Raw genomic sequence first — 85447 nt, 5'->3', positions numbered from 1 at the left:
ATAAAAATCAGGTACAGCGAATCAAATGATCCATATACCTGATTTTTATATAACAGTAAATTCTTAATCTATAGATTAGTGTTAAACAATTTTTTAAAAAGTCAGCACTACCATTGCTTATATGGTAGTGCTAACTTTTTACTTGTATCACATTGAGGTCTAATGTTTTCCAGTTATAAATTCATATGTAAAACTTACATTAGAACTCAAAATACGATGTATCTCCTGGATTTCACTGTTAATATCTTTGGATTTAAAAAGTAACATGGATATTGCTTCCCATAGAAAAATCCATCCCCCTATATTTACTCCTTCTAAGACTGTACTTAATAACACGCTTTTTTTAATAAATACAGTTTCTAAATCAAAGCCTACACTAAGCAGCAAGACAGATGTCAGCACATATATAACTGTATCTATATTAGAAGACTTTAATTCAGATCTCTTAAATTTGAGTCTCCTTAAGCAGCACCTTTGTAGAGCATGCATTATGGATTCTTCCATTACTTTATTCTTTTTTTCTCCGGTAATATGAAAACTTATACCTGTACTATTTTTACTTGGAATATTAGCAAAACTATCCTTTAAGTATGACTGTATGTTTTTATTAATACTCCTTAGTTTTAGTGGAGAGTCATCTAGGTTATCAAAAATATCACTATACTTATGAATCTTAAGGTTAATTATATAATGTAGAGTCCTCTTATTAATATTATCTACTCCATCAAAATAATCTTCCACCCTCATTATTAAAACAATTCTCCTAACTCAGAATCATAATATCCTTATAATCTTATATGATGACAACTCCTTTTTTATGTAAATTTTTATATTAACTTATCTTCTTTTAATAAATTAAACAGTGTTGGGTTAAAGTTAAATTCTTCAATTAAAGCTTTTACCTCAGCTAAAGCTTTCTCTCTCTTATCTTTAGATATATTCCCTTTTGCCGCTCTAATTAATATATTCTTAGGTGAATGAGCTATATCAATAAATTCTAGAAGTTGAGTTTTGTAACCTAAAGCTTCTAGTAAATTAGCTCTAACAGCATCGGTCATAAGTGCTGCTACTCTTTCCTGTACTATTCCATACCTTGTCAATATAGAAAGTGCTTCTGTTTTCATTTGGTCATTGAACTCATGCTGACAGCAAGGAACAGAGAAAATCATTTTGCTATTCCACTTTATTGCATTATATAAAGCATAATCCGTTGCTGTATCACAGGCATGTAGTGTAATTACCATATCAACTTTGTTATTATACTTAAATCCATTTATATCGCCAATTTCAAAATGTAAATTTTCATAATTATATTTTTTAGCTACCTCATTACAGTTTTTAATGACATCCTCTTTAAGATCCAGTCCTATCATTTTTACATCAATTTTTTTAATCTCAACAAAATAATAATACATTATAAAGGTTAAGTAGGATTTCCCACATCCGAAATCTAAAATCGTAAGTTCCTTAAAGTCGTTTTTCTTAACTTCATCATCTATAATTTCTATAAATCTATTTATTTGTCTATATTTATCATATTTTGAATTAACTACTTTACCATCTTTTGTAAAAACACCTAAATCTATAAGAGGTTCAATAATCATTCCCTCTTTAAGGATGTAGTTTTTTTCTTTATTATGACTTTTATTTGCCACCTTTGTATTATCACTTTTCTTTTTCCCTAAGAAAACTTTTCCTTTTTTAGATATTTTCAAATCAAATATATGTATATTAGACCAAGCAGAAAGCTGCTTGAAGTTTCCCTGTAAATACTCAATTAGTTTTTCTTCTAATATATTTGCTTCAATATTTTCATGAAAAACTTGTTTATCAGTGAATTTTTCTATCTGATAATATTGCTTACCCTTGTTCTCCTTAGCAGTAAAGGTTATTTTGTTATATTTAACGTCTTTATTCTCTTTATTACTGATAACCACTTTTATAATTTCTTCTTGTATTATTTCGCTTAATGCTTTCTTTAATTCATCCATATCTTCCACTCACTTTATTGTATATTTGTCATACTACATTCTGCTTCGTTGCTTATTCTAAGGATATTAGCAACTGTTTTCAGCTTAAGTATAGACCTACCAGTATTTACATCTTATATTGTCTATAATAATGTATCAAATCATTAATGTCTACTATTTCTCCATCAACATAAACATAAATATTATGTAGAACGCACTTTTTAAGATTTTCACAATTAGCTAGTTTACTTTAGAGTTTAGTTGACATAATATTACTATTGTAAACAATAAAAAATTTTCGTGCCAAATAAAAAGGCAGATGCCACCTTCGACAATCCGCCATGCTATCTTTTTAACCTCTATTATTATAACTGAGATTTAACCGATAAAATTTCTTTAAAACTAATAAAGTTATATTAGTATCCTTGCAATTTCCTCTTAATAAATCTTTAATATTATGTTTTACATGTTTTTCCCCGAATTTATTCACAAATAAATACTTTTGATTACTAGGAACTTCCCTTAAATACTGAATTAAAGGTTCAATTATAGGTTGAGGTATATATACTTCTTTGCCGTCTTCAATTATAATAACTTTTTTATCTATGTTTACATTCTCTCTTTTAATATCCAAGATTTCAATTTCATTAAATCCAGCATAAGCTATAAGCATTAGAATTATTGATACTTTAATTTTTCCCTTTGATAATAAATCTTCTAAAAAATTCTCTATGTATTTTTTATCTACTAGACATTTATTTTCATTTTTTAATCTTTCCGCTTCTAAGCTAGGTATTCGTCTGTGTCCCCAATAGTCTTTATAACTTTTAATTTTATTATCATTACACCATTTAACTATAGTTGCAGGAGTTACTTCAACTAATTCTGCAAACTGTTTAACTGTAAGCATTTCTTTTATTTTTTTATTTGTATAGTCCTTCTTTTTAGTTGAGTAGCCGCATATCTCATCTATTTCTTTTTCGCTGTATCCTTGAGATTTAAGTTTTGACATATAAAAGTTTCTCAAAGTATTTATGGTTATATTAAAGTCAGAAAGATTCTTTCTAAGTATCCAGTGTATTCCTGCACTAGTGTATTTTATATTTCTTTCATTTATAAATAAATAATCTTTTATTATCTCTTCATCTTTTAAATATAATTTCAAAGAATTTTCTACTGATGAATTCATTGGTATATCTCTTGTATATTTGCCACTGATATGAATTTTTCTATTATCAAAATCTATATGTTTTAACTGAAGTTCAACTACTTCGCTAGTCCTTAAGCCTGCATAAGCTATGAGACAGAGAATTGTAGAATTTTTAATACTGTCATTTGAACAAACTTCCATAAGTAAAGCTTCAACATCTCTTTCATTTATTTTTATCTTTTCAACCTTTTTCTTAGGAATTTCTATTATTAGATTATTAGCAGCAACCATAGTTTCTTGTATTCCTTCATTTATAAGAAATTTATTATATGCTACTATAAATTTAATATGGCTATTCACAGAGCTTGTACTATACTTTGATGATAAATATTGTATATATTGTGTCACTGTACTTTTCTCCAGCTTAATATGATCCAAAGACCTTTTCATTTCTTTCTGATGCCAATACATAAATTTCTTAAGGTAGTATATATATAAGTTTTGAGTATTATCACTATATCCCTGTTTCAATAAATAACTATTATACTTAATTATTAAACTCATTATTTCCTCACATCATTAAATCTCATATTAAAATATTCTTTTAGTTTAATTATACCAAATTTTACTTAACTATAGTATTGGTCCAATTTTCAGCTTTTACACAAACATCCGTTCCTATTTTAGTTATATCAAAACATTACATCAATTACTCCACACTTACAACAGTCTGTAATCCTCTTACCCCTTCAAAATAAAGCTTTTCCATTAACTAAATACAACTATTACAAAATAACAAAAATGTATATTTTATAGTACAAGCCAGGGATCATAAAAACAAAATTACTACTCTATCTACTTTATAAAAGTTGTAATACTGTAATGTTTACAATTCATTAACACTTTTTCCTTTCCCATTTTCTTTAACTTTACATATATATTAAGTGTAATCTAAACTAAAGCTAAGGTCGGTGAATTACCATGGTAAATAACAAAAATATATCACAATACTATTACAGAAATGAGGATGGCATTGTAGTTTACAAAATCGAAAGCTGTAAGTGGTTACAAGACGGAAACCTAAAGAAAAGCTTTCGATGCTACAGCAAAGATAAGAAAGGCGAATGGATCAATGATTTTAAAAGCATAGAGCCAGTTCTTTATATGCTCCCATCTGTAATAAAAAGTATAAAAAACAATGAAACTATTATATATGTGGAAGATGAGAAGTCTGCAGATGCACTAAAGAATATGGGCTTTACTGCAACTACAACCTTTGGTGGCCTTAAAAGTTTTAATAAATTCAGCAAAAACTATGCTCAGCAAATAAAAAGAGCTAACCTTATAATCTTCCCGAATAATAGTAATCACAGCAAACAATATTCCAAAACTGTATATAACAGTTTTAAAAGCTGCTGCAAAAGCATTGGAATTATTAATTTGCCTGATTTAAAGGAAAACATGAGTATTGCAGAGTGGATTAATAATGGTGTAACACCAGAACTTATAGAGAATCTAATAACAGGAGCAGATTTAATTGAAAAAAATACAAATTACAACTCTCCTATTCATGTAGAAGATGGCTGCTATTACAAGAACTACAAAGGCAGAAAAATCTTTATTACAAACTTTATAATAGAAGCTAAATACATAATTATATCTCTTTATGAAGAGCTGATAAAATGTGAACTAAAACTGTGTAACAGCAATCATGTTGTAGAAAGGACTTTTACTCCACAGGATTTTAATGATGCACTGTCCTTTAAAAAAGCAGTTAATAGTTTTGCCTTAGTTTTCAATGGTTCAAATTCAGACCTGCAGCATATAAAAGCAAAGATATCCTCAGATACAACTAACATTATAAATGGTGTATCCTATGAAGGCTTTCATAAACTAAATAAAAAGTGGTTCTTTGTTGACAACGATAGTGCTGTAAGTGAGGAGCTTTATCATAATTCTTCCGCCATAGTTCTTGAAGATTTCAGGGAAGCTCACAGTAATTTATTAGAATTTTCCTGTATTACAAAAGAAGAATTACAAATTCTAGCTCCTTCTCTTTTTAACTTTAATGATTTATCTGTAACTGCTACATTAATTCCATATCTTTGCGGCTTATTCCTAAAGGGTAAGCTTGAACATATTGGAATAAAATACAACCATCTTTTAATAGAAGGTCAAAGCGGCAGTGGAAAGAGCCAGACTCTAGAGAATATAGCAGCTCCTCTTCTTGGATATAGAGGAAACATTCTAGATGCCAGCACCTGCACCAACTTTGCCTTTACCAAGCTTGCAAGCAGCAGCAATTTTCTTCCTTTGATTATTGATGAATATAAGCCCAAGAAGATTGGAACTTACAGAGTTAATCTCATTTCAAATATAATGAGAAACTCTTATGATGCACACAAAACTATCAAGGGAACTCAAAACCTTGGTAAAAATATTGAATTCATACCCCGTTCTTCTGTAATCCTCTGCGGTGAAATGGGTATTACAGAAACCGCTAATATTGAAAGAAGTCTTAAAATATTTTTATCTACCTCTAACCTAAACAAAGATACTAAAAATCACTTCACTAATCTTAAAGAAAACAGCCTGTTATTATCCAAACTTGGAAACAGCTTATTGATGGGAGGATTAAAAATGAGTGAAGAAAATCTAAAAGCTACTTATGATATGTTTTTCAAGAAATTCTCTGGGGACAATATACATAATGAGAGAATAAAACAATCTATAACAAATGCTCTTTTAGGATTAGCTCTTCTTTTAGAAATATTTGAAAATTTAGGACTTAACTTTAAAGAAGCTTCTGGTTACTCCTCTAAAGATATAGAAACTGCACTTAAAGCTTCTGTAATAAAAGAACTTTTAGAAGATAATACTAAAAGTAAAAGTGTGGTGGATATCAGCCTTGAAGCCTTCAATAGAATGGCTGCAAATGGCAATCTAGTACGGGGTGCTGACTATGACTGCACAAAGGATTCTGATGGTGACAAGGTACTTAGATTAAACTACACTGTTTTCTATGATAGATTTCTAAAGTACTGCAAAGACCACAATCTGGACATAGAGGTTCTGACCCTTGGAAGCTTTAAAAAGCAGATAAGCAAGATGAGCTACTGTAAGTTTTATAACAAGCCTACCTGTTTTCATGTTGCTAATACTTTTAATGGTACCAAAAAGACCTTTAGAGCTGCAGTTCTAGTTGTGGACAATCTGAAGGAGAATAACATAGATGTGGATTTTATGATAGAATAATAAATAATTAGGAAGCCATTCAAACTTATGCATGGCTTCCTAATTATTTGTTTTGAATCAAAAAAATTCATCTATTTTAAATTTTTGAGACAGTGTAATTTGAAAATTTTCTATAAGTAATTACTTGCGAGCATATTCTAGTTGTCTTTCTACTAAATAGTTATTTATTTTTTTATCCCACAGTTTATATAAATCAGGTTTTTCCTCTTTAACTACAGATAAAAAAGAATCAAGTACACCAAGTTTGTCAAGCCCCTTAGATAAATGTCTAGGAAAATCTCTTTTTTTAGAATAAAATTTTTTAGGGTCTATTACCATTAGAGAACCATCCGGTTGAACCATAATATCTTTACATCTTACATCTTCTTTTAAAAATCTCAACTTATTAAACTCTTCAAACAAATTAAGTATTTTGATTGATACTTCTCTATTCAAACCATTTAACTTTATATAATTAGTTAGCGTTATTCCATCAACATAGTCTCTTATCATATAGTTTCCTAGCATACAATAAACTCGAGGAAAATGTTTATTCTTGTTTATTTTCTTAAGTATTAAGTACTCTTTTCTACAGCTTTTAGGGTCAAAGCAAATTTTAATTACTTTTCCATTAGGAAGGAGGTAAACTACACCATTATGACCTTTACCAAGAAATTTGCAGTCTAATAGATTAATATTAAAGTTTTTAACATAATTTTTATATATTTCCTTATTCATCTTAACTCCTTTCATAAAATATTTTACCTATATTAAAGCAAATATAGGTCATGTTATTTTATAATATGACCTATGCTGGTATATTGCTACTTAGATTTATCCGATGTCTACCGCCACTAACACCCCAACGTACTCTGTGAAAACGATTCACACCAAATCAGCACGCTGTGTAAGCGATCATCTCAAAATCATAGATTTTGGATGCCTGCTTAACATTTGGGTTCTCTGCTTGCACTCTGTGAAAGCGATTCGCACCAAATCAGAGATTTGGGCTCTCTGCTTTTCATAAAGTTGGGGATAAGTGGCGCTACGCCCCTGGATAACGTTTTCCCCTAAAGGATAACGCCTTCTAAGTGCTAAAGACACTAAGAAGCCTGTTAATAAGCTTCAGATGGAGTTTAAAACTCCACCTGAAGCCAAGAATCCTGTTTATAGGAGTTAACTTTTAGATATATGTCAACACTCTGAACCTTAAAAAATCAAGTTTTTTCTCATTATAATGTGATATACTTTTCCATAGTGAGATATTTAAAATGCAAAAAGTATTACTTATACCTCCAAAATTTTTTACCAAAAGAATACTGAGGATTTAGATTTGTTTAGATTTTATAATGGCAGGAAGTACAAAAGGATTAAAGAAATATGCAGAAGAAAAAACAAAGATTACTTTAGAAAAGGTTGATAAAGCCATTAGAGAACTATCCTTTAATGGAGAAAAAATTAATTTTAATAGTGTGGCGACAGCCAGTGGAGTATCTAAAACCTTTTTGCAAATTGAATAAGAATTTTTAAAATGACCGATTAAGATGTAAGTTGCACTTAAAGAATCATGATAAGTTCTAAACTTAGATAAAGTATAGCTTTAAAAAGATAGATTAATGGTAACTTCCGCCCTACGCCGTTAATACTATGTATTATAGCAATTTAAGGGAGTAATACATGGTAAATGGCATACCAGTTTATATAAATCAAGATTTAGTATTAGATTTGGCTGCGTTAATGTGTGACGGATTTGAGCAAAGTAGAACTGTTAGGAATCGTGAAGAGGTAGAAGCTCATTTTAGAACAACACAAGAGAATAGATTTCAGGAAACTGTACAAAAAAGAGCCGTTGTTACTAACGAAAAGGATTTTGGAAAATTTCATGGCGAAATAAACTTTTTAAAGGATGTTAATTCGAACATAATATTTACGGATTTCTCTAGATTTAATATCGTTAGAGATATGCTGCTTGACAAAAATATGATTAAACAAATAATAGAGAAAGATATTTTTGATAGTAAAATAAAGTGTTGTGAATATGTGGAATTTACTGCGAATATGACAACAACATCGCTTTTGTCATCGATTAATACATTGATAGGTGTAATAGAGTCCTATGATATTAAAATTTTAGACAACTTAATAAGAGAAAAATTAGCTGGTATAACTAATATTACATTTATATTAAACCAATTAAAATTTTTAAGCAATTCTTTAAGTATGAATAATACAACTGACATAGTACTAAATATAAACTGTTTTAATGTGGTATTAACTGTAAATTTAAATGACTTTTCAAATAAAAATGCTTACGTATATGATTTAGCACATTCAGAATTAAGGGTTTTGGGGAAGGTTTCAAGAATTGTAGATGTAGATAATTATTTTGATTTACTAAGAAAAACAGCTACAAGCGATTATTATAATAGATTCCTAGAATCTTTAGCCCCTTACTTAGCGGTACTAAATAGTAATGGAATATTGGTACCAGATAATTTTACCACGAAGGTAAATGGACCAGGACTTAATGTTATACCTGTTGCCATTTATGTTTAATACTTAATAAACCTCTCTGCTTTATTGAAGTTGAATTTTCTAATAAGTAAAATCAATCGGCGTGCAGGAATGTACACGAGATATCCAAAGGAGTGCCTCTTATGAAGATGCTGCTATTTAAAATGGAAATAATAGATGCCCTAAATAATAATTATAAAATCAAGATAAGTAATGATATAGAGGATACATTGATAGAATTTAACCCTTATAAAAAAGAGTTGAATTTTATTCATAATAGTAACTTAACTGATTGTCTTAAGGCTAACGAATATCAACTTAGAAAAATGCTTCATAATAAGCGTATAGATACTTATTATGTGGGTTTCAATGTCAAACTTATTTTAAGATATCATAAAGATGTAGCAGCTTTTAATGATAGGAGTAAAATAGTAGTTTTAGACAAACGAAACAATAATAATGATAGTTATGTTATAGATGAAGATAAAGGCGAAGAAAAAATTTATAAGATATTTTCAGATGCTTGCTATTTTGAAAATAAAAAGTATGGTGGTTTTGCTTTTATAATAGAGGATTTAGAAGGAAATTATAAGCTATACACAGAAAAGGTTCAGGAAACAGGCAGCAGCCAAGCTGAACTTATAGCAGTTATAAAAGCTATTCAATTACTAAAGAATATCGAAAAAATAAGAATAGTAACTGACAGCCAATATGTAAGAAAAGGCCTAACAGAATGGATTCCTTGCTGGAAATTAAATGACTTTAAAACTATAAATGGCGAGTCTGTTAAAAATATTGAGAACTGGCTTCTCTTTGATACCGTCTGTAACGGGAAATATATTGAATTTCAATGGGTAAAGGGACACTCCAACCATTTTGAAAACTCTCTTTGTGATATGTATGCAAGAGATGCCGCTGGGAATTGAAAAAACTTCTTAGGCATTTTACGTTAGAAATTTCAAGCCAATGCTTAGTTGTTAAGCATTGGCTTTGTACCTATTTTATCCGATGACTACCCGCCCTAATACTCCCATCTGATTCAAGTTTCACTTCATATGTATTTGCAATCTTCCTTCTGTATACTTTTCAGCATCACGAAAGACTCCTAATGTGCTTTCTGCATAGTCCCCCAAAAGCTTCCTACTAATTTGGAAATCTAGCCATTCAATTGTAATCGGTAGTTTTACATCTGTAGTTAAGCAATCCCAGAGCGCATCTAAGTTTTTTCCATAATAATCAGGAAGCTTTAGCTCTCTCTTCAAATTTTCATGTAAAGTCTCTTTATCTGTAAATTTACTTCCTTCCAAAATTACTTTATTCAAAGTATCCACCTCATTTTAAAAATTATTTTCCATTATATAAGAGCTTGAATGTCTTATAATGGTCTGAAGTTGAATAAATCAATCCATCATTAGAATAAAGTATTCTGTCAGCTCCTCTTTTCCCTCCATTATAATTGATATCACACTCACGCCAAACTCTTTTAGGAGCATCTGGTAATGATTTTTCTGCATTCGTAAAAATATCTCCACCTATGCTTTTACCAGGTGCCACTTGGTCAAGGTCTTTACCCGGGGTCCATCCAAGCTTTGCTGCCTGTTCTTTGGTTATAAAGTTATCAGGAAGGCGTCCATTTTTATGAATATAATCAGCTACTCCTTGAAAATCGTTAATTATTTTTTTATTTTTTACAGCTTCATTTTTTGTAGAATCTGTTTTTATATTTTGTTTTTCATTCACAATATTTTTATTTGTTGATGAACATCCTAATAAACTTATTGTAATAAACAAGGAAAGAAAAACAAAACAAATTTTCTGCATAAAAATTTTTTTCATACCTTTTCACACCTTCTTAATCAATGGGATATTTTATTGCATTTTTCACAGTTTTATCTTCAACAGCCTTGGTTAAATCAATTTGAAAATGTTCACAAATTCTTATCAAATACCAAAACACATCTGCAATTTCTTCTTTTAAATGTTGGAATTCATTAGCATTATCTTTTACGCTATCGGCTTTATCTGAATGTAACCACTGAAAAATTTCCATAAGTTCAGAGGCTTCAATTGATAAAGCCATAACTAAATCTTTAGCACTTTCTCCTTTGTCCCAGCCACGCTCTTTTGAAAATGAAACAATTTTCTTCCTTATCTCATCTATTGTCATTTCTGTATCATCCATTTTATTTCCCCCTTAGTCTACATATCTTTTTTCTTGTCATTGAACTTTTTCAGTTCCTATTTGTTTTATTAATTCCAAAATCTTATTTTCATCTAGCTTTGTATACTTTTTGATTTTTTCTATAGGCTCTCCATCTTTAATCATCTCTGTTGCTGTTTCAATTTTTTCCTCAATCTTACCTTGTATCTTTCCTCTCTCTATTCCTTTTTCTATTCCTCTTTCTTCAACCTTAGGATCATAAAAGCTCTTCACCATTTCCCTAACCTCCTCATCAAAATCTGTATATTTTCCATACATGCCTAAAAAATATGAGTTAATGTTTTCTATAGTAGATGTCATTTCATCATAATCTTCTAAAGTTATCTTATTACCATTATACGATAAATCTATAGCTTTTAAAGTATCTTCTATAACTATTTTCAATTCATTATACACGTCGATCATTTTACTTTTCTTTTCTTCAAAGAGTAGATTACTAATACTTATTTGATACATTTTCTTTCTTAATCTAAATACCTGCAGTGGCAGCAGTAGATACATATTTTCCTTTAATAGTTTATCAATATCATAGCTAAAATACTTCAATACTTTACAACTATATGTAATTGTATCTTGCTTTGGAATCTCTATTTCTAAGTATATACTGTTAGGTACATTCTTATCTTCTTCTAACACTATAAGATATGGTTCTGGTAATTTTATTCTTAATCTACCTTCCTTTATACTATTGTAGTATGAGATATTTACTGCTCTCTCAAAACCATATCTAAACATTCTTATAACCATACTATTTTCATAAATTGTTTGAAATTCTATTTCATATTCATAAACGTTTTTCTTATCTATAACCTTTATATACATATCAGCATAATAACTTATGTAGCGGCTACTTTTCTTTTCAAAATTATTAATTTCCTTATCTGCATAATATAGTTTAGCTTCATAAGATATATCGTCATTATAGGCTGCGTTAAGAAAATCTATAATTGGTATAGTGTTTTTTAGTGTAAATAAACGCTTTAAAATTTTATCCATCTGAATATGATTTTTTCTCTTCTTCCCTCCATAATTATTGTTTTCTTCTTTTATTAAAGCTATAAAATAATCCTTTTCAACACACGAATAAATCATACTATATCCCTCCAATACTTATAGATATAGTATGGTTTACTTTACCAGTAATTATACAAACATTTGTTCTTATTTGATATTGTTGTTTTTTATATATTGATCATAAGTATACTCACCAACATCCTTAGCATATTTTAAATCTAATAACTTCATAAGTTTTGTCACTTGCTCTACAGGTCTCTTATATGAAATGCATCTTAATCCTAAATCACGAAAATGCTGCATAGATTTATTCATAGCCTCAACCATATAATCTAGTATTTTCTCATACTCCTCGGAGTCTGTGTTAACTGAATTCTTTGTTGTATTAAAAGGTAACATTCTAGATTTAGTATCCTTTAAGTCTACATATCCTCTAAAAGAAGAGAACCTTTCCTCAAATTCCTCAGTCTTCATTTTATCTCTTATCTTCGAAAGCCCCCAACCTGTTAGCTGTGACTTATCAGCTTTTATAATTACATGTTAGTTCAATTATTAATCCATCCTAAATAAGTAATCTTAATATTAGGTAATAATTACTATTTATATATTCTTGAATAAGGATTTAAATTATGTTATTATATTTTCACAGCAAGAGGATGACTAACTTAAAGATAGAATTCGTGCTAGATGGGGAGCCAGCGGTGCCCTGTAACCTGCAATCCGCTACAGCAGGATTGAATTCCCCCTATAGACTTTAGTCTGTTGGGCCTGCCTGGTCAAAGTGGTATTGAGAACTGGGTCCCATGCAGCAGAAACTCATGAACTCCGTCAGATCCGGAAGGAAGCAGCGGTAAGTGATCACTTTTAAGTGCCGTGGAACAACCTGGTTTGAGCTAACTAGGTCAACAGTGGGTGCACGATATACATACTGACTATTTTTACATTTTAAATGTTCCACCATAGCTTCTTTTCCGTCTTTAATAGCCTTAATAAAAGCAACTTCGTCTACTATTTCCTTATCCTCTTCAATATGAGATTCAACTATCTCAAACTTTACAAAAATATTAGGATATTGCTTTCTTACATCCTCCCATTTCATTTGTGTACCTCCTACCTTATTCTCATAATTAATATACAAAGCTTTCCTCAAGAATTTGATTCCAGGTGTCTTTACCATTTCAATTTTCTTTATTTATTAATGCTAAACTATCAACTTTAACTATATCTATTGGAGCACCACCAGTTGTTATATGACAATAGCTTCTACTCCAAATTTATAAATTAAAAATATTTCTCCAGCTCTTTAATATCTTCTATATCAAATATCTCTAACCCTATTATTTCAAGTGTTTCATCTGGCAATTCTTTTATCTTTTTTTTATATTCTTCCGGTATTTTTTTGAATTTTTTAGTTAATTGCTTAAGCAAAAGCTCTACTTTTCCTTCAGCTCTTCCTTTTTCCATCCCTTTTGCCATTCCATCTTCCAATATCATTTTACCTATCTCAGTCATATTAAATACCTCCTTGAATTTTTTCTTACTTTCTTCATCTCCAAACTTCTCTAAAAGTGCATATAGCATTGTAAGACACTTTATCTTTTTTTCTCCTGTTTCTATCTTATTTGCTAATTCTATACTTTTTATGGTTCTTTCCGTTCTAGTTAATTTTCCTTTCATTAATGGTATAAACGTAAGACCCAATATTTCCTCATTAGTAAGCTCTTCATTATTTAAGCTTTTTTTATCTATTTGTCTTTCACATATCGACATAATTCTGTAATTTATTTATAATATTATTGCAGAAGAATTGGAGGAAGACTATGGAATGTAATGTAAAAATTATGAGTGATAACATTAATAATTATATAAGTACTCTTAAAATAGAAAGAAATCTCACTGAAAAAAGCACTAAAGCTTACTATTCGGATTTATCAAGCTTTTTGAGGTGGCTGAAAGAAAACTCAATTAACACTATAAATATTAGCACCATAAACTCATATATTTTTTGGCTACAAAATATCAAAGAAATGAAAGATACATCAATAAAAAGAAAATATGTTTCCTTAAAATCCTTTTTTAAATATTTAGTCAATAATTATATTATAAGTAAGTCACCTTTTGATAATATGAGAATTTCCTTTAAAACTTCAAAAAAACTTCCTAAAACTTTACCCTCTCAAGATATAATAAAACTTTTAAAATCACCAATTGAAGAATTAAAAGATATTCAGACAGAATTCAGAAAGACTATTAGCATAAGAAATGCAGCAATAATTGAATTATTGTATTGTGTAGGTATAAGGATAGGTGAACTTGTTAACATTGAATTAAATGATATAACCTTAGAAGAACAAACCCTTTTGATTCACGGTAAAGGAAGAAAAGATAGACTTCTATTTATATCCAGTACCGATGTTATAAATATCCTCAATACTTGGATTATAGAAAGAGAAAATTTAAACCCAAAATGCGATGCTCTCTTTATCAATAAATATGGTGACAAGCTTTCTATATATTCAATTGAAAATATATATGAAAAATACAGACAGCTAGCAGGAATTGATACAAAATCTACTCCTCATTATCTTAGACATACTTTCGCAACTCAACTTTTAAATAATGGGGCGGATATTAGATCTGTACAGGAAATACTAGGCCATTCTAGTATTACTACTACTCAGATATATACAGAGGTATCTACTGAAAGGAAGAAACAGGTTTTATTAAAATTTAATGCTAGGAATCTTTTAAAGATTTAATTTTTTATGCTAATACCTCCAAATAACTATAAATTATTTGGAGGTTTTATTATGAATGAAATAAAAAATACTATTGACAGAATACTTAAAGCAACTTCAAACATTAATCAAGAAGTTGAAATTGCTCTAATTAGTAATTCTCGTTCAAAAACAAAGATTATTGAAAATATGGAAATACAATATTCAGATGAAAATGAGTTTTTTACTGATGAAGAATATTCAGAAATTTTAGATGGTATCCAGACTTCAGAATTTTATGTACATGCTTTTTTTAATGAAATAAATTTTATGTCTGATATATTAAACAAAAAATTTAACATTGAAAACAAGATTGTTTATAATTTAGCAAGAAACGGTAAAAAGCCAGGAAAAAAATCTCTCATTCCATCATTTTGTGACCTCATAACAGTACCATATACTGGCTCAAATGCATTTGTAATTTCATTATGCAGAGCTAAATATACATATTCCAAATATTTAGAAGCGCATGGTATACCTATACCTAAAAGTTGGATATATATTGGCCAAAATAAATGGCTTAATGATTCTAAACCTACTATAGGAACACAAATTATTGTAAAGTCTATGTCTGAATCCGCAAGTATAGGTATGGACAATAACTCAATTAATACTTTCAATAAAAATTCTTTAGATTTTTTAGAAAATATATTTATTAATAGAAAAGAAGCTCTGTTTGTACAAGAATTTATATCTGGATTTGAATGCGAAGTTCCACTTATAATCTCTGATAAAGTACATACTATGTCTCCTGTAGGTATATCAATTAACAATAATCCTAATCTAAGCACAGAAATTTTAACTTATGAACGTTCATTTGAGGATGATTATAATTTTTATAACTTATCCGAGGTAATAAACAAAAAACAATGTTTATTTATTCAAGAATTATCAGCAAAAATAGGTAAAATTATTGGATTACAAAATTATGGTAGAATTGACTTTAGAATTGATAATTTTGGCAACCCCTATTTAATTGATATTGCTTCAACTCCATACACAACAAAACATAGTTCTTTTGCTTTTGCATTTGAAAATTTATGTATTCCGTATAATGAAATTTACTCAACCATAATCGGTATGACTTACTTAAGATATAAGAATCTATTGAATTCATTATAATGAAGTAAATTGTAAATCTGAAAAAAGAAATAACCTACAGAAAAAGTTGCAAGAGCAATCGTCCTTTTTTGAATTTTTATATATCCATTTATCCAATTCTTTTGGTGATAAAGTTATTTTATCGTCCAGTAAAAGTTGGAGAGATTTGTTACGGTTATTTATTTTTCGTTTTATCTTTGTAAAATAATTAGGAAAAGAGTTATTTAAATCATTTAAATTCTTAGCTGCTTCGTCCCAATTTTGGGTTAATGAATTTAGTGCAAACTTTATATTATACAAATAATATTTGTAAAATTCATCATCATTATTATCCAATATATCATTTTCAAGAGTATTGAGTTTTATAAAACATTCATTATATTCTCCTAGAATAGCGCAGATATTAATCAAATTTATATGTATGATTGCATTGCTCTCGTTATATTGGTCATTTATTAATTTTTCAAACTTCCTTTTCATTTTAATTATATATTCTTTTGAAATAGTATCACTATGATAATTTCGTAAGAAATAGGCCAAATATAGATTATTATATATTTTTTGCTGTGTCGGGAATTTAATAAATTTATATTTTCTAATTGAATTTAGACAAGCATATAAAGAATATATTGCTTCATCATACTTACCTAAAATAATTAAATTTCCAGAGTGATTACAACATGACATATAATATTGATATATATCTCCATTTTCATAAAAGTACTTTATACTTTCAGAAGTACTCCTCTCAGCTTCTACTGGTGTTTGAAAGATGCAAGCTTTTCTATATATTATATTCTTCAAATACTGAAGACTGCTATTATTATAAGATTTAGATATTAATTTTCCTAATTGAGTATAAACTTCTTTACTAGAATTACAATCATTTAATTTATTAGCATAGGTAGAAAAGAGTACCAATGCACATCGACACCATTCATCTCTTTCATCTATATATAAATCATTCATTTTTTCATTTAAAACCTTAGCTGCTTCATATATATTTTCAGTATCCATATCTAGTAATGATTTTACAATAAGATGAAATCTGGCTACTTCTGCTGTAAATAGAAAAGGGCCTATTGCTGGAATTTTTAATAATTCATCATTAGCTTCATCATACTTTTCTTGGTAATAACTTTCGTATGCAGATTTTAAATTAATAAAATTATCATATAAATTCATTACTTCTCTATCATTTGACGATTCATCTTTCAATTTTTCAATTTGCATTAAAATTGAATTTGATTCAGAGAAATTGTTATTGTTTTCTAAACTTCTACAATAAGCTATTGATAGTAAATTAATTATTTCAATAGTATCGTTTAAATTCGATAATTTCAAATGATATGCTCTACTGATATAATTTTCAGGTTTGTATTTCTTTAAATACTCAGCATACTTTTTATGAAATATTTTACTTTTTCCGTTTAGTTTTTTATAAAATAAGTTTCTAACTAAATAATTAGAAAACATAAATTCTATTTCACCTTTTAAAATAGATGCTTTTTGCGATTCGTCTAAAACATTCTCCACATCAACTACATCTTTATTATAAAGATATTGTATTTCAGTTGAATTAAATGCACCTTTAGGAATTGAAGATACTTCCAAAACCTCCATGAAATCAGCTTTTTTTTCTCCAAACTGCTCCATGCGGTTATCTAATAAATTCATAATATCTATATTATTATAATTTAATATAAAATTATCTGATTTTGAATCTGTATATTCTTCAAGAAACATTTTTATAAAACTAATATTTCCACCTGTTATCGACATAATAATATCTTTTAGTTCATTACTCAGACCAATGGTATAGCCTAAAACCTTTGAAATTTCTTTCAATTCATCTCTGTCAAGCATTTTGATTTTTATATTATGACTTTTTTTCTTAAACCTATTAATATAATCACATTTTTCTATAATAGGATCATCTTCATCAGCTATAATTAAAATTATCACTCTTTTGCCTTTTATTACATTAGGATAATTAATAATAGTATTTAATAATTCTTGAGAAGCAGAATCCCATAGTTGAAAACTATCTGCTACTATTACAATGTTCTCATTTTCATGCTTATTTAGTTCAACTAATACAGAATTTGTTTTATCGTCAAATATGCTATTCTTTTTAAAACTAGTTGTAATACCCAAACTCATTATTGCAGGTATACTAAACCCCAAATTAAAATTTACATTTGATAACTGATATTTATTTGACTTAGTCTTATCTGAATTCGAAAGTGTAATGGTGGCATATGATTCTACAAAGGGGTCTTTACCTTCTATGTAATAAAAAGACCAATTCTCGAATTGGCTTAAAACATTTGAAATAAAATCTAGGATTATTTTTGATTTTCCACTTCCTGTTGGGCCCTCAAAATAAATATAATCAGTATTACTATTAACTGATATTATTTTTTCTATTTCTGAGTAAATTCCATGCTGTTTTAAAGTTAGCATACAGTGACCTCCAAATAATTTATAGTTATTTGTATATAATTCGATAAAATAAATTATTTTCCTCCCATAAAATTAACTTTAATATTAAAAAATGTAAATTAACATCATAATATCTCACACATTTACAGATTTTATCTATTCCTTAGCTTTGACTTTTTCTTTTATTAAAGTTTCATAATAGAGTTCTTTTCAACAAACGAATAAACCATACTATATCCCTCCAATACTTATAGATATAGTATGGTTTACTTTACCAGTAATTGCACAAACATTTGTTCTTATTTAATATTGTTGTGTTTTATATATTGATCGTAAGTATACTCCCCAACGTCCTTAGCATATTTAAAATCTAATAACTTCATAAGTTTTGTCACCTGCTCAACAGGTCTCTTATATGAAATGCATCTTAATCCTAAATCACGAAAATGCTGCATAGATTTATTCATAGCTTCAACCATATAATCTAGTATTTTCTCATACTCCTCGGAGTCTGTATTAACTGAATTCTTTGTTGTATTAAAAGGTAACATTCTAAATTTAGTATCCTTTAAGTCTACATATCCTCTAAAAGAAGAAAACCTTTCTTCAAATTCCCCCGTCTTCATTTTATCTCTTATCTTCGAAAGTCCCCAACCTGTTAGCTGTGACTTATCAGCTTTTATAATTACACGATTATTAAATTTTATATACCATCCGGCTAGTTTTTTATTACATTCAGCTTTATATACAGAAATGGAACCTGTAAATCCCTTCTCCTTTATTTTTAGTTCAGTAACTTTTACCTGTTTTTCTTTAGGTAATGGATCGATAACAAAGTTATTTAATGTAATTCTTATACCATTCTCTAAGGCATCACTATGCTTTTCTCTTATTGATTCTTCAAGAGCTACTATAAAAGTACCTTGGGTAAATTTCCTTGTTGTATCTTCTTTAAGATTGGTTACTTTAATGGTTGTCCCAACCATTTTATTTTTATTCTCTATTACCTGCTTGAACTTAATATCCCAATCTTTCTGTTTTTGCCAATCAAGCACATCAATTATTACCTTAAAATATTCCTTTTCTGTTGCTGCCTCAACTGTTATCATATTTCCTATTTTAAAAATAGCTCTTTTCATACCAATGCCGAATCTTCCTACTGATTGATCATCATGACTGCTTGTCTTATCATTGCCAAATCTAAATGCAGACTTTGTAGCAGTATCTATACTAATGCCTCCACAGTTATCATTTATTACAAATTTGCTTTTATCAATTGTTATTTTAATTTCAAAGTTTGTTAAATCGTTTGTTTTTTTAGTTTTCTTAGCAGCATCAATTGAGTTGTCTACTAAATCTAAAATTGCATCTTTAAAATCGATATCCCTTGTCAGTATGTTAATGAAAATATCTTTATATGGCTCCATAGAAATTAAATTATTATTTATTTTTATCATCTCTAATATTATTGATATCAATATAATACTATTCATAAATATTACAAATCATTACAATATTTTTACTTAGGTAGCTAAACAATACTAGTTCATATGGCCTTTTGATCCTTAACTATTTTATTTACAACCTGTTTTAATACTTCTATTTTATCTGCCAATTCAGTTTATCTCATATTATTTCATCTGGAATCTCTAAAATACTTTTTCCTAATATCTGAAAAAGGTTCATATCTTTTTACTTTCCTAATCGATTATTTTTAATGTGAAGAAACTTTTATATATAGCTAAATGAAAATAAAAGTCCCTTCAGATTATATTTGTACTGAAGGGACTGATATGGGAATTACTGTAGTTAAATATTCAATACCTCAATTAGTTTCTCTTTAAGCTTCTTTTCTTCCTCACTTCCATTAGTAGGTAATCTTAATATTGGTATATTATATTTCGCTAAAATTCTATCTTTCATCTTATCCCGTTCCAATTGCTCTGGATTATTCAAATGAAAGGCATATCCATCTACCTCTACCACTAAAACAGGCATTTTGTCTATCTTTCTAAATATAAAAAAATCAGCATGAGTTAATGGATTTGTTACATATTTTAATTCTTTTTCATCTAATTTCGAAGTATCACGAATAAGCATATTAAGTTGGTAGTGTAAAACCTTACCTAATGACTTGAATTCTTCACAAGCTAATACTTTTTCTATTAACGAATTCATTAAATTTTCAGAATTATACTTAGAAACTTTTTTATTCTTTTTAATAAACTCCAGCAATTGTTCTGAATATGAACTATATAGCAAGTCAAATATAGAATATATACTACTATTTATGATTTCCAGGTTGTTATATTGTATATATCTAATTAAATCTCCAATATTACTGCTATTCAGTAATTCTTCATTGTCAGAAACAACGATAATTAATTTATTCTCCGCTCTTGATATGGCTACATTTAGAAGATTAGCATTATCCATAAAATCATTTGCTTCATTTGAAACCGTTGAAAGGATCATTATTTCTTTTTCCCTTCCTTGATATTTATGTACTGTATCAATTTCAATATCTTCACTACTAATAACATCTTTTAATTCCTTTATCTGATTTCTATAAGGTGACGCTATTCCTACAGATTTATTTTCTTTTAATTTTGGAATTATTTCTTTTAATATTACATCTATTTGTCTTTGATTATAGTGGTTTCTTTCATGATTACCTTTTACTGTTTTATACACTTCTAAAGGTTTATCACAGGAACTTTCATCCGTTAAAATAATCAGTTGATCATCATAAAATTTCTTATTGCAAAAATCTATTATTTTAGGATGACATCTATAGTGCTCCCTGAGTAATGTCTTAGGTACCTCACTATATAGCATGCTTATTGAAGATAGCAGACTATTCTCTGAATATTTATAGGCTTCATTTAACTTATATCTATCATAAATACTATTACTAATATCTTTATTTTCTTTAGTAACTACATTAGGCAACTGTTTTAAATCTCCTACAATAACAACATTTTTAGCACAGGAAAAAGCCAAAGCCCCAGTAACTATATCAATCTGGGAAGATTCATCTATGATAACATAGTCAAACAAATAATTCCTACTTGCACATTTTCTTAAAGAATGAGTTGTACTAAGTATTATAGGATATTCGTTAATGAAATTACTAAATTTTTTCCACAATGCATTTTCATCAAAAATCGTTCTGTTTTTACTTTTATTAAATCTTTTATATAATGTATATATTTCTTAAGTTTTTCAAAAACATTCAAAGTAGCAGAATTATTATTTGAAACAACAGCTACTGTTTTATTATCTATAATAGCATTTGCAATAATGTTTAGTATGGTCTGAGTTTTTCCAATTCCCGGTGGCCCTTCAATAATGCTAATTTGATTATTCAAAGCTTTTTCTGCAGCTTCTTTTTGACTTATATTAAATCCAAAAGGAAATATTATTTGTTTATTATTTTTTAAATGTCTTATTGTTTTTGGATTCAAATAGTTAGCTAAAACACTGGTTGGACTAATGGCAGTCATAGCTTCAAACTGTTTACTAATAAAATCATTATCATTTTCAAAATCAATATTACTTGCAAGCTCCTTTAAATATGTAAAGCAATTCTTAGAGGCTGAATTTTCTAAAGCATTCTTTTCTATAGTTATCTCTGATACATGATATAACTTATGATATCCAGTTTTAAATATTAATCTAATATAATTATGCTCTTGGAATTTAATAATCTTAATTATACCTGATATTGGAATTTTATTTTCGTAGGCAATAACTGTTTGTGTATCAATTTCTATAAAATTGGTACTCCACACAACATTGTAATTGCTATATGTATAAGTTTTATTATTTTTAAAAGTAATGTCACACTTTTGATTAGACCTTTTACAATATGTAACCTCTTCTGTTTTATCTTCATTCTTTATAAGAATAAGGTTCTTTTCAATATTCAAAATTACTACCTCTCATTTTTGTCGTTCTATATGTTTTTTTATTCACAATACTACTTTCAATGTTTTTACCTGAAAGAGTTAATCCCTACCCATTCATCTGATCTACCTTACATAATTTAAACTATTTGCAAAATATATTTATGTTATTCATATTAATAACTTATTTGACATAAAATTTCAAATGATACTACCATTTTATGACACATAAATTATTTTTTACAGTAAAAAAATAGAAATAAGGTTTAAACTCTAAAAATCTAATGGATAGAGTTTAAACCTTATCTCCAATTCATTTTTAAAATTGTTATCCTTACTTAATCCATAAAATACAAATTGCAATCATTTTCTATTATCACTACTAAGATAATAATTAACATTTACTGATCGAGCTACACTAAATATTTACAAATTTCGAGAGATGTTTAACATCCTAGCGAGGACATTCTTGCTGTCTGAGCTTGTGCCTGATCCCTTAGCAAGGGCATGCTTCCAAACTTCACCTGATAAAAATGAACGTATCAAATTTGCTAATAGTGCTAATTCAAATTAATTATGTTTTTTTTACATATATAATTATAAACTCATAGGTTCCTATAAATATTCTATGTTGTTTACATACATTTATCATATATTTCTTTTTAAATTAAATATAGTATATTAAGTAAATATCATTTAAAACACTTTTGAGTTTTTCTACTCTATTGCTATAATCATTAAATATAATGTCTAATATTGGTTTTATAATCATATAAGCACCTATACACATAAATAAAAATAAGATTGCTAATACAATACCTTGTGCAACTATTTTCCAAGTTATAAGTTTAGATATGGAATCAAGTTTAATAACTGTGCCTATGCCGAATGTAACTATTGGTAATATAATATTTTTCCATAACTCTGAACTATTTTTTATTATCTTACTACTTTCCTTTAATTCATTACTCGTAACATCACATTCTTTTATTAACTGCTCTAATTTAGATTTACTAGTTATTAAGAATTCCTTTTCTAACTTTTCTTCTTTAAATTTCTTTATTTTATTATAGTAGTCATCTTTATATTTGTAATAATTCTTTATATCGCTTTTATCTACAATTGGTATTATAGCAAGCATACATATACCATAAATAATAATAGACCCACCAATTACAATGTCATTCCATCTTAAAACAAGTGATAATCCAAAAGTTAAAATACTTATGATAAACACTGTTAATAATAACACAAGTATTTTATTTCTTTTTAATAAATCCTTTATTCCATCTATAGTAACTTGTTTCTTCTTATTTGAATTCGCATTGTTTGTCCTATTATTAAAATCACTAGTATGATTTTCAAAATTTTTATAAGCATTCGCTATTAGAAATGTAATATTACTCACACTTACCCCTCCATTTAATATTCTCTTAATAAAATTTAATCACATTTTACTTTTATAAATTTCATTTTTTTATTATCCTACCTAATTATTTATATGTTTCAAAAACTATACATTAACAATTTATTTATATCTCCCAGGAATACTAATGAACATGTAGAATTTGCTATTTTAAAAAATTTATTTATTTTCTGATAGCATATTAGTAATTTTTAGTAATCCAGTATTATCCAACTTGACATCTCTATAACTATAAACCTGAACTGCTCTCTCTTTATTTATTTTTATTATTTCACCGACACAATTACAAATAACTAAATTGCCATTTTCTTTTTGAAGGTCTAAATAAGTTTTATAGTTTTTCAGCAATTTAAATTCCTGTTCATGAGAAGATTTAAATGGTTTTCCAATATATACGCTAATGTTTCCTCCACCTATTCCTTTTAAGTCCATAAACACTTCTTCTTTATAAAATCTTATCTGATCTAATATGCCATGAACTTCCTTATATGAGTTATCATCTTCATCTCTAATCTCAGATACTTCTCTTTTATAAATATATGGCTCTTTTTTCCCCTCAACCGCAATACCTTCGCCATTTGTAGTTGGGCTTGAACTATAAATATAACTTATATTTTTCTTATCATCAGTTGAAATTTTTTGCGATTTCTTTTTACCTTTTTTTGTTAATTTTCCTTTATTTTCATCTTTTATATTGTGCACCTTTTTATAGAAAGATCTAAATGAATCATTTAAAACATCGTCAATATGCTTTTGTGAAACATTCACATCTTCTCCAGTTAATTTTACGGTTTTACCCTTTGTTCCATCATGAAAAATTTCATTAACACATCCAGGTTTATGTTCACTTCTAGCCTTAGTTTTAAATATTCTTTTAAAACCTCCTTTTTGTTTTTCATAGAATATAACTTCGGCCATACATCCTTCTTCTTCGCAAAACAAATTCCCTTTATAAACTTCCTCATAAAGTCTATTATTAACGTCGTTTGCATCTATTATATCAATAACCCCGTTTTGTTTTATATATTTTGATTTTTCCATAAAATATCTTCACCTCTATTTATCATATTTTAGGGGTGAAATTGTCCTAAAACCTCATTATCAATCAAATTCTGATTATTAATAAAAAAAATATATAACTATCGACTTAAATTCAATTTTACACTTATGCATCTCACTGCATACAATTCTGTTTTATTATGCAATCAATAACATTGAAAATAATTGTTATTATAAAATATACTCCTTTCTAAATTTAATTTGATTTCCAACTATATCTCTGCAAAAATATAGCCAGAAATAGTTTGAACTTGAAAAAAAATTAAGTTTATGTTAAACTACAACAGAAGATTTTATTAAGTAGTCACTATATGATTACATTAATTTTAAATGGGGCTATGCAAGGCTGCAACCTTGTTTTAGGCTTCATTTTTTTATTTTTAAATAAAAATTATATTTAATCATATACATACACTTTTTAAATTTTTTCCAAATAACAATTCGTTTTTCTAATATGCAAACTATAATTGACTATTTTATATTCTTTAATTAAAATTAATACCCTTAAGCCTAATTATAATCTTCAAAATCACCAGAAAATTAACTTTCTTTTTACAACTAATTTTGGATTTAACCAGAATATTACTAGTTTTTAGCTACTATACATTTGATTATTATAATCACAAATTGATTTTATCAAAGTTGTTAGCACTTTATTCCTCCCTTTCCAAAATAATATTCCATATTAAAATTATAGTCAAGCCATAATTTGATTATTTTTCCCCAAAAAACAAAAAATTCATGTGACTTTCGAACTTTTGTTCTAAATCTCTTTACTTTTCTTTACGTACGTAATATAATCAAATTATAGACTTATACGTACGTAGGAGGAATCATGAAAAGTAACTTTTATTACACTTTTCCAGCTGTAAAAGGCAAACAAGCAAATAGAGATTTTTTTGTGATAATGTGTCCATTATCAATTTTATCTAAATTGTTTCTTTTTAATGAAGATGATTTGCCACCTGAGCATAGAGCTCAAAGAATTCTAAATAAAGCTAGAATTCCTGAAATGGCATCTTATATACTTAACAATCCAAATGATTATGTTTTTTCATCTGTGACAGCTTCAATAGATGGTGAATTTGATTTTACACCTATAAACAAAGATTTTGATGAAAAAATTGGAGTACTAAGGGTATCTATGGACAGCAGATTACTTATTAATGATGGCCAACATCGACGGGCTGCTATTGAAGAAGCATTAAAAGCTTCCCCTGAACTTGAGGATGAAACAATTTCTGTTGTTCTATTTATAGATGAAGGTTTAAAGCGTAGTCAGCAAATTTTTGCTGATTTGAATAAGCATGCTGTTAATGTATCAAAATCAATTGGAATTTTATATGACTCTAGAGATCCAATAGCTATGCTTACTAAAGGACTGCTTGAAGAAAATGCTTACTTGAAAAATTATACTGATAAAGAAAATCCTTCTTTATCTAAATTTTCACCAAAACTTTTTACTCTCAGCAGTTTAAACGAAACAAATAAAAAATTAATTAACAAGCTAAATATCAACGATTCTCAAACTACTACTTTTGTTTATGAGTTTTGGGATCTACTTTGTGAGAATATGAAAGAATGGCAATTTGTATTTAATAAGCATACAAGTCCAACCCTTTTCAGAAGTGACTACATAAGTTCTAATGCTGTTGTTCTTGAAGCACTAGGACTTGTTGCTAATTATTTATATAAGAATAATCCAAATGATTGGAAAGAGATCCTTTCAAAAATTAAAGATATAGATTGGCACAGATCAAATTTAAATGATTGGCAAGGCAGAGTAATTGGCCCAACAGGTAGAATTGTTAAAAGTGCTACATATGTAAGATTGACTTGCAATCTTATAAAAATTAAGTTAAATCTTCCTTTGGCTAAGGACGAACTTAAATTAGAAAATGACTGCAAAATGGAGGATTAATTATGAACAGCGAAATACAATCAAAAATTGATGATATATTAGAAGAAATGAAAAGAGTATATAAAAACGACTCAAGACCTTGGGTTATTGGCTATAGTGGAGGTAAAGATAGTACTACTGTTGTTCAATTAGTATTTACTATGCTTATGCAGTTACCACTAGAAGAAAGACATAAGGCTGTTTATGTAGTATCTTCTGATACTCTTATAGAAAACCCTCTTGTTTTAGGATATTTAAAACATAATTCAGCCCTAATAAATGAAGGCGCAAAAAAAGCAAATATTCCACTGTATACTCATATGGTTCACCCTAATTATGATAATACATACTGGACTAACATAATTGGCAAAGGGCTCCCTACTCCTACTTCCATTAGATTTAGATGGTGTACTGAAAAGCTTAAAATTAAACCATCTAATACATTTATTGAAGAAAAAGTAAAAGAAAATGGTGAAGTAGTTATTCTTTTAGGGGTTAGAAAAGCTGAAAGTATTGCTAGAAGTATAAGAATTAAAAACAGAGAAATTGATGGATATCTTTTGACTCCTCATGGTTCTCTTGATAGTACTTATGTATATAATCCTATAGTTAATTTGACTACAGATGACGTATGGGGATTTTTGCTTTCTAATAATGGCAATAATCCATGGGGTGCTAGTAATAATGATTTATTTACATTATATATGGGTGCTGATGGCGGCGAATGTCCTTTTACTACTACTAATGATAAAGAAACACCAACTTGTGGCAACTCTAGGCTTGGTTGTTGGATTTGTACAGTTGTAACTAAAGATAAATCTTTAACCGGATTTATTGAAAATGGTGAAACCTGGCTTCAACCTTTGCTTGATTTTCGACAATGGATAGTCGGCATTCGTAACAAGCATGAATATAGAATGCAGTATAGAAGAGATGGAAATCACTATTATAAAAAATTATACTTAGATAAATTGCCTTTATTAGATAACTATGTTATAAATTCAGACTATCTTTTTGCTAATGGTGATGGTGAGGGATATATTGATTTAAAAAATTGTCAATCGGAAATAGACAAAGGAAACAAATATACTTCTGAAGAGAAGGATAAAATTTATTTAGAATTACTTCCACTTTTTAATATCAATAATTCTAATAATGTCATTTTAGATAAATCTAAAGTTCAAAAAGATGATAAAGGTGAATTTATAAATGTACTTGGATATGGGCCTTTTAATTTTATAGCTAGACAAGAGATTCTAAAAAAACTTTTAGAATTACAAAAACTAATTAATGAAGAGTATGAAATTGATCTTATTTCTAAAGAAGAATTAGAAGCTATAGATAAGATTTGGGATGATGAAGAGGATTTAACTCACAGAACCTTAGTTGATTTATATCATGAAGTTATGGGTGAAAGACTTCCATGGGATGACTATAAAAAGCCTATGTTTGATAAAAAAACCATTGATGAAATATCAAATTTATGTGATAAACACAATATTGATCAAGATTTAATTAATAGACTATTAATTGATACAAATAAATATAAGCACTTTACTAATAGATCTGTTTTAGATAAATCAATTAATAAGATTCTTAATCAAAGACATTTACATAAAGCAATTTTTGAGGAGATAGAAAATGATAATTAATAGCATAACATTAAAAAACTTTAGATCTTATGAAGATGAGACTACTTTCTCCTTTACTCCTAAAGATACTAAGAATATTGTTTTAATTGGTGGAGAAAACGGAGCTGGGAAATCAACATTATTTGAAGCAATTAAATTGTGTATTTATGGCCCTATTACTTATGGATATCTTGGTCAAAATCATAATTATCAAACTAAAATTAAAAACAACATAAATGATAATGCCTTTAAAAATGAAAACATAGAATGTTTTTTAGGTCTAAGTCTTTCTTTTAAAGATGGTACTGAAATAAAAAACTACTATCTAAAACGTTCCTGGAAATATATAAATCAAAAAATACATGAAGAATTTGAAGTTTATCTAAATAATTCTGAATTGAATGATGAAGATAAATTATATTTCGATAAATATTTAAAATCTGTACTTCCACCATCTTTGTTTGATTTTTTCTTTTTTGATGGCGAAGAATTAAGTGATTTCTTTACTGGAAAAAATGCAAATTCCAATTTAAAAGAATCAATACTTGAATTATTTAATTATGATACTTTTGAAGTATTAAAAAAGCAATTATTGACCTATCAAAGAGCTAAATCAAAATCTAATGCAAAGCTTGAAGAAGTTCAAAATAATTATGATGAACTTTCTTCTACTGTAAAAGAGCTTAAAAATGAAATTGAAGAATTAAAAAATTCATTAACTTTAGATGAAAAACATTTAGATGACTTATTAGTTAAAAGAAGTCAAATAGAAGAAAGCTTTAAAAATAGTGGTGGACTTTTGGAAGAAGAGAAATCTGCCATAAATTCAGAAATGGTTAAACTTGAAGCTGAGAGAGCTAATTTAAATCAAGATATAAAAGATTTTTGTAATGATACCCTCCCATTCTTATTAGTTACAGACCTTTTAGAGGAAACAAAAATTCAGATTGAAAAAGAGGATTCACTAAACTCTTATAATTCTGTAAAAGAAAAATTATCTGGAGATATTGTAAAAAGTTCTCTTAGCAAGCATATAAATACTACTGTTAATCCAAATACATATGCTGAAATTGCAGTTGATTTATTAAATAATATGTTCAATACATCTGAATTGAAAAATGTAGCAACGATATTAGAGTTATCGACTGAACAGAAGAACAATATAAACCATACTGTTGATAATATTCTAACCAGAAGAAATAAATTAACTAGAGGATTAATTCAAAAATATGATAGAATTTCTAAAATAGGAGCTAAATTAAAGGATTTAAAAGATAAATTAACCTCTTCAATTTCTGAGGATATATTAAATAGCTATTTAGAAAATATACATTCAATCAATGAAGACATAAATAATGTTCAGAGCAATATCGCTGTTAAAAAATCCTCTATAGATTCAAGACAGAGTGAATTGCAGAATAAAGAATATCATCTTACTAGAGCAAGAAATGAATATACTACTTTACTTCAAAATATTAATGTTCTAGATATGTCCTCACAACTTATTGAATATTTAAATGAGCTGCTTACTAATTTAACTAAAGATAAAATTAAATTAATTGAAGATGAGTTTTTAAATATATTCAGCACTATAATTAGAAAAGAAAACTATGTAAATAGCATTGTAATTGATGATAACTTCAACACTACCTTATATATAAACAAAGATTATAATAGCAATGAAATTTTAAATGTAATTAAAAATCTTGGATTTGATGCTTTAGAAAAAAAATATGGTCATAACTTTTTACAGGATTTATTAAAACATTATAATGTAGAAACAAACCAAGAACTAGAATCAGAGGTAGCTAACGATAATCCATTTAACTATATCAGTTTAAGTACTAAAATCAATATAAATGATTTTTCTAATGGTGAAAAGCAAATTTATATACTTTGCCTAATATGGGCTATAATTAAAAGCTCTGGAGTTGAAATACCGTTTATAATAGATACACCTTATGCTCGTATTGATGAAACCCATAGAAATTCATTAACTACTACTTATTTACCAAATATAAGTAAGCAAGTAATTATCCTTTCAACCAATAAAGAAATTGATAGTGAATTATATAATGTTGTAAAGCCTTATGTATGTGATGAATACCTACTGCTATACAATGCAGAATTACGTAAGACTGAAGTTAAAAATGGATATTTTGAGGTGTAATTATGGGATTTAGATTAAAAACATCAAAAAAGACAAAAGAAATATTTGAAGAAATAAGCAAAAGTTCAAACCTAAAACCATTTGCTTTAAGTAAAATAGCAATTTCTCTGTCATTAAAAGATAAAACTTCCATTGATAATTATAAAAATGATGATACAAATGGACTTGAGCTTCAAAGATCAACAGTTACTGGAGAATTTGATACAATATTTAAAGCTCTTATTGAAGTTAATCTTAAACGTAATATTAGTGAGGATGAATACTATCCACATTATATGAAACTTCACATGGATAGAGGCGCAGAGCTTTTACTAAATCAATATAAATATTCAGGTGGTAATTTAGAGAAATTCTTAAGAAATGCCTTAAATAAAGGAGATGTTAATTTATGATATATTTAGATAACAGCGCAACTACTCCTATTGATCCTGAAGTATTAGATGCAATGTTACCATATTTAAAAGAGGAATATGGTAACCCCTCTAGTAGATATTATACTCTAGCTGTAAATGCTAATAAAGCTGTAGAAAAAGCTAGAGAACAAGTTGCAGCTTTAATAAACGCTATGCCTAAAGAAATAATATTTACTGGTGGTGCTTCTGAAAGCAATAACTTCATCATAAAAGGTGTAGCTGATTATAAAAAGCACTACGAAGAAAGCGGAAATCATATAATTACATCAACAGTTGAACATAAATCAGTACTTCAAACCTGCAAGTTTTTAAATGGTGATGTATTCTGGAATAAATCAGAAAAATCAGTAGCAAATCAATTTCTAAAGAAAAAATCTACTACAAAAAAGATTGATAGAGGCTATGAAGTTACTTTTCTTCCAGTAAACCAATATGCACAAGTTGAAAAAGATACTTTCAAAAATTCAATTAAAGATAATACTATACTTGCATCATTTATATGGGGTAATAATGAAATTGGTTCACTAAATGATATTGAAGGCTTATGCTCTATTGCTAAAGAAAAAGGAATCTTATTTCATTCAGATGCTACTCAGGTTTTAGGAAAGATAAATATTGATGTAAATAAACTTTCAGTAGATTTTCTTTCAATGTCTGCACATAAAATCTATGGTCCTAAAGGTGTTGGAGCTGCTTTTATAAGGCAAAATGGTTTATCAGATTTTAAAATGACTTCATTAATACACGGTGGACTTCAAGAAAGTGGCTATAGAGCTGGAACTTCTGCTGTTCATAATATTGTAGGCTTCGGTAAGGCTTGTGAAATTGCTAAGAAGGATATGAATGAATATATTAAAAAGATTTCTGAATTAGAAATTGAAACTAAGAAAATGCTTACTGAAAAATATCCTGGAGTTGAATTTTTAGGAGATCCAGATAATCATATTCCTGGAGTTATTGGTATGCTTATTCCTGGGATTGTTAATGAGATGTTTATTAAGGATATAGCTGATAGATTTGCTATTTCTTCGGGGTCTGCTTGTGGAATTGGGGAACCTTCGTATATTATTACTGAAATAAAATATAATGATAAAAGCAGTCAATTCATTAGATTAAGTTTAAATAAATTTAATAATACAATAGAAGAACTGTTCTATTGTATTATTAATTATTAACCTTCTATACTAGACTCAAACTTTCTAATAACTTGTCCTTCTATGTTGACTACAAATACTTAACTTTAAAAATTTTCGCAATTCTTCGATTCACATAAATCATAATGACTTTAAAACTTCTTTATTCTATATCCATTTTAATAGCGATAATTGAATAATTTAGATATTTATTCATTTTCAGTGTATTTTTCTATTTTATCCATATTTTCATTAATAAGTTTTTCAATATAATATCTATTGTTCTTTCCTTCTATAATTAACAATTGATTACTATTAAACACATTATTTATTAATTCTCTATTTACTTTACCTTCAACATAACTTGATGATAAGATATTTTTAACGGTTTCATCATTTAGAAATATTACATCCGTATACAAATTAATATCTGAAACATTGTTTATAAAATAAATAAACTTACAATATAAACAATCATCTATTTCAACCCTCAAGTCATCGAAAGTAATGTTTAAGTTTTTACCGCTATAACTTAGCTTCAAGCCTTTTTCATTAAACTCAAAGTTAGTTTTCACACAATAAAATTCATCAAGCAGTTTCAAAATGGAATTTATTAAAATATTTTTTACTTCTTCCATTTTATTTTTAACTTCAATATATTCATCATGAAATATAATATTCTCATGGGCAACTATATTCCTATAACCCTCAATAAATTCCCAATCATTATTTATCAATTGCAAACCTTCATCCCATTCTATTATCGTGAATATTTTCTTTAATAAACTACTCTCATTTTTAGAATTTAAATATGAATTAATTAGACTTTTAATATTGTTTGATGAATTGTTTTCAAAATCTATTGGATTTACTAAGTATTTTTTCAAATCACTAGTTGGCTTGTCAAAAAATTGGTTATTAATTAAATTTGAAGAATTTCCATTATTGGGCTTTAAAAATACTCTAGCTTTATCTCTATTATCTATATCTTTATAACTATTTGCATTATTCTTAGTTTCTAAATTTTCTCCATTATCTTTTGTGAAAATTCTCTCTTTATTTATTTCTATTATAGATAAATATGCTCGTAGTGTATTCTCAAAATAATTGAAATATTTATATAATGCATTATTATACTTAAATGATGAAAAATCGAAAACATATATAATTTGATTGTTGTTTAAAAAATCCATAACGCTTGATAATCTATTTGCAATCCTTTTCTTTAAATCATTATTTTTAACATTCATATAAAATGTATATGTTTTTTCAGTTTCCTCTAGCTTATAGAAAAGTGCTTTGTACATTTCATTTTCTACTAATAAAGCATAATTATCACTCTTATCATCTTCATTATTTATAGTAGTTTGTCTATCTATATCTCTTATTTCAGCAGGTATTACACCATATTCTAAAAGTAACTTCATAAAAAACATCTTTGCATCTTCGTAATTATTAATTTCTATATCTATTAAAAATAAAGTACTGTTTACTATATTTTCTTCAGTTAATTCTAAAAAACCAAAATTACTATTACTAATATATTTTTCAATTAAATCTTTATTAATTTGCTCAATACCAGATTTATACTTTAAAAAAACATCATCCTCAACAATCTTATTATGAGCTATAAAATTTCTAAAATTTAAAGCATATTTTTGAATATCCTCAAATCCCTTTTGGCCCTTTATTATATTTTTTAGATCTTTAAATATGTCAGTATCTTTTAATTCTTTTAAGTTTTCTTTATTTCTAATATTTTCTTTATACTGTGCAATTTCATTTCCACCCAAATTATTATTATTAATATATGTTAAAATGCTATCAAAATCTGTTCTTTGAAGTATATTATTAATATTTCTACCTAAGAAATTTCTCTTCTCATCATAATGATTTATATATTTTAAAAAATCTTTAAAATTACTTTTATATTGTTTTATCAATTCATTTAGTACGCATATCCTAATTAAGTTTTCAAATTTATATATTGTTTGATAATTATCTGATAAAATCTTATTGGAGAAATTATCTACTATTAATTTTACTTCAGAGATTTCTTTAATACTCTTTATATTGTTTAAAAGCGTATATTTATCTATTTCCCATTTTGATATTATATTTATTAAAGCTTGTTCATTATCTTCTTTAATTTCTATTATATATAAAACATCCTCACTATTTAGGCATTTTATCATTGTCGTATTACTACTAATATTAGATTGCCCTGTCGGAGTGTGCTGAAAAGCTGTATTAGTAATTTTAACGATTTTATCAATAAAATTATCACATCTTTCTATTAACTTTATATGTATTAATAAATTTTTAATTTGTCTATCCATTATAAATATCACCTTATTTATTTAATAATTCTTCTATTTTATTTTTAATAATCTCTATTTTCTTTCCTGATACTGGTACATTATCAATTTCTGTTTTAAATTCTATTGCATCAATATCAAAAATTAATTTAATCTTATCAAATAACTCTTTAATTGTCTGGTTATTAAACTCTAATTCTTTTGAAACTATGGTTTGATATATACATTGGAATAAGCTAGTATAAAATATTTCTAATATAAATATACTTTTCTTAAAGTTCTCCTCATACTTTCTTATGTTTTCAAAGATAACATTCCAAATATATTCAACTGATTCATAATAAGTATTTATTAAATTTTCATCTATCATATTGTTTAGATATTTTTTTTCAAAATCCTTAAATAATTTTTCATGAGCTTTTAATACAAATTTATATGGAATTTTTACTTCACCTTTTTTTAATACCTGATCCTCATCAAAATAAATATATTTTAAATATTCATTTTTTCTCTCAAGATACTTTAATCCATAGTGATTACATACAGTTATCATTAACCTTAGCTGTGTACCTTTCTTAACTTTACTTGGTGTGCTATTTATTTCTAAAAATAATTCTCTTTGCTCTTGTGCCCCTAAATTATCAATCAAAAAAACTGCCTGTTCCTTATTTCCCAGCTTTTTTATTTCTTCAATAGGAATATCTTTATTACTTAACATTAGCTCAATAGATTTATATCTATGCTGCCCATCTACAACACCCAGACACTTACCATCTTTACTTTTTATTGTTAATTCATTTTCTAAACTATTATATTTTGTACTGCAATTTTCGTTAGTAACCATAAGTAATGTTGGATAAAACTTTTCTTCATTCCTTATAAATCCTACCATTTTTTTTGCTTTTTCTTCATCTACTATTCTATTTACACTTAACTTTCCAACTTCGGTAATTTCAATTAAATCTTTATATCTTATAAAAATAAGATATTTATTTTTCCCATCCTCCTGCATTTTTAGACATTTAAATGTTTTAGTTATCATATTCCCTCCAAATTAGAACTTGTGTTTAAGTATAAGAAAATATATATTTTTCTTACTCAATTCATAGAAAACAAAATTATATAATAAATTTATAATAATTATATTCGACGTAATCTTCGGTTATCCTTTCAATTCTTACAATTTATACTAATAAAAATAAAAAAATAGAAAACATAGCTAAAGTTACCATAAGCTTTAGCTATGTTTTTACCAAAACTACTCCTATTATCATTTTATAAAACAATATTAATCATTCAATAATACAGAAAACATACTTTTAAGAACATCTTCGTAATTATCAACTATTTCCAGATAATTCCTTAATAATTCTTCAATTTCAACCCTATTCCAACAGTACCTTTATAGGCCTTGCACTGACCTATAATTTTTTTATTTCAAATGGTTTATCTCCTTCATTGCATTTTTCATCATTAAAGTCAATATACTCAATTATCAAGTCTAATCCACTATCTGGTTGATTTGTGGGTCCTGCTTTTCTTATTCTGCTTACATACACCTCCTTACTTAATATTAATATGTCCCTAATGAGATCTCCAAACTTCCCACCATCTATTTTATCACTCCATTCAAATCTAGACTCTCCAAGTAAAATTTTATTTTCTAGCCTTCGTCTTTCTCTTATTAACTTTTTTTCCTCCATAACTTTATGAAACCCACATTCATCAGAAATGGAAATGATATTATGTGCACTTATTACAAAAACTTATTTCTAATCGCTATTACCTTATATTCCTTTTCGTCATAGTATCTTAAAATATTTTTAGCATATTCAAATTTTTCTTTGTCAATTGCATAAATCTTAGCCTTATATGAAATTATCTCTCTATTTACTCCTGAAAGATGAAATATTTCTTCATCTAAAATCAGATCAAGCAATTTACAGCCAACTTCCCTTTTAAAATTGATAGAAGATACTCCAATATCATCGTTATAAACCCATTCCCAATCTTCACTTTTTCTTTTTATATAATTACAAGCTGATAAGTTAACCTCTATTCCAAAATCATAATCTTCATTAGATATATCGACCAAGTCGTTACTATAAAGTGCAAAATTAATAATTTTGCATACAATCATATTAGCAAGTGCAGTTAGAGAAATAACTTTTCCCAACTTCTCAATAAAATTATCTGACTCAAAATCCGCATTTATTATATCTGGATCTAAAAACGCGATAATTCTCCCATATATTTCTCCATCTATATATGTAGGATTAAACATATCTATTAATGACAATTCGGCATTATCAACTATATTAATTATTATAGTCATAATGCACGAAATTACATCAGTACAATCTGATGTATCACCTTCAAACATAAATTTAGGGCTCTTATACTTACCCAAAAACTGAAAACAGCTATATCTTCTTTCTGTTGTATCTCAATATTTAATCTAATTGGAGAAATACTCATTCCTACTATTAAATGTACTAATTGACTGTAATCATGATTTTCATCATATTTATAAAAATCACGATATTCAATCCCCATCTCTTCAAAAACTCTAATCATTTTATTATAATTTTCTATTTCTCTTATATCTCTAATCATAACTAGCTCCTCAAATATAGACTAAATTGGCGCTTTTCAGTTAGTACCATGTTCTCTGAATATGCATAATTTAAATTTATCATTTGACAAACTATTTTTTCAATTGCAACATTAAGAGACAGATTTAATCTGCCTCTTACATTAGTCATCCTTCACTATTTCCTAAAAGCCATATCCTTCATAAACAAATCTATATCACTATCCCCCATCTTAACCAAGCTATAATGCTTATTAAGACCCTTTATCTTACTATAAATACTTTCCTCTTCATATTTACTTTGAGTATTAAATATATACTTAACATCCTTATTACTTAAATCAGTAATATTATGACTGTAATTTTCCATTCTCATGTAATAATGAGAATGCATTAACAATAATCTCTTTTATTTCTTCACTATTTTCATCATTTATTAGATACTCATCCCTATCTCTTACAGGTTTATTAAACTTTGATCTAAGATTTCTATCTCTAAATTTAATTACCATATTGTCATTAATTCCGTTGTATTCAAACTTACACAAAAAATTCTTATCACTTACCTTATCATTTTCATTCAAATAAATCATTAAATTTTGTGATATACCTATCCTAAGTAATTGTTTATCATAAACCGATGTAAAAAACCAACCTATAAAATTAACTAATGACTCTTTAAACATAAATCTATTTATAAAGTCTTTAACTACTTTTCCTGTTTGCGTATCGCTTTTATACTTAAAATATTCTGGTTCATCTAATTGAAATACAGATATGTTGGTAATATTTAAATACGCATCTATATTATCTATGGCTGTTTTTATATCATATACATTTTCTTTAGTCTTCTCAAATTCATTAAATATCTCTATACATTTTATTATTTTAGTATTATTTATTTTATTTATTTCTTTTTCATTTTTATCTATTAGCCAGATTTTCAAATCTGTTTTTGCTAAGTTTTCACTCCAAAAATAAGTTGAATAAATTTTAGAATCTATATCTCCAATGATAGTGATTAATGCTAAAAAGTGAGTATTAATTTCCAAATCTCGTTTATAAAACAGAAAGACATAGTTCATAAATATTAAATTAACAACTCTTTTAATTCTTCTCGGCAACATATTTGAGTTATAAAACAATTTAGATAAAAATTCTATTTTAATTGAATTCTTAAATTTTTTATATAAATCTTCATTCTTATATGAATTTTTATTTTCAAGAATATCTTCACCTTCTAACATACCTTTTATAAGTGTACCAATACTATTTCGATTTATATTGGGTATATTAAATGGTACCTGTATTATTTTTTCTAAGTATTCTTTAGCGAAATCATTAACCATCTCATTTTCTTCTATTCCATTCATTTTGGCCTCAAATTTAATAAAACTTTCATAATGACTCGCCACCGCACTTTTAAGAAATAGAGGATCACAACCAAGGAAAAAAATACAGTTTCTTGAATTTAATATCAATTTAATTGATTCCATTATTTCTATAACTTTATCTACTCTGCATCTATCTAAATCATCTATAAAAATAAGAAATTTCTTATCATGTATGTTTTTATCGTCTAATATTTCTCTTATATCATCTTTCTTATCATAGTATTGCTTTAACATATTATCAATTTTATCTTTTTGGTCATCATAATTATATTTACTCAAATCATATTCAATTGATAAAAATTGATTTCCAGCTTTAAATTTTAGTGGCGAAAGTATACTTCTCGCAAATTTACTAAGTACTTCTAATGGCATTGTAAAATCATTATCTTTCATTATTACTTTATATAATTCAGCTGAAAAAACAGAAATAAAATCAGTATTTTCAGGATACTCCCAAGGATTTATTTCTAGGATATTAAATTCCTTATTATCTTTAAACCTACATTTTAAAAGCTCCATAAAAGTAGATTTACCAACACCCCATTTCCCATGTATTCCAAAAACTACAGGTCTTGACAGTATATCCTTACATTCATAAATTACATATTCAAATCCGTTAACATATGGTTCATAACCTAAATAATCAACACTACTAACATTATCATCAAAAATACTAGTCAATTTTTTCACCACCACTTATGCATTATCGTATACATTAATATATAGCATTCAACATAATAAATATATTCAATGCTTCTTATTTTATCAATTCCCAAAAAGCCCTATCCTTCATAAACACAGCCCTATCACTATCTCCCATCTTAACCAAGCTATAATGCTTATTAAGACTTTTTATCTTACTATATATGCTCTCTTCTTCAGACTTACTTTGAGTATTGAATATATACTTAACATCCTTATTACTTAGATCAGCTACATTATGAACTACCCAAGTCAAAATATAATTAGCATATTCATTTTCACCAGTTGAAAAATGACTTAATAACTGAGTTGAAAGTATTGTTCCAATTCCAAATTCTCTTCCTTCTTTAAGTATTTTCTTTAATGATGAAAAGTTTTTGCTTAAGAAATTATCTGCTTCATCAACTAATACAATCTTATTTAATTGTCTTAAGTTACCATCAATTTTGCTATGTCCATAAGCTTGCATTTGTGAATAGAATAAATCTAAAGTTATAGCAGCAACAAGATTTTGTATTCCTGGATCATATCCTGATAAATCTATTACTGTAACTCCATCAATTAAATCAAATAAACTCTTAGTTTCATTTGGATCTGGCTCAAAGATTTCAAAATCTATTAAGTTACTAAATGCTGCATATAAGCTATCTTCTTTTAAATCTTCTTTACTAACATAAATATCATATACATCTTTTAAGGTTGGAGCTGGTTTGTCCCATGTATTAGGATCATTTTTAATTATTCCCCTTTTCTCATAGGCTTCCATAATTAAATCCCTTAATAATGTTTCTTGCTTTATTCCAAGTCCAAAAGCCTTTGCTAAGGTTTCCTTTAATCCATTTGCAGTATGAAGAGGTAACATTGGTTTTGAATTTATTGCTTTTACCACTGATAATGGATTAAAAGGTAAATGATAAAGCTCAAATACTTTTGCCTCTGTAGCATCTAGGAAATCTTGTTTTGATTTATTGTAATCCCCCTTATAATCAAAAATTAATATTCCAACTTTCTTTCCATCCACATTATATTTAGATTCTCTATAAATTTGTGTAACCATTGATTTGGTAAATTGAGTTTTACCAGTTCCCATTGTTCCAATGATTCCTGTATTAGTATGCATTAATTTATTTGTATCATTTGGGCACCAATATACTTCTCTATTGCTCTTTTGATTTACTCCAAATAAAATTTGCATATTTCTATCACTATTGTTTTCATAAACAACTTGTGGGTCAGCTATTACTCCTGAACCTACTATTTGCATTCCAGGATCGTTATCAATAATACTTGTCGGTGTTAATAAATTATTATCTGGATCAATTAAATCAAGAGCTTTGGGATCTACTTCAGATACAGGTATATCATTAATCACAGTTTCTGGTGTTTTTATATTATCTGCTGTTTCACTTGAATCAATTGCCTCACCTGCTATTTCACCTTCAGTTCCACCTTGAACAATAGCATTGCCTTCTTGTGGTCTTGATATATTTAAAGGTACTTGTGTATTAATCTCTATCTTCCCAACTTCTTCTCTTATTTCTCCAACAGTTTTTGTTATAAAATTAAATGCATCATCTTCAGACATTTCAATAACCATAACAGTGTCTTCTTTTCGAATATCTACTAGTTCAAAGCTGTTTTCTTTCTTAAAAGATATAACCGCTGCAATTCCTAATGATTTTTCTATTGAATTGCTTACAATATATTCCTCATTAAGTAATCTTCTTCTTAAATCTGAATCAATTACACTATTCCAATTTTCTTCATCGCATACTTCATATAAATTAAGTTTCTCTGCACTTGTTATTGCTAATTGCATTAAAAAGTTTCTATATACTTTTTGAGTATTTGTAATTTCAATACCTTCTTTAGGTAATAACAGTTGATTAAATATATTCTTAGTATGCTTTGCTTGATCTACACCTTTTTCTATTACTGAATTATTATTTTCTCCTATTTTAACTTCTATTGGATAATAATGAACATACACTTCTTCATCTATTGTTTCTATCCCTATTAAAAGAATATCATCACTTGTAGCTCCATTGCCATCAAAGCCTAATTTTTTAGCAGATAAGAAACCTTCACTTTGCTTAAGTCCAGCTCCACCTGATACTCTTAAAACCTCTTCTAAAGATATAGGAATCCATATTATATTATCTTTTTTAAACTTCGCTAATGCTAATTTAATTGCTGCTAATATACTTATTTTTTCTTTTGGACGATGTGATTTGCTTGATAGCAAACTAAGAAGCCAATCTCCATTTATCGCATTAAACATATTTATTATACTTGGCGAATGTTCTTTAGCATTTTCAATGCCTTTTCTATTCAAATATTCTTCTATAACCTTTTGATATGGTCCTGATTTTCTAGTAACTGTAATTGCATCATATCCACCAGCCGTTGTATATTGATCACTATAATGAATTATGAGTAGATCCTTTGCACCTGGATCATTCTTAAAAAAATTCAAATCAACTTTTGGATCTATAAATGTAACCCAATGACTTGCATTATAAATATCTTCTAAAGTTGTTTTGCTATTATTAGGTACTGAAATTGCTTGACATTGATTTATATGAAAAGGTGCTCCCCCAATTGCTGTATCTAATGCATTAAGCCTACTTGCTACTACCATTAAATCTGTTTTATCATTAGAGTATTTTGTCCCAAATCCTGTTCTATAAGCATCTCCTTGAAATACTGATGGCACTCCAGAAATTAATCCATTTAATATTATGCCTGAAGGTATTTCATCCATATTAGATATTATTGTTTTTGCATTATCACTCATTTCTACAAAAGTAATATGTGCATACTCTATTCCCTTCTCTATTTTCTTTGAATAGAAATGGACTTTTTCTCTATATAAATCTAAAACATCTTCTTCTGACATATTTTCAACATTTAAATCTAACCCATAAGTTTCTTTTAAATCATCTATATTATCATTAAATGCAACTTCCTCAAATGCATTTGTTATATTTTTATTTGAATATATAAACAAATCAATTGGTAAAATATCTTTGCTTTTAGCTTTAAGTTGCTTTATATAATATTTAAATATTCCCTGTAATATTTCTTTACTGTCACCTGTGTTAATTAAATTAATTCTTATAGGCGCATTGTTTGCCATGTTAAACAAATATTTAAAGTGTCCTATAAATTCTTCAATTTTTTCATTTACTAATTTAGATACAAAGTCTCGTGAACTTTTATATCTTGGAAGTGCTTCATCAACATAGTATTTCCATTCCAATGAATTGAATTGTTCCATTGGGATATAAAGTTTTTTTTCGTCTACAGTAATATACGGTAAGAGATATGTTGAAGAAAGTTTTTTAACAATATCATCATTCATTTCATCCTCAAATAACTCATTACTTATATGTAACTGATACGCAATATTTATAGGATGAAGTGGTGTTAACATTAATTCTCTATCTTCTATTTCTCTTTTAATTGTCCCAATTTTAAATAAATTTTTTTGTTCTTTAGTAAGAATTGAGCCTTCATTAATGCTATTCAGCTCATTTACATAACATTTAATAAAGTTACTATACAATTGCTTTAAATCTTCATTTAAATATGTTAAACTTGGTAAATTATTAGACGCTTTAAAATACATTAAAATATCTCTATAACTCTCTTCAACTTTCGAGTTTAACTCTAAATCTACAGCTTCTAAACCATCATCAAATTCCAAAAAACATAATCCTTCAATCTCTAGCATTTGTTTTTCTAGATTTAGGTTTTTTCTAAACTCATCTCTAGTAAAATATTCTTTTGTTCCTTGTTTAAGTTTATTCTCTCCAATAACTTTGAAGTCGCATTTCTTTTCTCTTTTAAATTTCCATACTTTTAACCCTTCAACAGGTGGTATCTTTTCACTTGTGCCCATTATTCCAAAAGGTATAATATCCTGACCTATTTTTACTTTAAATTTAATAAGATTATTATCATTTTCATATTCAAAAGACTCACTCACTTTAATATTTAATACATCATCTTGTTGCATTTCAATTATGTTATAATTATCAGTTAATTCATAAGAAACAACTAAAGAACCATATTCATTAAATACTAAAGATGATTCGTTAATATTAATAGAAATATAACTATTCTTTTTATTTACTATAATTGAATATTTCGTTTGAATACTTTCTAAATATCTTTCTTCACACCCTACTACTGCTATTCTAAATTGAAATTTCACATGTCTATCATTTTCATAAGAAATTTTATAAAAACTTGTAGTATCTAAACAATTTTTTAAAACTGCTTTTATTTTTTTCCCTGAAGTAGTTACTTCTACATCATCTTGTGGTTGTGGTGTTAGATATTCTTTATATACGGTATCGTCAAATGTAAATTCTAATTCCAATTCATCTTTTTTTTCTTTATTAAATACAATTATATTTCTGATCCTTGATTTTGATTTTGAAGTCCCTTCTTCTCTGTCCCACCCATTGGATACAGATATATACTCTAAAGGCTTAATATCTTTTTTAGCATCTATTGATTTTTTCACCTCTTTATAATCAACATCTTTCCATTCTGCACCTTTTAATTTATCTACACCTTTTTCATCAAAATATTTTTCAAGCTCAACTTCAGGATCTCCATATCTATGTATTTCATCAACTCTATTAAAATATAATGCATTAGCTTCAATTTGTTTTTTTAATTCATTTCCACTTAATTTTTTTAATTCACTATCAAAAAATAGTCCAAAATTTCTATATTGTGCTTTTTCAATACAAGTGCTATTTAGTGTCTCTAATAAATCTTTATACTCAAATATAGATGCATTTTCAGCAAATAAGTCTTTCTTTTTTCTGAATAAATCTAAATCTATTATTGCTTTATCAATCTCACTAAATTCAGAATCATATAATTTCTTTCTTATATCATCTTGAATTGACTTAATATGAAATGGCATACCTTCTTTGCTAAACGATTCTGTCCCTCCCATAATACTATCTAATGTTGTATCATGAATAAACAGAATTGCCTTATCTTCATAACCTTTTTCTATACCAACCATATTTCTAAGCCTTGTTAAAAAGTCTGGCTGTATATCGTCTATTGTAGCTGCAACTATCAATTTAGCTCCCTTAAAATCAAGTAAATATGATTTATATTTTACCTCACCATTTAAATCCCTATATTGATAATCTTTAAACAAAAAGTTATTTTTTAGCTCTTCATATAAAGCTTGTACTTGTTCTTGATTTTCGAACTGAATATTGTATTTATCACCTGGAGTCAATAAATTTATATTGAAAAATTCTATTACTTTACTTGATAAATAACTATAAAATTGATCTAACATATTGTGCATCCCCACTATCTGATTTTTTCTCTAATAAATTTAATTTTTCATATAATTGGATTATTTTTGCTTGTGAATCTCTATCAAAACTTATACCGCGCTTTTCAAATTCAGCAAATAAAGAACTAAGTTTTAATCTTTCATTATTATTTATAGACAATTTAGTTAGAAATATAATATCTTCCTCATTTAATGTTAAACACCATCCCAAAGAACCTCTTCTTTTTCCAAAACTTTTATTAATAAAATTGAGAAATTTGTTTGCATAAAATTTATACATATCTTTCCTATTCGTATTAGTGTTATTAAATTGATAATCAATAGCTGAAAATAATTTTAAAATCTTATTAAAAGCTTTATTTTGAGTATCTTTATTTGGCAACTTAACATCTATCCATCTTATATCACTAATTGCTTCAATATACATATCATATACGTTATTAATCTCATTCTCTGCTTTTCCTTCATCAACAGTTTGTAATAAGTCAAATATTTCCTTATACGTCAATTTATTTTCTAGATTATGATAATTTATCAAATCTAGTGTTATTGTATGTGAAAATAATGAACTGACATTTTTAATTAACTTTTCTAACCCAAACTTATATCCAGTTCTGTTTTTAGAAATACTTTCCCAACTTAATGTAAAATATAAAGTCTCGTTTTTGTCAAAATCTGCTTTTTCAAATTTGTTTAACTTCATTGATAGCTGAGAAACATAAAACAAATAATAATATTCTAAAAATCTTTTTAAATTATTTTTATATAATTCTTCATTTTGTATTAAATATTTAAAGTCTTTTATAAATAAATCTTTAATATATGGTAGATAACATTTATACTGATTCATCTTATACTCTTTATCGACTAACTTAGGTAGGGATTGTAATACAAGTTTATTTAATATATTATTAGAATTTTTATTATAATGTTCATTAATAGTAGTATTTAATTTATAATCATAAAATATTGAATATAAAAATTCTGCAAATTTTATATCTTCTTTTGAAGCAGATATATAATTTATAGTTTTCAAATCAAAGTTAACGAGATTATTGTTTTTATCAATGAACATAGTTTTTATTATATTTCTAAGTGCTTCTTTACTTGTTTTTCCTTCAAACTTTTCAATGCTCTCCTCAACGTTTCTGATAAATTCTTCAACATCAAATTCACTATTAAGTTCCTTATTACAAATAATTCTAGAAAAAGCTCCCATTACGCCACTAAATTCAGTCATTTGTATTTCTTTTGTTACAACATAAGGCAATAACCATTTTTCATAATTATGCTGTATACCACCATTATTCATTCTGTACTTCTTTTTGATTTGATCTATTTGTATCTCAAAATGCATGTTTTCACTCATATCCTATATCTCCACAAATCTATAAGTTTCAAATTCTTCATCATATTCCAATTTAAATTGCTTATTATTTTCTCTATTCTTTTCAGTAAATAGCAATTCTTCATTTTGTGATCCTGTTTCCTCAAGCTTATTTATAAATTCAATAAATTTAATAAAATGATTTTTATCTTTTTTATTAGGTCTATATCCATTATTAACTTGTATTAATAATTTATATAGATTATAATCTATGTCTATTTCATATGAAGCTTCCGAATTTTCACTCTTATATTTCAGCTTAAGAGTCTCAATGAACTTTTTAAGATTATCCTCATCACTTTTAGTTAAGTTGCTTGTATCAACCTTTAATTCAATCTTCTCACTTACTTTATATTTAATTTGATTTTTTCCCATAAATATATTTATATGATCTTTATCAGCTTCGCCGTTCCAATTTATAATGCCATCTTTTACATTATTATAAACATTTTTAAGCTTTGCTTTATCGCCTCTATTCCAATAAAACACTGCATTCATATAATCATCATAGACCTCATCTCTTAAGGAAAACAAATCTTCTTTTCCACAAATATAATAACTTCTAATAAATAATTTTAATAATTCAAATCTTACTTTATTTTTAGATTCACTTTCATTAAAATCAATTTCATTTGTTTTACCTAGATATCCTTTTGGAAAATCTATATATTCTTTAAAGTAATCCAATAAATTTGTGGCATTATTAAAATCAATAATAAAATCATCAACTTTTTCATTTCTTACGTTCAATGGGTCAATATCATTTAAAGCTTCAAATATAAATGACAATTCCTTATGGTCAAAGATAATATTTGGCATTAGTGATTTTATGTAATCTTTAGTATTAAGCTTTGCTATTTTATTTTTGAAAGTAGGAGAATTCACATCAATATAAGATCTAGGTACTATTAACTCATACATAAAATTTAATAGGGCTCTTGTTGAAATTATTATTTTATTTTTAACAATACATTGAACTAATAATTCAACAATAGAATCTTCTACATTATCTTTTGATAATAATTCATAATTAGCCTTAATAGGGCAACAATCTTTATTTTCACATTGGCTACAATTTTTCTTATATGAAGTGTAAAATATGTTTTTTTCTTGAAAATCTATTTCCAATGAACGAGTTATTTTTTGTATCAAGGATTTAACATAATCAGAGTGAACTCTTCCATCTTTTAAAGTAAATATATGATAATCACTAAAATTCACAAATTGAAAAGAAATACTCCCATCAAAACTACTATCTTCAATGCTAGTTTCTAATATTTTTTTATCTTGAACAAACTTTTTTAATTTTGTAAATCTTTCACCATACTTAGAATCAATAAAATTATTCAATGTTCCTAAGTTAATAGCTAATATAAATTTTTGTTTGCTTATATCAATTTTCTCATCACAAAATTCATCTAATACATCATTAAGTGTATCCATTGATGTTTTATTTGGCTCTAAACTTTCTGTAGCATCATTATGGAGAGTAAAATTCTTCATAACATCTGGATATTTATTATTGAAGTATGATATTATATGTGATTTACCATCTCCCACACTGCCACAAACTAAAAGCAATTGGGCCTTCTCCGATTCATTAGCTTTAAAGATTAATTCCTCCAAACCACTTTGCGCATCTCTTACTATGTGCATGTACTTCTTAAATGAAGTAAATTCACTTAAACCTTCTACTGCTTCTTTAGATGATTCCTTTAACTTAGTTAATTCTTGAACTAAGCATTTTTTATCCGGCTCATCATTGAAAATACTTTCTACAAGTAACCCAGTATAAGCATCATCAATATCTTTTTTATTTTCTACCAAAGCTGATGCTATTTCAGAACTGCTTTTTTCTAGATCATTTTGTGGTTGTTTTTCCTTAAAACTTTCCATGGTTTTAGCTATAATCTTTGCTATTACATCCTCTTCTATTGATGCAGTTCCTCCTGTTATTGGCATTGGATTTTTATAAGGTGATGCTTCAAAACTCGAATCTATATAAGCTTTAACAAACCAACAGGTAATTTTATATATATTTTTATGTATATTTAGAGCAGCTTCAAGCTCTCCTTCAACACCTGTATGCGCTGCTTTGTTCCCCAGCACTCTCACAGATTGAAATAAATTATCTATCTCATTATTTAAAACCCCACTAGATTTTAATTTATGCAATCTATCAAATTGGTTCTTCGAACACAATACACCATGTCCACTTAATATACATATTTCTTTACTTAAGTTTTCAGCAAAAATTCTTCCTTTTATTATTGCTGTATCTGGTGCAGTAAATAATGATTCGTTTATATCCCTTATATAGTTATTTAAATATCTATAATTTTTATCTAGATAAGCGAAAACATCTCTTTCCAATTCTGTATCTTCCTCTCTTACCTTGAGTTTTTTATATATGTTTCATAAATTTTTGTATTGCAATATTAATTTTATCATATATATTTGACATTTTGTATGTCTAACTATGAAATTTTTACATATTTTATTCAATAAATGCCATAAAAATGTTCCTAAAAATAATAAGAGTTTACATCACGTAAACTCTTACTAAGATCCAAAATGTATTAAACTTACATTTTTATAATATTACTTTTTCACGGTTTTCATTATCTAAATCTACAATCCATACTCGCGTTGTAGTTTTATCACAGACTGCATTAAAAACAAATGTATTATATAACTTTTAAAAAGCAAACGCATTATGCACATATCCACAGAAAAAATATGCAGGCTTTTTTTCTGTGGATATTTTTCTAATAGCTTCACTGCCCAAATAGAGTTGTTTAAGATTCTTTAATCCCTTCATTAAATCAATTCTCTTAATTTCAACGTAACAATATATAAATCATATAACTTCTAACTGTGAAAAACACCTAATATTCTCTTCTTTTTCTAATACCTTATTTCTTAAATCTACTATATAACTACTATCTCAACTATTTACTTCTATAAAATCATTAGTCTAATTAAATATATTAGTATTTTATATACAGTAACAATCAAATTGATTACCGCAATCACTTGAGTTAAATATTTTATGTAGTATCTGCATAATAAAATAAATATTGCCGAAGTATGCATCATAAAAATTAACTAAAGCACATGAAGCCTTATAAATCAATTCTTTTTAAATTTATTAACTTCTTTAACATCATATAAAACAATGAAGTTGAGTGCTAGTTGCAGTACTAAAACACTAACATTTTCTAATCTCTCACTCATATAATGCTATTTAGTTTTTATTCCTAACGCATCATTTAATTTAGAAATAGCTGCTTTAATCAAATCTTTATAAAATATACTTAATAGAGAAAATATTATCGAACCTAGAATTCCAACAATTTTACTTTGTATTATTACTCCTGTTATTGTAAATATTGCGATCCAAAATATTACAATGCCTAATGCTATTATAATTTCTTTTGCCTTGTCAATCAACTCACCATAACCTTTTCTTCTCTTCAAAAATTTTTTGACTGCTGAACTTTCAATATTTATATTACTTATGTTACCGTTGGAAAATTCTGCAGACATATTAGGATTATGGGCATATCTGATATATAGCTGATTAGGCTTGTCTATAATATCTAAGCTTGCACTTTTATACCTAACTCCACTTTTTACAGTAAAACTTTTATTATTTTCACTAAGAAACATTCCACTTATCAATAACTTTCCATACTTTCTGTCCTTAATCTTATCAACTTTAAATTCTATTAATGTGCTTTTGATATCTTGTAATATATTAATGTCATTATGTAAACCTTCACTATTATTGATAATTATTTTTTCTTCATTACTCTCTAGGTCTTCTGATATAAGTTTATGACTTGCCTTAAAGTCTGTTATAACTCCGTCAATGCTTGCTGCAATTTCGCACTTGAACTTTCTTCTAGTTTCTTTTTCAAATAAAAAACATAAATTAATTAATCCAAAATTTAAAAACTCCTTAACGCCTTCAAATTTATAAATATTTTCATATTTATTCATATATTCTTTTGAGTTCATATAGTAGTTAATTGTAAATATACATATACTCATACTATATGCGTTAATTTTATGTCTTCTTAAAATTAATTTATAATATAAGATATTAAAGGTGTATCTTTTCAAATATAAGTTTTTATCCTTAAGGTATCTTATAAAGTTAAGTATTACTTCTTCATAAGATTCTACTAACTTTTCATAATTACATCTTATGCTTTTTAAGTACCTTTTATATTGAAGCATCTTAAATCCAACGTAGTCAATTGCAATTAATTCACTTAATTTTTTTTCTTTATCCTTAATTGTTGAAATAAAATCGCTAAAGTTTTTTATGTAGTTTATATCTAGTTCTAGGTTATCAATGCTTTTGTAAGAGTAATCCTTACTTGTCGATATTGCCTTATTTACAACACTACCAATATGAGGTATATCAAACTGATTTTCATAGTCTCCTTTTTTTATATTCTTTTGAAAATCTTGTCCATTATAACTATCTAGCAATAAATATCCAAAGCTTTCAATGCATCTATTACTAGATATTTTTCTTATATCCCCACTTGAACTTCTATAAAATGATCCTTTCACTTGATTTAAAACACCTAAAAATTTCGTTTTATCTCCTTCTATTAATATATTATGTGGTAATAGTAAAGGGGGTTGGCTAATTACTTTTTTATACTTATGAGATTGTTGCAACACTAAATGAAGTTTTTCTATAGATAACTTTTCACCATTTTTGATTCTATTAACAAGTAAATCATTATAATCGCTAATCTCATACAAAGTATAAATATAATTATAATTATCAAAGTTTTTGATTATGTAATTTGGAATGAGTTCATTTTCCTTTAGCGAGTTTAAGTACCAAATATATCTTTCGTAATCTGCTTTATCTATGAATATTCCCTTATCAGCTTTTTCTAATATATACTTTGTGTCTTTATATTGTACAAATATATACTGTATATCATTTAACCCTATAAAAACATCAATGATTTTCTGTTCATACCTAATTTGTTCAATGAATTCATACTCAAATTTTCCTAAATCTATGTACTGGACATTAGAAACAATTTGTCCATCTTTAATGTGAAACCTTAATTCACTTTGAAATCGTTGTGAAAAGTAATCACTTCGCACTTGAATTTTGTTATATATATCAACCAATTTTTGTAGGTTTTGTTTGTTATCCTCTTCTACGGTATGTTTATTTAGAATTATTTCACCCTTTATCAATTCTAAAATAAAATTATTGTTAAATTTTTCTATAATAAAATTATAAATATCAGCGCTATTTGTTGCAAAAAATAACTTTAGTAAGGCAATTACACCATAATTATTTACTTCACTCCAATTATTTCTATTAAGAATTTCTAAAATAAAATCTTCTTTATTAAATTTATAACTGTAGAATAGAATCATATTCTTGTTTAGATGAAATAGTTCTTCAATAACATTTTCATCTAAGCTATCTTGAGATTCATAAATAAGTGCTGGTATAAGATAGCTTAATATAAATTCTGTCTCTTCTTTATGTTCATCTATAGATATACATTCTGTTATATTAATCGCATTTCCAAGTTTTACAGATAACAACAAACCAACATTTTTTAATAAATACTTGTCCGATTTGAGATATTTATTTACAAATTCATTTGAATAAAAGTAGCCATCATTAGCAAGTAAAAACTTAGCAAGAGATAATTTTATGTATTCTGGATACTCATCAATCTTATTAATTATAAATTCATTTGCTAAATCATTATTAAATAGATTCTTATATATTTTTTCTAACTTACTGTACTTTAATGCCTCATTCTTTAATACTTCAAGAGCCAAATATAGCAGTGATGGGTTACTTGAATTTAGTTTATTATTCAAGAAAAGCAAGTAATTTATATGCTCTGAATAATCTTCTAAGTCCTTAACTGATAAATCTGCGTTTTCTTTGCCTGTTAATTTATCCTCTATTGATTTGAAAAGTTCTTGGCGTTCTTTGGACGTTAATGCTTCTAACTGCATCTCTAAATAGCTAATACTTTGATATTTTATTTTATTTAGTATATTAACTAATTCCATATAATTGGATACATCAACTTCATCATATTTGTTGAAGTTCGGCTCCAGTCCAATACTTTGTAGTTGCTTATAAATAAGAGAATTCATCTCATCTTTTTTGTTCTTTTCGATAATTATAAACAAATCATCTACGTACCTTACATAGCCGATTACTTTGCTACTAATTTGTTTATCAAACTCATTTAAATAAATATTCGCATAGAAACCCGAAGAATATATTCCTTGTGGTATACCAATTGTTCTCGCGCTATCTATATTAAATATATCAATATATAAATACTTTTTAATAAGATTAATAGTTCTATGGTTTTTAATTAATTGTGATATATTAGTACTCAAAATATCAAGATTAACATTATCAAAAAAACTCTTAATATCATATCTAAGTATTAAATATTTTTTATTACCATACTTCTTATTCCATTCATAAAGAGTATTACTGAAATCGCTATACTGATGAGTCCAATCTTTATATATAGAACACGATTCACCTAACTCTAATCTATATCCATAGCTTCCTGATATAAATTTAGATTCAATTATTGGACCAATTATATTTATTATTGCTTGAGATACTATCATATTTTTTATAGTATCTATATGAAACACTCTCTTACCATCCTTTTTGGGAACTTCAAAAGAATGCAATTTATCAAATACGAACTTATCATTTATAAGCTCATAATTTATTATCCGTATAATTTCATCTATGTTATCTTCATATAAACTTACATTATAACCTGTATATATATATTCATCTCTTGCCATATTCTTTATTTTATACCATGCAGAATATAAGTTTTTTAATTCTGCGATTTTTTCAAACATATCTTTCATATTTCCACCCCAAATAATATCATTGGATAATCCATCACACATTGTATAACTATGGTATAAGATTCTATAACTAAACAGCTATCTCCGCTTAAATAATATATATTTTAATATTCTGTTTTTAATAATCATAGTATTTATTGCCGGAAACCTTATTAGGATTATGATAGGTTTCTCCATCTATTTCTACCGCTATTTTCTCTCCATTACAGATCATATGGACCTATTATTTCCGTATATATCTACAAAAGGATATTGAATTACTATCCCATTTGTTCTGTCTATTCAAAAGGTTTCTGAAAATATATCAATAAACAAATCCTCTGCTACACTGCCAAGTTTTATAGTATCTTCTTTATTTATGTCTATCACCTTATATTTACAAAATGTTAAACATCACTACCAAATTAGTGTAATATATACATATTATAACGCATTTTTACTTTTTTATCAAAAATAAAGATACTTCAATGAACTGTATACAGAAAAGATTGATGACCTCACTATCATCACTCTTTTTAGCAATTGTAATATTGTCTTCCTGGCATAGTAACCTTTATTTATAGGAAACTTATCTACTTTTTCTATTTTAAAATAACTTGCCCCCCCTCCCACTATCATTGCACCTTCGTAAGTAGCTACTATACTCTTTACTAATACTCTATCTTTTACAATATCATCTGTTTTTTACTGAATAATTTATTCTTTAAAAGAATATAAATGTCTTGTATTAATTAAAATGGAGACACTATGGGAAAAGTTATAAGTTTCATTAATTTAAAGGGTGGTGTAGGTAAAACTACAACTACAGTTGCATTGGCTGAATTTTTAACCTATGAGTTTAATAAGAAAGTATTAGTGATAGACTTAGATCCCCAAACTAATGCCACTATTCTACTTATTAATCAGGATACTTGGAAGAAAGCAAATGAAAATAACAAAACTATTCATCAAATGTTTTTTGATGAATTAAATAACACCAAAGCCTTTAATATTGAAGATTCCATAATAAAAAGAACTTCAAATATTAACGGTGGTAATGATAATCTACATTTATTACCTTCAAGCCTTAATCTAATTGACTTAAGTGACAGGCTGTCAGAACTTGATAAAAATCATGAGACAAATAAATATTCAATACCTATATTATCAAAACATTTAAAAAGAGATTTGATAAATAGATATGATTACGTCTTAATTGATTGTCCTCCAAATTTAGCTCTTATCACTTTAAATGGTATTTATGTTAGTGATTATTATGTAATTCCAGTAATCCCAGATATCTTATCCACCTATGGTATACCTCAGATGCTTGATAAAATAGAGTTATCAAAACGAAAGATCAAGAGATTAAATCCTTCTTACAACTTATGTGAATTAGGACTAATTATTAATAAAATGATAAAAAACAGTGGCATGCATAAACGTACCCTTAGTGATTTACAGAATAGACAAACTAAGCCTACAAAAGATCCTAGCTATGTACCTAAGCTTTTTGAATCAATAATATATCAAAGAGATAGTTCCTCTAATATAGCAGACTTTGATCAGGCAATTAGTACAATTAAAAAGAAATATCATAGCAACTATAGTGATTATAGAAATCTTGCTCTAGAGTTTATGAGTAGGACTAATTTATAAAGGATGGTTTTATATGAAAGTTACTAAAAAAGATCAGATTATTCAGCTTTATAAGGAAGGTATTGGAATAGAGGGTATAATTCAAAAAGGATTTACTAAAAAATATGTTAATCAAGTTTTAAAAGATCTTAAGTCCTCTGATTTTGTTACCCCATCTAATAATAAGTTTAATATAAATGATATAAAACAACTAACATCAGTACTTGAAATGCTGCAGAACAAATCTGATAGGATAAACATGCATATTAATATTTCGATTAAAATAGATAGTTGTAGCGATGCTTCAAATGATACTAAGATTCCTCTATTAAACCCGGTTACTGCTTTTAGAGATGTAGGCGAAGATAGGTTAAAAGAAGAACTAATGTTACTGCAGCTAGAAGACTTAATAAAGATCACTAAGGCATATACTCCTGATTTAAATGGTAAAATATATAAACAAAAAAATGTAAATGTAATTATAGACTATATAATTGAAAGGGCCTCTAAACTTTCAAAAGTTGGACAGGTATTTAGAACTGTAAGTAAATCCGAATAAGGCAAGGGAATGTATGTATTTCCCTTGCCTTACCTTTTTTTCTATTTATTTAATTTTTATCTAATTATTCTTCCAATTATGCCTTCTTATAACGCATCATTATTTTTTATATATTGTTCGATTTTGTTCTTTAAATAACTATATTGTTCTATGTTTGTATCAGAAAATGCTTCTTCTCTGCTTGATAACACATCTAAATAGATTGGTTTTTCTAAGAACTGTGATTGTGTAAAATCAAAACATTTATCGTCTATTCTATTATAATAGTGCCAACCTCCAGATGTTTTTGTTTTTAATATGTCACCGCCAAAAAAATCATTAACCACCAATGAAGTTACTCCGCATTGTCCCTTTGCTGGGTTATCTAAAGTCCATTTTGAACTGGAATTGATTGACCAACATTTATGCAATATGTTCAAAAATTCTTGTATATCTTGTTCTTTATAATCAGTCACTATAGTTCCCTCCAGATAAAAATCAATATTGATTAACACATTCTATAAAGTACATACTCTTGCATTCTTTCAATCTTTCTATTTTTCTACATTACACCCTTATTAGCAGCACCCATCATCCCTGCCGGTATCTCTTCCTTCAACCTCCACACAAAACTAATAGGCATACTTCCGCTATGACTTACATACTCCGCCTCTCCAAGATAAGTATAAGCTGCAGCCATCCCGTCCTTCTTCTTGTTCTCCCTAACAAACAAAACTATCTTATTACCTGTATTCAAATGATTAATGTACCTCTGTCCCGTTTCGCTTTCCACACTCGTTCTGCTTTGGCTCTGCCAATGAAATAATCTCTCATTTATAGCATAGTCCTCATAAAGAGTAGAAGGAGAATAATCCTTCTCTGATTTATTTAAGGTTATAAAAAAGGCATCTAGCTTCATTTCTTTAAAATACTTTACACCTTCTCTAAAGGATGGTTTTTTATTTTCATTAAAATATCCAAAGGCAGCCATGATCTGATCTATGGAGTAATTACAGTGTAAATCCAATGGAACATCTGCTCCTAGATCAACCGCTTTATATATAAAATCAATATGTAAATAATTATAGTTAAGAATTTCTACAGCTTCTTCTATTAATTCCTTATTGTTTACACAAAGATTATATAAGGCCTCTGCAAAAGATTCATATCCTAGCTTTTCTGGAGCTTCTAGATAAAAGCTATAGTATAGCATTCCAAGCATGTGTTTTTCTTCTTCACTTAATTTACTAGTCTCCAATTTAGAATTTGAAGTTAACACTTTTACTGCAAATTCTATAAGCTTTCTTGAATTAATATGAAATAGATTTTTCATTCTCTTTGTAATAACTTCTTCATCTTTATTTATATATTCCTCTATCAATCCTGCCTCAGCCTTCATTCTAGTGAAATTTCTATCTCCATTTTTACCATAAACATCAACAAGACTGTAATTATAATAATCTAAAAAGTTGCTAAGTGTTGGCTTTTTACCAGTATCACTTTCAAAGTACTTTAACTTACTTATAAGGCTTGCTTTAGTTAGCTTAGTGCCTTTTATGTTTCTCAATATATATTCCTTAGCTTGCTTTTCTAAATGTATATAGCAGCCCTTTGGTAAATTTAAAAATCCATTTTTTATGTTATATTCTACTGAATGTTTTGATTTCCCAATTAGAGCTTTAAATTTTTGCTCAAAGTCATAGTTTTTATGAGCTTGACCTACAAAATCCAGTACTGTGAGACATTCTTTTCCTTCACACAATCTAAGACCTCTTCCTAGTTGCTGCAAAAACACCGTTAAACTCTCTGTTGGTCTTAAAAATAGTACTGTGTTTACTTCTGGTATATCTACACCTTCATTGTATAAGTCTACTGTAAATATAAACTTTACTTCACCAGCTGTAAGGCTTCTTTTAGCATTGTTTCTTTCTTCGCTGTTACTTTCTCCAAGCACTGCAATAGAAGGTATTCCGCTGCTATTAAATTTATCTGCCATATATTTAGCATGTTCCACACTTACACAGAAACCTAGCCCTACCACTTCATCAATATCCGTAACATATTTATGTAAACTGCTTATTATTCCACTTACTCTAAGATCATTGCTTGTATATATCTTTTGAAGCTCCCCTTTATCATAGCCGCCTCTAGTCCATTTAAGCTTTGATAAGTCTACGTTATCTGATACTGCAAAGTATTGAAATGGGCTTAAGAGTTTTTTATCTATAGCTTCTGACAATCTCATTTCCGCTGCTATTCTATCATCAAAGCGTTCTAATACATTTTTACCATCCATTCTTTCTGGAGTAGCAGTTAATCCTAGAAGTATCTTTGGCTCATAATAGTCCAGAAGTTTTCCATAGGAAGGTGCTTCTGCATGATGGAACTCATCTACAATTATAAAATCATAAAAATTAGCAGTGGTCTTCTCATAAAGCTTTGCAGAGTTGAAGCTTTGAATACTCATAAATAAGTGATCTATGGATTCCGGTATGTTTCCACCTACATATAAATCTCCAAAGTTATTATCCTTTAATATAGCTCTGAAGGTATCTCTACTCTGTCTTAATATTTCTTCTCTATGAGCTATAAATAAAAGTCTGTTCTTTTCTTTTTTATGTTCTTTTACAAAGTCCTTGTAATCAAAGGCTGCTATAACTGTCTTTCCAACTCCCGTAGCTGCTACTATAAGATTTTTGTGTCTACCATATAGTATTCTTTCAGCCTTAAGTTTTTCTAATATTTCCTTCTGATAATAGTAAGGATGTATATCTAAACTAAATACAGTGTGGCTATTATTATCAGATTTGCCTTCCTTTTTTAAAGAAGTTATAAGCCTCTTCTTATCTTCTTCAAAGCTTTCATTAAAACTATTAAACTCATCATCATTCCAGTAGCTTTCAAAAGTAGCCTGAAACTTTCTTATAATATCAAAGGAATCCTTTTCAGTAACCTTTATATTCCACTCAAGTCCTGAAGTAAGAGCAGCATTAGATAAATTAGAAGATCCTATATAAGCTGTAGTAAAGCCTGTCTCTCTTTTAAAAAGATAAGCCTTTGCATGAAGCCTTGTTCTATCAGTATCATAGGATATCTTTATTTCAGTGTTTTTAAGCTTACTAAGTTCTTCTATAGCTTTATAATCAGTGGCTCCCATATATGAGGTAGTAATAATTCTTAACCTATGATTTTCCTGCTCTGTAAACTCTCTAAGCTCCTCAATTATACATCTTAGACCACTCCATTTAATAAAAGATACCAGCATATCAATAGAATCACAGCACAGTATTTCTTTTTTTATTTCACTCATCATGTCCGGCTCCTGTTTTGAACCAGTAAAAAGTGAGCTTTGAGAAAGTGGCGTCACAGGTCTTACTGCCTTAGTTTCCTTTACAGCTTTAATACTATTTATTTTTGAATATAAGGCTGTAAGCATTTCCCCTTCTTCATCAATCTTTAGTCCAGCAATATTTTTTTCATCAGCTATTTTACTTAAGCTTTTTATAAGCTCATTGCAAGCTTTTATTTGTGAAAGCAAAGCTTCCTTATCATTTTGTTTGTTATTCTCTCTTATAAATCTTAAACATTTTTTAACTACAGAGGATATATATCTTGTCAGTATAGTTTTCGCTTCTTCCACATCTATAGTTTCTTTTTCTAGAATATATTTATCTAAATCCAATTCCTTTAATTTATTTTTAAGATCTTCATATATAACCTGTTCATAAACTCCATCTTTTATCATAGTTAATGCCTCCTACCTACTGCAGGCTTTTATAATATTCCTTATATATCCACCATTGTAACTTATTTTTACTTTTTTATCAAAAATAAAGGCAATTCAATGAACTGTATGCAAAAATAGTGACAATCTCACTAAAATGTACCCTATAGAGTAGACAGAGAAAAAAGAGTCTACCCTATAGAGTATTTTTGTTATAATAAAACAAACGGAGATTGAGAGATTGGAGTAGTTTGAATGAGCAAGAAGACATTCACAAATGAAGAAATAGAAATACTATCTAAGAACAAATATGTTAAGCGCTTCAGCGCGAAGGGAATAACCTATACTGATGAATTTAAGCGCATTTTTATAAGTGAGGACGGAAAAGGCAAGTTCCCAAGGTCAATATTCGAAGAATGCGGTTTTGACATAAATATTTTGGGGAAAAAGCGCATAGAAATGGCTGCTTATAGATGGCGTACTGCATACGACAAGGAAGGTGTATTGGGATTACAGGATACTAGAAAAGAGAATTCAGGAAGGCCTAGAGAGAAGGAACTCTCCATTGAAGAAAAATATGAACGTCTTAAGGCACAAATTAGTTTGCTGAAAGCTGAAAATGAATTGCTAAAAAAACTCGATATGTTAGAAAGGAGGATAATGAGAAAGTACGGAATTATTTGCCCTATTAGAAAAGCCAATCCTTATAGAAGAATAATGAAAGCTACTAAAGAACATACCACCATGCCTAATTTATTAAATAGGAATTTTAAACAAAATATACCTGGGAAGGTGCTTCTTACAGATATAACTTACTTATTTTACGGCAATGGTAAAAAGGCATATCTATCAACAATTAAGGATGGATCCACTAATGAAATTCTGATATACAACCGCTCAGATAAATTGACACTTGATATAGCTACAGATATGATATATAAACTAATGAATGAAGGACAAGTTAAACTTACTACAGATGCATTTATTCACTCTGATCAGGGCGCCCACTATACAAGTCCTAAGTTTCAAAGCCTGGTAAAAGGCTGTCGCCTAGGACAATCCATGTCAAGGCGTGGTAACTGCTGGGATAATGCTCCTCAGTAATCGTTTTTTGGGCACTTTAAAGATGAAGCATACATTAAATCATGTGAAACTTTAAATGAACTTAAGGAAGAAATCGAAGACTACATATTTTACTACAATAACTATAGATATCAATGGAGACTAAAAAAGATGACTCCTGTACAATACAGAAATCATCTTCTTAATTTAATATAACTTTTTTTTCATTGTCCTTGACAAAGGGTACATTTTATCACTATCATCACTCTTTTTAGCAATGAGCCTGATAATTTTATCATCAGCTATACCGCCTATAATCATATCGTAGTTTGAATAAATATTACTGCCTGTTCTTCAATTCTTGTTACATAAAAACCTCTTCTAAAATCTAAAGCATCCCTTGAAAAAGTTTTATTTAGTTTGATGAAGAAGAATTACAAGTTTTCTCTTATTTCTTTCAGTTCATTTAACAAATCATAAAAGTTATTTAAATACTCCTTATATTCGTCATTTGTTAAAAACTCATAGTCATCCGATGCATATCTTCTACTAAAATAAAAATCTTTCAATTCTCTGCATAATCCTTTATACTTTTTTAACTGTGGATAGTCAGCTAGATATAAAATTTCTAATAGCTTAACTAAATTATGCTCTCTGCTTGCCATACCATATTTTTTTAATATAATACCTTTTAGATTTTTTTCTATACATTGCTGACAGTGTACAAGAATACCATCCTCTAACCCTTCACAGTTCTTAGTTGTTTCTATAAATTTTTCATCAATGTCTTCAAAATAGAACATATCACGCTTTACCATACTACCAACTCCTTATATCCACCAAATTTTCCAATATACTTTTTTCAAAACCTGGTTCTTTGCATAACTCATTATATCTATTTTTGTTATACAACTTAATATCCACTTTTCTATAAACATCAACATCTTCTATAGCATCTTCTATACTATGTTTCAGTAATCTTAATTCCTTTACAGATTTATTTGAATCAATTAATATCAATATATCTATATCACTGTATTTAGAATAACAACCCTTTGCTATTGAACCAAAGAGAAATATTTGAGGATTATTCAGTTGACTAAAGATTACATTTTTAACTTTAATTATATCTAATCTTAAACTTTTATCTAAGCAATAACTAACCTCATTATTCATACAGTATCATCTCCCACTATTTTGTCTAGACTTTATCAACCACTTTTTTAGTTTAATTATATCCAAATTAGGATTTCTTAACAATATACTAGTTAACTCTTCCTACAAATGTCTTCATATCTAATCTGTTCATACATTTCTTGCTCATCTATGGTTTAAAACAATTTAATTTGTTCCTCTATCTTAAACCTCGATGCTACAATTACTTCCTTTTCATCCTCACCTTTTGTATGTTCACCCTTCAAATATTTAACACCACTCTTAAGCTTAGATGATATAAGATTTAAAACATAAATGTTATCGAATCTATTGTATATTGAATCCCCACCTAGTCCTGTTAAACATATAAGTTGTGTATTACTCTTTTTAGCAATATCTATTAATGGTTTTAAAAGGTGTGCTGAACTTGTTTGGGCAAAAGGATTATCCATTATTAGCACCTTTCCGCTTTCTTTTCTGCTAAATATGTCACTTTCATCTTTTCTCATATAAGATAATAAGCTTGATAGTATTACAAATGCAGATAAAAAGCCCTCTCCCCCTGAATTTTTTGAAACTTCATCCCAGGTAATCTGTCTTTGTTTATCTTCTTCTATTTTATAAAGTTTAATATTTACACTTCCAATTCCAGCCACTTCATCATATAACTTATTTATGTTGATTTTATTGCTGATAATGTCTTCTATATCTTCATTTTTCTCTAATGCTTCTAAACTTTGATTTCTCACTTGTTCAATATAATCCTTTAATCTAACCTTATAAAGCTCTTTATTTTCTTCCCAATCAGAAACACTTATATTCAGCATCTTTAACCTTTTTGTTCCTATTGTTATCGATGAATTATCATCTATCTTCTCAATATTTTCATGAACATCTTTAATATACTCTAATAGACTTTCTAATATCTTACCTTCTTCTTTTTCAATTAGTTCAATGTCTGCCATTAATTTTTCCATAATAAGCTCATAAGAACTTATTATAAGCTTTAGCTGCTCCTTAAATTCTATTGGATTACTTATTAAGCTCTTAAGTGTTTGAATTGGCTCTTTAAACAAAGCTTCCTGTTTAAACTCATCTTTTATCTCAATATCTACAACTAAATTTGTAAGATTTTTTTCTCTTGTAGTTTCTTGTGTCTTAATATTATTTAAATCTCTTTTTAATTTTCCAATAACCTCATCTAATTCATTAAAATCTAAGGCTATATCAACTTCCTCTTTAATATTAAAATCATTAAACTCATTTAAACTAGTTAAGTTATAATCAATCCTTGTTTTTATAACACTTACCTTTTTCTTGTTGTTAGTAGCTTCTTTAATTTCTATTTTTATTTTTTCTATCTCTTCTTTGAAATTTTTAGAAATTAATAACTCCTTATCCTTTGGCTCCTCCTTATTAAATTTTTCTTTAAGTTTATTATACAAATCTTCTAATTTACTTTTTGCAACTTCTAAACTCTTATCAAACTCAATATACTTATCCTTTAGATAATTATAATTCTGCCTTTCTTTATCAAGTTCATCCTTGAATTCAAGCTCCTTATGCATATCGTAAGCTTCATTAATATATTCAGCTTCTTTTATTTCATATTTATCAGCTTTCAAATTAAGTTCATCTTCAACCTCACCAAACTTTTTAGAAAGTTCTTCTATTTTCTTTCTCAGTTCCTTTTCTGAACTTGTAATATCCTTTGTAAGAGCATCATATTCAGATACTAAGTCTTCCTTATCCTTTTCTATTACCTCTCCAGATTTATAAATATTAAAAACTGCCAGTTTCTTTAACAAATCCCCTTCCTTAGAGTTATAAAACCTAATTGCATCAGCACACTCTATTATTTCGTTCTCTATTCCACTAGTTCTTTTTTCATCTTTGTCTATTTGATTATTTATTATAGTTAATCTTTCTAATACTCTTTCTAAAGCGCTTTTATTCTTTTTATACTTTTCATAGTCTTCTTTTAATTCTTTAAATTCTTTAGCTTTATTAATATTGTTTTGTATATCTTTATCTAATGCTTGTGCCTTTCTCTCATAGTTTGTGATCTTTTCTTTAATGCTTACAATCTCTTTTTCCAAATCAATTTCTATTGCTCTTAATCTTAAATCTTCACTGCTAAGTAATTCAATTTCTTCTTTTAAAGTTTCATAGTTTTTAAGTGTCAGAGAGGAATATTTTATATAATTTCTTTTTTCATCATAAAATCCAATATTTTCTTTCCTAGCATTTATCTTTTTTTGTATTTCCTCTAATTCTAGTTCTTTATCCTTTATTAATTTTAAAAGCTCACTTTCATTTAATAGCTTATTATTAAAGGATATAAAGAATCTAACTCCATTCAAATCTACAATGTCCTGTTTTGAACTTTCCAAGCTATTTTCAAGGTCTTTTCTATTAATTATTGATATAGGACAGGAGGTGAATATATCTAAAGATTCTTTTTCTAAAGTCTCTATTTCTTTAGAATCCATAATTAATGAATATGGAATAAAGGGATTGTTCTTTACAAGCTTTTCATTTTTCTCAAATGAATACCCATTCTTCTTAAGCCACTCCATACCATAAGTTATATTAATATCCTTTTCTCTAAGCTTTACTTCAACTTCCTTAGGTAAATCTAAAATTTTACCAGTTTTAAGCTTTTCTAATTCATAAGATATATTGTCAAAGCTTTTTGTAAGCTTCATTTCGTCATCTTTTAATAGATTTATCTTTCTATTAAAAGCATTAATTATCTCTTCAGAATCAAAAACCTTACTTTCATCAAAATCAATATATTTAATTATTTCTTTTCTTTTTTCTATTTCTTCATCATCCTTTTGAAGCTCTGATTTTTTATTGCTTAATTTATTTTTAACATCGGAAATACTTCCTAAGTTCTTTATTTTATCGCTTTCTTTACTTTTTAATAGTTCTTCACTACTTAATATGTTTTCCCCAATATTTTTTCTTTCTTTTTCTAGCGTAAGTCCCTCATTGTTAATTTCCTTATCAATAACAAGTAATCTTTCATTATCAAAATATCCTGAAATATTTCTAAACAAATCCAAAGCATACCTGCTATTAAATTTTTGCTCCACCTTATCAAAATATGAAATTTCAGAGTTTAAACTTCCTTGCTTCTGGTTTAAATCACTAATATCATTTCTATTAGCTTCTAAGGATTTTTTTATATTCTCTTTTTCCTTATCTAAATTTTTCTTTGAAGCAAGCTTATTTTCTTTTTGCTCCTTTATAGACTCTAATTCTTTTTGTAAGATTCCTTTTATAGTAAAGCCTAAGTTATTAATGCGTGGGGCATTGTCCTCATTCTTTTTGTTTAATATCCTTAATTCGGTTTCATACTGTTGAAGTTCTTTTGAAGTATTTTGATACTCCCTATGTATCTTTGCACACTCTATGATATTACCTTTTCTTATTAAGCTGTTTTTTCTTAATTCGCTTTCTTTTACTAATTCCATTTGTGTCTTAATAGTATCTTGTAAACTAATTATTTCATCTTGTTTTTCATAAATTTTAATGGATTCTTTTTCATAATTTAACTCTGTTATTTTATCATTAAGAGTATTTATTAACTCTTCAAGTAGAAGCTCTTCTTTTTCTTTATCCTGAAGATTTTCTCTTAAATAAGCTATTACATTTGCTATTTTATTTTTTAGAGCTTCCCTCTTTAGAGTAGTATCTATAAATTCATCACAAGAGCTTATTATATTCTTAGATAACTCATTAAAAAGCTCCATCTTTGCCTTTTTATCAATATTAGCTTTGTTAGCTCTATATTGCTTAATATACCTGTCTATTAGTTCTCTATAATTTTCAATTCTGTCCTCATCACTTTTTAGTTTATTTTCAATAGCTGGTAGAAACCACTCCCTAACCAGTCCACTGCTATCCTTAGCTTTTGTAAAAAGTTCTGATAAACCTGATTCCTTAATATTTACCTGTTTAATTATAGTTTCCCATTCTCTATGATTAATCTTATATTCCTCTAACTTACTAAAATAATTCTTTGTCGTTAAAGAATTATTCATATCATAATAATTAAATTTCAAATCTCTATTTTTTTTCAAATTCTCAAAGAGATTTTTAGCATTTGCATAGCTTTTTATTATTTTTCTATCATCTTTTTCTTCAATTACAGGAATACTATTGATATCATATTCATTTTTCTCTTTATACTCGTGAACAAAGTTAATAATATCTAATTTTTCCTTTGAGTTTTCATCAGATGAAACTTCTTTTTTTCTAACCATCATACCAGTTAATAGATAACCTGCAGCATCATCTAGTTTCCATTCTATTAATATATATGTAGGTATAGGAGATGTGAAATAGCTTTCGAAGGTTCTGTCCTTTATATTTCTATACCTTCTATTAACAAAGGGAGCCATGACCATTTGTACAAGTACAGATTTGCCTCCACCATTTCTTAAGTTCAGCATGGTATTTTCACCATCTAAATAAAAACTCTCATCATCTATCTTCATGGTATTGTTATTATAGTTTAAATTAACAAACCTTATTTTGTTTATCTTACTCATTTATCTCTTCTCCTAAAGCTTTTAATACTCTATTATAATTATTTTTATTTAAAAGATTCCAATCCATAAAGCTATCAAGCTTTTTAGTGGTTTTAATCATATCATCGCTTTTTATATAATAAATTAGTCCCTGGCTATCTAAAAAATCTAAAATTGTATTTATAAAGCCTTCCTTTGTTGTCTTAGAGGTGCTTTTCTTGTCACTGCTTTTTAAGGCTTCAAATCTCTCAAGTATATTTTCAAAGGCTATTCCACTTTCTTCACTGCCTATATTGTTAGCTGTCCTGTTAACCCCATCGTTTAGTCTATCAGTAATAATATTTAAAAATTCTCCAACCTTCATATACTCTCTTGAATTACTTGTAATTCCCTGTGAACTATAAAATTCAACCAAAAGAGTTAATATTACAAATTGAGATAGATAATAATCCTTATCATTTGCTGAAGACTTACATAATATTTTCTTAAGCTCACCTTTTGAATATCCTAAAAAATCATTATCTTCCTTTGGTATAAGGTATACTACTCCCCCGTACTTTTTAACGTAACATTCTGAAGCTTCCCCAAGTTCTTTAACTAGTTCAGTTATATTTTCATTTTCTGAATAAGCTTTATAAAGCTCCCCTGCTTCCTCTTTTAACTCACCATGTTTTAATATGTAATAAAATATTTTATTGCTGATCTTAATTTCTTCAGTTGTATATGGCATTATAATCTTTGTCCTCCTGCTTTTATAATCTCAAAGGAAATATCCGAACATATGAAGTTTTTTATATCTCCATTTTCATTACGCAGACCTTCCAATTTAATATCCTCATTATTTAAAAGCTTTTCAATATTTATCTTTGCTATATTCTTAAAGCTTCTGTTTTCATCTATAATTTCTAAAATGCTTTTATTGAGTTGAAATTCTATTTCTCCAGTTTCAACAGAATTTTTTCGCTCGTTTCTTATTTCAGCTATGTCTATGCTTTTATTCTTAAGCATTTCAATAATTACCTCTCTAAATATCTCTACCGTTGGAATTAATGTATTTAACAATACTTCACTTTCTTTAATTAGTGAATTAATAACACCTAAAGAAATGCTTTCTCTTTGAATTGCAAGCTCTAATATTATTTGTATTACACCTTTATACTTCTCTAGCTTTTCTAATTTTTTCTTATTTTCAGCTTCAATAAACTCTTTTTCATCAAAAGTAATTTCTTCATCTTCTTCTATTTCATTTTTTCTAATTGTCTTTTGATACTCTAAAGCTTTATTTATGTTATAAAATTTTTTTGGCATCATTTTGAATAATGGCCTTAAAAATATATCAATATCTTCTAATTTGTTTGGATTGTCCAATACTTTTTCATAAACTTCAGTCCTAAAATTAAATCTTTCAATCAATGACATTTTAGAAATGTTTTCAAGTTCTTTTCCATAGACCTCTTTTAAATCAAAATGCTTTCTTAAAACTCTTTGATCTTCATCAATAGTTCTGCTTAAATATTGCTCTATTATCTTCAAATTATTGAGATTTTCTTTTTCTTCTTTGTTCAATTCCTTTATATGTATATCATGTTCAATAAAGTCATCAATTTTTTCCTTCACCATTTCTCTATGAATAATAAACTTCTTTTTAGTCTCATTAAGAAGCTCTAAATTTCCTTCCATCATAGATTTGTAGTCCTCAGTAGAATATGCTAGCGGATTTTCCTTAATCTTTCTTATGGCATCTTCCATGCTTTGAACTCTTATTCTAAGCATATTAAATATATTTTTAATATCGTCTACTGCCTTATCATAAGATGCTTTTTCTAAATGCATTTTAAACACTATTTCATGAATAGTCATTTTTAAATTTTCTTCTATTTCTAAAGTAGATAAAAGAAGTGAGTATCCATCATCAGTTAACGAGTATGATACCCTTCTTACACCTTCAATATATTCCATTTTGTTTTTAATAAAGCTTATATTTATATCGTTATACTCTCCTAATTTAAAATTATAAGCTTTAAAATACATAGCCTTACCTTCATCACAGAGAATTGTATTAACTATAAACTCACCTAACTCCTTGCACTCTTCATATGTAATTCCCTTTTTAAAATGAAGATTGTTTACTTCATCAATAAATGTCCCTATATGATCAATAGTGCATATGTCCTCTTTCAAGGATTGTTCCATTATATAAAGTAATACTGCAAATATTAAATTATCCTGTTCATACCCCTCTTCAAAACCATACTTTTTCCAGGTACCCTTAGCTATGCTATTTCTAAAAAGTAAAGCATAAGCACCTATTTTTTTCATTCTAATATGCTGCACATCTAAAAAGCCAAAATCCATTTTTTCCTCCTATAAGGCATAATCAAATAAATAATAGACCAGTATTCTCGCCTATTTTGTCTCTTATTTCTTTTCATATGCTTAAATCTGTAATATTCACTATCTCTTGTGGTATATAAAAACCTTCTTGCAATATCTTCTCTATTTCAACTCTATAATTGTTATTAAATTCTCTTAAGAATATTTCATTGATATTTTTATTTTGTCCTTCTTTAGTTTTAGGTAAACAAATTGATTCACTTTTTGCCTTATCAATCATTTTTTTATATCCATTTATAAATGGAGCCATATTATATTCTTTACTAAATAGCTCAAACAAGCCTTCGTATATAACTATTCCCTCATAATCTAAATCACCAAAGTATAATATGGTATTTTTACTATCTGATACATAATCTTCAACTGATATTTTATAATCATTAAAAGCCTTTTTAATATTTTTTCCTCCACCATATATTAAAGTGCTAATATTTTCACCTAATATAGTTTCTCCTCCAGCTATTAAATGCCTTCTCATAGTATAATACGTATCCTTATTTTCTAAAATCAACACCTTCTGAGGTATCTCTTTTGATTTTGAATAATATGCTAAAGGTTCAGAGGTATCATAATAATTTAGCTCATCTAATTCTAATCCTAAATTTTTTACAATAGTTTTTCCACCTTCCTTTTGTAGAAACTTCTCTCTTCCCCATATTTGAAAAGACCTTTCATTCATAGAAACAGGTGAACTCAATAATTCTTGATTATTATCAAAAAAATCACTTAGCTTAAGGACGTATTCTCTGTGTTCTTCATACTTATCTAAATGATTTTTATAATATTCAATACTTAACTTAGTTGAAAGCTTATAATCTATCTCATCAAGAAGATTATTGTTATCAACACTATCACTTAGTAACCTATACCTTTTATATAGAGTTGGCTTTTTACCATTTCCTCCACTGCTTTTTACTGGTAAAATCTTTTTTTCTTTTAGTAAGTTGTTAACTATGTTACATAATTCCTCATAGGTTTCAGTTTTATATATTTTTTCTATTTCATCTAATTCTACAAATTTCTTGCTGATGTTTCTTAAATTTTTCATAATATACCTCCTTTTTGTCCTTTAGCTCCTATGACAGGTAGTATTTTACTTAATTATAACTTATTTTTATCAATCAGTACTTTTAATTTTCATAGATTCCTTGGCTATATCTATTAAAGTATTTTTTATGACTTTTTTCTTTATAGTTCAATAACATTTATTATTTTATCATGTTTAGTACAAATTCTCAGTTTTAGCAATGAGCCTGATAATTTTATCATCGGCTATATCAGGATTACCTCTGCCATCCCTATTACTCGTTGTCAGGTAATTCTAATTAGCTTTCAATCTAAAATTTCATTGTAATCATTGTTTTAACACTAGTCATAGGTGCTGGTATAGGATATTATTATAAATAGATGAAATCCATTTATAATGTAAAAACTTTGCATAAATGCTTTAAGTATTTACTATCTCAGTATGATAAAATGTGTAATTAACCGGAGGTAACTATCATGGGAATATTTAGTAATATATTTTCTTCAAAGCCTAAATCAATTTATACATTCATTCAACAAGGAAACCTTAGTGAAATAAGATCTTATTTTAAGGACGCTAAGGATTTAAATTATAATTCAGAGCTTGAGAAGATGCTTTTTTTTGCTATTGATAATTGTGAAAATAATTATTTTGAAGTAATTGAAATCCTAATAAATAACGGTGCCGATATTAACAGCCATCATGGCAGTCTCTCAGAAACTCCTCTTCATAGGCTTTGTGCACGGAGTAAGCCTAGCATGGACGTAATAACTATGCTATTAGAAAAAGGAGTGGAAGTTAATGGACTCAACATATCCGGTAAGACTCCTATATTTTACTGCACCTTTAACTATTCTGTAGAGCTTCTGAATCTTCTTGTAAAATATGGAGCTGATATAAATATAAGAGACAAATATAAAAACACACTTCTTCATGATGATTATATCGGCTGTCCTGACGAAAATTTTGAAGAGTTTTTAAAAGCCCTTATAAGTCTTGGCTTCGATATTAATTCAAAAAATTCCTTAGGACTAACTCCTTTAGAAGCTTGTCAGAATGAAAAAATCAAAGCCATTATACAAAAATACGCGTAAATAAACCTCTTTGTGTTTGGTTTTGTAGTGAAACCAAACACAAAGAGGTTCAATTTATTTACCCATCATATTCAACTAAGGCTTGTTTTAAATTTCTAACTCCACCTCTAGGATTTTCTACATCACCCTTATATCTTGGAATTAAATGAACATGCAAATGCTTTATTGTCTGTCCAGCATAGTAGCCTATATTAACTCCTACGTTGTACCCTGCTGGTTCATACTGGATATCTAACATTTCCTTAACTTCATGCATAAGGCTATATATAGCTTTTATTTCTTCCTCTGAAGCCTCAAATAAAAATGGAAAATGCCTTTTTGGTATTATCAATGCATGGCCTTCATTTACAGGAAATTTGTCCATTATAGCAAAGGCAAATTTATTTTCTGTTATTATTTCTGATTTGTTGTAGTTGCAAAATATACATTCTGACATTTTATTTCTCTCCTTCTAATATAAAAACAACATAGCTTTCTTTTTATCTCACATCCGTTAGCTTAAACCATTACTTCAAATATTCTTTTTCCATCTTCTTTAATCCACTCTGCAGTATATTTTTTATTCTTATTGAAATTGAAGGTTAGCAGATATCCTTCTTTTACCCCTTGCTCCTTCATATATTCTACAAGCTGATGTACTCCTTTTTCTCTATACACTTCACCGTTCCATATTTTAAGTTCTACTATGTACTTTTTATTTCCATAAGTAATTACTACATCCATCCTTTTGTTTTTTCTTGTTTGAGGTTCTACAAAACTGAAACCTTTTCCATTTAAAATAGGCTTTAAGTATGCTAAAAATATAAGTCTACCGTTAGTTTCATAAAAGTGTTCATCTTCTTCTCTATACTGTTCATACATAAATTCCTGAAACTTTAATAAAACTTTTTCCACATTTAATTCTTCAGCATCTAAGACCTCATTCTTATCTACTTGTGTAAGTTTTGATGCAGCTTCTTGGATATCCTTCTGAGCAATAAGGTAATCATATAATAACATTTCAAAAATCTTATTGTTCATAATAAGCTTACCATCGTCTTCTGATAGTATTCCGTACATCAATCCCTTTTCATAAACAAAAGGATTATAAGGGATTTGTTTTCCTTCTACTAATATCTGATAAACTACTGTTTTTATTTCATCATAGTTTTCAATATTTTTAATAACGTCATCAAAAAGAGTATTATGTTCATTTAATGTCATTTTTATAGATTTTTGAAGTCCTTTTAATGTCCATTCCCTTCCAAGGTATTCATCAATGTTTTTACAAAGTCTACTTACAAGATAAGGATATCCACTAGTAAAATTTCTTATCTCTTTGGATAAAAGCTTTACATCCATGTCTATTCCCGTTTCATTTACGTACTCATTAAGCATTGTTTCAATTTCTTCAGAAGAAAAGGACATATCAATTTTAAAATCTGCAGCTATGTTCCAAGGAGAATTGAAAACTCTATTCTTTTCATCTCTAATTTGAAGCTTAATATTCTTGATATCATTTACTCCACCTAATATAACACTTTTGAAGGTTAAATCTTTCTTAGCACTCATTGATAAATATTTATTTCTAAGTACACCTAAAAACTGCATAAAGACTCTGTTGCCACTGCTTTTATCCACCTCATCTATGATTAAAACCATATCATTATCATACTTATCAACCATATCAGTGATATTTTCGGATAGATCATTAAAGTTTTTTGTTGCATCTACATAACTTTTCAGTATTTTATACAATTCCTTGTTTGTAAATTTTACATTTCTAGCCAGTATTTCAAATATAGTTTCACAAAATTTCTCTTCAGTTTCAAAAACATCATCACCAATTCCTTCAAAACTAACATCAATTACAACATATTTTTTGCTTAATTCTTCTACTAATTGATTGAATGTAGTGGTTTTACCAAACTGCCTTGGCCTGTTAATTGTAAAATAAGCTCCTTTATCTACCATTTGAATAATCTTCTTTACCTTACCACTTATATCAACCATAAAATGTTTTTCAGGTATGCATAACCCCGTAACATTAAATTCCTTCATTATAAAATGTTCTCCTTTCATAATCGTGAGCTACTCTATTTAAATTCCTTCCGTACAGCTACCAATATATTTATTATAACAAAACAATCTAAATCCCGGGATATAAGTTTTATCATAATTAATAACTTCTACCTAATACAGGCTCTTATAATATTCCTTGTATATCTTCTCTCCAATAGGAATATCCGCTGGTGCAAGATCATATTCCAAAATATCCTCAGGTTCCACCCAGCTTATTTCGCTATGTACACTTAATTTAAAAGCCTTATCACTACATTTGCATTTATAAGCCAACAACCTTATAGCTCCGAATTCATATTTATAAATGCTTTCGCAGAAAAATCCTTCTACCTCTGTATCTGCATTTAGCTCTTCCTTAAATTCTCTTATTAATGCTTCCTCTGGTGTTTCACCCTCTTCAATCTTTCCCCCTGGAAACTCCCACTTGTCTTCCATCTTTTGTCCTTCAGCTCTTTTGGCAATTAATATTTTACCTTCCTTAACAACAATCCCAGCTACTACGTCTTTCAAAATAATCACTCCATATCAATATTAAACAAAACTTCCAAATTAGTATAATATACATATTATAACACATCTTAAATCTTTTATTGCAAAACAAAGACCTCTTTTAGTCATAATAACCACCAAAAGAGGCCTTTATTGTACAGTCCCTAAGTCTCATTTTAGCAAGCAATGATTTTCTTTCTCCTAACTTAAGGCATAATCAGCACAATAAAAACTGCAAATCTATCCTTTTCTTTTATTCTTTCAATTTCCAAAGCATATTTAAAATTGACCAAAACCCGTCATAACGAATAAACTTATGAGTAAACCTATACTTATCTTCTGATATCTTTTTCTCAATATAATTAGTATTTTTATCTGAAATAATCTCAAAATTTTTTGCGTCATATAGAATTACACTCCCATAATCATCCTGAATCTTAAACATAACATAATGTTTTTCTTTAGCGCTTATTATAAATTTACCTTCATATACTATCCTGTAAACTTCTATAATTTTATCTATTATATAGATATCAATTTTCCATTTTTTCACTTCTACGAAACTTAAAACGAGCTTAACAGATGTAGCTTTTGCAGTAACTTATGGCGAATTATTAGCAGAACTCGGTTAGTATAGCTGGGTTGGAGGGCTACGCCAAAATTTTGAAGAAAGCTATACCTTTTTCTAGTTTCTGAACACACCGACTATTTCCTTCCCCTGAAAAAATTTTCTTTATATTACTGTTCTATACAATCACAGTCTATTCTAACAATGTTATTATACCATTTGTACCATCTACTCTTATCTTTTGTCCATCCTTCAATATATTTGTTACATTTTCAACAGCTACAATCGCAGGTATACCATATTCTCTTGCTACAATTGCTGCATGGGAAGTTGCACTTCCTATTTCGGTAACTGCTGCAGACGCCACCTTAAAAAGAGGTGTCCATATAGGTGAAGTATAGGGCGATACCAGTATATCCCCTTTCTTTAGCTTTTTGAATTCCGAAGAACTCTTTACTATACATACAGGTCCTTCATATACGCCTCGACTTGCAGAACTTCCTTTAAGTGAATTGGAATTAGCCTCATCATCTTGTTTCTTTTTCACAAATACCGGAAATGATCCAGTGGATATCAGCCAGTGCACTCCTTTTTCATGAGCATCATAAACCTTTGCAAAAGCTTCTCTCCTTTTTTCTATTTTTTCTTTAATTTCTAACTTTCCTCCTGCCACAGAATGAAGCTCTTCCTGAAAAATAAAGAATACATCTTCAGCTTCATTAATGGATCCTTGTTTAGCTAGAAGACATCCCAGCTTTAAAGCTATTCTATGCAAACAGCCTGCCACCTTCTCTAAATAAAATACACTTTCTTCTCTGATTATTACTGACTTTCTTACCTTCTCCAGAATTTTAATGAATTTATCATACTCAGCCGGTTTTAATCCTTTCTTTATTACTTTCTTTGCAGCTTCATAATCCTCTTCCTGCTTTTTAAAGCTTTTCTCTGGATTCAGCACCGCAGTATCACTGAGTAATGCATTAATAATTTCATCAATCATTTCAGGCTTTTCCTGCCATGTATGCGGAGATACCATTCTTCCCATACCAATATAAGGTCTATCTCCATATTCATCTAAAAAACTTTTAAGTTCATTTTTAAAGGCTTTACTATCCTTTCCCTTTACAGCCGCCGCTTGTGCTACCTTCATTAGAGTCTTATTCTGAAGGGCAGTTCTAAAAGGCAAAGCTCTGAGTAAACTTTCTTTTATCTCGTCAACCTTCTCCTTTCCCACAGCTTTTTTAATTAATGTACTAAGCTTATACTCAGTAAGTCCATCTGGCATGCTAATTACAGAAAATCTTTTATAGACAAATTTCTCATATTCCTTCATGGCCTGTTCAATAAGCTTGGCAGCTCCTACTGCATCATTTGTGTTTTTTACTGCATCATCCATTCTTTTGATTCCTTCACTAATTTCCTTTGAAAAAGACTGCCATAAAGCATCTTTATCTTTAAATAAGCTCTTAATTAATAAACTAGGCGCCTTCCATATTATAGCTGGAGACAATCCCATTCCCTGATAACTTAAGGCCACACATCCGCTTTCCCTTTCCACTGGTCTGTTTTTATCTTTCGGCAGCTTGAACCCTATATCAACAAAGGAAGTATATATTCCCTGATAAAAGTGACTAAAGCTAGCAAAATCTAAGGGAGTATGTGGATATGGAGAATGCTCCATTACACTTTGCAATCCAAATGGCGCCTTTTTTCCCTGATAAATTATCTTGTCTTCAGGGCCAAGGATTTTCAAATCTTCAGAGTCAGATGTAATTGTAGTAATTGGCCTAGCCTGCAGAAGATATATTTTACCTTCAAGCAGAGCCCACTCTGTGTCCATGGGGCTTCCATAGTACTTTTCTACAAGCTTTGCTAGGTTCGCCAGCTGTACAAGCTCGTTAGTTCCAAGACAAAATAATTTTCTCTTTGATTGTTGTGTTTCCTCTGTAATTGTACCCTTTTCTGTCAATTTAATGCTAAACTCTTTTGAGCCGAGAGTCTTTTCTTTAACCCTTCCTTCCTTTGTCAGAATAAAAGAATCAGGAGTTATCAGACCACTGACTACTGACTCACCAAGACCATACCCAGCACTTATTAATATTTCATCACTATTTCCATTTACAGGATTGGCAGTAAACATTACTCCTGCAGCCTGGGACGCTATCATTGCCTGGACTACGACGGCAAGATCAACCTCCAGGTGATCAAAATTCATACTTATTCTATAGGCTATTGCTTGTGCTGACCATAGACTTGCCCAACATTTTTTTATATACTTAAAAACTTCCTCTTTTCCATAAACCCCAAGATAAGTCTCATGCTGTCCTGCAAAGGAGGCCGATGGCAAGTCTTCTGCCGTAGCACTGGATCGCACTGCAACTGATAAATTGACATCAGGTCCCATTTCTTTAGATAGGCTTTCAAAGGCTCTGTCCACTTCCTCTTGAACCTCAAAGGGCATTGGTGATTCTTCAATCCATGATGATATACACTTACTTGCCTCAGATATTGCATCAATATCCTGCTCTTTAAGGTTCTCGAGTCTTTTTTCTATGCGTTTCTTAAGATACGAAGCTTCAAGATGAGTTCGGTAGGCGCCTGTTTTAACTACAAATCCTGGTGGCACAGGAAGATTGGCATTAATCAATTCGCCAAGATTAGCTCCCTTGCCTCCTGCTTCATTTAACGAATCTTTATTTAATTCTTTTAACGTTTTTGTATAATCTGACATATATATTATTTCCTTTTCCTTTAAAATCTTCGTACTGTTTGACATATATATTTATCTCCTCTATATTGAATTCAAATTTATTTATACAGCTTTTGAATTGACATTGTCAGCAAATTGACTATTGTAGATATCTGAGTAGGTTCCATTCTTCGCCAATAACTCTTTATGAGTTCCTGTTTCAACTAAATCACCATGTTCCATAACAATAATACGATCGGCACCATAAATGGTTGATAGCCTATGTGCTACTACAAAACTTGTTCTACCTTTTAAGAGCCTTCGTATAGCCTTTTGAATGATGAGTTCCGTACGACTATCCACATTGGAAGTAGCTTCATCCAGTATGAGAATATCAGGATTTGCCACGAAAGCCCTTGCAATAGTGATAAGCTGCCTCTGCCCTTGCGAAATATTCCCTGCTTCTTCACCTAAAACTGTATCATAGCCATCAGGCAGTTTTTGAATAAAGTCATCAGCATAGGCGGCTTTGGCGGCAGCATAAATTTGTTCCTCAGTGGCATCTTTATTGCCAAAGCGGATGTTATCATAAATGGTACCTGAGAATAACCAAGTATCTTGCAGCACCATCCCAACGCTCTTACGCACTTCGCTGCGATCCAAGTTACGGATGTCAGTACCATCAATTCGTATACTACCTTCCTGTATCTCATAAAACCGCTGCAGAAGATTAATCAACGTAGTTTTACCTGAACCAGTATGTCCTACAATAGCCACCATTTGACCATCATTAACCTCCAAGCTGAAGTTTTTCATTAAAGGTTCATCAGAATAACCAAATTGTACATTTTCAAAGATAACCTTTGCAGTCTCCCCTTTTTTATTTGGAAAAGCTGTGTTATATTCTTCCACTTCCTGGGCATCTAACAGATTAAATACACGCTCTGCTGAAGCAATTGCCGAAAGAAGATTTCCCCAAATCATAGAAAGTCTTGAAATGGGGGAAGTAAATTGCTGAGAATATTGTAAAAATGCCTGCATATCACCAATTAAAATGGAGCCACCTACAACTTCAACTGCACCTGTGGCCGCAATCAAAACATAAACTATATTCTGTACGAGTATCATACAGGGAACCATACATCCACTAAAAAACTTTCCCCGCCATCCTGATTCGTACATTTTCTTGTTTACACCATTAAACTTTTGCAATGCTTCCTTCTCTCCATTAAAACTCTTTACCACAGAAAAGCCTTGATAGGTCTCCTCGATCTGGCTATTTAAATCCCCCATACTTTTGAAATATTTCTTATTGTATTTCTGCGTCCTTGGTGTAAATACTTTAATAATCAATAAACAGCCTGGAACCATAATACAAGCTAGCAGTGTGAGCAATGGGCTTATGGAAAACATAAAGCACAGAACACCCAGTACCATAATAATGCTTGAAATAAGCTGTGTAAGACTTTGCTGCAAATTGTTTTCAATGTTATCTATGTCATTTACAGCAACTGACATGAGGTTTCCGTTGGAATTCTTATCAAAGAAAGAAACTGGTACACGGTTCATTTTTTCCTTCAATTGGTTACGAAGCGCATAGGTTGTCTTTTGTGCTACCACCGTCATAATTTTCTCCTGTAAAAAGGATGTGATAAATACTCCTGCATACAGAGCCGTCACAATAAGCAGTATAGATGTAAGATTGTGAAAATCAATGCCACTTTGTTTGTGTATCCCATTGAAGATAAGTGTTGTGGCATTTCCAAGCAATTTAGGACTAATAACCTGCATCACCGTTCCTGCTATGGAAATAGCAATGGTTAGACCAATGAGCAAGTTGCTTTTTTTCATGTATTCCATAAGCCTTTTAATGGTTTGCCATAGATTCTTGGGCTTTGCAGCTATACTTAGCTGTTTTCTAATTATATTCATGCTATTTCCTCCTTGTAAGTCTGCGAATTAACTATTTCTTTATAAATAGGATTGGAAGCCAGTAGTTTTTCATGTGTGCCAAGTCCAACCAGCCTTCCATTATCAAGCACAGCTACCAAATCAGCATTCATAACGGTATTGACTCTCTGAGCTACAATAACGGTTATAGCCTTAGAAAGCTTCTTTTTCATTGATGAACGCACAGCAGCATCGGTCTTAAAATCAAGGGCTGAAAATGAATCATCAAAAATATATATATGTGCATTTTTCAGTAATGTTCGTGCGATACAAAGCCTTTGCTTTTGCCCGCCAGAAAAATTACCGCCGTTCTTTTCTACAACACTGTCAAGGCCGTTCTCCAAATTTGAAACAAATTCGGAGGCACAAGCTATTTCTAAAGCAGCCCATATTTCTTCATCAGTGGCATCTGGTTTGGCTACTAACATATTTTCCCGTATGGAACCTATAAAAAGAGTAGATTTTTGTGGTACAAAGCTTACTATATCATGAACCTCCTCTTGCCTAATTTTTCTGATATCTATACCTCCAATTTTCACCACTCCCTTCTCCACATCATAGAGTCTTGTAATCAGATTAACAAGAGAGGTTTTACCGTCGCCGGTACTGCCAATGATGGCTAAAGTCTGGCCCTCTTGAACTGTAAAACTGATATCTTCCAGCGTTTTTTTCTTTGCACCGGGATAACGGAAGTCTACTGTCTCAAACTGTAACCCACCTTTTCGAACTACTTCTGGTTTTTCTGGATCTTTTATGCTTAGAGGCATATCTAAGACTTCATAAATACGTTGAATAGAAACCTGACCACGGGGAATGACCAAAATAACGCTTGTCAGAATTCCGAAACCAAGTAAAATTTGAGCTGAATAAGAGATTGCTGCCATAATTGTACCTACTTCCATGGTGCCAGCTGCTATAGAACCTGCTCCAATCCACATTATCATTATGGTAGTCAGGTTAAGAAGCAAAGTAATCAGCGGCATAAAGAAACTCATAATGGTACCTGCTGCAATAGCTGTTTTCGTATAATCTCCATTGGTATCTAGATATTTTATGAAATCCTCTTCTTCTTTCCTAAAAGCGCGAATAACTTTTACTCCTGTCAGTCCTTCTCTAAAAAATAGATTTAACCTGTCTAGCAGCTTTTGCATTTTACCATAAAGAGGGTTCGCAAATTTGTATATTACAACAGATCCAATAGTTAAAAAAGGAATGACAGCAATAAAAATCAATGACAGCTTAGGGCTAAGGCGATAGGTCATACCAATGCCGCCAATTAAGTACAACGGTGAAACAATCAGGAATTTAAGTCCTGTTTCCACTAAGCTCTGTACCTGTGTCACATCATTTGTATTACGAGTTATCAGGGTAGCCGTTCCGAATTTGTCAAACTCATTTTTTGAAAAACTAAGTATCTTTTGGTAAATATCACTGCGAAGCTCAGATGCAAAATTAAAGGCAATCTTTGCAGATATATAAGGATTCAGTACCTGGCCCACAAGACCAAGCATTGTAAGCGCGATCATTAGGCCGCCCTGCTGCCAGATATGGGCGATATTTCCCTTTACAACACCATTGTTTACCATATCAGCGGCTAAATAAGGAAGATAAATGGCACAGAAAACCTGCAGTAGCAAAAATGCAATAGCCGCAGTTACCCTATCAGCAGGCAGTCTTTTGATAATTCTGATCATAAATAATACCTCCATCTATTTGTTATAGTTAATGATTTATTCTTCGTAAATAATTTTTTCACAGCCTTAGTAAGTATCTCAGCTTAATATTTTCAATATCAATCTAACTTTTATAGTTGCTTTACCATCATATTTGTAATAAAATATATGTAGACATCTACCTATTTAGTCAAATAAAAAGCATTTTATCTACTTCCATTGATGGTTATGATTACAGCATTTGATCTATCAAAATTGTTTAATTCTTCAAGATTAAAATGTAATCTTTCGAAGGTAATATATTAAAAATATGTAGACTTCTACCTATCTCGCTAAATAAAAAGCAATCTATATGCTTTTTATCGTTAAGCTAAATGACCATCCAAATTTTTATATGCTTTGATAAGTAAGTCTAAAAAAATTCTTTTTTCCTCTTCGGACATACCTTCTAATAACTGTTCTTCGGTTTCTTCAAAAATCTCTTCCATCTCTTTTAATATTTTTTTACCTTCGGCTGTAACCTCTATATGAAAAGTACGAGCATCTGATATCCCAGTATTTCGTATGATACAACCTTTTTTTTCCAAGCCATTTAAAAGATTAGTTATGGAAGGCCCTTTTAGATTCATAACATACTCCAAACTTCTACGGGTTATCTCCTCTTCTCTTCTTATTGCTCTATCAATTAATTCAAGTAACAAGCCTTGTGGTGAAGTCAAATTATACTCTGCTAATTTCTTATCATTGGTATAACGCATCTTTTGGGCAATACTTTTTATAAATAAATCATAAGGATATTCCCAGTCTCCAAATTTCATAATACATCATCCTCACTTTAAATAGGTAGACTTCTACTTATTAATATAACTAAAGTACTTAAGATTGTCAATAGTTTTGTTTGTACACAGTGCTTATTTAAAGGAAGAGACTAATAGAATTTTATCGTCTCAATTTTCTTTACCATTGAATTTTTTTGAATTAAATATGATACAATGGAAGGAGCAAGAAAATGATTTTATATTTCACCGGAACATGTAACAGCCGCTATGTAGCAAATACAAAAGGGAACTCGTTAAAAAGTTCCCTTAATTCACATTTAAAGTTAAATTCCATTAAACGTAACATCATCTTATCTGGCAAACCACCAGTAAAAAATATTATATTGGCGTTTTTTATTTTATTTTTTGCATTTTCATTTGTATCTTTAAAATAATTTATCCAATTTATATTGTATACTTATCTTTAATTTCATCCAGCATTTTATTTAGCACTCTATACTCTTCTTTAAATTCTATTCTCCACTCACCAAACCATCTTCTATGAGGAATATTCCATTCTTCTAATGATCTTTTTTCCTTTAATATTTTAAATATTTCCATTCCAATTGTATTCACTATAATATGTTCTGAGCAAAAAATCTTTCAAATTTCTCTCTTTTTTCTTTCTTCTAACTTAATTCAAATTTAAATTTTTGCCATCCTTCTATATAATCAATAAGGAGCTCCTCTTCTTTTACAATTCTGCCTACTACATTGGTTTTCCCGTAATTTTTCATATCCTTTAAAGCTATCTGCAATTCTCCTGCATAATGTCCATATAGGGATGTGTCTATCAAAATGTCTCCTCTTTTTATATCTGGTGTATTAAAAGGTATAAATTTATGGCCTTTATACTTAACTCTACTTTGAGTTGATCTTATAAGATATTCTGAAAGGTCTCCTCTATTGAAATGAAGCTCCTCTAATACAATCTTTCTTTCTACCTCTGGAATTCCTTCTGCAAGCTCTACCTTCATTGTCAGTATATCTTTATTTATTTCACTTAAGGCTTTAAGCTCTTCTTCTGAAGCAAAAGCATTAGCTATGATAACATCATCAATAAGATCTATGGCAAATAAATGCTTTGCCTGTGTTACTATATTCATTTCTCTGTGTTTTTCTAAGGTGCATAAGCCTTCATTTACAGGCCATGGACCAAAATTTGCTGCTTGAGATGATATAAAGGCTGCAGTTCTTATACCTAAATCTTTAAATTGCTTGCTGCATTTTATGAAATGTTCATAGCTTAAACCGCTGTACCTATGGGGGTAAAAATTATGACATCCTAGAATTTTTTCTATGTTAGGCTTGTAGCTCATTATGTTTTCTATATATCTTGTACCATTACTCATATTCAATTCTATAAATAATCCCTCAGGGTTATAAGTCATCATAGATTCTTCTAAGCCTGAAAATCCCATATCTAATCTTATACCATAAGCACCTATTTCTTTAAAAAAACTTAAATCATTATAACTTATATTAAGTTCTTCAAAAATTCTAGGACTTACATCTGCAATAACTTCCATACCCTTTATATTTGCAAAAGCTATAGTTTCTTTAAACTCCTTAAGTATATTTTCCTTATCTCCCTCTACAGACAAAAGACAGGTAAATATCCTTTTAAAGCCATACTTACTCGCCAATTCTATATATTTAAGGTTATCTTCCAAGCTTGCATGCATTGGATAAACTGAAATACCTAATCTTTTCATATTCTATCCTCTCCTTCTCAACTAAATCAATGTTATCTAAGGATGTTCCATATATAGAGAAACTAACTAGAAAGTTAACTTATATAAAGGGATATGTTTCCAAAGACTGAAGGTAGATTTAAAAACTTTGTGCCAATCTTAGTGAAGAGTTTTAAGACAACCTTAGAACTTAGATAGTGTTTGAACGTAGCGAGTTTATCTAAGTCTTAGGTCGTCTAAAACTTAAGCTTTAGATTGGCTAAAAGTTTTTAACGGACTGAAGCTTTGGAAACATATCCCGGGGTATAAGTTAACTTTCGGCCTAGTACTTCTATATAAGTCCTACTGCATACTTCACATTACTCTTCATATTTTTTGTTTTGCTAAGTAATAGGCACCCTTGCAGGAAGACACATCCTCATCTATAATTTCTACATTTTCAATAAGGTTTAATAGATGAGCATTAAAAGCTTCCCTTACAAACTTAATTTTTGTTATAATGCTGCCCTTTAAGGCAACTTTAATGGTTCCCTGAAGCTTAAGTTTTTTCCATAGCCTGTGCACCATTAAAGCTATTTCCATTCCTGCTTCTTTAAGAATTCCCAATGCATTTTCCTCTTGTTCTTCCGCTAATTTTACTATGGTTGGAACAATAGATGCAATTTCATCTTTAGCAGAATAATAAACTATCCCTTTTATATCTTGTACATTTTGTAGGGATAACTCTTTTAATATTGTCTTTGTCAGCTTGCTTTTTTCAAGGCCTAACTCTTCTTCGTATATCATCCTTTTATAGGCATTTATAGCTATATTATATCCGCTTCCCTCATCTCCTAAAAGATGCCCCCAGCCTCCAGAGATTATCTTTTTACCTTTTGAAATTCCTAAAGCTATAGAACCAGTACCTGAAATAGCTAGAATTCCTTCTTCTCCTTTTAGTAATGCATAAAAAGCTAGTTCTGCGTCATTGTAAATTTCTACATGTGTATTAAATTTACTTTTTACTGCCTTCTCCACTAATTTTTTATTTTCTCCCGCCTCTATACCAGCAAGTCCTAAATAAATTCCTATGAGTTCATTTTCTTTTAATGTGTTAACACAGATTTCTATAGCTTGGATAATATTATTTAAAGCTGTCTTTTTATCTATTATTAAGCTTCCATATCCTGTGGCTGCCTTACATATTTCTTTACCCTCCATGTTATAGGCTATAGCTTCTGTTTTAGTTCCTCCCCCGTCTACACCTATTATATATTTCATATAATTCCTCCAATCAAATACCTGAATCATATGTTAACTAATATCTCTATAATATTAGCTAGTTCATCTTCTGGTATTTCAATATTAAGATTTTCTTCTATATCTTTTATACTTGTTTTTAAGTCTTTGAATAAGTCACCATATCTAGCTTTAATTAAAGATAAATTTTTACAACTTCTCGTTTCTTCTTTATTTATCAATTTTTCTAAAACACATCCAAAATGCATTAGTAAACCCATCAATTTATCTTCATCTACATAAATTCCATGGGAGTATTTCATATTTGAAACAGTTTTTATAAATTTTCTTATTATAAAATCACAATTATTTATGTTAAGATGATCTTTATAAACCTTATTTATTATGCTTAACATATCTTCATCATTGACCTTTTCTTCAAAATCCTCTCCAACAAATTCTTTAAAAAATCTATCTATTGGAATATATTCCACACCCTCAAGCTGAGGGTCAAAAGCACTTATAACATATGCAATTGTGTATTTTTTTCTTATGTTATCAATGGCGTTATAAAATTCTTTTCTGTCCTTAATGCTGAGATTTATTATTTCATATTTATCACTTTCAAAATTAATTGAAACAAGTTCTTTTAATTTTATAGCAGTACCTTCTCCCGTTGAGCAAGCTGTAACTATTACTTTTTTATCTGCTTTAACCTTTTTCTCTATAAAATCTCCTATATATCTGCTTTCTCTCTTTACACACTTAACTATTTCATCTATATTTTCATACAGTATTGCTTTTCTTGCAGCTTCTATTACAGTAGCAGTAGTTATCATATCTATAGTTTCAACATATATACCTGTATTTTCTTCTATAATTTTCCCAAAGAATTTTAAGGATCCCATATCAACTAAAAGTACCGCTCCTCTACCTTGATCCTTTTCTTTTATCAATTCTTGAATTTTTATTAAAGCTTCCTCAGGCTTCATGGATAATGGCATATCGAACCCTGCTACATGATTGATGTTAAGCAGCTGATTTGCAACTTCAGCTATTGAAGTTGCCGTTGTGTTACCATGCATAGCCACTATTACAGCTACCTTACTTCTTACTTTTTTATTTTCCGCAGCAAAAAACATAGTTATAAAACCAATCTCTCCTATTGGTATTGTAATTTCATACTTTTCTTCTAGTTTATAAGCTAAATTTAATGCTAATTTAAATTCTTCAGGATACTTTTTTCTTATTTCATCTATTTTTGTATTTTCAATTCCTCTATTTTCTTTTATTCTAGCTAGAAAAGTATCTATGTGTAACAATAGACCTAAGAATATATTCTGTGGAATTTTCTTTTTAAGTTTATATTCAGCTAAATGCATAAAGCTTTTTAAAAACTCGTATAACTCATTATTTACTATTCTTTTTATATCATCTTTATCATTTTCTTCTCTAATACTTAGAATATATGTATTTATAAAGTCTTCAACATCACTAGTAAGTTTACTTTTTATTTCCTCCTGATCTAAGCCCTTAGCAGTTAATATTTTTGTCCTTTCCTCTATAAATTCATATATATCTCTAGAAACACTGTATTCATCCTCTATATCATAATTGATGTCCTTTTTTATTTCATTACTAAAACTCACCTTTAACCCTCTTGGGTTTATTTTCTTTGAAGCTAAAAGTCCACCTTTAACCTCATAGGAAAAATCCTCTACTTTAATATGGATATCCTCCTCATTAAAAATGTTTCTTAAAAAGGCTTTAGCTGATGCTATCTGAATATCACTTTTTAGTTGTCCTATATTATTTAAACAATCGTAATTTAATAATGCAGTAATTACTTCTTCATCTACGTTTATTTTCTTAGATATTCTTTTAGATTCATCTGCAAAAAATCTTTGTATTAACTCCAACCGTTCTGTTGACTTTCTATCTCTTAAGGCAGGAAGTGCTATAGTTACTGGAATTCTTCTTGTAAAAGTCTTTAAAAGAGTAGAACCTATATTTTCTGTAGTTGCACTTATAATCATCACATTTATAGGTATTCCCTCTGTTCCTCCCAGTGGTATATATTTTCCTTCGTCTATCAAGGTAAAAAGTATTTCCTGTCCTTCTGGAGGAAGTCTGTGAACCTCATCTAAAAATAATATACCATTTCTTCCCTTTTCTATAATACCTTCTCTATCCTCACTTGCACCAGTGTATGTTCCCTTCTTTACTCCAAATAAATGTCCTATTAGAAGTTGAGGATTATTGGCATAATCAGCACAATTAAAAACTGCAAATCTATCCTTTTCTTTTATTCTTCCAATTTCCAAAGCATATTTAAACATGCATTTTGCAAAATATGATTTTCCAACTCCAGTTTCTCCAATTATAAGACTATGAAGACCACTCGGAGGATATACTATGG

The 85447-nt window shown here is 28.4% G+C and carries 60 protein-coding genes, 1 other RNA gene and 2 pseudogenes (1 of these 63 only partly in view); 16 read left to right on the top strand and 47 right to left on the bottom strand.

The genetic code is table 11. The features are described 5' to 3' along the window. Positions 1 to 159: 159 nt before the first annotated feature. The 3 genes from I6U51_RS19810 to I6U51_RS19800 form a co-directional block, all read right to left on the bottom strand. The gene (locus I6U51_RS19810; protein WP_211144294.1) at positions 160 to 747 is read right to left on the bottom strand and encodes a hypothetical protein; all 588 of its coding nucleotides are present in this window, start codon (positions 745 to 747) and stop codon (positions 160 to 162) included. Positions 748 to 827: 80 nt separating this feature from the next. Continuing rightward, positions 828 to 1991 carry a class I SAM-dependent methyltransferase gene (locus I6U51_RS19805; RefSeq protein WP_211144293.1) on the bottom strand — a complete coding sequence of 388 codons (1164 nt, stop codon included), beginning with the start codon at positions 1989 to 1991 and terminating at the stop codon, positions 828 to 830. Positions 1992 to 2322: 331 nt separating this feature from the next. Continuing rightward, a complete protein-coding gene (locus I6U51_RS19800; RefSeq protein ID WP_211144292.1) occupies positions 2323 to 3684 on the bottom strand; it encodes a tyrosine-type recombinase/integrase in 1362 nt (453 codons plus the stop codon). 417 nt (positions 3685 to 4101) lie between these two features. On the opposite strand from I6U51_RS19800, the gene I6U51_RS19795 reads away from it, so the two are divergent. Further along, on the top strand, positions 4102 to 6375 hold the full coding sequence (locus tag I6U51_RS19795; protein ID WP_211144291.1) for a hypothetical protein: 2274 nt from the start codon (positions 4102 to 4104) through the stop codon (positions 6373 to 6375). Positions 6376 to 6495: 120 nt separating this feature from the next. Here I6U51_RS19795 and I6U51_RS19790 read toward each other — a convergent pair whose 3' ends face one another. Beyond that, the gene (locus I6U51_RS19790) at positions 6496 to 7092 is read right to left on the bottom strand and encodes a serine/threonine protein kinase (protein WP_211144290.1); all 597 of its coding nucleotides are present in this window, start codon (positions 7090 to 7092) and stop codon (positions 6496 to 6498) included. A gap of 611 nt (positions 7093 to 7703) precedes the next feature. Here I6U51_RS19790 and I6U51_RS19785 point away from each other — a divergent pair. The 3 genes and pseudogenes from I6U51_RS19785 to I6U51_RS19775 form a co-directional block, all read left to right on the top strand. Continuing rightward, a pseudogene (locus tag I6U51_RS19785) lies at positions 7704 to 7862 on the top strand (DUF6262 family protein); the annotation flags it as partial. Between the two features lie 169 nt (positions 7863 to 8031). Next, positions 8032 to 8910 (top strand): DUF6414 family protein, encoded by an 879-nt coding sequence (locus I6U51_RS19780; RefSeq protein ID WP_211144289.1) that lies wholly within the window; start codon positions 8032 to 8034, stop codon positions 8908 to 8910. Positions 8911 to 9011: 101 nt separating this feature from the next. Next, positions 9012 to 9794: a ribonuclease H family protein gene (locus I6U51_RS19775; protein WP_211144288.1), complete on the top strand. Its 783-nt coding sequence runs from the start codon at positions 9012 to 9014 to the stop codon at positions 9792 to 9794. A gap of 120 nt (positions 9795 to 9914) precedes the next feature. On the opposite strand, the gene I6U51_RS19770 is transcribed toward I6U51_RS19775, so the two are convergent. The 5 genes from I6U51_RS19770 to I6U51_RS19750 all read right to left on the bottom strand — a co-directional run bounded on the left by I6U51_RS19770 (position 9915) and on the right by I6U51_RS19750 (position 12577). Continuing rightward, positions 9915 to 10190, bottom strand: a complete 276-nt coding sequence (locus I6U51_RS19770) for a barstar family protein (RefSeq protein WP_211144287.1) — start codon at positions 10188 to 10190, stop codon at positions 9915 to 9917. A gap of 22 nt (positions 10191 to 10212) precedes the next feature. Continuing rightward, positions 10213 to 10704, bottom strand: coding sequence for a ribonuclease domain-containing protein (locus tag I6U51_RS19765; RefSeq protein WP_211144286.1), 492 nt, complete (start codon positions 10702 to 10704; stop codon positions 10213 to 10215). Positions 10705 to 10720: 16 nt separating this feature from the next. Next, entirely contained in the window at positions 10721 to 11050 is a 330-nt protein-coding gene (locus I6U51_RS19760) for a nucleotide pyrophosphohydrolase (protein ID WP_211144285.1), read from the bottom strand. A 36-nt stretch (positions 11051 to 11086) separates the two neighbouring features. Further along, positions 11087 to 12181, bottom strand: coding sequence for an RpnC/YadD family protein (locus I6U51_RS24890; RefSeq protein WP_246517525.1), 1095 nt, complete (start codon positions 12179 to 12181; stop codon positions 11087 to 11089). 69 nt (positions 12182 to 12250) lie between these two features. Continuing rightward, entirely contained in the window at positions 12251 to 12577 is a 327-nt protein-coding gene (locus I6U51_RS19750; protein WP_211144284.1) for a hypothetical protein, read from the bottom strand. A gap of 204 nt (positions 12578 to 12781) precedes the next feature. Here I6U51_RS19750 and ffs point away from each other — a divergent pair. Then, positions 12782 to 13023, top strand: an RNA gene (gene ffs, locus I6U51_RS19745) — signal recognition particle sRNA large type. 361 nt (positions 13024 to 13384) lie between these two features. On the opposite strand, the gene I6U51_RS24885 is transcribed toward ffs, so the two are convergent. Further along, a complete protein-coding gene (locus I6U51_RS24885; RefSeq protein WP_246517523.1) occupies positions 13385 to 13873 on the bottom strand; it encodes a DUF4351 domain-containing protein in 489 nt (162 codons plus the stop codon). A 50-nt stretch (positions 13874 to 13923) separates the two neighbouring features. Here I6U51_RS24885 and I6U51_RS19735 point away from each other — a divergent pair, with 50 nt between their 5' ends. Beyond that, positions 13924 to 14862, top strand: a complete 939-nt coding sequence (locus I6U51_RS19735; RefSeq protein ID WP_211144283.1) for a tyrosine-type recombinase/integrase — start codon at positions 13924 to 13926, stop codon at positions 14860 to 14862. Between the two features lie 51 nt (positions 14863 to 14913). Then, positions 14914 to 16002 carry a D-alanine--D-alanine ligase family protein gene (locus I6U51_RS19730; protein WP_211144282.1) on the top strand — a complete coding sequence of 363 codons (1089 nt, stop codon included), beginning with the start codon at positions 14914 to 14916 and terminating at the stop codon, positions 16000 to 16002. Here the strand turns inward: I6U51_RS19730 and I6U51_RS19725 are convergent. From I6U51_RS19725 to I6U51_RS19705, 6 genes are all read right to left on the bottom strand, one after another. Further along, on the bottom strand, positions 15997 to 18447 hold the full coding sequence (locus tag I6U51_RS19725) for an ATP-binding protein (RefSeq protein ID WP_211144281.1): 2451 nt from the start codon (positions 18445 to 18447) through the stop codon (positions 15997 to 15999). The genes I6U51_RS19730 and I6U51_RS19725 overlap by 6 nt on opposite strands. 278 nt (positions 18448 to 18725) lie before the next feature. Beyond that, the gene (locus I6U51_RS19720; protein WP_211144280.1) at positions 18726 to 19853 is read right to left on the bottom strand and encodes an ATP-binding protein; all 1128 of its coding nucleotides are present in this window, start codon (positions 19851 to 19853) and stop codon (positions 18726 to 18728) included. A 382-nt stretch (positions 19854 to 20235) separates the two neighbouring features. Beyond that, entirely contained in the window at positions 20236 to 21576 is a 1341-nt protein-coding gene (locus I6U51_RS24880) for an AAA domain-containing protein (RefSeq protein WP_246517522.1), read from the bottom strand. Next, entirely contained in the window at positions 21534 to 22358 is an 825-nt protein-coding gene (locus tag I6U51_RS24875; protein ID WP_246517520.1) for an AAA domain-containing protein, read from the bottom strand. The genes I6U51_RS24880 and I6U51_RS24875 overlap by 43 nt, the downstream gene beginning before the upstream one ends. Positions 22359 to 23001: 643 nt before the next feature. Beyond that, complete coding sequence (locus I6U51_RS19710) at positions 23002 to 23742, bottom strand: hypothetical protein (RefSeq protein ID WP_211144279.1); 741 nt, start codon at positions 23740 to 23742, stop codon at positions 23002 to 23004. A gap of 177 nt (positions 23743 to 23919) precedes the next feature. Further along, positions 23920 to 24801, bottom strand: coding sequence for a hypothetical protein (locus tag I6U51_RS19705; protein ID WP_211144278.1), 882 nt, complete (start codon positions 24799 to 24801; stop codon positions 23920 to 23922). 853 nt (positions 24802 to 25654) lie between these two features. Here I6U51_RS19705 and dndB point away from each other — a divergent pair. Genes dndB through I6U51_RS19680 form a run of 5 tightly spaced genes read left to right on the top strand, consistent with a single transcriptional unit; the run spans position 25655 to position 32108 of the window. Continuing rightward, a complete protein-coding gene (gene dndB, locus I6U51_RS19700) occupies positions 25655 to 26740 on the top strand; it encodes a DNA sulfur modification protein DndB (RefSeq protein ID WP_211144277.1) in 1086 nt (361 codons plus the stop codon). 2 nt (positions 26741 to 26742) lie between these two features. Next, positions 26743 to 28371: a DNA phosphorothioation system sulfurtransferase DndC gene (dndC, locus tag I6U51_RS19695; RefSeq protein WP_211144276.1), complete on the top strand. Its 1629-nt coding sequence runs from the start codon at positions 26743 to 26745 to the stop codon at positions 28369 to 28371. Continuing rightward, positions 28361 to 30520: a DNA sulfur modification protein DndD gene (gene dndD / locus I6U51_RS19690; RefSeq protein WP_211144275.1), complete on the top strand. Its 2160-nt coding sequence runs from the start codon at positions 28361 to 28363 to the stop codon at positions 30518 to 30520. Before dndC ends, dndD begins: the two co-directional genes overlap by 11 nt. Before the next feature lie 2 nt (positions 30521 to 30522). Then, positions 30523 to 30912, top strand: a complete 390-nt coding sequence (locus I6U51_RS19685; protein WP_211144274.1) for a DndE family protein — start codon at positions 30523 to 30525, stop codon at positions 30910 to 30912. Then, on the top strand, positions 30909 to 32108 hold the full coding sequence (locus I6U51_RS19680; RefSeq protein WP_211144273.1) for a cysteine desulfurase family protein: 1200 nt from the start codon (positions 30909 to 30911) through the stop codon (positions 32106 to 32108). The genes I6U51_RS19685 and I6U51_RS19680 overlap by 4 nt, the downstream gene beginning before the upstream one ends. A 167-nt stretch (positions 32109 to 32275) precedes the next feature. Here the strand turns inward: I6U51_RS19680 and I6U51_RS19675 are convergent, their stop codons facing one another. The 11 genes from I6U51_RS19675 to I6U51_RS19625 form a co-directional block, all read right to left on the bottom strand. After that, positions 32276 to 34405: a hypothetical protein gene (locus tag I6U51_RS19675; protein ID WP_211144272.1), complete on the bottom strand. Its 2130-nt coding sequence runs from the start codon at positions 34403 to 34405 to the stop codon at positions 32276 to 32278. A gap of 13 nt (positions 34406 to 34418) precedes the next feature. Then, positions 34419 to 35426: a DNA sulfur modification protein DndB gene (locus I6U51_RS19670; protein ID WP_211144271.1), complete on the bottom strand. Its 1008-nt coding sequence runs from the start codon at positions 35424 to 35426 to the stop codon at positions 34419 to 34421. Positions 35427 to 35805: 379 nt separating this feature from the next. After that, entirely contained in the window at positions 35806 to 36087 is a 282-nt protein-coding gene (locus tag I6U51_RS19665) for a hypothetical protein (protein WP_211144270.1), read from the bottom strand. A gap of 53 nt (positions 36088 to 36140) precedes the next feature. Beyond that, on the bottom strand, positions 36141 to 36767 hold the full coding sequence (locus I6U51_RS19660; protein WP_211144269.1) for a hypothetical protein: 627 nt from the start codon (positions 36765 to 36767) through the stop codon (positions 36141 to 36143). Beyond that, positions 36731 to 37000 carry a hypothetical protein gene (locus I6U51_RS19655; protein ID WP_211144268.1) on the bottom strand — a complete coding sequence of 90 codons (270 nt, stop codon included), beginning with the start codon at positions 36998 to 37000 and terminating at the stop codon, positions 36731 to 36733. Before I6U51_RS19655 ends, I6U51_RS19660 begins: the two co-directional genes overlap by 37 nt. Positions 37001 to 37155: 155 nt before the next feature. Further along, the gene (locus I6U51_RS19650) at positions 37156 to 37347 is read right to left on the bottom strand and encodes a hypothetical protein (RefSeq protein WP_211144267.1); all 192 of its coding nucleotides are present in this window, start codon (positions 37345 to 37347) and stop codon (positions 37156 to 37158) included. Next, positions 37328 to 39052, bottom strand: coding sequence for a KAP family P-loop NTPase fold protein (locus tag I6U51_RS19645; protein WP_211144266.1), 1725 nt, complete (start codon positions 39050 to 39052; stop codon positions 37328 to 37330). Before I6U51_RS19645 ends, I6U51_RS19650 begins: the two co-directional genes overlap by 20 nt. A 76-nt stretch (positions 39053 to 39128) precedes the next feature. Further along, entirely contained in the window at positions 39129 to 44411 is a 5283-nt protein-coding gene (gene dptH / locus I6U51_RS19640; protein ID WP_211144265.1) for a DNA phosphorothioation-dependent restriction protein DptH, read from the bottom strand. Next, positions 44392 to 45780 (bottom strand): DNA phosphorothioation-dependent restriction protein DptG, encoded by a 1389-nt coding sequence (dptG, locus tag I6U51_RS19635; protein ID WP_211144264.1) that lies wholly within the window; start codon positions 45778 to 45780, stop codon positions 44392 to 44394. Before dptG ends, dptH begins: the two co-directional genes overlap by 20 nt. Before the next feature lie 3 nt (positions 45781 to 45783). After that, the gene (gene dptF / locus I6U51_RS19630; RefSeq protein ID WP_211144263.1) at positions 45784 to 48171 is read right to left on the bottom strand and encodes a DNA phosphorothioation-dependent restriction protein DptF; all 2388 of its coding nucleotides are present in this window, start codon (positions 48169 to 48171) and stop codon (positions 45784 to 45786) included. Positions 48172 to 49041: 870 nt separating this feature from the next. Further along, entirely contained in the window at positions 49042 to 52716 is a 3675-nt protein-coding gene (locus I6U51_RS19625) for a reverse transcriptase domain-containing protein (RefSeq protein ID WP_211144262.1), read from the bottom strand. 747 nt (positions 52717 to 53463) lie between these two features. Here I6U51_RS19625 and I6U51_RS19620 point away from each other — a divergent pair. After that, complete coding sequence (locus I6U51_RS19620) at positions 53464 to 54354, top strand: ParA family protein (protein WP_211144261.1); 891 nt, start codon at positions 53464 to 53466, stop codon at positions 54352 to 54354. Between the two features lie 13 nt (positions 54355 to 54367). After that, positions 54368 to 54892, top strand: a complete 525-nt coding sequence (locus I6U51_RS19615; RefSeq protein ID WP_211144260.1) for a hypothetical protein — start codon at positions 54368 to 54370, stop codon at positions 54890 to 54892. An 86-nt stretch (positions 54893 to 54978) separates the two neighbouring features. Here I6U51_RS19615 and I6U51_RS19610 read toward each other — a convergent pair whose 3' ends face one another. Next, on the bottom strand, positions 54979 to 55347 hold the full coding sequence (locus I6U51_RS19610; RefSeq protein WP_211144259.1) for a YunG family protein: 369 nt from the start codon (positions 55345 to 55347) through the stop codon (positions 54979 to 54981). A gap of 86 nt (positions 55348 to 55433) precedes the next feature. After that, positions 55434 to 58616, bottom strand: coding sequence for a DUF3427 domain-containing protein (locus I6U51_RS19605; protein WP_211144258.1), 3183 nt, complete (start codon positions 58614 to 58616; stop codon positions 55434 to 55436). A 234-nt stretch (positions 58617 to 58850) separates the two neighbouring features. Between I6U51_RS19605 and I6U51_RS19600 the strand changes: the two are divergent. After that, positions 58851 to 59873: pseudogene (locus I6U51_RS19600) on the top strand (IS3 family transposase). A gap of 218 nt (positions 59874 to 60091) precedes the next feature. Here I6U51_RS19600 and I6U51_RS19595 read toward each other — a convergent pair. The 6 genes from I6U51_RS19595 to I6U51_RS19570 all read right to left on the bottom strand — a co-directional run bounded on the left by I6U51_RS19595 (position 60092) and on the right by I6U51_RS19570 (position 68795). Beyond that, on the bottom strand, positions 60092 to 60475 hold the full coding sequence (locus tag I6U51_RS19595; protein ID WP_211144257.1) for a HEPN domain-containing protein: 384 nt from the start codon (positions 60473 to 60475) through the stop codon (positions 60092 to 60094). 1 nt (position 60476) lies between these two features. Further along, on the bottom strand, positions 60477 to 60833 hold the full coding sequence (locus I6U51_RS19590; protein ID WP_211144256.1) for a nucleotidyltransferase domain-containing protein: 357 nt from the start codon (positions 60831 to 60833) through the stop codon (positions 60477 to 60479). 155 nt (positions 60834 to 60988) lie between these two features. Beyond that, complete coding sequence (locus I6U51_RS19585; RefSeq protein WP_211144255.1) at positions 60989 to 65374, bottom strand: coiled-coil domain-containing protein; 4386 nt, start codon at positions 65372 to 65374, stop codon at positions 60989 to 60991. After that, positions 65367 to 66083, bottom strand: coding sequence for a DUF6063 family protein (locus I6U51_RS19580; protein ID WP_211144254.1), 717 nt, complete (start codon positions 66081 to 66083; stop codon positions 65367 to 65369). The genes I6U51_RS19585 and I6U51_RS19580 overlap by 8 nt, the downstream gene beginning before the upstream one ends. Continuing rightward, positions 66083 to 67708 carry a hypothetical protein gene (locus tag I6U51_RS19575; RefSeq protein WP_211144253.1) on the bottom strand — a complete coding sequence of 542 codons (1626 nt, stop codon included), beginning with the start codon at positions 67706 to 67708 and terminating at the stop codon, positions 66083 to 66085. The genes I6U51_RS19580 and I6U51_RS19575 overlap by 1 nt, the downstream gene beginning before the upstream one ends. A 73-nt stretch (positions 67709 to 67781) precedes the next feature. Further along, a complete protein-coding gene (locus I6U51_RS19570) occupies positions 67782 to 68795 on the bottom strand; it encodes a Wadjet anti-phage system protein JetD domain-containing protein (RefSeq protein WP_211144252.1) in 1014 nt (337 codons plus the stop codon). A gap of 455 nt (positions 68796 to 69250) precedes the next feature. Here I6U51_RS19570 and I6U51_RS19565 point away from each other — a divergent pair, with 455 nt between their 5' ends. Next, complete coding sequence (locus I6U51_RS19565; protein ID WP_211144251.1) at positions 69251 to 69868, top strand: ankyrin repeat domain-containing protein; 618 nt, start codon at positions 69251 to 69253, stop codon at positions 69866 to 69868. A gap of 58 nt (positions 69869 to 69926) precedes the next feature. Here I6U51_RS19565 and I6U51_RS19560 read toward each other — a convergent pair whose 3' ends face one another. The 12 genes from I6U51_RS19560 to I6U51_RS19505 all read right to left on the bottom strand — a co-directional run. Continuing rightward, complete coding sequence (locus tag I6U51_RS19560; RefSeq protein WP_211144250.1) at positions 69927 to 70304, bottom strand: HIT family protein; 378 nt, start codon at positions 70302 to 70304, stop codon at positions 69927 to 69929. A gap of 62 nt (positions 70305 to 70366) precedes the next feature. Next, positions 70367 to 71908 (bottom strand): AAA-like domain-containing protein, encoded by a 1542-nt coding sequence (locus I6U51_RS19555; protein WP_211144249.1) that lies wholly within the window; start codon positions 71906 to 71908, stop codon positions 70367 to 70369. Positions 71909 to 72040: 132 nt separating this feature from the next. Beyond that, positions 72041 to 72448 (bottom strand): (deoxy)nucleoside triphosphate pyrophosphohydrolase, encoded by a 408-nt coding sequence (locus tag I6U51_RS19550; protein ID WP_343069738.1) that lies wholly within the window; start codon positions 72446 to 72448, stop codon positions 72041 to 72043. A 223-nt stretch (positions 72449 to 72671) separates the two neighbouring features. After that, positions 72672 to 72971 (bottom strand): hypothetical protein, encoded by a 300-nt coding sequence (locus tag I6U51_RS19545; RefSeq protein ID WP_211144247.1) that lies wholly within the window; start codon positions 72969 to 72971, stop codon positions 72672 to 72674. Between the two features lie 208 nt (positions 72972 to 73179). After that, entirely contained in the window at positions 73180 to 75762 is a 2583-nt protein-coding gene (locus tag I6U51_RS19540; protein ID WP_246517518.1) for a PEP/pyruvate-binding domain-containing protein, read from the bottom strand. A 36-nt stretch (positions 75763 to 75798) separates the two neighbouring features. Then, a complete protein-coding gene (locus tag I6U51_RS19535; RefSeq protein ID WP_211144246.1) occupies positions 75799 to 77607 on the bottom strand; it encodes an ABC transporter ATP-binding protein in 1809 nt (602 codons plus the stop codon). Beyond that, the gene (locus tag I6U51_RS19530) at positions 77604 to 79319 is read right to left on the bottom strand and encodes an ABC transporter ATP-binding protein (RefSeq protein ID WP_211144245.1); all 1716 of its coding nucleotides are present in this window, start codon (positions 79317 to 79319) and stop codon (positions 77604 to 77606) included. The genes I6U51_RS19535 and I6U51_RS19530 overlap by 4 nt, the downstream gene beginning before the upstream one ends. 344 nt (positions 79320 to 79663) lie before the next feature. Then, on the bottom strand, positions 79664 to 80116 hold the full coding sequence (locus I6U51_RS19525; RefSeq protein WP_211144244.1) for a MarR family winged helix-turn-helix transcriptional regulator: 453 nt from the start codon (positions 80114 to 80116) through the stop codon (positions 79664 to 79666). A gap of 405 nt (positions 80117 to 80521) precedes the next feature. Further along, entirely contained in the window at positions 80522 to 80692 is a 171-nt protein-coding gene (locus I6U51_RS19520; protein WP_211144243.1) for a hypothetical protein, read from the bottom strand. Positions 80693 to 80745: 53 nt separating this feature from the next. Beyond that, positions 80746 to 81831, bottom strand: coding sequence for a DUF871 domain-containing protein (locus tag I6U51_RS19515; RefSeq protein WP_211144242.1), 1086 nt, complete (start codon positions 81829 to 81831; stop codon positions 80746 to 80748). 345 nt (positions 81832 to 82176) lie between these two features. Further along, positions 82177 to 83070: a BadF/BadG/BcrA/BcrD ATPase family protein gene (locus I6U51_RS19510; RefSeq protein WP_211144241.1), complete on the bottom strand. Its 894-nt coding sequence runs from the start codon at positions 83068 to 83070 to the stop codon at positions 82177 to 82179. Between the two features lie 26 nt (positions 83071 to 83096). Further along, positions 83097 to 85447 carry the 3' portion of a sigma-54-dependent transcriptional regulator gene (locus I6U51_RS19505; RefSeq protein ID WP_211144240.1) on the bottom strand. 322 nt of this gene lie beyond the right edge of the window, so the window shows 2351 of its 2673 coding nt (coding positions 323-2673); the start codon falls outside the window, past its right edge; the stop codon is at positions 83097 to 83099.

The organism is Clostridium aciditolerans, assembly GCF_016316925.1.
In the GTDB taxonomy this organism is placed as follows: Bacteria; Bacillota; Clostridia; order Clostridiales; family Clostridiaceae; genus Clostridium_AM; species Clostridium_AM aciditolerans.
This window is presented reverse-complemented; position numbering and strand designations above follow the sequence as displayed.

Bases quoted from the DNA above. Each gene is read 5' to 3' on its own strand.
- I6U51_RS19810 (WP_211144294.1), bottom strand. From the start codon at position 747: ATGAGGGTGGAAGATTATTTTGATGGAGTAGATAATATTAATAAGAGG.
- I6U51_RS19805 (WP_211144293.1), bottom strand. From the start codon at position 1,991: ATGGATGAATTAAAGAAAGCATTAAGCGAAATAATACAAGAAGAAATT.
- I6U51_RS19800 (WP_211144292.1), bottom strand. From the start codon at position 3,684: ATGAGTTTAATAATTAAGTATAATAGTTATTTATTGAAACAGGGATAT.
- I6U51_RS19795 (WP_211144291.1), top strand. From the start codon at position 4,102: ATGGTAAATAACAAAAATATATCACAATACTATTACAGAAATGAGGAT.
- I6U51_RS19790 (WP_211144290.1), bottom strand. From the start codon at position 7,092: ATGAATAAGGAAATATATAAAAATTATGTTAAAAACTTTAATATTAAT.
- I6U51_RS19780 (WP_211144289.1), top strand. From the start codon at position 8,032: ATGGTAAATGGCATACCAGTTTATATAAATCAAGATTTAGTATTAGAT.
- I6U51_RS19775 (WP_211144288.1), top strand. From the start codon at position 9,012: ATGAAGATGCTGCTATTTAAAATGGAAATAATAGATGCCCTAAATAAT.
- I6U51_RS19765 (WP_211144286.1), bottom strand. From the start codon at position 10,704: ATGAAAAAAATTTTTATGCAGAAAATTTGTTTTGTTTTTCTTTCCTTG.
- I6U51_RS19760 (WP_211144285.1), bottom strand. From the start codon at position 11,050: ATGGATGATACAGAAATGACAATAGATGAGATAAGGAAGAAAATTGTT.
- I6U51_RS24890 (WP_246517525.1), bottom strand. From the start codon at position 12,181: ATGATTTATTCGTGTGTTGAAAAGGATTATTTTATAGCTTTAATAAAA.
- I6U51_RS19750 (WP_211144284.1), bottom strand. From the start codon at position 12,577: ATGAAGACTGAGGAATTTGAGGAAAGGTTCTCTTCTTTTAGAGGATAT.
- I6U51_RS24885 (WP_246517523.1), bottom strand. From the start codon at position 13,873: ATGTCGATATGTGAAAGACAAATAGATAAAAAAAGCTTAAATAATGAA.
- I6U51_RS19735 (WP_211144283.1), top strand. From the start codon at position 13,924: ATGGAATGTAATGTAAAAATTATGAGTGATAACATTAATAATTATATA.
- I6U51_RS19730 (WP_211144282.1), top strand. From the start codon at position 14,914: ATGAATGAAATAAAAAATACTATTGACAGAATACTTAAAGCAACTTCA.
- I6U51_RS19725 (WP_211144281.1), bottom strand. From the start codon at position 18,447: ATGCTAACTTTAAAACAGCATGGAATTTACTCAGAAATAGAAAAAATA.
- I6U51_RS19720 (WP_211144280.1), bottom strand. From the start codon at position 19,853: ATGGAGCCATATAAAGATATTTTCATTAACATACTGACAAGGGATATC.
- I6U51_RS19705 (WP_211144278.1), bottom strand. From the start codon at position 24,801: ATGGAAAAATCAAAATATATAAAACAAAACGGGGTTATTGATATAATA.
- dndB (WP_211144277.1), top strand. From the start codon at position 25,655: ATGAAAAGTAACTTTTATTACACTTTTCCAGCTGTAAAAGGCAAACAA.
- dndC (WP_211144276.1), top strand. From the start codon at position 26,743: ATGAACAGCGAAATACAATCAAAAATTGATGATATATTAGAAGAAATG.
- dndD (WP_211144275.1), top strand. From the start codon at position 28,361: ATGATAATTAATAGCATAACATTAAAAAACTTTAGATCTTATGAAGAT.
- I6U51_RS19685 (WP_211144274.1), top strand. From the start codon at position 30,523: ATGGGATTTAGATTAAAAACATCAAAAAAGACAAAAGAAATATTTGAA.
- I6U51_RS19680 (WP_211144273.1), top strand. From the start codon at position 30,909: ATGATATATTTAGATAACAGCGCAACTACTCCTATTGATCCTGAAGTA.
- I6U51_RS19675 (WP_211144272.1), bottom strand. From the start codon at position 34,405: ATGGATAGACAAATTAAAAATTTATTAATACATATAAAGTTAATAGAA.
- I6U51_RS19670 (WP_211144271.1), bottom strand. From the start codon at position 35,426: ATGATAACTAAAACATTTAAATGTCTAAAAATGCAGGAGGATGGGAAA.
- I6U51_RS19665 (WP_211144270.1), bottom strand. From the start codon at position 36,087: ATGGAGGAAAAAAAGTTAATAAGAGAAAGACGAAGGCTAGAAAATAAA.
- I6U51_RS19660 (WP_211144269.1), bottom strand. From the start codon at position 36,767: ATGTTTGAAGGTGATACATCAGATTGTACTGATGTAATTTCGTGCATT.
- I6U51_RS19655 (WP_211144268.1), bottom strand. From the start codon at position 37,000: ATGATTAGAGATATAAGAGAAATAGAAAATTATAATAAAATGATTAGA.
- I6U51_RS19650 (WP_211144267.1), bottom strand. From the start codon at position 37,347: ATGGAAAATTACAGTCATAATATTACTGATTTAAGTAATAAGGATGTT.
- dptH (WP_211144265.1), bottom strand. From the start codon at position 44,411: ATGTTAGATCAATTTTATAGTTATTTATCAAGTAAAGTAATAGAATTT.
- dptG (WP_211144264.1), bottom strand. From the start codon at position 45,780: ATGAGTGAAAACATGCATTTTGAGATACAAATAGATCAAATCAAAAAG.
- I6U51_RS19625 (WP_211144262.1), bottom strand. From the start codon at position 52,716: ATGAAAGATATGTTTGAAAAAATCGCAGAATTAAAAAACTTATATTCT.
- I6U51_RS19620 (WP_211144261.1), top strand. From the start codon at position 53,464: ATGGGAAAAGTTATAAGTTTCATTAATTTAAAGGGTGGTGTAGGTAAA.
- I6U51_RS19615 (WP_211144260.1), top strand. From the start codon at position 54,368: ATGAAAGTTACTAAAAAAGATCAGATTATTCAGCTTTATAAGGAAGGT.
- I6U51_RS19605 (WP_211144258.1), bottom strand. From the start codon at position 58,616: ATGATAAAAGATGGAGTTTATGAACAGGTTATATATGAAGATCTTAAA.
- I6U51_RS19595 (WP_211144257.1), bottom strand. From the start codon at position 60,475: ATGGTAAAGCGTGATATGTTCTATTTTGAAGACATTGATGAAAAATTT.
- I6U51_RS19590 (WP_211144256.1), bottom strand. From the start codon at position 60,833: ATGAATAATGAGGTTAGTTATTGCTTAGATAAAAGTTTAAGATTAGAT.
- I6U51_RS19585 (WP_211144255.1), bottom strand. From the start codon at position 65,374: ATGAGTAAGATAAACAAAATAAGGTTTGTTAATTTAAACTATAATAAC.
- I6U51_RS19580 (WP_211144254.1), bottom strand. From the start codon at position 66,083: ATGCCATATACAACTGAAGAAATTAAGATCAGCAATAAAATATTTTAT.
- I6U51_RS19575 (WP_211144253.1), bottom strand. From the start codon at position 67,708: ATGGATTTTGGCTTTTTAGATGTGCAGCATATTAGAATGAAAAAAATA.
- I6U51_RS19570 (WP_211144252.1), bottom strand. From the start codon at position 68,795: ATGAAAAATTTAAGAAACATCAGCAAGAAATTTGTAGAATTAGATGAA.
- I6U51_RS19565 (WP_211144251.1), top strand. From the start codon at position 69,251: ATGGGAATATTTAGTAATATATTTTCTTCAAAGCCTAAATCAATTTAT.
- I6U51_RS19560 (WP_211144250.1), bottom strand. From the start codon at position 70,304: ATGTCAGAATGTATATTTTGCAACTACAACAAATCAGAAATAATAACA.
- I6U51_RS19555 (WP_211144249.1), bottom strand. From the start codon at position 71,908: ATGAAGGAATTTAATGTTACGGGGTTATGCATACCTGAAAAACATTTT.
- I6U51_RS19540 (WP_246517518.1), bottom strand. From the start codon at position 75,762: ATGTCAAACAGTACGAAGATTTTAAAGGAAAAGGAAATAATATATATG.
- I6U51_RS19535 (WP_211144246.1), bottom strand. From the start codon at position 77,607: ATGAATATAATTAGAAAACAGCTAAGTATAGCTGCAAAGCCCAAGAAT.
- I6U51_RS19530 (WP_211144245.1), bottom strand. From the start codon at position 79,319: ATGATCAGAATTATCAAAAGACTGCCTGCTGATAGGGTAACTGCGGCT.
- I6U51_RS19525 (WP_211144244.1), bottom strand. From the start codon at position 80,116: ATGAAATTTGGAGACTGGGAATATCCTTATGATTTATTTATAAAAAGT.
- I6U51_RS19515 (WP_211144242.1), bottom strand. From the start codon at position 81,831: ATGAAAAGATTAGGTATTTCAGTTTATCCAATGCATGCAAGCTTGGAA.
- I6U51_RS19510 (WP_211144241.1), bottom strand. From the start codon at position 83,070: ATGAAATATATAATAGGTGTAGACGGGGGAGGAACTAAAACAGAAGCT.